Annotated in this window: 66 protein-coding genes and 1 other annotated feature (1 of these 67 cut by a window edge); of the genes, 12 read left to right on the forward strand and 54 right to left on the reverse strand. The window is 51.3% G+C overall.

Annotated elements, in window-relative coordinates:
• Window positions 1-223 carry the 5' portion of a sensor histidine kinase gene (locus tag DFQ01_RS10705; RefSeq protein ID WP_110043897.1) on the reverse strand. It extends 1,277 nt beyond the left edge of the window, so 223 of the gene's 1,500 nt are visible here — the first part of the coding sequence; its start codon is at window positions 221-223; its stop codon lies off the left edge, out of view.
• Between the two features lie 251 nt (window positions 224-474).
• On the opposite strand from DFQ01_RS10705, the gene DFQ01_RS10710 reads away from it, so the two are divergent.
• Window positions 475-2,079, forward strand: a complete 1,605-nt coding sequence (locus DFQ01_RS10710; RefSeq protein WP_110043898.1) for a phytoene desaturase family protein — start codon at window positions 475-477, stop codon at window positions 2,077-2,079.
• 56 nt (window positions 2,080-2,135) lie between these two features.
• Here the strand turns inward: DFQ01_RS10710 and DFQ01_RS10715 are convergent, their stop codons facing one another.
• The 5 genes from DFQ01_RS10715 to DFQ01_RS10735 all read right to left on the reverse strand — a co-directional run bounded on the left by DFQ01_RS10715 (window position 2,136) and on the right by DFQ01_RS10735 (window position 7,307).
• A complete protein-coding gene (locus tag DFQ01_RS10715) occupies window positions 2,136-3,263 on the reverse strand; it encodes a Ger(x)C family spore germination protein (RefSeq protein ID WP_110043899.1) in 1,128 nt (375 codons plus the stop codon).
• Entirely contained in the window at window positions 3,260-4,360 is a 1,101-nt protein-coding gene (locus tag DFQ01_RS10720) for a GerAB/ArcD/ProY family transporter (protein ID WP_110043900.1), read from the reverse strand. Before DFQ01_RS10720 ends, DFQ01_RS10715 begins: the two co-directional genes overlap by 4 nt.
• Window positions 4,357-5,796 carry a spore germination protein gene (locus tag DFQ01_RS10725; RefSeq protein ID WP_110043901.1) on the reverse strand — a complete coding sequence of 480 codons (1,440 nt, stop codon included), beginning with the start codon at window positions 5,794-5,796 and terminating at the stop codon, window positions 4,357-4,359. The genes DFQ01_RS10720 and DFQ01_RS10725 overlap by 4 nt, the downstream gene beginning before the upstream one ends.
• A gap of 128 nt (window positions 5,797-5,924) precedes the next feature.
• A complete protein-coding gene (locus DFQ01_RS10730) occupies window positions 5,925-6,707 on the reverse strand; it encodes an alpha/beta fold hydrolase (protein ID WP_110043902.1) in 783 nt (260 codons plus the stop codon).
• 123 nt (window positions 6,708-6,830) lie between these two features.
• On the reverse strand, window positions 6,831-7,307 hold the full coding sequence (locus tag DFQ01_RS10735) for a DUF2798 domain-containing protein (RefSeq protein WP_110044010.1): 477 nt from the start codon (window positions 7,305-7,307) through the stop codon (window positions 6,831-6,833).
• A gap of 630 nt (window positions 7,308-7,937) precedes the next feature.
• On the opposite strand from DFQ01_RS10735, the gene DFQ01_RS10740 reads away from it, so the two are divergent.
• Window positions 7,938-8,852 (forward strand): tyrosine-type recombinase/integrase, encoded by a 915-nt coding sequence (locus DFQ01_RS10740; protein ID WP_174812689.1) that lies wholly within the window; start codon window positions 7,938-7,940, stop codon window positions 8,850-8,852.
• 273 nt (window positions 8,853-9,125) lie between these two features.
• On the opposite strand, the gene DFQ01_RS10745 is transcribed toward DFQ01_RS10740, so the two are convergent.
• From DFQ01_RS10745 to DFQ01_RS10765, 5 genes are all read right to left on the reverse strand, one after another.
• Window positions 9,126-10,166 carry an NADH:flavin oxidoreductase gene (locus DFQ01_RS10745; protein WP_110043903.1) on the reverse strand — a complete coding sequence of 347 codons (1,041 nt, stop codon included), beginning with the start codon at window positions 10,164-10,166 and terminating at the stop codon, window positions 9,126-9,128.
• 43 nt (window positions 10,167-10,209) lie between these two features.
• On the reverse strand, window positions 10,210-11,232 hold the full coding sequence (locus tag DFQ01_RS10750; protein WP_110043904.1) for an NADH:flavin oxidoreductase/NADH oxidase: 1,023 nt from the start codon (window positions 11,230-11,232) through the stop codon (window positions 10,210-10,212).
• 146 nt (window positions 11,233-11,378) lie between these two features.
• A complete protein-coding gene (locus DFQ01_RS10755; protein WP_110044012.1) occupies window positions 11,379-11,804 on the reverse strand; it encodes a MarR family winged helix-turn-helix transcriptional regulator in 426 nt (141 codons plus the stop codon).
• Between the two features lie 135 nt (window positions 11,805-11,939).
• Window positions 11,940-12,788, reverse strand: a complete 849-nt coding sequence (locus tag DFQ01_RS10760) for an SDR family oxidoreductase (RefSeq protein ID WP_110043905.1) — start codon at window positions 12,786-12,788, stop codon at window positions 11,940-11,942.
• A gap of 12 nt (window positions 12,789-12,800) precedes the next feature.
• A complete protein-coding gene (locus DFQ01_RS10765; protein ID WP_110043906.1) occupies window positions 12,801-13,154 on the reverse strand; it encodes a DoxX family protein in 354 nt (117 codons plus the stop codon).
• Window positions 13,155-13,308: 154 nt separating this feature from the next.
• Between DFQ01_RS10765 and DFQ01_RS10770 the strand changes: the two genes are divergently transcribed.
• Window positions 13,309-13,680 (forward strand): winged helix-turn-helix transcriptional regulator, encoded by a 372-nt coding sequence (locus DFQ01_RS10770; protein WP_110043907.1) that lies wholly within the window; start codon window positions 13,309-13,311, stop codon window positions 13,678-13,680.
• Window positions 13,681-13,754: 74 nt separating this feature from the next.
• Here the strand turns inward: DFQ01_RS10770 and DFQ01_RS10775 are convergent, their stop codons facing one another.
• Complete coding sequence (locus DFQ01_RS10775; RefSeq protein WP_110043908.1) at window positions 13,755-14,885, reverse strand: hypothetical protein; 1,131 nt, start codon at window positions 14,883-14,885, stop codon at window positions 13,755-13,757.
• A gap of 178 nt (window positions 14,886-15,063) precedes the next feature.
• Between DFQ01_RS10775 and DFQ01_RS31055 the strand changes: the two genes are divergently transcribed.
• A complete protein-coding gene (locus DFQ01_RS31055; protein WP_174812690.1) occupies window positions 15,064-15,225 on the forward strand; it encodes a hypothetical protein in 162 nt (53 codons plus the stop codon).
• A 56-nt stretch (window positions 15,226-15,281) separates the two neighbouring features.
• Here the strand turns inward: DFQ01_RS31055 and DFQ01_RS10780 are convergent, their stop codons facing one another.
• Window positions 15,282-15,845, reverse strand: coding sequence for a GNAT family N-acetyltransferase (locus DFQ01_RS10780; protein ID WP_174812691.1), 564 nt, complete (start codon window positions 15,843-15,845; stop codon window positions 15,282-15,284).
• A gap of 258 nt (window positions 15,846-16,103) precedes the next feature.
• Entirely contained in the window at window positions 16,104-17,882 is a 1,779-nt protein-coding gene (locus DFQ01_RS10785) for an RNA polymerase sigma factor (RefSeq protein ID WP_110043910.1), read from the reverse strand.
• 516 nt (window positions 17,883-18,398) lie between these two features.
• Between DFQ01_RS10785 and DFQ01_RS31355 the strand changes: the two genes are divergently transcribed.
• Entirely contained in the window at window positions 18,399-18,629 is a 231-nt protein-coding gene (locus DFQ01_RS31355; protein WP_146216857.1) for a hypothetical protein, read from the forward strand.
• Window positions 18,630-18,777: 148 nt separating this feature from the next.
• On the opposite strand, the gene DFQ01_RS10795 is transcribed toward DFQ01_RS31355, so the two are convergent.
• From DFQ01_RS10795 to DFQ01_RS10935, 30 genes are all read right to left on the reverse strand, one after another.
• Entirely contained in the window at window positions 18,778-19,509 is a 732-nt protein-coding gene (locus tag DFQ01_RS10795) for a Stf0 family sulfotransferase (RefSeq protein WP_110043912.1), read from the reverse strand.
• Window positions 19,506-20,120 (reverse strand): adenylyl-sulfate kinase, encoded by a 615-nt coding sequence (gene cysC / locus DFQ01_RS10800; protein ID WP_110043913.1) that lies wholly within the window; start codon window positions 20,118-20,120, stop codon window positions 19,506-19,508. The genes DFQ01_RS10795 and cysC overlap by 4 nt, the downstream gene beginning before the upstream one ends.
• Window positions 20,121-20,321: 201 nt before the next feature.
• Complete coding sequence (locus DFQ01_RS10805) at window positions 20,322-20,591, reverse strand: CD3324 family protein (protein ID WP_110043914.1); 270 nt, start codon at window positions 20,589-20,591, stop codon at window positions 20,322-20,324.
• A gap of 266 nt (window positions 20,592-20,857) precedes the next feature.
• Window positions 20,858-21,559 (reverse strand): response regulator, encoded by a 702-nt coding sequence (locus tag DFQ01_RS10810; protein ID WP_110043915.1) that lies wholly within the window; start codon window positions 21,557-21,559, stop codon window positions 20,858-20,860.
• A 2-nt stretch (window positions 21,560-21,561) separates the two neighbouring features.
• The gene (locus tag DFQ01_RS10815; RefSeq protein WP_110043916.1) at window positions 21,562-23,088 is read right to left on the reverse strand and encodes an ATP-binding protein; all 1,527 of its coding nucleotides are present in this window, start codon (window positions 23,086-23,088) and stop codon (window positions 21,562-21,564) included.
• 32 nt (window positions 23,089-23,120) lie between these two features.
• The gene (locus DFQ01_RS10820; RefSeq protein WP_110043917.1) at window positions 23,121-25,439 is read right to left on the reverse strand and encodes a universal stress protein; all 2,319 of its coding nucleotides are present in this window, start codon (window positions 25,437-25,439) and stop codon (window positions 23,121-23,123) included.
• 138 nt (window positions 25,440-25,577) lie between these two features.
• A complete protein-coding gene (gene kdpC, locus DFQ01_RS10825) occupies window positions 25,578-26,153 on the reverse strand; it encodes a potassium-transporting ATPase subunit KdpC (RefSeq protein WP_110043918.1) in 576 nt (191 codons plus the stop codon).
• Window positions 26,154-26,173: 20 nt separating this feature from the next.
• On the reverse strand, window positions 26,174-28,207 hold the full coding sequence (gene kdpB, locus DFQ01_RS10830) for a potassium-transporting ATPase subunit KdpB (protein WP_110043919.1): 2,034 nt from the start codon (window positions 28,205-28,207) through the stop codon (window positions 26,174-26,176).
• 27 nt (window positions 28,208-28,234) lie between these two features.
• The gene (gene kdpA / locus DFQ01_RS10835; protein ID WP_110043920.1) at window positions 28,235-29,914 is read right to left on the reverse strand and encodes a potassium-transporting ATPase subunit KdpA; all 1,680 of its coding nucleotides are present in this window, start codon (window positions 29,912-29,914) and stop codon (window positions 28,235-28,237) included.
• Between the two features lie 11 nt (window positions 29,915-29,925).
• Entirely contained in the window at window positions 29,926-30,003 is a 78-nt protein-coding gene (kdpF, locus tag DFQ01_RS32115; protein ID WP_425452385.1) for a K(+)-transporting ATPase subunit F, read from the reverse strand.
• A gap of 341 nt (window positions 30,004-30,344) precedes the next feature.
• Window positions 30,345-31,556: an MFS transporter gene (locus DFQ01_RS10845; protein WP_110043922.1), complete on the reverse strand. Its 1,212-nt coding sequence runs from the start codon at window positions 31,554-31,556 to the stop codon at window positions 30,345-30,347.
• Window positions 31,557-31,734: 178 nt separating this feature from the next.
• Entirely contained in the window at window positions 31,735-32,541 is an 807-nt protein-coding gene (locus DFQ01_RS10850) for an anti-sigma factor (RefSeq protein WP_110043923.1), read from the reverse strand.
• Window positions 32,541-33,113 carry an RNA polymerase sigma factor gene (locus tag DFQ01_RS10855; protein WP_110043924.1) on the reverse strand — a complete coding sequence of 191 codons (573 nt, stop codon included), beginning with the start codon at window positions 33,111-33,113 and terminating at the stop codon, window positions 32,541-32,543. Before DFQ01_RS10855 ends, DFQ01_RS10850 begins: the two co-directional genes overlap by 1 nt.
• A 305-nt stretch (window positions 33,114-33,418) precedes the next feature.
• The gene (locus DFQ01_RS10860; RefSeq protein ID WP_110043925.1) at window positions 33,419-34,327 is read right to left on the reverse strand and encodes an aldo/keto reductase; all 909 of its coding nucleotides are present in this window, start codon (window positions 34,325-34,327) and stop codon (window positions 33,419-33,421) included.
• Window positions 34,328-34,352: 25 nt separating this feature from the next.
• Window positions 34,353-34,832, reverse strand: a complete 480-nt coding sequence (gene coaD, locus DFQ01_RS10865) for a pantetheine-phosphate adenylyltransferase (RefSeq protein ID WP_110043926.1) — start codon at window positions 34,830-34,832, stop codon at window positions 34,353-34,355.
• Window position 34,833: 1 nt separating this feature from the next.
• Window positions 34,834-35,343, reverse strand: coding sequence for a phosphoesterase (locus DFQ01_RS10870; RefSeq protein WP_110043927.1), 510 nt, complete (start codon window positions 35,341-35,343; stop codon window positions 34,834-34,836).
• 144 nt (window positions 35,344-35,487) lie between these two features.
• Window positions 35,488-36,762 (reverse strand): erythromycin esterase family protein, encoded by a 1,275-nt coding sequence (locus DFQ01_RS10875; protein WP_110043928.1) that lies wholly within the window; start codon window positions 36,760-36,762, stop codon window positions 35,488-35,490.
• 138 nt (window positions 36,763-36,900) lie between these two features.
• The gene (gene asd / locus DFQ01_RS10880; RefSeq protein WP_110043929.1) at window positions 36,901-37,989 is read right to left on the reverse strand and encodes an aspartate-semialdehyde dehydrogenase; all 1,089 of its coding nucleotides are present in this window, start codon (window positions 37,987-37,989) and stop codon (window positions 36,901-36,903) included.
• A gap of 177 nt (window positions 37,990-38,166) precedes the next feature.
• Window positions 38,167-38,432 (reverse strand) — a binding site (T-box leader).
• 771 nt (window positions 38,433-39,203) lie between these two features.
• The gene (locus tag DFQ01_RS10885) at window positions 39,204-40,673 is read right to left on the reverse strand and encodes a protein adenylyltransferase SelO (protein ID WP_110043930.1); all 1,470 of its coding nucleotides are present in this window, start codon (window positions 40,671-40,673) and stop codon (window positions 39,204-39,206) included.
• Between the two features lie 97 nt (window positions 40,674-40,770).
• Window positions 40,771-41,640 (reverse strand): tetratricopeptide repeat protein, encoded by an 870-nt coding sequence (locus DFQ01_RS10890; RefSeq protein ID WP_110043931.1) that lies wholly within the window; start codon window positions 41,638-41,640, stop codon window positions 40,771-40,773.
• 28 nt (window positions 41,641-41,668) lie between these two features.
• Window positions 41,669-42,625, reverse strand: coding sequence for an ATP-binding protein (locus DFQ01_RS10895; protein ID WP_110043932.1), 957 nt, complete (start codon window positions 42,623-42,625; stop codon window positions 41,669-41,671).
• A gap of 199 nt (window positions 42,626-42,824) precedes the next feature.
• The gene (locus tag DFQ01_RS10900; protein WP_245946620.1) at window positions 42,825-44,036 is read right to left on the reverse strand and encodes an MFS transporter; all 1,212 of its coding nucleotides are present in this window, start codon (window positions 44,034-44,036) and stop codon (window positions 42,825-42,827) included.
• A 69-nt stretch (window positions 44,037-44,105) separates the two neighbouring features.
• Window positions 44,106-44,633, reverse strand: a complete 528-nt coding sequence (locus DFQ01_RS10905; protein WP_245946621.1) for an SDR family NAD(P)-dependent oxidoreductase — start codon at window positions 44,631-44,633, stop codon at window positions 44,106-44,108.
• Window positions 44,585-44,752 carry a hypothetical protein gene (locus DFQ01_RS31555; RefSeq protein ID WP_245946622.1) on the reverse strand — a complete coding sequence of 56 codons (168 nt, stop codon included), beginning with the start codon at window positions 44,750-44,752 and terminating at the stop codon, window positions 44,585-44,587. Before DFQ01_RS31555 ends, DFQ01_RS10905 begins: the two co-directional genes overlap by 49 nt.
• A 16-nt stretch (window positions 44,753-44,768) precedes the next feature.
• On the reverse strand, window positions 44,769-46,475 hold the full coding sequence (locus DFQ01_RS10910; protein ID WP_110043934.1) for an ABC transporter substrate-binding protein: 1,707 nt from the start codon (window positions 46,473-46,475) through the stop codon (window positions 44,769-44,771).
• Window positions 46,476-46,537: 62 nt separating this feature from the next.
• Window positions 46,538-47,509 carry an oligopeptide ABC transporter permease gene (gene opp4C / locus DFQ01_RS10915; RefSeq protein ID WP_110043935.1) on the reverse strand — a complete coding sequence of 324 codons (972 nt, stop codon included), beginning with the start codon at window positions 47,507-47,509 and terminating at the stop codon, window positions 46,538-46,540.
• A gap of 11 nt (window positions 47,510-47,520) precedes the next feature.
• Entirely contained in the window at window positions 47,521-48,471 is a 951-nt protein-coding gene (locus tag DFQ01_RS10920) for an ABC transporter permease (protein ID WP_110043936.1), read from the reverse strand.
• Between the two features lie 36 nt (window positions 48,472-48,507).
• Window positions 48,508-49,521 (reverse strand): ABC transporter ATP-binding protein, encoded by a 1,014-nt coding sequence (locus DFQ01_RS10925; RefSeq protein WP_110043937.1) that lies wholly within the window; start codon window positions 49,519-49,521, stop codon window positions 48,508-48,510.
• Window positions 49,518-50,540 carry an ABC transporter ATP-binding protein gene (locus DFQ01_RS10930; RefSeq protein WP_110044013.1) on the reverse strand — a complete coding sequence of 341 codons (1,023 nt, stop codon included), beginning with the start codon at window positions 50,538-50,540 and terminating at the stop codon, window positions 49,518-49,520. Before DFQ01_RS10930 ends, DFQ01_RS10925 begins: the two co-directional genes overlap by 4 nt.
• Entirely contained in the window at window positions 50,540-51,970 is a 1,431-nt protein-coding gene (locus tag DFQ01_RS10935) for an amidohydrolase (protein ID WP_110043938.1), read from the reverse strand. Before DFQ01_RS10935 ends, DFQ01_RS10930 begins: the two co-directional genes overlap by 1 nt.
• A gap of 544 nt (window positions 51,971-52,514) precedes the next feature.
• Here DFQ01_RS10935 and DFQ01_RS10940 point away from each other — a divergent pair.
• The 3 genes from DFQ01_RS10940 (at window position 52,515) to DFQ01_RS10950 (ending at window position 62,046) form a co-directional block, all read left to right on the forward strand.
• The gene (locus DFQ01_RS10940) at window positions 52,515-59,219 is read left to right on the forward strand and encodes a DUF7507 domain-containing protein (protein WP_110043939.1); all 6,705 of its coding nucleotides are present in this window, start codon (window positions 52,515-52,517) and stop codon (window positions 59,217-59,219) included.
• Window positions 59,216-60,943, forward strand: a complete 1,728-nt coding sequence (locus tag DFQ01_RS10945) for a DUF11 domain-containing protein (protein WP_110043940.1) — start codon at window positions 59,216-59,218, stop codon at window positions 60,941-60,943. Before DFQ01_RS10940 ends, DFQ01_RS10945 begins: the two co-directional genes overlap by 4 nt.
• A gap of 203 nt (window positions 60,944-61,146) precedes the next feature.
• The gene (locus tag DFQ01_RS10950) at window positions 61,147-62,046 is read left to right on the forward strand and encodes a polysaccharide deacetylase family protein (RefSeq protein WP_110043941.1); all 900 of its coding nucleotides are present in this window, start codon (window positions 61,147-61,149) and stop codon (window positions 62,044-62,046) included.
• Window positions 62,047-62,118: 72 nt separating this feature from the next.
• Here DFQ01_RS10950 and DFQ01_RS10955 read toward each other — a convergent pair whose 3' ends face one another.
• The 6 genes from DFQ01_RS10955 to DFQ01_RS10980 are packed head-to-tail and all read right to left on the reverse strand — an operon-like array spanning window position 62,119 to window position 70,881.
• Window positions 62,119-62,862 (reverse strand): hypothetical protein, encoded by a 744-nt coding sequence (locus DFQ01_RS10955; protein WP_245946623.1) that lies wholly within the window; start codon window positions 62,860-62,862, stop codon window positions 62,119-62,121.
• Window positions 62,863-62,914: 52 nt separating this feature from the next.
• Complete coding sequence (locus DFQ01_RS10960) at window positions 62,915-64,162, reverse strand: VWA domain-containing protein (protein ID WP_110043942.1); 1,248 nt, start codon at window positions 64,160-64,162, stop codon at window positions 62,915-62,917.
• A 3-nt stretch (window positions 64,163-64,165) separates the two neighbouring features.
• On the reverse strand, window positions 64,166-66,541 hold the full coding sequence (locus DFQ01_RS10965; protein ID WP_425452384.1) for a DUF5682 family protein: 2,376 nt from the start codon (window positions 66,539-66,541) through the stop codon (window positions 64,166-64,168).
• On the reverse strand, window positions 66,499-67,590 hold the full coding sequence (locus tag DFQ01_RS10970; protein WP_110044016.1) for an AAA family ATPase: 1,092 nt from the start codon (window positions 67,588-67,590) through the stop codon (window positions 66,499-66,501). The genes DFQ01_RS10965 and DFQ01_RS10970 overlap by 43 nt, the downstream gene beginning before the upstream one ends.
• Window positions 67,591-67,595: 5 nt before the next feature.
• The gene (locus DFQ01_RS10975; RefSeq protein ID WP_110043943.1) at window positions 67,596-69,425 is read right to left on the reverse strand and encodes a HEAT repeat domain-containing protein; all 1,830 of its coding nucleotides are present in this window, start codon (window positions 69,423-69,425) and stop codon (window positions 67,596-67,598) included.
• 13 nt (window positions 69,426-69,438) lie between these two features.
• On the reverse strand, window positions 69,439-70,881 hold the full coding sequence (locus tag DFQ01_RS10980) for an SWIM zinc finger family protein (RefSeq protein ID WP_110043944.1): 1,443 nt from the start codon (window positions 70,879-70,881) through the stop codon (window positions 69,439-69,441).
• Between the two features lie 316 nt (window positions 70,882-71,197).
• On the opposite strand from DFQ01_RS10980, the gene DFQ01_RS10985 reads away from it, so the two are divergent.
• Both DFQ01_RS10985 and DFQ01_RS10990 read left to right on the forward strand, forming a co-directional pair.
• Window positions 71,198-71,740 (forward strand): NADPH-dependent FMN reductase, encoded by a 543-nt coding sequence (locus tag DFQ01_RS10985; protein ID WP_110043945.1) that lies wholly within the window; start codon window positions 71,198-71,200, stop codon window positions 71,738-71,740.
• Between the two features lie 209 nt (window positions 71,741-71,949).
• On the forward strand, window positions 71,950-72,837 hold the full coding sequence (locus tag DFQ01_RS10990; protein WP_174812692.1) for a DNA-primase RepB domain-containing protein: 888 nt from the start codon (window positions 71,950-71,952) through the stop codon (window positions 72,835-72,837).
• On the opposite strand, the gene DFQ01_RS10995 is transcribed toward DFQ01_RS10990, so the two are convergent.
• From DFQ01_RS10995 to DFQ01_RS11010, 4 genes are all read right to left on the reverse strand, one after another.
• Complete coding sequence (locus tag DFQ01_RS10995; RefSeq protein ID WP_110043947.1) at window positions 72,822-75,206, reverse strand: polyprenyl synthetase family protein; 2,385 nt, start codon at window positions 75,204-75,206, stop codon at window positions 72,822-72,824. The two genes, DFQ01_RS10990 and DFQ01_RS10995, sit on opposite strands and share 16 nt — an antisense overlap.
• Window positions 75,207-75,392: 186 nt before the next feature.
• Entirely contained in the window at window positions 75,393-75,953 is a 561-nt protein-coding gene (locus DFQ01_RS11000) for a maltose acetyltransferase domain-containing protein (protein ID WP_110043948.1), read from the reverse strand.
• Between the two features lie 238 nt (window positions 75,954-76,191).
• Complete coding sequence (gene icmF, locus DFQ01_RS11005; protein WP_110043949.1) at window positions 76,192-79,515, reverse strand: fused isobutyryl-CoA mutase/GTPase IcmF; 3,324 nt, start codon at window positions 79,513-79,515, stop codon at window positions 76,192-76,194.
• A gap of 35 nt (window positions 79,516-79,550) precedes the next feature.
• Window positions 79,551-80,675 (reverse strand): glycosyltransferase family 2 protein, encoded by a 1,125-nt coding sequence (locus tag DFQ01_RS11010; RefSeq protein WP_110043950.1) that lies wholly within the window; start codon window positions 80,673-80,675, stop codon window positions 79,551-79,553.
• A 143-nt stretch (window positions 80,676-80,818) separates the two neighbouring features.
• Between DFQ01_RS11010 and DFQ01_RS11015 the strand changes: the two genes are divergently transcribed.
• Window positions 80,819-82,441: a glycosyltransferase gene (locus DFQ01_RS11015; RefSeq protein WP_110043951.1), complete on the forward strand. Its 1,623-nt coding sequence runs from the start codon at window positions 80,819-80,821 to the stop codon at window positions 82,439-82,441.
• Between the two features lie 5 nt (window positions 82,442-82,446).
• A partial coding sequence (locus DFQ01_RS31880) for a collagen-like repeat preface domain-containing protein (RefSeq protein WP_281271999.1) occupies window positions 82,447-84,555 on the forward strand: 2,109 nt, incomplete at its 3' end.

Below are 84,555 nucleotides of genomic sequence, written 5' to 3' on the forward strand. Positions count from 1 at the left end.
GCAGCAGCTCGGGCTCACGTTTCACGGATCGCGAGAGCTCTTTAACGATATGCTCAGTATTCTCATGATCGAAACGTTGTTCGGTCGTTTCATATAAGCCCTTCATATTTTGCAAATCGCCTCGGAAGAAAACGATCATCAGCAGCGATAGAATGATCATCATAATAATCGGGATGACAAGCATTGCCGCATAGGATAACAGCAGCTTCATACGAATGGACACGCTAGACATTCTCCTTCATAACATCTGCTCTTTATCTAGGAATATCATAGAACAGCCATCTAAATATCAAGTGAACAGAGTATTAAAATTTAATTAATTTCTATAATCGTGAAGTGTAACAGAGCGGGGACTGTGAATCAATTCAGTGCGCTATAAAAGATGGATCAACGACATCATCCGCCATCGTTTGCCGCGGCGCTGCGTTACACTGGAGTTGTCTAATAGTAGACATTCGCGAGGAGGAATTGGGTTTGAAGCAGTACGATATCATTATGATCGGAAGCGGCCATAACGCGCTTATTGCAGCAGCATATTTAACACGTGCAGGAAGAAGCGTTCTGCTGCTGGAGCGAAACGATCGTCCCGGCGGGTTTCTACGCACAGAGGAGCTTACGCTCCCTGGCTTCAAGCATGACGTCTACTCCGCAGCGCATCCCTTGTTCTTGACCGGTCCAGCGTATGCCGATTTCAAAGAAGCGCTCGAAGCGCGAGGTCTTCGCTACTTAAACACCGATCTGCCTACAGGTGTATCGATGGAATCCGGCGAAACCGCCGTACTGCCTCGTTCGAGCGATGCGCTTGCAGCCGAAGCGGAACGGCTCGCGCCTGGCGACGGTGCCGCACTTGGCCGCATCTTCGAAACATTCGCCCCCTATGCAGGCGACGTATTCGAGCTTTTCAACCTGGACTTAACGAGCGAACGTGCAACGACCATCATAGATAAGCTGCTTCATAAGCATGATCAACACGGACACAGCGGCCATCAACAAACCCTTTCTTCCTTCTCCGCCTACCTCTTCTCCACCGCTCGCCAAGCTGTATCCGAGCTAAAATCGCCTGTCACTCGGGCCATGCTCGCTTCATGGGTAACGCACCTTGGCCGCACGCCGGATGAGGTTGGCAGCGGAGTCTGGGTTCCGCTTACAGCGATGGCGCTGATGGGCGGCGGCATGCCGATTCCCGAAGGCGGCGCGGAGAAGCTTGCATCGTCACTTGCGCAGCTGGTGATCGATCAAGGTGGCACGATCATTGCGAATTCGCAGGCGGAACGGATTGTTGTGAAGAACGGTCGGGCTGTCGCCGTTCGTACAGCTGAAGGTGAAGAATACCATGCGAAGCAAGCGGTCGTGGCCTCAACCGGGCCGGATCAACTATATCTCAAGCTATTAGCAGATGAGCCGCTGCCTGCCGAAATCACGACCCAAGCGAAGCAGTTCCGCTATGGCAGAGGCTGCGTACAGATTCATCTTGCACTAAGCGAGCCGCCGCAATGGCCGGACTCCCGCTTCAATAACGTTGGTCAGCCGCATCTGACCGATAGTTTGGATGGCTTCACCCAAGCTATCGCGCAAGGCATGGCTGATCTGCTGCCAGCGAAGCCGACGTTTACGGTCGACTGCTCGACGAATCTCGATCCGTCCCGCGCGCCAGCAGGCAAAGCAATTATGCGTCTGCAAGTGCTGGAGGTTCCATGCCGTCCGCGCGGTGATGCAGCCGGACTTATCCCTGTCGGCGACGGATCATGGACACCGGAGCTGACGGAACGTTTTGCAGAACGAGTAATTTCGGTCGTTGCGAAGCATATCCCGAACATCCCTAGCGCGATTATTGGCAAATATGTCGTTACGCCTGACACGATCGCCCGTTACAATCTGAACTCGGGTCCCGGGGACCCCTATGGCGGCGCGCATGATTTGGCCCAAAGCTACCTGTTCCGCCCCCTTCCTGCGCAGCCGAGTCATCAGACTTCGATTCCGAATCTGTATATGCTAGGTGCAGCTACGTGGCCGGGCCATGGTGTTAATGGTGGGTCAGGATATATTGTGGCACAGCAGCTGTTGTCCGGTCAGAAGTAGGTCTAATTAGGATGCACCAAAAGAGGAGCGGTACGCTGTGGCAGCCCGCTCCTCTTCTATTGGAATTGCTCGAATCCATCTGAATTTAAGATCCTAACATCAAACTTCGGTACGATCGTTATTTTCGGAAAATCTTTGCGCCAATCCAGCTTCTTCCACAGCTTAGGATGGTACGCCTTTATATGTTTTCCTACGCCAAGTGCATCACAATTCGCCTGTTGAAGCGTTTGAATCATATCAGCTGCCTCATGCTCGAACTGCTTGTTGAATAATTGCTCCATCTTCTTCGAATAGTTCGGCATGAGCGTATCGATATTCTCACCGATATCGAATACGTTGATATTCAGCCTGACACCAACCGTAACCTTTGGCAGCCTCCCTGTATTCTGCTGTGTATGCTCGCTTCTATGGACGGATTTCACAGAAAAACCGTAGGTAAGGTTGTCAATTCCACTTGCGCTGTCAGACACGCTGCCTGTAATTCGCTGTCTGCCCTGATCTACTCCAAGCATGAACATAAGCATTCTCAGCTGCTCGGGACTTAATTTTGCCCCCGAATAAACCCCGGAATGAAACAACATTGCGCCTTCCAACTGAAACTTTAATTCATGATACCGCATAATTGGAAGTGGATAATCCTCCAGCGGTTCCTCTGCCGATGTGATAAACTCCATCATCGAGACGTTTCTAATTACGCCGTTGGATTCAAGACTTTTTATGAAATTGTTGAGCTTCTCTACCGGTGCTTTTCGGTTGCTCGACTTATATTTCACAATCGCTTCATCCACACCATCGAACACCACGATTGGCGTGTTGATAGCTGTATAGGGAGCGTGAAGAAGAAACTTAAGCTCATCTACAGGACGATAAGCAGCGAACGTCTCACTCATTAGAAAGGCACGCGTGTTCACAGCCAAAAATGGACCTTGATCCATATACTCCGCTTGTCCCACTGCTTCAATTACAGTTGGTCCCGTAAGTGTCGTTCGATCTGCAATCGGCTCCCCCTCCCCTTTTCCAGCACCTTTAAGCGAGGTTACGATCAAATCAACCTTTATTTCCTTCGATTTCTCATCTCGATCAATGCCAATCACATCGATCATCTGCAAATTCCGAAGCGGCAGCCTGTCCCAGCATCCAGTGAGCAAAAGCAATAAGGTTATCCCAAATGCCACCTTTCTCATCTGACAACACTGCCCCTCCCTCTCATAAGCGATATTAGCAGCAGAAGTGTGGGCATGATGATGACCATAATGCCTGTCGCGTAGTTATGGTAGACAGTGAAGCGGATAACTTTCTCCCGATCTTCCCCCCATAAACCAACGATGAAGCATATTCCACCCAACAGCCAGACGAGCATCGTATGCTTGCGGATTTCATTGCGGAATATATGCGCGAGATACCGAGCAGATAGAAATAAATACATATACGCGGTCACTGCGACGACAGCTAGCCAAATCGTAATGAACAGAATATCCAAGCTTTGAACGACAGGCCAATTAAACTGTCGCAAGATAAATACTAAAGGCTCAGCAATCGTGTTAATCTGACTCTCACTGAATTTGTACGTGACGAGCATTGATAAAACGACATAGAACAAGGTAGTCACACCGTTCGCTATTGTCATCGCAATGACGATATCCTTATGCCTGTGGGATTTGACGAACGGAAATACATAGAGAAGCAGCTCGTAACCCGCGTATAACCATAAGGCGGGAATCGAGTCTCTAATAATAGCTCCGATGCCATGTGTACCAATGGGAAGAAGATGGCGATAATCCCCCTGTCCCGTACCGCTTGTTAGCACAATTACTACACATACCAGAAACATAAACATGATGGATTGCGTAACGACAGCAATCGATCTGAGCGGCGATGATGCAATATATGCCGCAATCGCAATGGACAACCCAAGAATGACATACCATGGGGTCGTAACTAACAACCAGCGCTCGATGACATCCGTATAGGAAACGGTGACCAACAAACAAGATTCAGCACAATAGGCGGCAAATAGTAAATTGACAAGGACACCAATCGGTTTTCCTACAACTACTCCCATATATTGAGGAAGCGATTGGTTAGGATGCCGTTTACCAAGCCAATAAATTATTACAATAACAGCCTGTGCGACGACTCCCCCGAATAGAATGGACATCCAAGCATCGTGGCCAGAATGACGGGATTCATTAAACGGAATCGAAAGCACATGTACACCGACTTGCGTTAGGATCACGAGGCAAGTCAGCTGCTGTGTCGACAGCTGCTTCAGATGAATCATTTCTCCCAGCCCCTTGGGTTACGAATTCTCACCTTATTGTTCGTCAAGCTTTCCTTTGCTCGTGTCCTTAACCGCCAGATCGGTGCTCGGATTAAGGTGTCTCTCATCGATCCGCCGTTAAGTCCTGTATAGAAGTACGGTACACCCATCATATGCAAACGGGACAAATGAGCCAGTACGAATAGATAAGCCAGCTCTAATCCAATCAGTCCGAGGATCGCCGACATGAAGATAAACGGATAGGGCAGCAGACGTGCGGCACTGCTCATTTCATACGACGGAATAATGAAGGAAGCGATCCCTGTGAATGCCACGACAACGACCATTGTATTCGATACAAGATTTGATTGCACGACGACTGTACCGATAACGATACCGCCGACAACGCCGATCGTTTGACCAATCGGACTCGGCAATCGGATAGTCGCCTCTCTCAATATTTCAAGAATAAGCAGCATCGATACCGCTTCAAGCACGGCCGGCATGGCAATGAACTGCATCGAGCTTTGTAAGGTCAGTGCGATCTCGAAAGGGAGAATACGTGGGTCAAATGTAACCATCGCGACATAAGCGCCAGGCAAACTGATTGCAATAATGAAACAAAAGATACGTAAAATCCGAAACGTACTGCCCAGCAGCCAGTTGATCTGATAGTCATCTGGACTTTGGAAGAAGGCCCAGAACGATACGGGCAAAATGAGACCGTCCGGTGAACCATTGGTCAAAATGGCGACTTTGCCATCCATCAAGTACGACCGTACTCGATCCGGTCTTTCGGTGACTAGCATTTGCGGAAATAAGGAAAACGACTTTTCATCCATAAGCTCTTGAATGAAGCCTGGTGCTTCGATATAGTCAATGTCGATACTCACTAATCGACGGTCCAGTTCCTTCACGATGTCCTCATTCACTATAGACTTCAAATAGAGAATGGCAATTTTCGTATTCGAACGTCGCCCTATGCGGTAGTACCTCACAACAAGATCAGGTGTCGCAATCAGCTTACGCATGAGATTAAGGTTCGTATCCAGATTCTCGATAAGCGCTTCGTTGGAGCCGCGCAAGACCCGTTCGTTCACGGGGATGTTAATCGAACGCTCCTTATTCATTGCCGTGCCGAATAGGTAAAGCGTCGCTTCCCCTTCCACTTGAACGATGGTCTTCCCTTCCATTAAAGCCATTGTCGCTTCAGCGAGCAGCTCTGTCTCAATTACGTGCAGAATGGGCACTGCTTGCCGCACGCTAACATCCTTATGAACCAATAAAGGCTGAATAATATGGTCCCGTACGATTGCGAATTCAATCATCGTATCGAGATAATACAGACGATATTGGCGCTCGCCTGCGGTTAGATCAGACGTCTGAAAGTCGGAGCTGTTAGACAAAAGCTTCTGAAATGATAGTGTATTATTCGCAACGGTCCGGTCGGATTTCATTATCGCATGCTCCTTTCTTGGTCTTTTAATCACCGTTATTATTCCCAAGACAGGGCCCTATATCCAGTCGATGTTATGTAAAACAAAACAGGTTGCCGATGCGTAATCGGCAACCTGTTGACATATATTCACTTAACAAACTGCTGCAGCAGTTGATTCAGCTTGTCGCGTTCACAATAGAATGAGCCGTGCCCGCTGTAATGAAATGGAATGAGCTGCGAATTTCGGATCTTCCGATGCATTTCTTCTGCTTGGCTGAAAGGTATGACTTTATCATGCGTGCCATGAACGATCAGCGTCGGCACATTGATTGTGCCTAAGTCTGCTTCGAGATTGAATTCACTTAACATCTTAATAATCGCGGCTGTCGACCAGCCTGCTGCTTGCATCCCTGTCTGGAAGAACCAGTCGGCGAATGGCGGCGATATATATTGGAAGAAGAACATATCCGTTATGTCGCGCATCATCTTCGGCCGGTCGTTCAGGGATTCATTCAGCAATTGAGCAGCTGTCTGCTTCGTAAATCCAGTTGGCACAGCAGCATCGATCAGGATGAGATGGGACAGGCCGTAATTGTTGTTGCGCGAAGCGTATTTCACCGCGATTGCACCTCCGGTGGAATGCCCCGCGAGTGCGAAATTGGTCAGCTTTAACGCTTCAACCACCATGCGAATATCATCCGCGAGTCGATCCAGATTGTAGCCATGATACGGCTTATCCGAGTCGCCGAAGCCCCGCCAATCGATGCCGATGCAGCGGTAGCCTTTGGACGGAAGAACATTGAATTGATATTCAAATTGCTTATGGCTTAGCGGCCAGCCATGCAAGAACACGATCGTTTTGCTGCCACCAGGATTCAAATCCTCCACGTACAGCTTCACACCAGGCTCGACATTCACATAATATCCCACTCGATTTCCTCCGTTCAGTCATGCAGCATTCCTAGTCATGATACTCACCTAATGACTGGAGGGTGAATGCCTAAGTGTGATATGGATTAGTAAAAGAGCAGCCTTATCGGCTGCTCCCTTCTATTAACTGACCGCGCCTACTGCACCACGATTTTTAACCCATTTGCCAAAGACAAAACGTACAGTTGGTCCAACAATGAGCAGCTGCAGCGGCAACGCGAATATAAAGTTGTAGAAATAGAGCGTAAAGTACGAACGGAAGAATGGTTCCCCGTTCAGGCCATTCGTAAGTAGTCCATACAGCGACATGAGCGTAACCATGCCGAGTACCATGCACAATGCAAGCGATACGATTACATACAACTTCTTCGACTTATCATAAGGCAGCGAGAAGGCTACTTTCTTCGCAACCGGTCCAACGACGAAAGCTTCCAATAGGAAAGCAACGACAAAGCACAAGATGAGCTGCAGCAGAAACTCAACCGCATTCATCGAACCTAGTGCATCATGCCGAATCAGATTATAAGTCATCATAAATACGACCATTCCGAAACACATCATCAATCCAAAAATCGCTTCTTCCTTCTTTGTTGTTGGCAACATCATCATCCTCTCTTGTTTACCTTTGTAATTATAGAGATAAAAAATCGCGCTCATAAGTGAACATATTGTGAATTTTTGAGTGGAGCAGATTAACAATAATAACTTAAGTGTCTATCAATCCGTAATATACTCGAGATATTAGACAAACTGTAGCCTATCTCCCCCAAATAGTTATGATGAATAAAATTTGGATAATTTATCCCTACTGAGATAATTGGTTTACATAATGTTTTTTACGTTAACTAACATTCCGATTCCCTCATTTATTCCTCAATGTATGAACACAATGCTGTTTAGAGCTAGATTTGGGCTTCCTCCTCAACCCGCTCATTTTTATCACGAATCGATTTCCCTCACCCCTCTTCTCTCCCCTATTTCGCTTCATAGACCCTATCCTTCACTTCATTAATTTTTGTCCTCGTTAAAAAGGATTTTGCCGATTTCTGGCGAATACATCTACCTTCTGAACTGCATTAAATCCACATTTAATGCGGTTAGTTTTTAAATCGATTATTTATTAACGCCGTGAGCACTATTGCGGTTCGTTCAACGCGGTTTTCGACCATTTTGTCCCATAAAGAGGGAATTTGTCACAGCAAGATTTTACATACCGAAAGGAAGAACAACATGAGTGCAATGGATAACCATGAAGAGCAATTAGATATGTTTTTGATTTGGCTCAAGGACCGCGGCTATTCGCAGGATACGCAGCATGGCTACATGCACGACGTGCGTGCCTTTCTTCGCAGTCATCCCGATAAGCCGATCAACACGCTTCGCAAAATCGACGTGATGAGCCATCTCACCAAGGTTCGGATGAACGGTGCTGGCGACCGCGCTCGTAACCGATCCTTATCATCCATTCGACTGTTCTTCAAAGTTATGATTGAGTTCGAACAGCTGGAGACGAACCCAGCTATGGACGTTCCGAAATCGAAGGTGGAGAAAAACAAAGTCCCCGCCTACATGGAGCCGGATGACTTGGGTAAGCTGCTTGAGGTTGTGGACAGTCGCTATCGCGTTAGAGATATTGCGATTTTGTCCCTTATGGCTTATTGCGGCCTTCGCGTCGGCGAAGTCCATCGATTGAACTTAAACGACTTTCAAGTGCAAGCCAGTCAGCTCGCCATATTGGGTAAAGGTCGCAAGTGGCGCTACATCCCCCTCCCTGCTTCCATCATTGGCTTGATGAACGATTGTCTTGCGGAACGCATTCAACCTCGTCGCAATCAGGAAAATGCCTTCTTCGTCTCTCGACTCGGCCGTCGGATGTCGAAGCGCGCCATCCAGGACGTATGCGAGAAATCGCTTCAATCGTTTCGAGACCAGCATCCGGATTATCAGGACATGCCGCTGTCATCCCATAAGCTGCGCCACTCCTTCGCGACTAATCTGCTAGCGACGGGTCGAGTAGATCTGCGTACCTTACAAGAGCTGCTTGGCCATGAAGATATATCGACGACGCAGCTCTATACCCACGTTTCCGATCACGCGAAGAAGGAAGCGATGACTTCGATTCAGCCGCTGCTGCCTTCTTATTAAATAAAGCTGTCCTCCCCATCAGACAGCAATGGAATGGGATAAATTGCAATTCGAACGTAAGTTAACTTAATATATATTATGTAAACTATTTAGTAATAAACCAGCCGACCCTAAGGTCGGCTGCTTATGTAAACAAGTTGACTTTTACAACTTTCATATGGTTCTATTTGTAAATTCCATCTATTTTCCCACTCTTTATCATTTCATCGTAAAAAAACAAAAAGCCGCATGCCATGCGGCTTCAATGTTATGAGCTATTTTAATCTACAAACATTAATAAAGAGTCTTAAGCGCTTCTGGAGTAAAAGGAATCAACTCATTCGTTCGTCCTTCTGCGATCTTAGCCACCCAAGCAGGGTCAACCAATAAAGCTCGCCCGATCGCTACTAGATCGAACTCATCCTTCTCGAACTTGTGAACCAGTCCCTCAACGCTTGTCGTGTTGGCGCCTTTCCCTTCCGTGAAGAACGACGAAACGTCACTATCTAATCCGATCGAACCAACCGTTATCGTAGGTTTACCCGTAATCTGTTTCACCCAACCGGCAAGATTCAAATCCGAGCCTTCAAATTCAGGCTGCCAGAAGCGACGAGTCGAGCAGTGGAAAATATCGACTCCAGCATCAACTAACGGTTTCAGGAATTGCGTAAGCTCTTCCGGCGTGTTAGCTAACTTGGCGGCGTAATCTGATCCTTTCCATTGGGAGATGCGCAGTACAATGGGGAAATCAGGGCCGACGGCTTGACGGCTTGCTCGGATAACCTCTTCTGCGAACCGGGTGCGCGCAGCCAAACTGCCGCCGTAGCGATCGGTACGTTGATTCGTTCGTTCCCAGAAGAACTGGTCAATTAAGTATCCATGCGCGCCATGAAGTTCAATGCCATCAAATCCTAGACGTTTGGCATCAGCTGCCGCTTGCGCAAATGCTTCGACTATCTGTTCAATCTCGGCTTCCGAATAATCATTAACGCTGCCTCGTGCCCCCATGTGCCAAATTTGCGGAATGATTTTCCCGCCAGCCGCATGCACTTCAGACACTACGTTCGCCCAGCCGTTTAATGCATCTTCCCCGTAGAAGTGCGGAACATCCTTCTGATTCGAAGAATCCGCATGCTGGATAACGGTTCCTTCCGTAATAATCAGGCCGACGTTATTCTCAGCTCTGCGACGATAATAAGCAGCCACATTGGCACCAGGTACGCCATTCGGAGACATGTTTCTCGTCATTGGAGCCATAACGGTACGGTTCTTCAAAGTAAGATTCCCCAATGTAAATGCAGTGAATAGCGGTTGAACAGATGTAGTCGTTGACATGTTAATCCTCCCTTAATTTAAGTAGTCATGGAATTTGATGTACTTAAAATCCAAATTTATATGGTGTAGGAATTGTCGTTTCTTTTCTCAAACCTGCTGCTGCTTCCAATGTCCAATAAGGATTTCTGAGCATCCCTCTCCCCACTGCAACAAGATCGGCATCTACATTACCAATGACCGCATTCGCCAGAATCGGATCATCCAGTCTTCCCACTGCGATAACCGGAACTTCTAGCGCTTGCTTAATGGCGCGAGCTAGCGGCACCTGATAACCAGCATGCGTTCCTGGTCTGCCAAATGCTGCAATTGGCCCTTCCCCGCCAGACGACACATCGAACATGTCTACCCCTGCTTGCTGGTATGCCTTCGCAAACTGAATGCTCTCTTCAATGTCATATCCGCCTTCAACGTATTCTTTGGCCGAAATACGCATCATGAGCGGCATGTCATCAGGCATTTCGGATTTCGCCGCTTGAATAACCTCGCGGCCGAATCGTGTCAAATCTTGACCATATTCATCCTCACGTTTATTCGTCAGCGGAGAATGGAATTGATGAATCAAATAGCCATGCGCGCCGTGTAATTGAATGGTGTCGACGCCGGCTGTCACTGCACGAGCTACTGCAGCCCGGAATTTCTCGACTTGCTCTTTAACCTCTTCAGTAGTAAGGGCGCGGGGCACTTTATATTTCTCATCAAAAGCGATCGCAGAAGGTGCAACGGGTACCGCGGCGTCCTCTGCTTTGCGTCCGGCATGCGCAATTTGAATACCGACTTTGGCTCCATATTGATGGCAAGCATCAACAATTCGTTTCAGAGCAGGAATCTGCTCATCAGACCATAAGCCTAGATCAAAGTCAGAAATACGACCATCCGGCTCAACATCAGTCATTTCGATGATGATTAAGCCCGCTCCACCAATCGCACGGCTGACATAATGCATATAATGCCAATCTGTCGCGATACCATCCTTATTTTCAACTGAATATTGACACATTGGCGGCATAACCACTCGATTTTTTAATTCTAATCCTTTAAACGTATAGGAACTGAACAGATCTTGCATCAAATGTGCTCCTCTCCAACCCTGAAACCCTCTATATATGCATGCACAAGCATGTATATGAACCGAACAAATAGATACATGCGCATGCATATAAATTAACGCAATCATAAACAGATGTCAAGTCCCTTTCCAAGGGACCTCATCCATTAGAACAGTTTCTGGATAATGCTTTGGAATTCATCCTGCAGACCTTCTCTTCGAAGCTCGGATTGAAGAACCTGATTAAAGGTTTCTAGTGCTTGCTGGAATTTGCTTTCACCGATTTCCGTAATTTGCGTGTAGATGCCTCTTCGGTCATCCGCACACATATGTCGATGCAATGCGCCGCATTCCTTGGCCTCCATTCGTACGACAAGTCTGGAGGTCGCACTTTGGCTTAAACCTACCATTTCCTGTAACGACTGAAGCCGTAATTTCTTTTCTTCACAATTCGAGATGTAATACAGCACAGAAAACTCCTTCAAAGACAAACCATATTCCTGCTGAAGGGCCTGTTCTAATTTATCGGAAATGCTGGAATAAAGCTGAGCTAAAGATAGCCATACTGTTATAGGTTCATTGTTTTTGTCCAATTGCCGCCACGCCCAATCTATACGAAGTATAAACATATCGATTACTTCATTGTATCAATCAGAAGCTGAACGGTCAAAAGCATATTGGTATATAAACAAAGAATGCCGCATGATATGCGGCATCCATCGCCTAACTTATGATTGACCAAGCAACTGACGAATCGCTTCATTCAGCGGTGTCGTCGGATGACCGAGCACTCGCTCGAAGTCGCTGCTTTCTACCTGCAATTCGCCCTCTCCAATCTGACTTTGCAGAGAAGCCAAGAATCCGCTTACTGCTGGTGGCAGTCCTGCTTGTTGGAGGAACTCGTTATAATCCGCTTCATCTACATACCGAATCTGTACTTCCCGATTCGTCACTTCTGCGAAAATCGAAGACAGCTCCTTCTGTGTGAGTAGCGGGCCGGACAATTCGTAAATCGAATTCTCGTGGCCTTCGCCAGTAAGAACGCGTGCCGCTGCTTCCGCGAAGTCAAGACGAGTCGCCCATCCTACCTGCCCCTCGCCTGATGCAATAATCCAAGGCGCACCGTTCAGAACAGCCTGGAACGTGCCCATTTCATTTTCCAAATACCAGTTGTTACGCAAAATCGAATACGGAATGCCCGATGCAATAATCGCTTCTTCCGTTGCACGGTGGTCGGCCGCCAAGCTGAGCTTGCTCGTTGACGCCTTCGGTGCGCTTGTATATGCGATAAAGCCTACTTGCTTCTCCTTCGCGGCTTGAATAACGGCCTTATGCTGCTGTACGCGATTGGCCATATCATCGGTTGAAATCATGAGTACACGGTCAATTCCTTCGAATGCGTTGAGCAGTGAATCATAATCGTTAAAATTCGCCGTTCGTACGTCGATACCACGCTCACTTAATTGCTCCGCCTTCTTCGGATCCCGTACACTGACCGCAATGTGATCCGCCGGTACGAGCTTCAACAATTGTTCAACGACAAGCGCTCCTAGTTGTCCTGTTGCACCAGTTACAATGGAGGCGACATTTTAGAATCGGCCAATCGCGATGAAGACGAACAGTGCCAGCATCACGATGTTTGAGACGATCCCCTGCTTCTCTCCGCGTTTAGCGTGGAATGCGGCTGCCAGCACCATAATGATACCAAGACCAACAGCTGCAAGCGGGGTCAATACCGGTGCAATATCGAGCGCCCATGGCAAAATCAGACCAATGCCGCCGAGCAGCTCGGCTATGCCGATGAAGTTCACATACCCTTTGGAATATTCCTTCACCCACGGCATCGAAGCTCTTGCTTTCTCATAGCCAAACGACTTCATCGACCCCGCCATCATAAAAGCCAAAGCCATTAAGCCTTGCGCGATCCATAATGCGATGTTCAATTCGTGCACTCCCCTTAGGTTGTTGTATTCTTTCTGCTCCTAGCGCTATAATAAGGGCTAGGTTCAGTCGTCGGAAGTAGGCACTTGAAATAAACATAGTATCCTTTTGGATACCTTAATAACGACGCGGATTCTAGGAGGTAGAGACGTTTTAATGGATGATCATGATAATTGCAAGATCGAGACAGCGCTTGAGATTTTGGTAGGAAAATGGAAGCCGATCATTCTGTATCAGCTGTTCACTAACGGTACGCTGCGGTTCAGTGAGCTGCAGAAGTCAATTCCGGGTATTACGAAGAAAATGCTGACCGCTCAGCTGCGAGAGCTGGAGTATCACGATATCGTACACCGCAAAGTGTACTTGCAGATCCCTCCTAAAGTCGAGTATTCGATTACCGAATACGGGCAAGGAATCACCCCTCTCATTCAATCCATCAGCGAATGGGGCCAGTCGCATGTGAAGCATTTGGCCGAGATTTACGGGGACGATCGTATTCTTAAGAAAACGGTAGAAGTGCAAGATTAGTACAAAATAAGCGCGATCGAATGAAGCAGCCTAGTTAGCCCTCTTCATTTGATCGCGCTTTTGCATACCTGCCTTCAGTGTTCAACTTCTATACGTAACGGGAATGTCCGACTTGCAAGCTCGTAGATGTATTGAATGAGCTGTTCCTTCTCTTGCTCGGTAATCTCTTGCTGATGCCCTGCGCTCTTACGCACAACAATTACGGTTTCAGTCGACTCAATACGAAAGCCCACAGGCTCCATGCCCAAAATATCGAAAATCTTAACATTCGCCCATCCCTTCGCCATCGCCGATGCCATTGCTGCTTGAAGCGGATAGCCCATCTCAAATACAGGCTGATCCTCGGCTTTGTAAATATACCGGGATTGGGTAAGCACATAATCCACCTTGGTTGGAACATCAAATAGGATCTCGCGCTCTACATCTCCAAGATACGGTAAGCTTTTTATCCGTGTTGTAACCTCCCCATTATGGTTAACCGCCATAACTTTCAGTTCGATTGACTCGACCGTCCCGCCGTTCCAATTATCGTGCTGCTGCATATTCATTTTCAATCGATACTTCGATTTCCCGTTCACAGTAATCTCATGTTGGTCTAGGAAGGTTGGAATAAGCGGATAGGCCGGTTTTTCCAAGATGTATGGATATGTAGGATGCTGTACGTCAGACTCCTGTACTTGTGCGAGAAGCCGGTGCAGTTCAAACTCCTTGACCGCCAACACTTTGTTCTGACCATAGGTTTGGAGCTCGTAGCTGTAGCTGGGCATCCCGTCCAAGATCGGAGTCAAGGGTACATATAGCTCATTTGCACGATATTCCGGCGCAGCAACAATGCCGAAGCCAAGATCGCCCTCGTAAATAGCTGAATCAGCGCCCTCCTTCAAATTGGCTACTGAATGAAAAGGATCTGCTGTCGGAAACACTTGATATCTTCTCGATGAACCTGCACCTCTCTCATCGACGATCCACCCCATAATAGTCGCCGTCGTCTGCAGCGGAACCATCAGCTTACTGTTTTTAACGAACGGTGCCTTCTCGCCAGGAAACAGCACGAAAAAATTGTTCAACAGCAACGGGATGACCTGGTTCCCCGCTTGATCCTCTTTCGAAGTTTGCCCATTCGTCACCGGCGCGGCAGCCGTGGCCGATAGACTACTTCCAGCTAATAGAGCAGCACATAATACTACGATCAGACGAATTCTCATCCCGTCAACACCTGCTTTCTTCGCATTGAATTTACTATTTATTCCATATAAAGACGCGAGTTGCCGTGGAGAAGTTGCAATTTCTTTTGCATAGTGGGTCTGCATCACTCCTCACCTTTTTCGATTTTGCAACCAAATCTAACTAGATTCCGTCTTTACATCATGTAGGGAGGGATCAATGTTGAGAAGAATGCTATGGACATTAGTCGTATCCATATTAGTCGTTACGGGATGCTCTAATCAGACGACTACAAATGTAGTCAGCAGCTCTGTGGGAGAGAAAAGCGTTAACGAAGAGAAAAGCCCTGTTGCTGTGAAAGCTGAAGGCGGATATGATTAACACATAATCTGTATAAAAAAGAAGCTGCCGGCTCACAACTCACAACCGGCAGCTTTCTATTTTGTTCGGCGATACGCCCTTTCGTGAAAACGGGTAATGCTCTTGAACAGCTGCTTCCCGTCATCGGGCAGCTTGTCCGATGAATCAAAGCTGAGCGCCATCGCCCGATACGGCTCCGGCACCCATATGTATTGATGCACGTAATCGGTCAGCTCGAAGCCGTTCGACTGCCAGAACCGAATGCGCTGCTCATTGTCCTCCGTTAGATCGGATTCCACTTCCACGATAAGACCGCGACAGCTCATCTTCTCGCGCGCCCATTGCTTGATCTGATCCAGCAGCAGCCGGCCAAATCCTGAGCCGCGAACATTTGCGCGAACGGCAAGATAGTCGACGATAACAGCATTCGCCTGCGCATCCACACCGGTCAGCGCCATGGCCACCATCTGTTCGCCTAGTGCCAGCGTGTGCAGCTGGCACATTTTTTTCGCGAACATGCCTTGAATAATGGCTCGGCTTTTCTTGCCATCGAGCGGAAATGCCTCTTCATAGATTGGCTCCACAGCATTCCAACGTTCTTCTTCCCACTGTTCGGTTACATGATATGTGCATCCCTGCATGTACAGCCCTACTCTCGTGATGTGTGTCATATCCTTCATTGTAACCCAAGGCGAACCAACTTGTCGCGGGACTCAAACCAGCAATGCGCGTTTCATATGATACATCCGTCAACACCGACTTAAGCCAGGTTCCCCATCCCATGGATGTCATCCGTTCTTCCTTCGATTGTGGGTCCGTACCCTTTCAATGTCTGATTACGCTTGCCACCCTAGCTTGAAGACGTCATCGCTTGCGACATGCTGGTGCGACTCCCTTCTCTACATATAATAAGCGCGAAACGGATCGGTCACGATTGCCGGGACATGTGTACGCGAGCTATGCTGCTCCAGCTGTTCGGCTATGCGCTCCAATGTCTGAACACCTATCCGCTCTGCGGTTTGCATCGTTTCAAGTACTGATATCGCTTGAGCCGCGGCCTTAGGGTCCGTTGGTTCTCCGCCCGTCGGAGAAGGAAACAGTGCTGCTAGATTGCATAAACCTTCAAATACATTCGAATACTGCGCGGCAGCCTGCTCTAACAAGCTAATAATCTCCTGACTATGCACTGAAGTTGGAGTGCCATGCTGCCGCCATTCCGAGGCAAGCTCCTGAAGGCATAGCGACGCATGCTTTCTCCCTTCTCGAAGCACTTCTATCGTATAAGCATGGCCAAGCGGCTCAATCGCCTTCTCGCGAAACACGCTAATCCACGTATCGTATGCTGCCAACCCATTCGCATACCCCGCGAAAGTCTGGTCTCCACCTCTAGCATGCTTACTAACCATTCGGCACAGCCGCCATAACGCATCTGATCGACTCATGAGCTCATCGCCTATAAAACCAAGCACGAACAAGGAACGCGTCTGCAGTCGGCCCAATCGATCATAAGCGACTTTCGCTTCCGATTGACTGTCGATGCCATCGAACTGCTGCGATGCATCATCATACCCATAGATCATACCGAATTCGCTGTTGATCAGCTCCCAGACCATTGCAGGCACGCCTGCATCTACCGAATCCTGAACGAGTGCGAGCGATCTCGTTAGAAGATTAGGGTCAGGCGGCTCGAAATCGAAGGCTTCTGCATAACGGACTCGCATGCCGAGATTGAGCATCCCGTTCGTTATAAGATAGTTTCGATCTATCATGTTCGTGCTCGACATATCAATCCGTGATTTCTCTAGATTGAGCAGAAAAGCCCCTGTAAGAAAACCATCCACATAAGCCAGTGACAGCTGCGGATGCCGTGCTCTGACGAATCGGTATAAGTTCTCCGTCCCTGACAAAATAGAACCTCCGGCAACCTGCAGCGGTGCCGGATCCAGACGATTACGCTTCATGAAACCATCCTCCTTGCGTTGACGAATATGGGCACGAATCAAGAATGAAAGGCGTTCTTCCTGCACTTTGCGCCTCGAACGAGAAATAACCTTGTATACGTTGCCTACACTGATCTCGAACAGCTCTGCTATTTCCTGCGGCGAGCATTCTTGGAAGAAATACGACTCGAAGATTCGCTTCTCCTTCGGCGTCAATACATGAAGGAATGCACGAATGACGTTATACCATTCCTGACGTTCCAGCCGCAGCTGCGGATCCTCGCCTACACTTCGTTGGGCAGAGGAATGCGATCGCGCGATCAAGAAGTCCATGATACTGTTAATATCATTCACGTTGACAATAGCCTGTTGCTGGTTCGACTGCTGCCAAGCAGTGAGCGGCATCTCTTTGCCATATTGCCCACCTCGACGAATCCGCATCAGCGCTTGATTCCGAACGATTGCCTTAAACCAGCCAACAAAACGCTGATCATGTGCGAGCGTATTCAAATTCAAGAAAGCGCGAATAAGCGCCTCTTGCACGATATCCTCCGATAGATGAGGGTCCTTCGATATTCGTGATGCCCACGTGAAGGCTTTCATCCTGTGCCGCTGAACGAGCTCATCGAATGCGAACTTATCGCCGCTGCGCGCTCGTTCAATTAATGTCTGATCGCTCTCCGCATCAAGCTGCAAACTTGGTTCAGACGGTGATGCGGCTGCTCTTGAATCAGGCAATCTACTCCCTCCTCTCTGCTTTCTGATGGTGCCTCATATAGAAAGATGCCACGGCATCATCTGATCTGACATGTATTTAAAAATAAGATATAAAAAAACTTGGCTATTGTATAGTCTGTAAATCTATGGATTGTTGTATAGGGACACACGCCTTAACCGTCATTCACATGCAACTTATTCAATTATTTTCCGTCCCTTAGTTAGATTAACTACTACGAGGAAGTTGGAGGTGAATAATGAGAAAACTGTTTATTATAGTCATGTTGTTGTTTATATGGTGTATAGCTGCTTGCAATCGTAATGTTCCAACCATTACACCTATTGATAGTACTGAAACCATTGAACCAATCACTATCTATCATATAAGTAAGCAGGTTGAGAACGAATACAAAGTCTATAACACGATCGAAGCTCCCGATACGGTTAGTGCTGTTTACTGACGTCTGCAACTTCGCGGTCCTACCGAGCGTTACGAACAGACAACAATTTCTCCCCAAGGTGGTGATCGCCATATATTTGAACAAAACATTATCCCTTCTCGCTCTACTCGTCGGAATCGTACTCATTGGCTTTGGCGCATTACCATCGATGTTTCCTTATCCATTCAGCGATAGTCCAAACTCGGGACCGTCCAATACATGGGAGCTTGTCCTTATGATCGCATACGACCAATGGCTGTTTAGCCTACTCATTGGATTCGGGCTTTGTGTGTTCGCAGTCTACTCGATACGTCAACGGCGTGATTAATGATCATAGCGATAACAGCGGAAGGCTGCTAGATGACTAGCAGCCTTGTTCCCTTCGCATGCTTATTCGAACCAAACGTTTTACTATGTTGAATCGTAGATCGATACACGTACGACGACTGAACGAAGACAAACGATCAATCTCTCGACTACCATCTTACATTCGTCCATCCGTTCTGGCTTTCTGCGCGATAACGCTGTACCCACTGCTCTGCATACTCATCCGCGAGTTTATCTAGTGCTGGTGGTGCTACCTCTACACCATCTGTCGGAACTCCAAGATACTCGAGCACTTTCAACACTGTACCTTCATAGTCCTGAATGAAGTCCTCGTACACAACAGTCATCGGCGAGATGCCATTCTGCGTGAAGAAGTTCTCAAGAGCGGCCTCGAACATGACACTCTCCTGAATGAGATGATGAATCGCGTCATAATTGTATTGGTCTGCAAGCTCGCATTCTTTCGCTGGAGTCCCTGCATTGCGATGCCATTCATCGGATACGATGGCTCTCCACCAAGATACGGCGAGCCTCACTTTGTTGCGGCGTGTCATGAAGATATGTTTACTGCAGTTCGGGAATGCGGTACCCCATACTTGTGCGCTCGATGCCTCTGCTGGTAAATCGAACAGCTTACGGAAAGCATCAATCCACGGCTGCTCATAACCGATCTTAATTCCGAACACTCCGTTTGGTGTCGATCCTTGCTGCCAAATATTCTCCAGGTTTTCTCGGTTAAACACTGCAGGATCATTCCACGAATAATGCAGCCATTCAGCTGGATTGCCCGCTGCCCCTGTTGAAGCGAGCGCATTATTGAGCAGCGTGCTTCCCGTTCGCTGTGAGAACCATAGGGTATAGCTTTGTGTAGGCTCTATCATCGATGATCTACTCCTTCTGTTTGTGTCACATACTTACTTTCAATAAAATCAATTAGCTGCTGCGCGCATTGCTCGATCGATTGTAACTCCGTATCTATGGCGAGCTCCGGCTGAATCGGCGGCTCATAACGTGCATCGATACCTGTGAAATCACGAATCTGCCCTTGTCTAGCCTTACGATACAGTCCCTTCGGATCTCGCTGTTCGCACGTATCGAACGAGCATCGCACATACACTTCCGAGTACGTCTCCGAATCGAATCGCTTGCGTACTTGCTCTCGCATTGCCTCTGTCGGCGTAATCATTGGTACGAGAACGATAAAGCCGACCTCAAGGAACATGGCGGCTACTTCCGCCGCACGGCGCAGATTTTCTGCTCGATCCTCTTCTGTAAACCCAAGATCACGATTAAGACCCGCCCGCAGCTTATCGCCATCAATGACGACGCAACGACATCCACGATCGATCAATTGCTGCTCCACCAGCTGGCTGACCGTCGTTTTGCCTGAGCCAGACAAGCCGGTAAACCAGACAACCCCGCCGTGGCAGTCAATTGAACTATTCAGACGTTTCCTATCGATTACCTCACCCCCTTTCTCCGGTGCGGTCAATTAATGGGGACAGTTGCTATTCTAGCAACATCTCCCAGCTAAGAATAGGCAACAAACCGTTCAACCCATTCTTGACCTAACTATTGAAATGGTTGTCGTCAGCCTTGAAATCGCACGGCACGGGCGTTTGGTCCCGTATGCACCAAAAAAGCCGTATTGGACACTTGGTCCAATACGGCTTTCCCTATAGGTAACCATAATCTATTTCGCTCTGGTATATACGATCTTCTTAATCGTGTCGCATGACAGATAGAACCGCTCAGTGAGCTGGTTGATCGTCACACCTTGCGAGAACAGCTCACGAATCTCATGATTGCGCTGTTCAAGCTTCTGTCTTCCACCAGACTTGACGCCCCAGCCTTTACGTTCGCCCTCTGGCTTCGGGATATACATCATGACGCCATTCATATATTGCTGAACTTCCCGAAGCAGATGCTCCGGCAAGACCATGTCCGCTTTTACATATTTCATGATAAACAATGCTCTCCTTGTTAATCGATTTCATTATACAAGGGGCAAAGCCTATCACTATAAACATCGTTCTACCTCGTACGAAGGCGGTTTAATCTAACTTCATTCATTCTGCTCTATACAAACAACCGCCGTTGTTTATAGTGTAGACTTTGCATAGAGCAGCGTTTCTTTTGTGTTATCTTCACGCATTCAAATCAACCTCCCCTTATAAACAAATACCTTATTCTTGAAATAATAATATTAATCTCCTAACGTGTAAAGCATTAATCCTGCACTTGAAAACGATAACCGATCCCCGGCTCTGTCACAATGAACCGCGGGCGCGTAGAGTCTTCCTCCAGCTTTTTGCGAAGATGACCGATGTATACCCGCAGGTAATGCGCCTCGGTCTCCGTATAATGACCGCCCCACACCTGCTGCAGCAGCTGGCGCTGCGTAATGACCTTGCCCGCATTCGATGCAAGAATCTTCAGCAGATCATATTCCGTCGGCGTCAGCTTCACCCGCTCCTCATTTAACTCTACCAATCGATGTGCCAGATCGATCATTAGCGGACCGAACCGAAGGATAGGCTCCGACACGGACTTCGCCACATGCCGCAGCGATACGCGGATGCGAGCAACTAACTCCCCCATGCCGAACGGCTTCGTCACATAGTCGTCTGCTCCACTGTCTAGCGCAATGATTTTGTCCTCTTCCCGGTCCTTCGCGGTAAGCACGATGATCGGCAGGCTGGACCATTCCCGAATACGACGCATCACATCCAGTCCCGGCACATCGGGAAGTCCGAGGTCCAACAACATTAAGTCTGGCGGGTGCATGGAAGCGAGCGTAATGCCTTCCTCGCCTGTAGATGCTTCCTCGATATCAAAATGATGGGCCGTAAGCGTCACCTTCAACAGCTTCCGTATTTGCGGTTCATCATCAATGATTAGTATTCTTGCTCCTTTATCGGATGCCTTCATCGTTATTCCATTCCTTCCTCGTGCCTTACAGCTACTTGATCCTGCCCTATCGGCAGCGTCATCACAAGGACCGTGCCTTGTCCGTCCTCATTCGGTTGTGCCGCGATCGTACCGCCATGCAGATCGATAATGCCTCGGCATATGGCAAGCCCAAGTCCTGTCCCGGTCAAATGTCCCGTTCGTGCCGACCGATAAAACTTGTCGAAGATACGCTCACGATCCGCCGATGCAATTCCTAACCCCTGGTCAGCCACCGACAGTATAAAGCTCTCCCCATCCACGATCGCCCGAATCGTAATGACGCTGTAATCCGGCGAATATTTGATCGCATTGCTGACGACGTTCGTCAGCACCTGCTCGAGCAATACTTCATCACCCTGAATGAGCGGAATATCATCCGGCAGCTCCACGCGAACGGTTCGATGCTGAATGCCTTCCTCCACCTGCTTCCGCACAACGCCAATCATATCCTCGATATCACACCACTTGGATCGCAGCTTCAGCATGCCGCTCTCCAGCTGGACGATGCCGAGCAGGTTCGATACAAGTCGATTCATCCGAAGCGCACCTTCACGCATCGTCGTTAGCAGTGACATCCGATCTTCAGCCGAGAACAGGCTGTCACCCTCGATCAAGGCGCCTGCCGAACCAATCAATGCCGCTAATGGTGTGCGAAGCTCATGTGAGACAGAATCGAGAATCGCGGTACGGATGCGTTCCGATTCCGCTGTCAGATGTGCAAGCTTCGCTTCTTCGCTCAGCTTCACGCGTACAATGGCGCTGGCGGCCAGACCGCCGAGCGCTTCGAGGAATCGCATTTGATCCGCAGTAAGCACCTCGGCTCCGAGATTGACGCCAAGCACCCCATGAATGTGGTCTTCTGTGCGAAGCGGGATATATAAGCCTGGCGTCTCGCCGAGCATCGTCGTTCCGCGTCCTGCCATTCGCCCCTGCTGATACGCCCAATTGGCGATGACCAGCTCGGCTTCGCCGCTGCCCCACAGTGAAGCTGCCGAGGAAGGCGCTGCTACGGTCACCTCGTCTTCGTCTTTGCTCGCAGGCAAATAAATCGCCGCCTCCGTCTGGAAGGTGTCTGACACCTGCGACGTAACATTACGCAGCAGCGCTTGAATATCGGTGAAAGCACTAAGCTGCTTGCTGATCGCATAAAGCGATGCGGTCTGTGCTTCCTTCTGCTTTGAATATTGGAGCTGGCTCTTCAACCGTGCCGCCAAGCTTGCCGTCAACGCCGCTACAGTGAAGAAGACAATGAACGAAACCAAGTAGCGAAGATCTGACACCGAGAAGCTTAGAAACGGCGGAACGAAGAAGAAATCAAATGCCAGCACGCCAAGCCCCGCTGCGTAATAAGAGGCTCCTTTTCCCCAATATACGGCACTTAATAGAACCGGGAGCAAATAAAGGAGTGCAATGTTTGCGGTATCGAATGAAAGATCCATTTCTTTGAATAAGAAGGTAAGCAGCGCAATTGCCAGCGTTACCCATGCATATGCCCAATGCCGCTCCAACCGATCACATCCTAGTTATCTATCCAGCTTGATCATACCTCAAAACGGGCTGCAACGAGAACATCAAGATTTCGACCTTGCTGCACGATCGTCTTAATGACGGATCGTCGACACCAATCCAGCCGCCATCGACGCGAAGTTTGACCCACAATCATCTGTGTGCTATTCAGCGCGTTCGCCCGCTCCAGTAGCGCCGATGCAACTCGTCTTCTCAACCTTGTATGCGCCAGCTCGAAGCTGCCGCCTAACCGTTCCGTCAATTGTTGAATGGACGCCAGCCGCTTCTGATCCTTCTCGGACAATTGCTTCGCCGGGTGCACATACATGACATGCCACTGCGCTTTCAGCCGATGGGCGAGCCGGAACCCTTGTCGGATCAAACGTTCTGCATTAAGTGATAGCGTGACCGCGACGAATATCCGTTCTTCGCCACGCCAAGGACCACGCAGCGATCGGCTGTGCTCCCGGGCTTCCAGCCGCTCATCCACGTCGTCGGCAATTTCCCGGAGTACAAGCTCGCGCAGCGCGATTAAATTACCCGTTCGGAAAAAATGTCCCAGCGCCTGATCAATCTTATTCGCCGCATAGATCCGGCCTTCGCGCATCCGCTGTTGAAGCGCCGCTGGCGCCACATCAATCAGCTCCACTTCATCAGCAGACTGAAGTACGCTGTCGGGAACCGTCTCCCTCACACGAATGCCCGTGATCTGTTCAACAGAATCATTCAAGCTCTCTAAATGCTGTACGTTCATCGTGGTAATGACCGAAATCCCTGCAGCCAATATTTCCATCACGTCTTCGTACCGCTTCTTGTTCGCAATACCTGGCACATTCGTGTGTGCGAGTTCATCAATCAACACAACCTCTGGATTTCGTTCAATAATCGCTTGTACATCGAGTTCATGGAGCTTCGCTCCACAGTATTCAATCTCGGCTTCCGGTAGGATTGGCAGGCTGCCGATTTGCGCTGCCGTGTCTGCTCTGCCGTGCGTTTCAAGCAAGCCGATAACGACATCGATCCCTTTGCGCAGCAGCTCATTTCCCTCGCGCAGCATCGTGTACGTTTTGCCGACACCGGGCGCTGCGCCGATATACACTTTGAACGTTCCACGCTTCAATGCTTCGGTCTGCTGCGCAACCTCCTGCTCGCTTAATCGCCGATAGCTCTTCGATGTTTGCCCGCGTGCACTCGTAGTTTCTACAAGCTTCTGTTCGCTGCTCTGATTGACATGGTCCGCGACGAACAGGACATCGGCGTTGCGCACGCTGCCAAGGATACCGTTCACAATTGAGCCGTACAACAGCTCCTTCCATCGACTATGTTTGGAGTGGCCTAATACGATACGAGTTACACCGTATTTCATTGCATATTTGCTAAGCAGCTTCGGGATTTGTCTCCGTCCGTTGAATGGAAGTTCATGCGTATGCGCACCGATTCGGTCGGTTAATTTTAACATCATCCGCTTGAACATACTCTCTTCCTTCGTCAGTACTGCATGCTCCTTTACGAACGAGATCACATTTAATTCGCCATTCAATCGTTTCGCGATCTGTTGGCCTCTTCGAATATATGCTGAGCTGTTCCCACGATATTGCACACAAACGATGACGCGTTCATTAGCACCAGAAGGGCCTGTAAGGCCTTGCGATTCTCGATGTTTCTCCAGCGATCCGTTCACGTCCACCGCCATTAGACGTAATGCCAACTCACGTAATACACCTAGATTACCTCGCTGCTGCATGAGCGGTACATCCTTAACACCGTTAAGGTTTCCCTCGCTTAACCGCTGCAGCATCGTCTCCGGCGTTACATCAATAAGCCGAACCTCATCGGCCAGCTCAAGCGTTTGCACTGGAATGGTATTCTCTGCTCGAATGCCGGTCAATCGATGCGCCAACAGCGTCACGCCATCCAGCTCATATACATTCACCGTTGTAATAACACTGATACCACGCTGCAGCAAATATTGAATATCCTCCAGCCGTGTTGCGAATTGCGCTCCCGGCCGATTCCGATGAGCCAAGCCATCCACAAGCACCACCTCTGGATTGCGCTGCAGCAGCGCTTCCAGGTTCAAGTCCTTCTGTTCTATCCCATTGGAGTCCCAACGAATGCTTGGCACTCGTTCCAGCGTACCGAGCTTCTCTGCGGTCTCGGGACGCTTCATCGTAGACACCGCACAGATGACCACGTCGATGCCTTCAGCTTGAAGCGACTGGCCCTCCAGCAGCATGTGATACGTCTTGCCCGATCCATTCACAGCACCGATGTAGATCTTGAGCTTTCCCTGCTGCAGCTTCGATATCGAAGCAAGTATCTGCTCGGGTGTCTTTCTTCTGAATGAATCCATCCATCGTGCCTCCTGACATCAGGATCTTGAGCGGACTCTGCTTATTCAAAGATCCTCTGTATAAGCCGCCAACGTGATGTGCCAATAAACGCGGAGCAACCCCGCCTATTCGGCTCGGCAGAATAGACAGGGTGGACGTTATTGGGTCATCATAGCTTGAAGCTTAAGGTTCAGCTCTAGTACGTTCACGCGAGGCTCACCGAACAGGCCAAGATCGCGACCTTCCGTTTGTTCCTCCACCAGCTCATGCAGCTGTTGCTGCGATAAGCCCGTCAGCTTGCTAATCCTTGGAATTTGAACCTCTGCCGATGCCGGCGTGATATGCGGATCTAGACCGGAACCCGAGTTTGTCACGAGTGCAATAGGCAGCTCACTCACAGGAACGTCCGGGTTAGCCGTCTTCCAGGCTTCAATGGAATCCTTCGTACGCTGCAGCAATTCCGGATTAGATGGGCCATAGTTATTCGAGCCAGATCCTGCCCCATTATAGTCAATACTCGATACACGTCCTTGGAAATAAGCCGGATTATCATACTGCTGGCCAATGAGTGCGGAGCCAATCACTTCTCCTTCAGCATTGTGCACGAGACTGCCATTTGCTTGACTAGGCATAAACAACTGTGCAAGACCTGTGCAAGCAAGTGGATATAGAATGCCGCATAGTACGATGAACACGATACTTGCTCGAATGGCGACGAATACATTATTCTTCATCTTATTTCCGTCCTTTCGATCTAGACCCAGAGATGAACGATCAGGTCAATGAGCTTAATGCCGATGAATGGTGCGATAATACCGCCAAGACCGTAGACTGTCATGTTCTTGCCGAGCAGCTTCATTGCGCTCATGGGCTTATAGGCAATCCCTCTCATCGCAAGCGGAATAAGCAGCGGAATGATAATGGCGTTGAAGATGAGTGCCGACAGAATTGCGGAGGACGGCGAACCCAGATGCATAATGTTCAATCCGTCCATCTGTGGAATCGCAATCGTGAACATCGCCGGAATGATGGCAAAATATTTCGCCACATCGTTCGCGATGCTGAACGTCGTCAGTGCACCACGTGTCATAAGCAGCTGTTTGCCGATGGAAACGACCTCAATGATCTTCGATGGATCCGAATCGAGATCGACCATGTTCGCTGCTTCCTTCGCGGCAGTTGTACCGCTGTTCATCGCTAGACCTACATCCGCCTGCGCTAATGCAGGCGCATCGTTCGTACCGTCGCCGGTCATCGCAACAAGCTTGCCCTCTGCCTGCTCGCGTCGAATGACGGCGATTTTGTCCTCTGGTTTACTCTCTGCTATAAAATCGTCTACACCAGCCTCCAGCGCAATCGTCGCTGCAGTCAGCGGATTGTCGCCGGTACACATGATCGTTTTAATGCCCATCTTTCGCAGCTGCTCGAACCGTTCGCGCATTCCGGGCTTTACCGTATCCTTCAAGTAAATTAAGCCTACGATTCGATTGCCGATCGCAACTGCAAGCGGCGTGCCGCCCTTGGACGCAATCGCGTTCCCCTTCTCGTCTAAGTCCGCGGGAATCGAACCGCCCTGCGCCTTCACCCACTGCTTAACGGCATCGACTGCCCCTTTGCGCACTTGTCGCCCATCCCGCAGATCGACGCCGCTCATGCGCGTTTCTGCCTTAAAAGCGATAAACTCCGCATCAATTGCAAGCTTCTCGTCGTACTCGTATTGCTCGGCTCGCATCAGATCGATCACGGATCGGCCTTCCGGCGTCTCATCTTTCACCGAAGTAATCGCAGACCAATAGCCAACGGTCTCAATCTTCTCATTGCCTACCGGGATAAAAGAGCTCGCCATCCGGTTACCGAACGTTATTGTTCCTGTTTTATCTAGAATCATCGTATTAATGTCGCCTGCAGCCTCAACTGCTTTGCCGGACATCGCGATGACATTGAACTGCGTGACTCGGTCCATCCCTGCGATACCGATCGCGGACAATAAGCCGCCGATCGTGGTAGGAATGAGACAGACGAGCAGCGCGATAAGTACTGGCGCTTCAATATTCACGCCTGCATAACGTGCAATTGGCGCAAGCGTAACGACGACGATTAGGAAGATAAGCGTAAGGCTGATGAGCAGCGTATTCAATGCGAGCTCATTCGGCGTTTTCTGGCGCTGCGCGCCTTCTACGAGCGAAATCATCCGATCGATGAACGATTCGCCTGGATCACTCGTGATTTGGACCACGATCCGGTCACTGACGACCCGTGTACCGCCTGTAACAGAGCTGAAGTCTCCTCCAGCTTCTTTTATGACTGGAGCCGATTCACCTGTTATGGCCGACTCATCCACGGACGCCAAGCCCTCAATGACTTCGCCATCGCCAGGAATCATCTCGCCTTGCGAGACGACGACGATATCCCCTTTGCGAAGCTCTGTCGATGGCACGGCCTTTATGCCGCTGAACGTACGCTTATTAGCAGATAGCTGCTGTTTGGATTGCTTAAGCGAATCGGCTTGTGCTTTGCCTCTCCCTTCTGCCAGTGCCTCCGCGAAGTTCGCGAAGAGCACCGTGATTAACAGGACGAAGAAGACGGTCAAGTTAAACCCGACATGTCCCTTGGCCCCCATGAAATCAGGGAGCAGTACGGTAAGCAGCACGATAAACGTGCCTACTTCGACGACGAACATGACGGGATTTTTCATCATCGTAATCGGATTTAGCTTCTTAAAGCTGTCTATTACCGCATCCTTAAGGATTGTGGAGGTTAGCATGGATTTACGGGTTGATGATTGCATGGCTTAAAGTCACCTCGATTATAATGGTTAACCAAGTGTCAAATGTTCTGCGATTGGGCCAAGCGCAATGGCAGGCAGGAAGGTCAATGCGCCAATGATGAGAACCGTACCGACGAGTATGCCGACGAACCACCTATTATCCGTCTTCAGCGTACCAATCGTTTCCGGTACCCACTGCTTGCGCACGAATGAACCAGCAACGGCAAGCATCGCAATCATGGAGACGTAACGACCAAGCAGCATGACGAGTCCTGTCGTAATGTTCCAGAACGAAGTATTGTCCGCAAGCCCTTCGAAGCCCGATCCATTATTCGCCGCCGAAGACGTGTATTCGTAGAGCACCTGCGAGATGCCGTGGAAGCCTGCATTACTAATCGCTCCGCTGCCCAAGTCCGTTAGGAAAGCAATCGCCGTCGGCCCAAGAATGATCAGCGGATGAATCAAAATAGCGATCGCGATGAGCTTCATCTCCCTCGGCTCGATTTTGCGGCCGAGAAACTCGGGTGTTCGGCCAACCATCAGCCCCGCGATGAATACGCCGAGAATGGCGTACATGAGCATGTTCATCAGACCAGCGCCTTTGCCGCCGAATACGCAGTTGAGCATCATTTGAGCTAGTGGTACAAGACCGCCGAGCGGTGTCAGCGTATCATGCATATTGTTGACCGTACCGGTCGTCGCTGCGGTCGTTACAGCTGTGAACAACGCCGATTGCGGGATACCGAATCGAACCTCTTTGCCTTCCATGCTTCCTTGCGATGCATCGATGCCAAGTGAGTTCATCACCGGATTGCCGTGAAGCTCTGACGTGTACACGGTCGCGAGGAACACGAGAAACAAAGCCATCATCGCACTATACACAACCCAGCCCTGCTTGCGATTACGGGCGAATCGACCATACACATAAGGAAGCGAAGCGGGAAGCGCCCACATGGACAAAATCTCGATGACGTTCGTCAGCCCATTCGGATTCTCGAAAGGATGGGAAGAGTTCGCACCGAAGAAGCCGCCGCCGTTCGTTCCAAGATGCTTGATCGATTCAAGCGAAGCTACTGGACCGATCGCGATATTTTGCATAGCCCCCTCTAAGGTCGTAACGGTTAACGTCGATTGCAGCGTCTGCGGCACATCCAGTCCAACAAGAATCATCGTGACGACGATTGCTGCGGGCAAGAAGATTCGCGTGTGTGCCTTGACGAAATCCTCGAAGAAATTGCCAAGCGAGTTCCCTCTGCTTGTTATGCCGCGAACGAATGCGATCGCCGCCGAAAAACCCGTTGCCGCGGAAGTGAACATCATCATCATGATGACTGCCATTTGCGAGAAGTAGGACAAGCTCGACTCCCCACTGTAATGCTGCAGGTTCGTATTTGTAATGAAGCTAATTACGGTGTTAAATGATAACGTCTCTTCCATCGCGCCTACTCCGTTCGGATTGAGCGGCAGGATCGACTGTATGCGCAGGATAAGGTAGCTGATGAAAGCCAGTGCTGCGTTCGTAAGCAGCAAAGTGATCGCGTATTTCTTCCAGGTCATTCCCTCACGGTTGCGAAGCCCAATCAGTCGATAGATCCATCGTTCAACGGGACCGAAGATTCGATCCGTCCTATTCGGCTCATTTGAGAAAACATTGTATACATACGTGCCCAGCGGTTTAACAAGCAAGACTAGCACCACTAAGACGACGGCGATTTGTACGATGCCCATTCGTCATCCTCCTAGAATCGTTCAGGATTAATAAGCGCAAAGACCAAATAAATGAAAATGATGAATGCGGCTCCGAGCATTACAATCATCGTGTTTCCTCTCCTTCCCGATCTACCACTCGGCCGCACCAATGGACAAACCCATAGAACAGTCCAAACGTGCAGGCAAGCAGTCCCATTACGCCAATATCAAGCATCCGATCCAACCTCCAATTCCTCTCTCGATCACGATTTTCAATATTCCACTTGCTACAGTGCAATCATAGAACGGGATCGGATAAACCGTAGGTAAAGATATAAGCCGGCGGTATAAAAAAAGTATAAAAATCGGGGCGCTTTCCCATCATTCGAGCCTTTTATCGACAAAATAAAGAGGCCGCCGATAGGCAGCCTCTACATCCTTCAATAGGTCTTACATGACATTGTGTTCATCAGCCAACAGCAGCTTGATTCTCTGGTTTCTTCTTCTTCGCCTTCACCAGAGGCAGAAGAAGCAACGCGCCGATTACGATCATAACCCCGCTCAGCTCATACACCGCAAGCAGTGAGAAAGCTTTCTTCAAGATGCCGGATAAGAACATCCCGAGCACCATCATCCCCATGAAGATCGGCATGATCGCACCTGACACGCGGCCCATGAATGCCATCTCCGTATTGCGTACGAGCAGCGTTTGAATCCCGCCTTGAATGAACGGATAAACCAACCCGCTAATGACGACAAGAACGATCGACAGCCAGATCATGGTCGATGCGCCAATAGCAACCGTACATACCGCCGTCACGAGCAGACCGAACATAAGCATCAATTGCGGTCTCACCTTCTTCGCAGCACTCATGAGAATAGCTCCGCCTGCAAGCATGGCCGCCCCGCTCGACATCACGAACCATTGCAGGAACGATTTATCTTGACCCAGCTGCTCCATAACGACGAAGATCTGCAGCGGCTGCGTTACGCCGGAAGCCAATCCGACGACAGCAAATGTGATTCCGAGCGTACGAAGCGTAGGGTTGGAAGCGATATAACGCATTCCGGCTTTCAGCTCCTGGAAGAAGCTGCTTGAGGCTTCCGACCGCTTCTCCTCCACATCCCGAGGCAGTGTTGCAAGAATCATCGATGAGCAGAAGAACATGATGGCCGTAATGACGAGTGAAGTATGAATCCCTAACTGGATGAAAATAAAGGTGCCGACCAACGGGCCTAGCACGGTGAAAATCGCCACAAGCGTCTGGTACATCGCCATTACGCGCTGCAGTTGTTCACCTGGTACATGCTGTTTGTACAGCTTCATGGCGGATGGCTGTGAGAACTGCGATAAGCTTGCCGAAACGAATGAGCCTACAAGCAGCGCAACCCATCCCCCATAGATTAATGCGACAAGAACTGCAACGACGGATAACGCAGACAGTCGATCACTCCACACCATCGTTCGCTTTGGCTGCCAACGATCGGCGAACGTTCCACCAATCAACGCGAATAGAAAGATCGGCGCGAATTCCGCAGCCGAAATAAGCGACACATCGACTGGATTGTTATTTGTCAGATCCGTCACATACAGCAGGACGGCATAATTCCGAATCCAAATGCCGAGATGCAGCAGCACTCTCGACAAGAAGATCGTTCGGACATAACGATTGGACCACATGTTGACCAACAACTCCTCGTTTACTTATTTACTAAATTACTAATTTACTAAATCAATTTATCCTGAATTTCCGCCCCCGTCAATCCCAAATGTTGCAAATCGTTTCAATTGTACGCACAAAAAGAACCCTCTCTCACCGCAAAACCCGCGGTTGAGAAGGTCCTTCATCAGGGTAAAACTATGAAATTGCCGACCCGAACACCTTCGTTCCTCTCGGCTGGTCGCCTTGGTCGTCAGGTTCGAGCGTAATGCCGATCGCATCGAAAGCCAACTGGTCGGAGGCAATTGGCATCGAGAGAACGCCGATCCCTCTCATTTTCTCCTCGACACGGAACGTCCCTGCGCTTCGCCGAACACCATCATCTACGAGCCACACCTGGTAAGCTTGATCGCCGGAGGTTTCCTTCGCGCCAAACACATAAACGATAAACTGTTTGTTCGTTCCGTTATCGACGATGCAAGCAACCCCGTACGATGGTTGGTCCGGAGTGACGGAGACGGGCTTCAGCGACACGATCTGATCGATATGTGCTGCTGAGACGTCCAGCGCATCCTCCAATGTTGGAATATACTCGGCGCGGCTCTGGATTTGCTGATAGCCAAATATGGAGCCTACGGCAAGCACTAATACAATCGCCGCCGCCCATATTCGTACATAACGCAAGCGTGGTGAACGCTGACTTGTAATCGGCTTGCCGATGTCATGATTCGGCTCCAACTGAGATTGCTTGCTCTCATACGCTTCCGCATCTGCAGCGAAAATAGATTCAATTACTTGCTGCTTCAAATCTGTCGGGGGATCGATAAGGTCCATATCGACAGGGAGCACCTCCCATATGACGCGCAGCTCCTCGAGCTCCGACTGACATTCTGCACATCCTGCAAGATGCGCTTCGAATGCAGACGCTTCCTCTTCCGTACAGTCACCAGACACAAAGTCGAGGACCATACTGCATAGTTTGCGATTATTATCCATATCGCTCATTATGATCGCTCGCTTTCTGTCTTCAGATGTCTGCGTAATATTTTTAGCGCTTGATGCAGGCGGTTTTTAACCGTTCCCAGCGGTTGATCGTACAGCGTTGCCAGCTCGCTTAAACTGTAGCCCTGCCAGTAGAAATGCTCAACAAGCATGATCTGCTGGCTAGATAAGTATTGGTATGCGCCTCGGACTTCCGCATGCAGCGAATCGCGCTCATAACGATCCTCTGGCGACAGCGTCATGTGATCCGGAATTTGCTGCAGCTGTTCCCATGGCATCGTGAGCCTCGAATTCGTCTCTCTTCGCTGCTTCCGCAGCCAATCCGTTGTCAAATTACGTGTGATCGTCAGCAGCCAGCTGGTGTATCGGCCTTTGTCCGGCTTATATTCCGATCCGGTCGTCCACAGACGCATAAACACGGACTGTACGATATCTCTTGATGCCTGCTCATCCTTCAGCGCCTTCATCGCGAAAGAATAGACAAGCGGAGCGTATCGGTCATATAGAATAGAAAGCGCCAGATGCTGCCTATCCTTAATCAACAGCATCAGTTCATAATCAGATCGTTCCCGCATTGTTCTATTCCTCCATCACAGACTACTCATTCGCTAGTGTAGTTGCAGTCGTTCACTTAGAGTCGGGATCTGATTGAACGCCAGCACTTACCGCATGCCCGATTCTTCCCCATCCGCAGCGAAACCTAACGTCGGGATCAACACTCACACACTCGAGCTAATTGCTAATAATAAGACCATCATCCGCTTCAACATCGTTTTCATTCCCTCCCTTAGCGGCTTCCATTAGTAGGAAACGACAAGGGGATTCAATGGGTTTTGATGAAAGCGTTATGAAAATATGGCGCGCCTACACGATCGTTATACTATCGATGCGCGGCATACGTATTCGGTCTCGTAACAGCTCGAATCGCCGCTACCATCTCCGGCGTCAGCGGCGGTGCCTCTGCGGCCGATACATTCAAGCGAAGCTGCTCGCTGCTGCTTGCACCTGGAAGGACAACGCTTACCGCAGGATCGCTCAGCGAATATCGAATCGCCAGCTGCGCCAGTGAATAACGATCACCGGTCAATTCTTGGAGCTGCTGTCGAATTCTCGGAAGCTCTTCAGCGGAGTATTCGAGGTAAGTCCGCTCTGCTTTGGCCGCTCCGCGTTCCGTCAGAATGCCTCCTGCGAGTGGTCCTCGTGCAATAAGCCCAATGCCGTGGTCTCCCAGCAGTGGAAGTACGCTCTCCTCTGCACGACGGTCCAGCATGCTGTATTGGTTCATCACACTGACGATGTTCGAGCGATTCACATATTCGCGTATGACGTTCGGACGAATGGATGAGATGCCATAATGACGAATGACGCCCTCTTTCTTAAGCGTCTCGAAAGCATCAATCGTCTCATCGATAGGGTCTTCGATCATCCCGCCGTGCAGCTGGTATAGATCAATGTAGTCCGTTCCGAGTCTAAGCAAGCTATCTTTTACGGCATTAAGTATGTACGCTTTGGACGGGTCCCATGACCATCCATCCTTACCTTCCATTCGACGATTTCCTACCTTCGTCGCAAGGACGATCTCCGATCGGCGGTGACGAATTGCACGGCCGACAAGCTCCTCATTGCGGCCTGCATCATACAGGTCCGCTGTGTCCAAGAAGTTGATGCCATGCGCCAACGCTTCGTCAATGATGGCTGCAGCCTTGTGCTCTTCTGTCCCGAGCGACATGCAGCCGAGTCCAATTTCGCTTACATACAGGTCTGAGCGACCTAGTTGATTTTGTTTCATATGTATTCCTCCAAGCTCCTGCTCCTTAAGATTGAATGAACGAAACCATCTGATGGTACGCATCCGGGTGCATATAATCTTTCGCTTTATCGATTTTGTTCGACAGAATGAACATCCGTACGAGCGAGCTGCTCGTCTGTATATCCTTCGTATACGGAGACAGATAGATCGTATCCGCATTCGAGGTGCTTCTCATATACTGCTCCAGCTGAAGCTCGTATTCGAGGTCCGTGGAGTTGCGAATGCCGCGAATGACAGCGACGATCCCATTTTCATTGACATAATCCGCTGTAATCCCTTCGAATGGAACAACGATGGCATTCGTCATGTGCGAGATCGACAGCTTCACCATCGCTGTGCGCTGCTCAATCGTGAATTGATGCTTTTTGTTCCGATTATTCGCAATAACGACATGCACCTCGTCGAACAGGTGGCCTGCCCGTTCAATAACCGAGATATGACCAAGCGTGATCGGATCGAAGCTGCCAGCGTATACAACCTTCATCCTACTGCTCCTCGCTTGGCACAACCGCATCGCGGATCTGCTCGAACGTCAGAGGCGTATAGTCCCAGTGCTCGACGCTAACGTTGAAATAGTTGACGCCTTCATACTTCTGCGAATGAATATGGCCATGGACATTCACATACGGCATGTGGAAGTTCATATACATCGGCTCATGCGACAGGAAGAAGAAATCTTTATAAATAATCGGGTACTCGCTCACCTCATCGAAGCCTGCATCCAGCCACCAAGCTCTGGAGCGTCCGCGATCATGATTGCCGAGAATGAGGATCTTATATCCGTTCAACCGCGACACGATCGCCTGCGTCTTCTCTTTGTTCAAGAACGAGAAATCGCCAAGATGGAACACCTTGTCTTGTTTTCCGACAACCGCATTCCACTTCTCGATCATGACCTCATTCATTTCGTCGACATCCTTGAACGGCCGTGATTCGAAGTCAATAATAGGTTTATGGCCAAAATGATGATCCGAAATGAAAAATACGTTCGACAAGGGCGCCAACTCCTCTGCTATCTATTCGAGAATCCATCACATGCTTGTAAACTAGCGTATACGAGTGTCCATGAATTAGCAATATGTCAGGCTTTCTATACAAAAAGAAAAAAGCCGCATTCATCGCGGCTTTTGCGCAGCACCTTACACAGGAACGACTTCTCTCGACAGAGGCGACAGCGCTGTCGTCTCGTCGAAATAAATAAACGCATCGTACCGCTCCGTCAATACGGACGGCACGTAGTTCCCCCGTTCGCGCTCGGGGTGATAGACGACGCCGATCGCTCGATGCCCAAGCGACACCTCATCAAGAATCGATAGCTCGTCCCCGCCGAAAAGCAGCAGCTTATTATCAGGCCCCACCCGATGCAGCAGCTCCTCCCAGCTCTTCGCCATCGCACACGGAACGGGCATTACCTCCAGCTCCATCCCCCAAGACCGTCCGGCAATGACCGTCCCCGTGTATGTCCCATAGCCTACAGCGAAAACCTTATCTCCATACTTCTCCCGCAGCAGTTGGCCGACATTAACCATTCCATCCTCGGCCATATCCGTCGCTCTTGCATCACCAATATGCGTGTTATGCTCCCAGACGATCGCACGAGCGCCCTCGCCATGGAATGCCATGAGCCGTTCAAGAGCGCTCACCATATGTCGGTCGCGTATGTTCCACGAATCTGCATCTTGGCGAATCATCGTTGTGTAGTACGATTCCGCGCCTGCCACTGCTAGGGCATTCATCTCCGTGCTGAACGCACTTTCGCGATCTTCCGGCGCTGCTTGCTGCCACTTGTCCTGAAGCTTGCGAAGAAGGGCAATGACCTCGTCCTCGCAGCTCTCGCCGAACAACGCGGAGGATGCGCCATACCGCTGCTCGTCCCGACCATGCGGCTCGAAGCATTCGAATGCCCGCCGTGCCGCCTCCAAATCGGAGCCCGGCTTCGACTCCAGATATTCGAGAATGGCCTCCATCGATTCCCAGAGACTGTACATATCGATTCCATAGAAGCCGACTTTGTCTGCTTCAGACTTGTCCGAGTTATAGTCGCGCAGCCATTCTGCGAGCTCAACGATCTCTCGATTCGCCCACATCCAAGAAGGCCAACGTTCGAAGTCTCGCAACGCTTCGCGCGCACTTACACCAGCGTCCGCGTATCCTTTGACATAACGATTCAGCGTGTAACACGCGGGCCAATCCCCTTCTACTGCAATGAAACGAAAGCCATATTCCGTAATGAGCCGCTTCGATAACGCTGCACGATCGGTATAAAATTCTGATGTGCCATGCGAAGCCTCGCCGAGCAGAACGAACGTCGCGCGACCCATCTGCTCAAGCAGCTCGGCAGCACCAGCGTCATGAGGCCCTTTATAGGGCTTAGCAAGCTTGCGGATGGCCTCCAGCACTTCATTTTCCACCATAGACGCCCCTTTCCGTATCCGTATTTCACCTATAATGCCATGTGAAGTTTGTTCCAAAGCGGCTATTCCTATACAACAAAAAAGCAAGCCCCTGAATGAATCAGGAAGCTTGCTTGGTTTCATATTCATGAACGGCTATTAAGCCTTCGGTTGAATGTAGCCTTCTGCTTTGAGAAGCTCAGCGATCAGAACTGCACCGCCGGCTGCGCCGCGAAGCGTGTTGTGCGACAGGCCAACGAATTTGAAGTCATACAGCGAATCTTCACGCAGACGACCTACGGATACGCCCATGCCGTTCTCGATGTTGCGATCGAGCTTCGTTTGTGGACGGTTTTCTTCTTCGAAGTACGTAATGAATTGCTTCGGCGCGCTTGGCAGCTCGAGCTCTTGCGGACGTCCTTTGTAGTTTGCCCAACGATTCAGAATCTCTTCCTTCGTTGGCGCATTCTCGAATTTCACGAATACCGTCGCCAAGTGGCCATCCGTTACAGGAACGCGGATACATTGCGTCGTGATTTGTGGCTCGCTTGCTTTCACGATTTGACCGTCTTCCACGCTGCCCCAGATACGAAGCGGCTCTTGCTCGCTTTTCTCTTCTTCGCCGCCGATGTACGGGATCACGTTGTCGAGCATTTCCGGCCAGTCCGTGAAATTCTTGCCTGCACCGGAGATGGCTTGGTACGTCGATGCAACAACTGTTTTCGGCTTGAAGTCGAGCAGCGCGTTCAGCGCTGGCACGTAGCTTTGGATCGAGCAGTTCGGTTTAACTGCGATGAAGCCCGTCGTCGTACCGAGACGTTTGCGTTGTGCTTCAATAACTTCGAGATGGCTTGGATTGATTTCCGGAATAACCATCGGCACGTCTGCCGTCCAACGGTGAGCCGAGTTGTTCGATACAACAGGCGTTCCCGTTTTCGCATATGCTTCTTCCAGCGCTTTGATTTCGTCTTTCTTCATGTCTACCGCGCAGAAAATGAAGTCAACGCCGCTTGCCACTTCTTCTACCTTCGAAGCGTCTTGAACGACGATTTGTTTCACTGCATCAGGAATAGGCGTTTCGAGCTTCCAGCGGCCTTGTACGGATTGCTCGTACGTTTTGCCTGCGGAGCCTGCGCTCGCTGCAATTGCTGTTACTTCGAACCAAGGATGATTATTCAGAAGTTCAACGAAACGCTGACCTACCATGCCCGTTCCGCCAACGATACCAACTTTCAATTTGTTTGCCATTTATTCGTTCAATCCTTTCCTCTATACACAAATATGATATGGTGTTGATTACGCTTTGGACCACATAAGAAGCGGTTTTCTCACTGCATTAGAATTTCTCACTGACTCCATTGTAGACTATTCGGTATTACGCTGGAACAACAAAAAAATCCCACCCCCAAGACTTAAAATAAAAGTCTTAGGGATGAGATTGTATTCTCATGGTACCACCCTAGATTCGCTAAAACGTCGCCGTAGTTAGCCTCGTCGAGTACGGCTTTACGTAAGTAAAGCTTATACTCCAGCTCTGTAACAGGAGCTCCTGTCACGCCACCCCTCATCATCAGTAGTTCCGGCGTGCTGCTCTGAGCCTTTTTTCAATAAACAGTGCTTTGCTCCTTTCCAGCTGCCGGAGCTCTCTGTAAAAGCCTTCGTTTACCTACTCTTCTCTTCGTCGCATTTAATATTGGCTATAGCGTATCAAATTTTTACCGTCTGGTAAACTATTATTTTGAAAAAAATTAGTTCATCACCTTATTTTTCTTATCTGAAGACGACTGCCTCGCAAAATCTATTGATGGCTAAATGAAAACAACACTTCACCTGACAACGAATCGACAACGACATTATTTTCAGTGAAAATGACGCGTTTCGATTTGCTGCCCTCCACATTGCCGCCCGCTGCCGGAAACCGTACACCTTTAAATGTCACGATAAAAACAGGCGTTTCCTTTAAACCATCTTTTAATTTAACGTTTTTTTGAATTGCAGCTTCCGAGAAGGTCTGAATATCTGGGGCCGTTAATAGTTGATACTCGACCTTTACACTCTTCGCAATAGAGGAAAGTGTAAAATAACCTGATGCTGCCTGAATCGCTTCACGTTCGGAAAGTGCTGCAGTTTCCTTAGGTTTGTGCAGCGTAATGTTGGAGTTCGTAAGAAACTAAACCAATACATTCTCCTTCTTCGGGGTCTACGGTAATCGAATTACCTTCAGTCCGGTCATACTACTCCATTTGATAATTGAAGTGTGTCGAGATAAATGTAAGAGTACATAATTTATATTATGTTAACTTAAAACAACAAGAATACGTTTCAACCTCATCCTCTAAACGACCTCTTCATGCAAACTAATGGTTGCCCAGTTAGACGCTGCTCATCCATCGAAAGTAAGAAAGTCGAATAAAGCAGAAGAAGGCCCGCTCTCTCGGCCTTCTTCTCTTCGCTTATTCACTTTACGTTCCGCAGAATGTGCGGTAATTGCAATTCGGCTGTTCAGGCAGTACAGCGTATTCGGCCTGTTCCTCCGTATGGGCATAGGGATGAGCAAGCACACGTAATAGCTGCTCCATCACACTGTAATCGCCCTTTATCGCCGCACTCAGCGCTTCCTCCACCCGATGGTTGCGAGGAATGACTGCCGGATTGCTGCGCCGCATAAGGTCATGCGCATCCTCCAGCGATGCGGCTTGACGCCCTCTTCTGACGAGCCAGCGATCGAGCCAAGCTGCGAAATCTTCATGTGCTTGCAGCTCCGGGAGATCCTCGAACCGATCGAACGTAAGCGCGACGAACGTATTCGTATAGTCCGCTTTCGTCTTCTGCATCATAATGAGCAGCTCTTCGATGAGTTCTTCGTCCTCTTCTTCGTGATCTGCCAGTCCCAGCTTCGCTCGCATTCCGGCAAGCCAATGCTGATGATACCAGTCGACATATTGCTGCAGCTCGTCTTCGGCCAGCTTCACCGCTTCCTCTTCGTTCTCATGCAGCAGCGGAAGCAGCGCTTCGGCTAGTCGCGTTAGATTCCAACCGCCAATGCGCGGCTGATTGACGTACGCATAACGTCCTTGCGTATCGATGGAGCTGAATACGGTCGCAGGATCGAATGCATCCATAAATGCGCATGGGCCGTAGTCAATCGTCTCCCCGCTGATCGTCATATTATCGGTGTTCATGACCCCGTGAATGAAGCCGACCAGCTGCCATTTTGCTATGAGTGATGCCTGCCGTTCAATAACCTTGCGCAGCAGCACCTGATAGCGGTTGTCCCCTTCTTCAACGACTGCATTGGGAAAATGCCGCTGCAGCGCATAGTCCGCGAGCTCGCGCAGATCCTCACGCGTTCCCCATGCCGCAGCGAATTGGAACGTGCCGACCCGCAGATGACTGGCCGCCACTCGCGTCAAGACGGCGCCTGGCAGCGGCGTTTCGCGATACACCGGCTCGCCTGTCGTCACGACCGCTAGGCTGCGTGTCGTCGGAATACCAAGTCCATGCATCGCTTCGCTGATAATGTATTCCCGCAGCATCGGGCCAAGGGCAGCACGACCATCGCCGCCGCGGGAATACGGCGTTCTGCCAGAACCTTTGAGCTGAATATCGAACCGCTCGCCATTAGGTGTAATCTGTTCACCGAGCAGCAGCGCACGACCATCGCCCAGTCGATTGAAATGTCCGAATTGATGACCGCCATACGCTTGCGCAATGGGTTCTGAGCCGTCAGGCAGCGCATTGCCAGCAAATATCGCAACGCTGTCACTGTTCCTTAGCGCATCGGCATTGAGCCCAAGCGACGCAGCCACTGGCTCATTCAGAATGACAAGTGCCGGTTCCTCCACCTCCGTCGGGCTGACGCTTGCGAATAAGTTTTCAGAGAGACGCGCATAGCTATTGTCGAGGTTCCATCCTGCTTTTAATTCTGTCATCGTATCTCCTTCTTCAAGCCCATGTGGTTGTCTGCTTGGATAATCATTAGTAGTATGAGCCAAAGCCGTGCACCCTATTTCGTGGCGGAAACTTAAGCTACGTGCCTCTTCTGCCCCAGCCGAATACACGAACATGCACGATGCCTTTGGATATCCAATGCGCTGCAATATACAGCACGATGAACCCAAGTAACAACGGTCTGAAAATAATACCCGCAACTATCCAGATCGCCAGAATTTGCCAAGGCTTAAGTCTCCGCAGAAACTTCGTAGGCCACAGCACGGCTCGATAGAGCCATTGACTTTGCTGCAGCGCTGAAAGATATTCATCCCGGTGCTGTTTATTGTCCGGATCTATCCGAACTACCGTCCTCATATACGTTTCCTGCAGCTTGTAATCGCCGCGAGTCCCTGCCGCCCAAGCCAAGTACATCAGAAGCTGAGGGTTCTCGCTATCATATTGAATCGCCTGCCGATCCAAACGATGACTCTCTGACACATTCCCGAGCAATGCTTCCGTATAGCTGAGAATTGCCAGCAGCATCGGAGATTGCGAATCAATAGCGAGCGCTTGTAGAATCTTCTCTTTCGCTTCCTTGTACTTGCCTTTCTTGTTCAACAGATTGGCATGGAAGAAATAATAGTTTGTTTCATACGGATCGATTCGTTGTGCTTCTGGCAGCGCTTCATAGAAAGCTGCATCGTCATCTCGTTCATAGTAAACAACAATCCGAATGTACCATGCCATTTGATGATCGGGATCTTGCTTCAGGGCTTCATCCGACCAGTGTAAAGCTTTCTCATGATCGCTCATCCCCAGATAGATTTGCCCCAGCAGGGCAAACAAATCAGGATCCTCAGGCTGCTTTCGGAGGAGCTGCTGTGTTTCTTCTAGCGCTTCTTTATATCGTCTCCAAGAAATAAGCTGGTACACCGCTCTCAGAGCCTGGTCATTAGATTCGTACACAACAATCTACCTCCTCTCATGCTGCAAGCTACTTAACCCCATGCTTCTTCATATAGTCCAAAATAACTTGATAATCCTTATTCACATCACTGAAGGTCGCGTAATTACGAGCTGTTGAGAACCATTCCAATGTCGTCGCTTTGCGAGATTTCAACGCGTTCTTCATGTCGTTCTGTGTGATCGGCTCGATCTCACCCGATTCGAACATCCGTTCAAGCGCGGACTCTACCGCATCTTGCACGAGCTGCTCAAGATCGGCTCCGGAGAACAAGCGCGTATCCGCAGCGATCTTCTTCAGATCAATAGAGCCCATCGGTTTACCCGCTAGCTTGAGCTGCAGGATCGTCTCACGCTCTGTCTCTTCAGGCGGCGGTACGAACACCAAGTGATTGAACCGGCCTGGACGACGCAGTGCAGAGTCCAGATACCACGGCGTATTCGTCGCGCCGATGACGAACACATTGTCATTCTGCGCCTGCAGACCATCGAGCTCAAGCAGCAGCTGGTTAACGAGCATCCGATCGTGATGCTGACGCATTTGATGACGGGAGCCACCCATCGCGTCCAGCTCGTCGATGAAGATAACACAAGGTTTATTCAATCTTGCCTTCTCGAAAATATCATGCAAATTATGCTCCGTCTGTCCTGCATACATTGATAGAATCGCCTGCAGCTCGATATGCATGAAGTTTGCATCGATCTCGCCTGCCACTGCACGCGCCAAGAACGTCTTGCCGCAGCCCGGAGGACCGAACAACAGCAAGCTTCCGCCGGCCTCTTTACCATAAGCAGCGAACAACTCCGGCTGCTTCAACGGCATGATAAAGTTCATGCGAATCTTCTTCTTCACATCTTCCAAACCGCCAACGTCAGCGAAGGTCTCCTTTGGTTTATCGGATTCTACTAGCGATTGATCGTCTTTATTGAATTGAATGAGCTTCAAGTTTTTCCTTCTACGCTCTGCAAGTTCATCGAAATCTGACATCTATTTCACTCCTTCGGCATAATTCCAATATTTCTCTTTGTTACATTTTACAATAGAACCAGCATGTAACTCTACCAATTCCAGCGTCTTATACGATTAGAGAAATATAAATTCTGTTACAATTTCACAAAATAAAAAGGCTGGGCAGTATCCTGCTCAGCCTTTCGATCATCTTAAACAACGCCTTATGCAACAACGATTATGTATCGCTGCTCGCAGCACCTTGCTCACGAGCAATAGGCCTCATAAACATCGAACCTTTCACGCTCCAAGCAGCGGCTAACAAGGCGATACCGGTTAGTAGGAAGATGTACGGGATGTCCAGCCAGCCGCCAAGCAAACCACCTAACAGCGGCCCTGCCACAATGCCGAATTGATTGGCGGATTGACTAAGACTAACAGCTCTCCCGCGGAATTCTCTGTCTGCATGTTGGATAATAAGCGCGTTTAACGCCGGGAACACAGCAGCGAAGAATAACCCGTAACTAAACCGAAGCAAGCCGAATCCAACAAGATTGTGCACGAACATCTGCAGCAGATTGCCGAGTCCGCCTCCGATCAAGCCGATGAACAGCGTCTTGTTATAACCGATTCTCCCTCCGATTTTCCCCCAACGCGGCCCCATTAGCACAGTTGCAACCCCTATTGCCGAGAATACGATGCCTGAACTAAGCGTTGCATTGCTCTGACTGCCGCCAAGATGCACGACGTAAATCGTAATCAGCGGCTCGAGAATTAAGACGGATGTCGAGACAAGCAGGATAAGCCCGTAAATTCGCAGCAGCTTCGGGTTGGTCGCAGCTCGCTTCACATCCTGCACGACACTGGTTCGCTCCGTCGAACGCCGGCGATGCACCTCCTTCACCCCGAGCACAATCGTCGCCGATAGGAGCGTGATGATTGCAGAAGCGATGAAGCAGCCGCGCAGGCCTACCCATTGGCTCAATACGCCTCCAGCAAGCGGTCCAATAATACCACCTGCTGCTGTAGAGGTCGAGATTACACCTAGCGCATAACCAACGTGCTTCTCAGGCGTATTCGTTCCGACGAAGGTGACAGAGGCCGGACTAAAGCCGGCCATGAGTCCTTGGAATATACGTACTAGAATGAAGGTGACTGGATCATAGACGAAGAAATTGGCCAAATGCGCTAGGCCTAGCCCCACACCTGAACGGAAGAGCATGAGCTTGCTGCCATAACGGTCAGCCAGCGATCCCCAGAAAGGCGCACACAAGCCGCTGATCAGGAAGCTGACGGAGATCGATACGCCAGCCCACACTTCCAGCCCGCTCTTGATCCCTAAATCTTGTTGAAGAAATAAAGGAAAGAACGGAACGGACAAGGTGTAAGCCATATGGTTAAGGAACAGACCGATCCATAAGATGTACAAATTTCGTTTCCACTGCTCCACCACGCAGCTCCCCTATCTATCTGCTGGCAGTCAGGCATTCTGCTGCACCTGCTGCAATTGGTTCATTCATTACGCGTATACGAATTCAACCTGATTGCGATGCTGATACAGCTCCCAATACTTCCCGGCAATCTCATCTGGATCGTACGCGGTGCCTTTGGCAACATAGCCGCCAATCGTAACCGTACCGACATAGATGTTGTCTGGTTGCAATTCTTGGGCAAGCGACAATGCAAGTGAGCGTACGCCTGCTTTGCCAATCGACAAGGATGCGTAATCCGGATTCGGCGAGATCGCGAGGCCTCCTCCCGTAATCAGAATCGTTCCTTCCTTCCGCTCGCGGAATGCCGGAATGACCTCCTTCACGCTCGACAGTGCGCCTACGACATTCACTTTGAACTCGTCGATCAACTTCTGTTCATCTAATGTCGAGATAGTGCCTTTGGATATTACCGCCGCATTATAGAGCAGTACATCTGGTGTACCATGCTGCTCACGAATCGTTTGGAATGCATCAGCTATAGACTCTGGCTTAGAGGCATCTGCTGTTACGGTGTAAGCTTCAATCGATTGATCGCGGAGCTCGCTCGCGAGCACCTCCAGCGATAATGGATTACGGGCGACAAGTACGACCCGGAAGCCGTTGAACCGAATTTGCGTGCCACTGCTGCACTAACGCCTGGACCTGCACCGACAATAACGAGATTTTGGCTCATTGAAATCGCTCCTCTATCAATTAGTTGTTAGATCCCACTCATTCACATTGTTGAACGTACCGAGGTTGAGCGGCTTTCCGCCGACCACCACATTCGAGACTGCTTCCAGCCGCTTCTCCGAATAGACGCTGAGCGTCGGAAGATCATCATGAAGAATTTGCTGCAGTTTATTATAGATATCATGTCGCTTGGCTGGATCTGATTCGGTCGAGCCTTGTGTAATCAGCTCATCTGCTTGCGGATTGTTGTAGTAAATAAAGTTGTTCGCATTGTCGCTCTTGAACAGCGAGAAGTAGTTGCTCGGTTCGATGTAATAGTCGCGGTTGAAGATCGTCAAATCGTACTCTCCCTTGAGTACCTTCTGAATAAGCGTGCTGAAGTCGAATTTCTGCACGTCAACCTTGAAGCCGACATCCTTCAAGTTCTGAACGAGAATGTCCGAAGCTTGTTCGCGTATCTTGTTGCCCGCTGGCACGAGGAATCGAAGCGTCTTGCTCGAATCCCAACCGGCTTCCTTGAGTAACGCTTTGGCTTTGTCTGGGTCATAAGAGAAGAGCTGAATATCCTTGTTGTAGTAAGGGTTGTCACTTGGCACACTGCCGTCGATGACCTCCGCCTGTCCTTTCAGCAGCTGGTCGACGATAAGCTGGCGATTCAGTGCATAAGCGATCGCTTGACGGACTTTAACGTCATTAATCGTCTTGTTGTTGAAGAACAGCTCTGCCGGCTCAGACGGACCACTGGAATCAACGGTTACATTCGGCAGCGCCTTCAGCTTGTCATAGTCGGTGATTGGAATAAGGCCGACTGGCAGCGAGTTCATCTGAATGTCCCCTGTCTGCAGTTGTGCTATAAGATTCGTCGCTGGCAGAACCTTGACGTAGATTTTATCCAGCTTCGCAACCGGGCGGTAGTAATTGTCGTTACGAACGACTTCCGTATACTGATCCTTCTTGAAATCTGCGAATTTGAATGCGCCAATCGTTACTTCAGGCTTCTGGAAATAGGGGTTTGTCGCAAGCTGATCAGGTGCAACGTCCTTCAGCACATGCTCGGGAATGAAATACACCTTCGTCGCGAACGTCTCTTTGAAAATATTCGGGTCGATCGGCGTCTTCGTCTTCACCTGGAACGTATGCTCATCCACAATGGTAAGACCAGACAGCTCCGTCTGTCCCTCCTCCAGCTTTCCTGCATCGTTCGTGCCATCAATGAAGCTTAGGCGGAACGAGCTTTCGACCTTCGGATTGAGTGCTGTTAAGAGCGTGAACTTCACGTCAGCTGTCGTGAATGGCTGGCCGTCATTCCACTTGGCATTCGAATTCAGCTTCACGACATAGTTCTGATTGTCGGTCGTCTCGATGGAATCGGCCAGCTTCGGCAGAAACTCGAACGACGTATTAATATCGAGCAATGAATCGTTAATAAGTGCCAGTACCGTTCGTGTGGCGGAATCGCCTTGATCGTTGATCTGGTTCAGCGTCGGAGGGGAGTTGACGATGCCCACCGTCACAACCTTTTCCTTCGCAGGGGTTGAAGTGGCTGTATCAGCGGCAGGATCGGCTTTCGTATCGGCTGCGTCAGCAGCGTTCGCTGTATCTGTGCTGGAGGTCTGACCTGCAGCTGTCTCTTTGTCTTTGTCGCTATTGCTGCCGCATGCCGATAAGAGTACGAGCAAAGCAGCAAGCAGCGTGAATGTAAGGTATCGCAGCGATGATTTCATTTGGAATTCCTCCTTGGATTGCATCGAATGATGGACGATAAGCAGACGAACTAGATCCCTATTCAACGCTTCGGATCAAGCGCATCACGCAGCCCATCACCGACAAAGTTTATCGCAAGCACCGTAATTAACAGCATCGTTCCAGCTGGAACCCACAACCATGGCTGATCGGTCAACACGGTCAACGATTGCGCGTCGCTGAGCATATTGCCCCAACTAGCTGCAGGTGGCTGAACTCCCATGCCAAGAAAACTAAGACCCGCTTCGCTCATAATGGCACTCGCAATGCCGAACGTTGCGTTGACGATAATCGGACCTAATGCGTTCGGCAGCAGATGCCGAAACCAGATGCGAGGTGCGCTGTAGCCCAGCGCTCGGCCAGCTTTAATATAATCAAGCTGCTTCAGAGACAGGATGCTGCTTCTGACGAGGCGTGCCACAGCCGGCCAAGAGAACAACGCCAATACGATGATGATGGTGTTCAGACTGGCGCCGAGCGCACTCACAACGACCAGAATGACCATCAGGAATGGGAACGCCATGAACATATCGGTTACTCGCATGACAATCATATCCAGCCATCCACCGACATAGGCCGAGATAAGACCAACCAATGTGCCGAACGTAATATATAGGCCAACTGTCGAGAAGCCAACGATCAATGAGACGCGCGAGGCTGCGATCAGACGACTTAGCACATCTCGGCCCACCTGATCCGTGCCCAGCCAATGATCGCCGGAAGGCGCTGCCGAGAAAGAGGCTGTTACCGCGTACGGCGAATGCGGCGTTAACAGTGGCGCGAGAATACCGATCACGATTAAGAGAGACGTAACAACCAGTCCAATCACGGCTAACCGATGCTTCACGAACCGTCCTGCAACCTGTCGGAACAATCCCGCAGATGGACTTGTCTCAATGTCGTTCGATGCTCCTGTCCCCCTCGAATCCGTCTGTTGACGCAACAACGCCCCGGATGACGACGATTCTAATAATCCGGCTGCTGCATCCTGAAGCTCCAGTTCACTTACACGCATAAGCACCTTCCTCATCTGTACTGGATTCGCGGATCAGCGAACGAATAGAGAATGTCGGTAACGAGATTCGAAGCCATGACAACAATCGCCGCAGCGAGATTAAGCGCCATCAAGGTCGGATAATCGCGCGATAGAATCGATTGCATCGTCAGCTGACCGATACCCGGCCACTGGAAGATTTGCTCGACAAGAATGCTTCCTCCCAGCAGAACCGGAATTTCGGTTCCGATTACGGTGAGAATCGGCAGCAGTGCGTTCCGAAGTGCATGCTTGTAGACGACCAGCGATTCCTTCACGCCCTTCGCTCTTGCCGTACGCAGATACTCCTGGCCAAGTACATCCAGCATACTCGCGCGTATGTATCGGATCTTCTTCCCGACGATACCAACAGCAAGTACAGATGCTGGCAGAATTAGATGTCTGAGCGTATCGCCAATGCCACCCTCGCCACCTAATGTGCTCATCCCTCCTGTCGGAAGCCAATGCACCTTCAAGGTGAACAAATAGATCAAGCCTAGGCCAAGAAAGAATGGCGGTATCGATAGACCTACGAACGCTAGACCGGTCATCGTATGGTCGAATGCCTTATTGTGTCGTACTGCACTCGCAATACCAAGCGGGATGGCAATTAGCAGCCCTATCAGCAGTGCCGTGAGCGCAAGCAGCAGCGTCGGCCCAATTCGTTCGCCAATCATGCCTGCAACTGGCGCGTATGAGCTGAAGGAGTACCCAAGCTGTCCATGCAGCAATCCGCTCAGCCAATGCCAATATTGAACGATGAAGGAGCTGTTGAGGCCTAACATCTCTTTCTTCGCATCCAGCAGTTCAGGGGGGGTATTCGGGTCAATCAGCATATCCACGGGATTACCAGGCGCGAGCTTCATAATGATAAAGCTGATAACTGTAATGCCTAACAGCACCGGAATCGAGATGAGCAGTCTCCGAGTTATGTAGGGCAGCATGTGCTTACGCAGTCCTCCTTTCCTATCGCCCCATCCTTACCAGAGCGGATAATGGCAAGCTGCAGCGTGCAAACTTCCGTCAAGCCGCGGCTCCTCCTCTTGACACTTTGCCTGTGCGTAGGGACATCGTGTATGGAAGCGACAGCCCTTAGGCGGATCTGCCGGATTCGGCGCTTCACCCTCGAGCACGACCTTCTCGCGCTGTCGCAAACGTGGATGAGAGACGGGGTTCGCTTCCAGCAGCAGCTTCGTGTACGGATGCCTTGGTGAGTCGAATAGACTGTTCTTATCGCCTAGCTCGACGATTTGGCCAAGGTACATAACCGCAATGCGCGTGCTGATGTACTTAACCGCGCCAAGTCCATGTGCAATGAACAGATACGTTAAGCCGAGCTCCTTCTGAAGATCCTGCAGCAGGTTTAGAATCTGCGCTTGTATCGACACATCGAGCGCGGAGACGGGCTCGTCGCACACGATGAGCTTCGGCTGGACCGAAAGCGCACGCGCGATACCGATGCGCTGCCGTTGTCCGCCCGAGAATTCGTGCGGGAACCTTTCCTTGCTCGCTCGAGGTAAGCCAACTAAATCCAGTAAATGATCAACCTCCATAGCAGTACCTCTACTGTCGGACAGCTTATGTGCTCGGAGCGGCTCTGCAAGCAGCTCTCCTATCCGCTGCCGAGGATTCAAGGAAGCATACGGGTCCTGAAAAATCAGTTGCATTTGGGTTCGCAGCGGCTTCATCCGCCGGTCTGAATAATGTGTAATTTCCTCTTCATTGAACCAAATCCGGCCTTCATGAACATCTTCTAGACGAAGAATAGTGCGGCCAATCGACGACTTGCCACATCCCGATTCCCCAACTAAACCAAGTGTTTCACCCGGGTATATATTTAACGTTACCCCATCTACGGCTCTGACATAGCCGTCTGTTCGACTGAACACACCTTTGCGGATCGGATAATACGTTCTTACGTTGTCCAACCGTGCAATCGGCAAGGCAGAACGAGCTGCTAGTGCATCCTCATGGATTACAGTATTGGTCGTCATAGTGCCTGGCCTCCTGATGTCGCGTAAGGTTCACTGCTGGTCGGCAGCGACGCGAGCCAACAACGAACAAGCCGGTTGTCGCCTGCAGTGACAAGCGGGGGCGAACTTTGCTTGCAGATGTCCTGCGAGTAGGCGCAGCGCGGATGGAACCGGCAGCCCTGCGGAAGACGATTCAGCGCAGGGACCGTGCCTGGAATGGATTCAAGCCGCTCATCGTTCACCCCTGTTCTAGTTTGAAGCGAAGGCATTGCATGTATTAATCCTTGTGTATAGGGGTGCAGAGGCCGATCGAACAACGATCCGGCATCGGCCTGCTCCACGATTTGACCAGCATACATTACGACAACCGTATCCGCCATCTCCGCGACCACACCGAGATCATGAGTAATGAGCAAAATTGTCGTTCCGCTTCCTTCCTGCAGTCCCTTCAGCAGCTGCAAGATTTGTGCCTGAACGGTCACATCCAATGCGGTTGTTGGCTCATCCGCGATTAAAAGTTGAGGCTTGCTTGCAATCGCCATTGCGATGACGGCACGCTGGCGCATACCTCCCGACAACGTATGCGGGTAGTCACGCATAACAGACTCCGGCCTTGGTATGCCCACCTGCCGAAGCAGATCAATCGCATATTCCGTTGCCTCTCTGCCCTTTCGCTTCGAATGCAGCGTAATCGCTTCACGCAGTTGATGACCAACTGTGAACACCGGATTCAGAGCTGTCATCGGCTCTTGAAAAATGATCGCGATGTCCCTACCGCGAATAAGCCGCAGCTCCTTCTCGGATTTATTCAGCAGATTATCGCCCTTGAATCGGATTTCGCCCTGCTGAATAATACCGTTTTCGCCTAGCAGACGCAGAATGGATTGTGACGCTACGCTCTTGCCGCTGCCCGATTCTCCAACGATGCAGATCGTCTCTCCTTCCTTTGCTGTCAGAGACAAGCTCTCCACGACGGTGACTTCTCCATTGTCCGTGTTGAACCCGACGGATAGCTGATCGATCGCAAGCAGCGGCACCATCATCGACTGACCTCAACTCGGTCCGATCGGGAGATCGGCGGCTGTACGTGCGACGGAATAGCGGGCACATAGGCACGCTGGTGCGTCGCTTGACGGAATTCTTCTTTCGCACGTGATAACGTCTCTTCATTCGTGAACAGGTCATAAGCAGCAAGAGCGATCAGCTTGGCGGCGTACTGCATTCCTTTTCGTCCAATCGATGAGCCGAACGATGCCGTCGCCTGCCAAGTATGAACCTGTACACCAACTGGTGCGCAGGTTGTCGTTACCGTTCCTACCGGCGTAATCCATGACACATCCCCTAAATCGGTTGAGCCGCCAAGCGTAACGCCTACTGGCTTCCATCGCGCAAACCCGGTTGGAAGCGGTCCTTCTTCTCCGAGCCCCAATCGCTCCAGCTGCTGCTGGGCTTGCCGCAATGCCGCAGGATCCAAGCTGTCCGTTAGCGTATTTGCCCATGTGCGCTCTTCTTCTGTAAAAGCGAGTGGTCCCGCTTCATCCCACTGCTGCACAAGCAGATCATTCAGCGTCTCATTCGGCTTGAAATCATAGGCGCCAGCCTTAATCTCCCACGTGACAGTCGTCTCTGTCATTAACGCCGCGCCGCGTGCAATATTGAGCAGCCGCTCGAGCAGGCCATCCACGTGCTCGCGGTTCGCCCCCCGCAGAAAGTACCATACGCTTGCTTGGTCAGGTACGATATTCGGTACGATACCGCCATTCGTAATGGTGTAATGAATACGGGAGCCGTCAGGAACATGCTCTCGCAAGTAATTGGCACCTACATTCATAAGCTCCACTGCATCCAGTGCGCTTCTGCCTAGATGCGGAGCGGCTCCGGCATGTGCGGTGCGCCCGTGAAAATGGAACTCAACCGATGTTAGCGCCGATGTGCCGGCAGATACGGCTAAGTTGGAGGAGCCTGGATGCCAAGTCAATGCGGCATCCAAATCATCGAATACACCTTCGCGAGCCATGAACGTCTTGCCTGACAGCACCTCCTCGGCTGGGCACCCGTAATAACGAACTGTACCAGGCAGCCCTTCGGTTAGCAGCCGGTCAGCAATCGCTATCGCGGCCTCTACGCCTGCTGTTCCGAGCAGATTATGACCGCAGCCATGTCCTGCTCCATTGTGTACGATTGGTTCGGGCGAGGCGCTTACACGCTGGGATAACCCTGGTAAGGCATCGTATTCACCAATGATTCCGATAACTGGCGTTCCGCTGCCGTATTCCGCAATGAACGCAGTTGGCATACCGCCTACCTCCCCGGTGATGCGGAACCCTGCATGCTGCAGCACGCCGATTTGCGATTCTGTCGCGAATCGCTCCTCATATGCAAGCTCTGGTTGTGCCCAGATTTGATCGGCCAAATCGTCGAAGCTTGTTTGATTGCGTTCAATCCATTCTACGATATGCTTCTTGCTCATGACCAGCCTCCTGTACTAAGCGTCCATCTCTGCAATTTCTTTAATTCGCATAAGGATAGTCGACTTTAAGTTGAACATAATCTATCATCGCACCTCTCATTTAGTCAATAAATCCCAGTATAGGATTATTTGATATGTCGATATAGGAATTCAATCGATGAGCCCTAAGCCGCGTAAAACGGTCGATTCTCGGTTCGATAGAGATGGCTTATCGGCCGTTTACAATATTCAATGTGAACTAGAAGACAGGCTCCTTACGATTTTGCATGAACCCATTTTCGAAACGCGCAGTGAAATGAAGACGTCCTTGATCGCATTTTGTATACGAATGGGGCAAAGTGATTAGGTCTCCCGCCATCGTCTATAATCGTGGAAGAGGCTGTACCCGCAAGGTCTTATCGACCTGCTTGGGTTCAGCCTCTTCTTATATCGTAGCAAATAAATTGATAACACCGCTCATAAGATGAAACGGTAGATAACCATACCATCAATTGCTGTGTCTGCCTTCATGGACAGATTCATGCCCATCTAGGGGTGAGGCCATATGCCGCTTATTACACGAGCAACATTCAATGCAACCGGCGCAATTACGTTTACGGGCAACACACTCGGTCTGAGTCGTTCGGGAACAGCTGGCGTGCCGGGCACGGAGGATAGCATAGGAGCATTTATAACTACGAATACATCTTCTGTGTACGGGACTTATCCTGCTGGAACGACAAGCGCATACGCGAGTAATAGCTCCGCTGCTATTCTGACGCTTCCAACGGGCAGCACGATCCTCTATGCGGAATTGATCTGGGGCGGCTCCTACATTAACGGAAGCGTGGACCTAAGTGCCTTCATCAACAATGCGGTTACGTTCATCACGCCAGCAGGAACTTTCAGCGTATCGCCGGACTCAGCCACGAGTAACCAAGTGAATCTAGGCAACGGTGCATTCGCCTATACGCGATCACAAAATGTTACCTCTCTCATTACGCAGGGTGGTGCCGGTACGTATTCGACGGGCAACGTCGTTGGTACGATTGTCATTACAGGCGATTCGACGGCGAACCATGCGGGATGGACACTAGGTGTCATTTATAACAATCCAAGCCTGCCCTTCCGTAACATGTCGCTTCGTGCAGGTGCAGTACTTGTGCAAGCATCCTCGGATCCGGTGTCGACTACCATTACCGGATTCGCGACGCCGATTTCAGGTACGCTTGGTGGCCGGGCGCTGTTCAGCGCCCAAGAAGGTGATGCGAATCGCACAGGTGATCAGGCACAGTTCGGTCCAACGTCCGGCACAGCTGTCGCGCTGTCCGGTCCCAACAACTTTGCGAACAACTTCTTCGCATCGCAAATTAATAACGACGCTGGCAACCTGAACACTACCGGAACCTTCGGTACTCGAAACCAAACAAATGGTGCACCTGGCTCGAACATCATTGGCGGCCGGCAGGGCTGGGACATTACGAACGTTGATGTATCCGCCCGTCTCGTCAACAATCAGTCATCTGCCGTACTCATTCTGACGACATCCGGCGATGCATATGTCGTCAACGCGAATGCCATTCAGATCAATATCAATTCGCCAACCATTAATGTGACCAAAAGCGCGAATGTTACGGGTGCAGTCGTTGGCGATACGATTACGTATACCGTCACGGTTAGTAACACCGGAACAGCGAATGCTGCGAGTGTCGTCCTGACGGATGCGCTTCCCAGCGGTTTAACATTCGTCACCGGTAGCGTGGTCGTAGCTGGTGTCTCCAGACCCACTTACAGCATTACCGCCGGCGCTCCGTTAGGTCAGCTCAATCTCAGCAGCTCAATCGTCGTCACTTACCAGGCAAAGGTCGCTTCTATACCTAGCGGCTTCGTACTGCCCAACACAGCGAATGCAGCCTTTACTTTCCAAAGCGTTGCTGGAGGGAATACGATTACAGGTGTCATTCCGTCCAATACAGTCAGCACACCGGTATATGCACCAATTATCGGCATTACGAAGAGTTCGAATCGTACGACCGCTACGGTCGGGAGTACCGTTACATACACGCTGCTGGTCTCGAATACAGGCAGTATCGCGGCAGCCGTGACGCTGACTGATAATATACCGACTGGAAGCACCTTCATCTCCGGGACATTCCGTGTCAATGGCAATGTCATTGCAGGTGCCAATCCGGCTGTTGGCGTTGCAATAGGTTCCGTTGCTGTTAACGCAACTTCAACCGTTACTTTTGATGTACAGGTAAATTCACTCCCCACACCACCACAGTTCGTCGATCAAGGGACCGCGACTTATACGTATTCGCCGCCAGATGGACGTACGTTATCTGGCATTGCCGCTTCGAATACGCTAACGCTGCCAGTATCGCTGCCGAACGTTACTGCTACGAAATCTGTAAGTGTAACCGATGCAGCCGTTGGCGAGACGCTGACGTATACGACGGTCATTACGAACAATGGGACAGAAGCAGTCACTAATGTAACCTTGACTGATATTTTGCCTAACGGATCAACGTTCGCAACAGGCAGCGTCACGATAGGCGGAACCCCCCATTCAACTGCGAATCCCGCTACAGGCATCAGCATAGGAACGATTGCTGTTGGTGGTTCGATCCCCGTCACCCTGCAAGCACAGGTAACTTCACTGCCTGCGAGTGCGCAGCTGATCAACCAATCCAAGGTTTCCTATTCTGTCGGTACATTCACGGGTACAACCGCTTCGAACAATACAACAACGCCTGTCTATCAGCCGGTCATTGCGCTAACCAAGTCCGCGAATACTTCAGCTGCAACTGTCGGTGACACGATCACCTATACAATTGCAGCTCGCAACACCGGCAACATTGCCGCAGTCGTCACATTAACCGATAATATCCCTTCTGGATCAAGCTTCATCCCGGGATCCGTCACGATTAATGGCGTTGCAAGTACTTCTTCATCGCCGATGACCGGAATCGCAATCGGAAGTCTAGCGCCAACTGCACAAACAACCGTTACGTTCCAGACGCTGCTAAACACGCTGCCTTCACCACCAACTCTGGTCGATTTAGCCCAATCCAGCTACACCTACACACTCCCAAGCGGCAGAGGTTTGATCGGCGGAAGCTCCTCTAATACCGTGACGATTACGGCATCCAACCCGAATGTCACGATTACGAAGAGCGTCAATGCTACTGCAGCAGCTGTACAGGATGTGCTGACATATACGCTGCTCGTCACAAATAATGGGATCTCACCGGTTACTAATGTCGTTCTGTCTGACCCTGTGCCTGCTGGTGCAGCTTTCGTCACGGGCAGTGTTGTCGTGAACGAGTCATCTTCTCCGCAAGCGAATCCGAATGCTGGGATTAATCTAGGAACGATTAACGCTTCAACAACAATCCCGGTTTCCTTCCAGATTCGGGTAACGTCCCTGCCCGCTTCTGGTTCTCTTAGCAATGCAGCTAGCGTAGGGTTTACGTCAGGCGCCTTCAACAGTACATCCATCTCGAATACGGTCGTTACCTCTGTATCCGAAGCCGTTGTTTCCGTTGCAAAGAGTGCAAGTACAACGAATGCAACCGTTGGCGATACGTTCTCCTATTCCTTCACCCTAACGAATACAGGAAATACAGCTGCTACTATCACATTGACAGATCAGGTGCCGGCTGGTGCTTCTTTCGTCGACAACAGCGTATTGATCAATGGTACGCCAACACCGGGTGTCAGTCCTGTAACCGGTATTCCAGTTGGAGTTCTAGCTGCGGGAGCATCTGCAACTGTCGGTTATGTCGTTAATATCGTCTCGTTCCCGGCGAGCAGACAGCTCGTGAATCAGGCAACTGCTGCATACAATTTCGCCCTGTCGAATGGTAGAGTCGTTAATCGTTCAGCCAGTTCGAATCCCGTAACCGTCAACGTTGCCCTGCCGAATGTTGCTCTTGTCAAAAGCGTCGGCCAGATCGACGCTGTTGTCGGAGATACGCTCCTCTTTACTTCCGTACTTACCAACAACGGTATTGCCAATGTCAACAATATCGTGCTGCGCGATCCGCTTCAGAGCAATGCTGTATTCGTACCTGGCAGCGTGAAAGTGCAAGGCGTAACACGGCCGGACGCCTCTCCGGATTCCGGCATATCACTCGGTACCTTGGCACCAGGCGCTTCGGTTACCGTTACATTCGAGGTGACGATTACGATGGCCATTCCAACGCAGATTGTGAACCAATCGACTGCGAGCTTTACATCTGGCAGCTTCTCTGCTACGTCCGCATCCAACACGACGACTACACCTGTAACGCAGCCTCAGATAGCAGTGGTCAAAAGTGCAAGCACAAGCAATGCCACCTTAGGCGATACCATCGTCTATACGCTGAATGTATCCAACAACGGTAATGTCGCAGCTTCCGTCACTGTGACCGATACGATCCCGAATGGTACGACTTTTAACGACAACAGCGTTATTGTGAATGGCTTCCCAATGCCAGGTTTATCGCCTGTCACCGGCATTAATATTGGATCGGTAGCGCCTAGTGGCTCAACCACTGTTACCTTCAGCGTAACCGTCGCCTCTTTGCCATCACCACAGGTGCTGTCTAATACAGGATCTGCCTCCTATACGTTCACTCCGCCGGATGGACGCACGCTGACTGGCTCTGCTACATCGAACACCGTCAGCTTCCCCGTATCCGCACCAAACGTCGGCCTTGCTCTCGGTACGGCTTCTACCGCTGTCACGATCGGCGATACGATCGTCTACACGGCAGTCGTGTCGAACAGCGGGATCGAGACAATCAACAGCGTCATCTTTACGGATCCCGCTCCTGCTGGCTCATCATTTATACCAAACACCGTTACGATTAACGGTTCGCCATCACCAGGCGCGAATCCGACTTCCGGCATTCTGCTTGGCTCCATTCCAGCGGGCGGATCTGTGACCGTTACATTCAGCAATTCCGTAAACGCAGTGCCAACGCCTGCATCGCTGAACAATACTGCGAGCGTTACATTTACATCAGGTGCATTCTCAGGTCTTACTTTCTCCAATACGGTCTCTACCCCTGTCTATCAGCCTGTCGTCGCGGTTGTGAAATCTTCAAGCACGAGCCATGCATCTGTTGGCCAAACGATCACCTACACGCTTGCGATAACGAACAGCGGTAACTACGCAGCAACCGTAACCTTAACAGACAATATCCCGGTCGGCACATCCTTCGTCCCGAACAGCGTATTGCTTGGCAGTACGCCGCTTCCAGGTACAGATCCTGTCACAGGTATTCCTGTGGGATCCGTTGATGCCGGAGCAACGGTCTATGTGATGTTCTCCGTCGTCATTGACTCATTGCCGACTCCTCAACAGATATCGAACCAAGGTACAGGCGCCTATTCGTACACGCTTCCGGATGGCCGAACCTTTAACCAGTCATCCGTATCGAACACCGTTACTTTTCCTGTATCCGCACCGAATGCAGCAGTGGTCAAAAGCACGCCATCTACCTCAGTATCGATCGGTGATACGGTAACGTATACGACGACGATTACGAATACCGGGATCGCATCCATTACGAACGTTTTATTCACGGACCCGATTCCGCAAGGCTCCACGTTCGTCACGAACTCGCTTACCGTTGATGGTACGCCGCGGGTAGGCGCCAACCCAGCAACCGGCGTCATTATTGGAAACATCACGCCTGGCACGACGATCACTGTCGCATTCAATGTAACCGTAACTTCACTGCCAGCTCCGGCACAGCTTAGCAACCAAGCGTCCGTTACTTTTACATCTGGCGCATTCTCAGGTGTTACATTCTCCAATACGACGACTACATCGGTCTATCAGCCTATTCTTAGCGCGGTGAAAACAGGAAGCACCACGAATGCAACCGTTGGCGATACTGTCACTTATACGGTCGTTGTCACGAATGCCGGCAACTATGGTGCCGATGTGACGCTGACCGATACGATCCCTGCAGGAACTGCATTCGTAGCGAATAGCGTTATTGTGAACAGTCAGCCTGTGCCAGGTGTTGATCCATCGACGGGTATCCCTCTTGGTAACGTCACGACTAGCTCGACCGTATCGTTCTCGGTTGTCATCGTATCGCTTCCGGTTGGTCAGCAATTGAGCAACCAAGCATCAGCTACCTACAGCTACACACTGCCGGATGGTCGTACGCTTGGCGGATCACTCAACTCCAATACGCTCGTCATCCCAGTATCCGCACCAAATGTTGGTGTTGTGAAGACGTCAAATGTACCGACAGCTGTAGTTGGCGATACGATCTCCTACAATATTGCGGTAACGAACAGTGGAATCGAGCCGATCAACAACGTCGTAATCGTTGATGCCATTCCAACCGGCTCCACATTCGTAACAAACAGCGTAACGGTAGATGGTGCGCCTCGTCCTGGCGCTGCTCCGAATGCAGGGGTTGCAATCAATACAATCACGCCAGGTCAGACCGTGAATGTCGCCTTCAATCTAACGGCTTCGAGCTTGCCGACCCCAGCAACATACAGCAACCAAGCGAGCGTAAGCTTTACATCGGGCGCTTTCTCCGGCACCGCAGCTTCCAATACGGTCGTTGTGTCGGTTTACCAGCCTATTCTTTCGATCGTGAAGACAGGAAGCTCTACAAATGCAACAGTCGGCGACACCATCACATACGAGCTGCACGTTACCAATACCGGTAACTTGCCAGCAAACATGACCATCACCGATCCGATTCCGCAAGGCGGAGCATTCATCCCGAACAGCGTGCTCGTCAATGGTGTACCGCAGCCGGGAGCGAATCCTGCGGCTGGTTTCTCGATCGGTACGGTTAATCCAGGCCAGACGGTTGTGGTATCCGTGTCGTATGAGATTGTCATTCAGACGCTTCCACCTTCACAGCATCTCGTCAATCAGGCAACAGGCAGCTATACGTATACCGCACCGGACAGCCGTGTATTAACGGGAAGTGTCGCATCGAACACCGTCTCCATCCCGGTTTCATCACCGGATGTATCCGTCGTTAAGAGCACGAATGCCGTCGATGCCGTCGTTGGCGATACGATAACGTATACGATTCTTGTAACGAATAACGGCATTAGCCCGGTCAATAGCGTCGTGTTAATTGACCCTGTGCCGACGGGAACGGTATTCGTCAGCAACAGTGTTACGGTGAACGGTACACCAAGTCCGGGCAGCAATCCGAACACCGGTATCATCGTTGGCACTATTGCTGCAGGTGCAACCTCAACCGTAACCTTCCAAGTGCTGGTGGTTACGATATGACGCCCGGGGGCGCACGCGACAATATGCTGCTGAACCAGACGCATGTCCGGTTCAGCAGCGGTGCGCTTGAAATGGTGTCGTATTCGAATATTGTTCGGACGCCACTCGTAGGTCCGGTTCTCTCGGCTGTCAAACGTGCAGCACCCGACCAGCTTGTGCTTGGTCAGTCGGTCACCTATATGCTCACCATTACGAATACCGGAAACCTTGATGCGCAAGTTGTTGTCTTCGATACGCTGCCTGAAGGGCTGGCTTTCATACCGAACAGTGTCCTTATGAACGGCGCGCCGCTGCCTGGCGCGTCTCCTGCTGCTGGTATTACGATTGGCACCGCGGCTGTCGGAAGCGCAAAAGAAATTGTATTTCAAGCGATTGTTATCGCGCTGCCGCAATCCTTTACTTTCGTGAATCAGGCGATCATCGCATACAGCTTCACAACACAGGATGGCCGTACAGTGTCCGATACGATCATGTCGAATCTCGTATCGACCCCGGTTACAGCCTTTCAGCTGAATGCGCACGGACAGATGAGCTCGAACGTTACGTTTGTCGGCGACATTTTATATTACGAAATCATCATAACGAATGCAGGCCTGATGCTGCTCGAACAATTGGCAGTCGTCATTCCGTTACCGGAAGGCTTCTCTTTCATGCAGGGAAGTGTCGTTACCAACGGTATACTCGTTCCGTGGGTAGACCCGTATCAAGGGATTCCCGTCGGCATGCTCGAACCAGGCGCCTCTTCCAGCGTGAAGGTCGGCGTTCGGCTGGATCATCGTCGCGCATCTCCTCTAGACGTGTTCCAAGCCGTTGTGGAATACGTTGTAAACGGTAAGCTTTATCGTACGCCAACGAACCCTATTGATGTCCTGATCATCACACCAACGCTTGACATTCAGTTATCAGAGGATCGGAATCAAGTAACGCTTGGCTCACCTATTACGTACCGGCTTACCGTATCAAATGAGAACAGCTTCGCCGTTGATGCGACTGTGTACGATCTCATCCCACCAGGCACCACCTATGTCCCAAACAGCTTGCTTGTCGACGGCATTCCACGGATCGGTGTCTCTCCGACAAGCGGCCTCTCCATTGGTACGATTCGTGCAGGTACACAATCGACGATTACGTACCAAGCCGTTGTGAATCAATCGACAACCCAAGCGAAGGAAATTACAGCTCAGGCACGTGTCATCTATACGTACCGATTGAAGGACACGCGAGTTGTAGCCGACAATATCCAGTCAAACGCGGTTGTGGCGTACATTTACGCCCCGACTATCGCGATCCAAGCATCCGTGCATCCATTGGAGTATGAACGAAACGAATCGGTATTTTTCAATGTGCTGATCACGAATACAGGGAATTGGGCAGCATCGGTCACGCTATTCCGTACACCATACCCGCCAGGTTTTCAGGTTCGTGATGTTCGAATCAATGATGTGCCGGCAGGTGCATTCACAGTTGAGAATGGTTTGGAGCTCGGGTCACTCCCGCCTGGCAGCTCCGTTCGAGTCAGTTACTCCGTCTATGTGCCGGCTCATCTCCATGACGCCGATGACGTGGATGATTGGGAGGTACAAGATCCCGAAGCTCCAGCGTCGATAACCTATGTACCAACCAGTTATATCGCCCGATATCGTTCGCAGTTCCAAGATGAATGGTACACCGGCGGTGTTCAATCCAATGTGCTTATTGTGCACATCGATCACTTGTATGAATAGCGCGCATACGTCGATAACCCCCTTCGTAACTGCGGTGAATGCCGGAGAATTGCGAAGGGGTTATTCGTTGTGGATTTTATTGACATTTGGTCAAAGGCCTGCACAATAAGTAAGAGTGGCATAGTCGGTATTGACGAAAATGGCAGACATGAGAGGTATGCCATGGATAAATGACTGGATGAGCAGTTTTAGGAGGTTGTGAATTGCTTCAACTTCAACAACTAGGATACCGTTCTGATGACCGTCTTCTCATCATAAACGCGGATGATTTTGGCCTTACGCAGGGGACGAATGAAGCGATCATTCATTTATTAGAAAAAAGGGCTGCTACTTCGACATCGCTCATGATGCCTTGCCCTTCGTCTTCGGATGCAATAAGTAGAAGTATACTTCATGGCCATCACCAAGTCGGCATTCATCTGACGTTAACGAGCGACGCTAAACAGTCATATGCGCCTGTCCATCGCGAAAAGCCGCTGCACAGCTTAACGCAGCCCGATGGTACGTTTCACACCAACTGTACGCAGCTCGAACGGCATGCTGAACTGGACGATGTCCGTGTCGAACTAGAGGCTCAAATTGTAGAGGCGCTAGCAAAAGGTATAGAAATTACCCACCTCGACAGTCATGCGGGCAGCGTATTGGGGCTGCATACGGGGCGGGATTTTCTAGAGATCGTGTTCGAGCTTTGCGTCAAGTATCAGCTTCCCTTCAACCTGCCACGTCGAATTGTTGAACAGCCCTTCTTCTCTGCACAACAGCTTCGGTTATTTCGGACAAGACTATTAGCCGCACAAGAACGGGGCATTCTGACCATCGATGATATGATTGCGCTCCCCTATTGCTTCCAGCCCGAGGCTGACTACCGCCGTATGAAGCTGCAGCTGGTAGAGATGATTCGTATGGTGAAGCCAGGCATCACGCAGCTTACCGTACATCCTTCACTTGCAACGGACTCCCTCCGAACCGTAACGGACTGCAGCAAGGAGCGGGAATTCGAGCACCAACTCATGCAAGATGATGACGTTCGACAGCTGCTGCGCAGCGAAGGAATTAAGCTTACAGCTTGGCGAGACATTCGGGATTTGCAGAGAAGCCTCTAGCACAGCAAAAAGACTCCTGTGACCTTATGGATCACAGGAGTCTATTCTTCGTTGCAAGATATTCTCAGCAGTCTACAACCCCGCTGCCGATTTAATCCGCTGCCGCTCTGCCATGATGAGCGTCTTCAAAGGCTCTGTCCCAAAGGCTCCGCCAATGGCATTCGCATTCGGGTAGAACACCATTCGGAACGATGTTCCGTCCTTTAGATAAACGCGGAGGAAAACACCGGATTCATTCACGCTCTTCTTGTACGTCTCATCATTGCCGACGTAAGCAAGCGGCAGCAGCAGCTGAACGAATTGCTCGGAGGCCTCTGGCGTGAAATCGCCGATCGCACTGCCGTCATACCCGCTGTCCAGGCCGATCTTCGTTACTTTCCCCTCGATATCCAGCAGTTCGGCCATCGACCTTGCGTTCGGATTCGTTCTTGCTTGATAGAGCTTGTTATCGGCGATCACTCGGAACGACGAGCGATACCCTTTCATGGCATAGATCGGTGTACCAATCGGGAGAAAGGCCGCATCTCCGTTGTTCATACGATAGTCCGTACATGCGTGGCCGCTGGCAGTATAAGTAACTTCGCCGACCTTGTCTCCGATCTGATCGGGCGTTATCTTCTCGTCCTCGTCAACGTTCCGATTGTAATCGATGTCGTTGATCATCAAGAAATCGACCCATTCAATCTCTGCATTGCAATTTCCAGACGATCCTAACTTAGCCTTGGATAATGAGCTGCAGCCTAATGAAGTCATAACGAGCGCAAGTACTAGCGCTGTAATGCCCAATATTCTCCGCATGCGTTGATTACGTATCACGAAATACTCACCTCAAGCATTAGACGAACCGGCAGACGCCAATGTTTCACTGTTATTCCTTTGCTTTGCCACCCTTACCGGTTCGGGCTGCAAGAGTCTGCAAATCCATCCCTTTCAAAGCGCCCTCAATCAACTCAGGCAGTTTGTCGGGCGAGCAGCCGAAGCATGGGATGCCAAACGATGCCAGCTTTCGCGCCACATCTTCATCGTAAGACGGTATCCCGTCATCCGCGAGCGCCAGCAAGCAGATCACTTTGACGCCAGCCTCATGCATCTCCTTGAGCCTACGGATCATCTCCGTCCGATTGCCGCCTTCATACAAGTCAGAGACGAGGATAAACATCGTTTTCTTCGGCTCTGCAATGAATGGCTCGCAGTATTGAATCGACTGATTGATGTCCGTGCCGCCGCCAAGCTGGATGCCGAACAGCATATCAACGGGATCGTTCGCACACTGCTCCGTAAGGTCAACGACTGCCGTGTCAAAAGCGACCACCCGCGTATCCAGCGAAGGCATGCTCGCGAAGATCGAACCGACGATCGAAGCATAAATGACGGAATTCGCCATCGAACCGCTCTGGTCAATATCGAGAATGACCGTCCATTCCTTGCTCTTACGAGCGCGATCGAAGAAGAACACCTTCTCTGGAATAAGCAACTGCCGCTCCGTATCGTAATGCTTCAAGTTTCGACGGATCGTCGTTGACCAATCGAGTCCCGTCATCGATGGCAGCGGCGTATGCTGCCTTCTATTGAGTGCACCTGTAACCGCACGCGTCAAATCTTGAGCGAGCCGCTTCACAATCTCATCGACGACTTCATGAACGAGTTTGCGCGCCGTTTCCTTCGTCCGCTCTGGAATATGCCCACGCAGCGACATCAACGTCGCCACCATCCCAATATCCGGCTTAACTTGTGACAGAAGCTCCGGCTCGAACAACAGCTGCGTCAACCCTTTGCGCTGGACCGCATCGGATTGAATGACCGATACGATATCCGGCGGGAAAAACGTGCGCACATCGCCGAGCCACTTCGCCAGCTTCGGAGACGAAGAACCGAGTCCAGCTGTTCGAGACTGCCCACCTGCCCCTTGAACGCCCGTTCCAGCGCTCGTACCTCCTGTGTCACCTGAAGCGCCATCATAGATGGCTGCGAGTGCCTCATCCATCAAGAGAGAATCCTCATCCAGCAGCTGGCCGCCAGAGGCTGAACCGCCTATAGCAGCTTTAAGCGATTCCTCCGATGCCGCGCCAAGAATGAGCCGCCACCGTTTCATTTGTCCTTGATCAGGTATCGTCATAGGCTACAGGTCTCCAAAATCAAAATCGTTAAGTTCATCGAGCTGCACCTTCTCTTCCTCGTTCAATGGCTGCTGCAGCGCCTCGCCGACGGTTTCCGCCCCAGCGCCCCATAGGTCGCCCAGCAATTCAGCAATCGCAGCCTTCTCCCGCGGCTCGAACGAGCCAAATGCGCGGCGTAGAAATACGAGCGAGCGCTTGAAGGGCTCATCGTCGAGCGAACTGATATAGGCGTCCAGCTCCCGCCATAGATAAGGACGAGACAGCAGCCCATACCGATTGCGCATCGACAACCCTTCGAACCAGCCGGCTCCGATGTCTGCCGGTATGCCTGGCGACAGCCGCCGCGATACCTCCTGCGCACATTCGTCTTCGCCTGCTTCGTGACGTTCTAATAGAATGGAGAAAGCGTATCCCGACAGCTTAGCATTACGGTCATCCCGTGCGGCCAGCTCTTTCAGCTTCGCAGTCCACAGCTGCTCATCCACTTCCCGATAATGCTCCTGCGCAACCGTGCTCATCGCATGAATCGCGCTTACCATTCCAGCGGCAGCAGCATCGTTGCAGCCTGCCGCTTCCACCAGCAGCAGCGTACCGCGCAGAAACAGCTGCTGCATCAATGGCACCAGCGACTCGGTATCGATACGACGAATCGAACCATATTGCAGCAGAATGGACAGCTCATGAACCGTCATTGCAATTTGCTCGAAATTAGCCGCATCAACCGCAAGCTGCTGAAGCGCATGCGTCGCCTGACCCATCACCTGCGGAAGTCCGCAATCGCAAGACTTGCGAATGAGCTTCGCTGCCGAGGCGATATCCGTGCAGGCAAGCAGCTCCTCGTGGATGACATACGCTGCAGCCAGCTCGATCGTCTCGCCCTTTAAGGTCGACTCGACCGTCTCGATCTCCGCCTCCGGCGACCAATGCAGCACCCAATGCTCCGCCCACGTCGCATCGGTCTGACGAACATGACCTTTGCGTGCGAATCGAATGCCCAGCGTTTGCAGACGGTGGAGAAATACCGATCGGTTCAAGTCTAAATATGCGGCTTCCTCCGATTTCACCCGTCGATTCTCGCGCAGATCGAGCTCCAATTCTGCGGAGACGAGCGACTTGTATTTCTCCAGCTTCAGCCGCTTCAATTGGCGGTTCAGGTCGTCCTGCACCGGTGTCTGACTGACCCCTTCCGGCAGACTGCCGATCGCCGTGCCAATATCGATTCGAGCGAGCGCTTCAGCTACAACGCTCAATTCTCCATGCCCGAACAGCACCGTAGCGGCATCGCGAAGATCGCGCCAAGTCGGCCGTGATCCTCCATGCATCGAAGCAAGCGCCTCTGCCAATCGCACACCTTCGATAACCGAAGCAGTCGAACGCCATGTTCCGCGTTCGCGTAATTGCTGTGCCACAGCAGACAAATACAATGCAGGCAGCTTCTCGAGCTCACCATGCTGCATGCTCTGCCACAGCAGCTCGTAATAGGCTGGTGCCATATTGCCCGCTCCATAACCTGAATGCGAGGAAAGCTTGTAATACGAGTATGGCATCAACGTCATCCGTGTCGGCACGCGAGGCAGCTTCTTGATTTGTTCGTCTGTCATGAGCGGAAGCTGAAGCGTCAGCGCAGGCGTATGATGCGCTCCACTGATTACGACGATCCTATCGGCCTGATGGCCGCTGGCAATCGTATCGTGAATCTTGCGGCGCATATAAGCTTCGCGAATTTCGTTATAGGCGACCTCCTGCGGAGCGCTCTTCAGCTCCGCTTCTTCCGTCATATCTCGAAACTCCGAAGAGAAATGTACGATCGCTTGCTGATATGCTTCCGGCGAAGCAAGATGCTCGTAGCAGCGTTCCCAATACGCTTCATAATCCGGCTCGCCGGACAGCTCTGCGATACGGGCGTACAAATCACGTTGGACCAAACCGAAGCTCATCCCTTCAGCAGGCTCGTCTGCTTCCGCCACAGCTTCCTCGGCCGCGATTGGCATGCGGCGCAGATCCTGCAAGGCAAGCGACACATCGGTAGGCAGATCAATAAATTCCGCGTGGCATCCGTTCCGCTGCGCCCACAACAGAGCCTGATATTCAGGCGAATAGTCGGCAAAAGGATACAGCAGCGTTCGCACCGGCAGCTGTTCCGTATACGCAAGCATAGCTACGGGCGGCACGACGCCGCGTGCCACCAATTGCGATGCCAGGTGCCCCGCGTCGCTTGGCCCTTCGATCAGAACCGCCGTCGGCTTCACTTCCTTCAGCAGACTGAGCAAATGATAGGCACCTGCTGGCGACAGATGCCGGATGCCCCAATAATGCGGTCCGCGTGCGGAGCCGCTCACCCATTCATCTCCGAGCATGCGCTGTACAGGCTTCGCCATGTTGCACCCCGTTTTTTCATTACATTATCGAGATATTCCTTCCACACCAGCTGATCCTTCGCATCGTCCTTGACAATTGCGCCTTGCAGGCCAGCCGCAATATCCTCATCCGTCAGCTGTCCGGTGCCGAAGCTGCCCGCCAGTGCCATGCTGCCGGTGAGCAGTGAGATCGCTTCTGCGGTCGAGATCACGCCGCTTGGCGGCTTCACCTTCTCCTTGCCGTCCAACGTCACACCGCTGCGCAGCTCGCGGAATATCGTCACGACCTTGCGAATCGCCTCTTCATCCGGCTGCGTCGCGCGCAGCTCATAGCTGGCAGAGATCTCGCCTACACGGCGGCGGACGATGTCGATCTCGGTCTCGAGACTCGATGGCGCCGGCAGGACGATAATATTGAACCGCCGTTTCAGCGCGGCGGACATTTCGTTAACGCCACGGTCGCGCGTATTGGCAGTCGCGATGATCGAGAAGCCGCGCTGCGCCGACACTTCGCGGCCAAGCTCCGGGATCGCGATCGTCTTCTCGGACAGGATCGAGATAAGCGCATCCTGAACCTCCGAAGCGCAGCGCGAGATTTCCTCGAAGCGAGCGATGCCGCCGCTCTCCATGGCGCGAAGTATCGGACTGCGTATGAGCGCTTGATCAGACGGGCCCTGCGCAAGCAGGAGCGCGTAGTTCCATGAATATCGCACATGCTCCTCGCTCGTGCCTGCCGTACCCTGCACCACTTTGGACGAGTCGCCGTGAATGGCGGCCGTTAAATTTTCAGAAAGCCACGACTTGGCCGTTCCTGGTTCGCCAATCAGCAGAAGCGCGCGGTCCGTCAGCAGCGTTGCAATCGCCATCTCGATCAGACGTTTGTTGCCGATATACTTCGGCGTGATTGTCACGCCCCCCACTTCGCCGCCCGTCAGGAAGGTCAGCACCGATCGCGGGGACAGCTGCCATCCTGCCGGCTTCGTATCTTGATCCGCTGCTCGCAGCGCTTCGAGCTCGTGCGCGTACAGCTTCTCCGCGGGTAATCTTAAGACAGCTTGCTTGTTATCCATCTCCATCATGCAGTTCCACTCTCCTCAATGATTTCGGCCGGCGCGGCTTCCATGGCGTCAGCTAGTGCAGTCAGTTCGTTGGCGTTGTAAGGGTGCTTCTCAGCGATTGCACGAAGTCTAGGAATATAGCTTCTAGGAACGGAAGCGATGAGCTTCCGAAGCGGAGCATCCATGTAATAGAAGCTCCTTGCCTCCATCAGCTGGAACAGTAGCTGCGGCGCATCTGTATAACGGATACGGAACAAAGTGATCAAAATGCGTTGAATGCTCGAATCATGAAGCCTAGCATTTTTCGTCAGTTTGGACGTCAAATAGGTAGTCACTTGCGCATCCTCCGTCTGCGTGAAGAGGAGAACAAGCTCTAGCGAGTCCGCTTGTACCCACGTATGCACCCACCGAGAATCCCAGCTATTCGCCGGAACGATCAAATCTTCATCTTCCTCAACGGCTGACAGCTGCTCCTGCGTAATGAGCGACACTGCGCGAATGATCTCCTTGGACGCGATTGACGAAGGATTTGCAAGTACGCCCGAGAACCGATCGAACAGCTCGGTTGGCGTTAGGAGACGGTAGCCCGCACGGAACAAATAACCCGCCATGCAGGTGTTCATTACGGCATCCAATGACAACAAGAAGCGGTTCGCTTCCTCCGTATTCAAAGATAGCAGCAGCTCGGCTGCATTCTCCTGCAGCACTTCGGTCTCGGAGGCGAAGAAACCAGGCGTTGTCAGCATGCGGCGGAGCAGTGCGATGACATCTTCTGCGATATGTACGCTAGCAGGCGATACCGTGACGTGACGCTTCCAAGAAGGTCCTGCGCCGATAAGCTCTGACCCGCTGCCATGCAAACAAAGAAGCTCCGCATGCAGCTGCTCTGCCAGCTTGCTGCGCTCCTTGCCTTCGGCGGCGGCAAACTGATCGAAGCTGCGCTCCGCCTGTGCAATGATACGTCCAAGCAGTGCAGTGGAATTCGCACGCCGAATCGGTTCGATGGCAAGCTCGCGATCCTTGCTCGACAATGCCTCTTGCAGACGGTCCAACGCTTCTTTTGTTCCGATCGACGCTAGCGTATCAAGCGCCGCTTGGCGAACCTCTTTGCGTTTATCACGGCTTAACTCCAGTAAAAGCATCTCGTGCTGCGGACGTTTGCTGAGCATTTCGATCGCAGCGACCTTTATATCAACAGCGCCGTTAACGGCAGCGTCCAGCACCAGTTCCTCCGCTGAATCGCCGATCAAGCGATGAAGGAGCTTCAAACGCCGCACATCGCCCTTGCCGCCTTGTAAATTAATCTGCTCCTGAAGCACAGAGACAGCCTTCTGACCATAGCCTGTCGCAATCGTCTCTGCGATCAGGTCCGCAATTTCCGGATAGGTCTCATCGAGGGCGCTGCACATGACGGGCATTGCGCGAAGATCGAGGTAGCTGTTATCGAGAATGGAATGACGCAGCTGCTCCAGCCTTCCTTGCCCTTTGGTCGTGAGCTGCTCCAGCAGCGGCTTCAATCGGCGATACGGAACATCTGTAGATAATGCGATGCCCAAGCTTGGAATGGGCTGTCGATCGCCTGCGGTTTCCGTCTTTCCCTGTGTATGCAGGACAGCACTTAGCAATTTCGACAGCTCTAGCAGCTTCACAGCGCTGTCTTCGCGAGAAGCGTTAAGCACCGCATCGGAAGCTTCCGCGATCCGATTGAAGACGGGCGCAGCCTCGCCAAGCTTCTTAAGTTGCGGCTGCAGCTTCGCTAAGCGAACATCTCCTTGCGCCAACGCGCTGCCGGCAATGAACAGTCGGCGAACTTCATGCTGTAAGTCTTGCAATAGCTCTACACTCATGTTCGTCTCTCCTCTAATACAACAGCCGGACAATCCGGCGGTCTGTCGTTATGCTCATCAGCTGGGCAACCAGACGATTGCTATCAAGCTCATGTCGGAACGCGATGAGCGCTGTTTGTTCTTGGAGCTCTTCCGGCTGCAGCAGTTCAAGAATAGCGGTCGGTTGATGAGGAGCTTCCAGCAGGTTCGTGACGAGCGGAATTTGCTTGTTCTGCGCATCGCGTAAAATATACGTATCCCCTATACGCTCAATCGCTTGGAACGCGACGAGTGCCACAGGCATTTTATCCGATAACGGGTTCTTGATCTGGTTCTTCACTTTCTTGATGACGTCCGGGTACGAAGCGGCTGCTAGCTGCTTGACCTTACGATAATCAGCTTCCTCCAGCTCACGGAACCGCGATTGCTCCCACCGAACGCGTGCGTTCAGTTCGCCTGGGTAGACGAACAGCTCATCGGTCTGTACCACAGCAAAGAAGGAGTCTTCTTCCTTCATCTGCTTCGCAGCACGGAAAGGACGCATATGCCGGGTCACTCGAATGGTACCGTCCGCTAGATCGATCCACCAGCCGGTATCAACAAACTCGCCGCGCGCATGATCCGCATAGGAAAGGAACGACAGCTGCAGCAATTCCACGTTCGAACGAGTGCGGCCCAGTTCCTGCAGCTCAGCGAGCTGCCAAGCATGACCAAGCAGCTCCTCCAAGGCTGAATCGGTTTCCATTGGCGAATCAGGATCTTCGGCACGCTTCTCTAGATACGCCTTGCTCTTCTTCACGAGTGCTTGCAAATAGATGAGCTGCTCGATCGCGCTCGTATAGATCGCTTCTCGTTCGTCATCATTCCGGAGCAGCAGCAACAGCTCGCGGAGCGCAGCTTGCGCACCTGGAATATAATAGTTGCCCAGCTGCTTGGCCTGCTCTTCAATGAGCTGGATCGTCTTCTTGTCTACGCTGCCAAGTCCATGATGCACGAGCTGAAGGACGAGCTTTTCTAAGATGGACAGCCCTTCGAGCTGCGACGTTATTTTCTTCACGAGTGCGGACTTGTTCACTTTACGCGGAGCCTTCGGAGCTCCTTCTTTCTCAGCCGCTGCCTTCTTCTCTTCCCGCTTCTCCGCCTTGTCGCGCTTATCGGCCACATCAGATGGAATGTCAGCGGTTTCGAACGTAGACGAGCTGGATACATAAGCATACATCAAACCAAGCGTGTGCTTGCATGGGAATTGCCTGCTCGGACAGGTGCAGCGGTAAACGGGATTTCCCTCTTGAACGAAATCGATCGAGCAACGGTAAGGCTCTTTGCCGCTGCCCTTGCACTCCCCGAATAGGAGCTTCTGATCCTCGGTAACGCATCGCAGCGGAAAGCTGCCTTTGCGTGCGAGATCTCTGCCATTCTTTATCGCTCCTGCATTAGGAGCCAGACTATCGACATAAGCTTCTGTAAGTGATATCATCTTCTACCTCGCAATGATCAGGATTACACTCATTTCCACAGAAAGGACGTTTTTTCCTCTTCTCAAACTATTGAAAGAAAGCAACCAAAAGAACCCGAATGGAATACTTTTCAAGCGGGTTATCTATAAGAGATGTACTCAAGTAACTATTAACGAATCAAATACAAACTTTTTGTAAGTATCTTGACAAAAGGAATTGGGCTAAGCTATCATTTTTATGTGTTTAGTATAACGCCATGAGCTTATGGGAAAAACTGTTCAACGGTGATGGTACCTTAACACAAGGAGCTAAATTACACCCTAAGGAGGAAGTTCAATGTCGAAATTGAATATCGGTATTATTCTTGGCAGCACACGCCAAGGTCGTGTAAGTCCGCAAGTTGGTGAGTGGGTTAAAGGGATCGCTGACAAACGTGGCGACGCTAACTATGAAATCGTTGATATCGCTGATTACAAACTTCCACTCCTTGGTGAAGCTGATGCTACAGAACAAGCAACGGCTTGGAACGCGAAGCTCGCTACACTCGACGGCTTCGTATTCATCGTTCAAGAATACAATCACAGCATTACGGGCGCTTTGAAAAATGCACTCGACTATGCACGTGATGCATGGAACAACAAAGCTGCTGGTATCGTAAGCTACGGCTCCGTTGGCGGCGCTCGCGCTGCTGAGCACCTCAGAGGTATTCTTGGCGAGCTGTCTGTAGCAGACGTTCGCGTACATCCTGCCCTCTCCCTGTTCACGGACTTCGAGAACGGCTCCGTATTTAAACCAAACGATCTTCACCTGACGAATGTTAACGGCATGCTCGACCAAGTGCTTGCTTGGAGCGGCGCTCTGAAGACGCTTCGTCAATAGTTCATTCGACCATTACGTTATAAACATGGAAAAGCTGTCCCTTCGTCTAATCGACGATGGACAGCTTTTTTTGATGGTCAATCGATGACAAGACGACCTCCAGCGAAATGGGTGATGTTCGTCTCACTCCATACGCAAGTCCTGAATATGCTTGTGTAGCGATCAACATTCGAAGACGCTTGTCTAGATGGAGGAGGCCACGCACTCACATGAAACGAAACAATGGAAAGAAGCTTGAACAAACGCCCCTAAGCGCAACCCACCGTTTCTTTCAGAAGCTAGGCTATAAGAATGACGAACAGCTCCGTTTCGTGCTGGTCCATGACGCAAAGAATAATCATTACCAGCGGTATAGCAGTAACAGCAACTCCGCATATAGCAGAATGCCTGTGATCCCATTATATAAACCCTTTCATCTTATCGAATCTCAAGTACCGTTCATTACACTTTACTCGAATTATGGTCAGCCTGTTCACCTATTCGGACAGAATGCACGAGGTTATGCCATCTTCATGGAAGTGAACTACCGAGAATCACGCCAGAGCGACTTTCAGGACATTCGAGCACAATTTATTGATGTCGATTTGAACAAAGTGTCGGCCTATCTGGATACGAAACAACAAGCAATGAAGAAAGCCGAGTCACTCCAAGCCTCCCAATCAGATACGGTCACTTCTGTTAACATCACTCGCACGCCGAGTGGTCGTTATCTCTTGCTGGCAGAGAGAACGAGATCTCGCGTTGAGCAGTTGAAGAAAGCCTATCTCAATCGCCATAGTAAAAGCCTTAAAAATGCGATGATTGTTGAGACCAAAAACGGCTTTCATATGTACTGGCCAATCCAAGATGGTTCGATCGACAAGTTCGTACCCATTCAAAAAGCATTAGTGCAAAAATTCAGCTCCGACCCCAGAATTACGAACCTTTCAAGGGCTATGCGAGTGCCGGGCTTCTACCATATGAAAGACCCTGATGACCCCTTCATGGTTAAAGTGAAGCAATGGGGCCGATCGCAGCCATTCTCGCAAAATGAACTTGTGAACGCCTTGCAACTGACCATTGGATCGGATGCACAACGAGCTCAGCGATCCCGGTGAATGATGTAATTCAATAGGTGCTCCAGAAAAGCGGTGCGAAGAGATAAGCTGTGAAGTGCAGCCATGGCAAGACAGTAATGCTCCAGCATCGCTTTGTTGGCGCCATCCCGCCCTAACACGGTTACAAAGGTCGATCGATCGTTCTCCATATCCTGACCGACCGGTTTCCCCAACAATTGCGCATCGCCTTCTGCATCCAACAAATCATCCTTGATCTGAAAAGCGATGCCGGCATGGTAGGCGTAAGCCTTCAGCCCTGCAATCTCCTGCTCATTCACCTGCGCAAGAATAGCCGGCATGACCAATGCAGCTTCGAACGCAATGCCCGTTTTGTAGTAGCAAATCGCATTCAACTGCTCCTGCGTCAATGCCATCTTCTTCGCGCTCAGATCCATCGCCTGTCCCGCGCATAGCTCCTCTGCCTTCTGAGCGGAATACCGGATTAGAGCAAGCACATGGTTCGGGTCGAAACCATGCAGGGAAGCTTGTTCCTGCGTCGCTCGTTGAATGAGCAGCAAGCCCGTTAATTCCGCAGTGGCGCTGTCATACACTTGATGAAGCGTCGCACGCCCTCTTCGAATATCAGCATTATCCTGCGAGGGCAAATCATCGAAGATGAGCGAAGCGGTATGCATATATTCCAACGATCGTAATAAGGGCACGATAGACGATGCTTGTAGACCAAATTCATGAACACCCATCACCCAAGTCAATACGGGCCGCAGACGTTTCCCGTCTCCTGCAAGACTGTAATTGGCCGCATCGATCAGCATCTCTTTCATCGGAAGCATGTCTTCGCTCTTCGCAATTTGCAGTGTGCTGTTGATTTGCTCCTTAGCCACGCGTACCGTTTCTGCGAATTGATCTTTCTGCTTCCCTTCCTCTCTCAGATGAGAAACAAGCTGGTCTCGAATCAGCTTATCGAAGAATTCCACATCGTCCGCCTGCCGAACCATCTGCTGTATCAGTCGATTAAACGCCGGCGCATCGGGAGCAAAAATCGCCATCAGGCGGTTATACGCTTCTTTACCCAATCGCATTTTGCAGCGCTTCAGACCGTTTATCGCACGATTCAGAATAACTTCACGCGCTTTCGGATCGTTATGATACACATCATGGATCAGGTGGGTAATGACGGTCCAATACAATTCGAATGGATTGATCAGATCCGATCGTTGCTCGCGATGAGCCAAATAGTAAGTAAAAGGCGTTACCGCACCCTCCTGTTGATCATCGAATAAATCCGCAAAGTCGTCGGCTAGCTGATTATAGATCCCATAATGGAAAGTACGATATTCGAAGCCCTCGTCCTCATCGGTATCTAGGACAGATCGAGCGATCAATCGGGAAGATGCAGATTTCAAAATAATTGGAATATAGAGTTCTTCATTCGTATACGTTGCATTCGTCATTGCTTTGGCACGGTCAATCTCCTGTGAATGAAAGAATACATAGGCTTGTTCGAAGAACAGCTGCTGCGTGTCGGACTGCTGATGGTTCTTAATATACTCGAATGCCTCCCGCAGCTCGGCATGAATGAAACGAAGCATGTGCTCGCTCGGACCGCCCCACTCGCTCATTGCAGGCACAGTGCCGCTCAGCAGCGCCTCCCGTATCATTCGGGAATATTGTGCTTTCTCTTCCTTGGACAGCACTTGCGCATCCAGCAAATCATCGACGAATGGATATGTCAAACCATAGGAATAGCCGAGCCTGATCGCTTCATCCAATCTCCGGCTGCGCTCCGAAGGTGGTTGTTGCTCCGTTAACGCTTCAACCGCATGCATGACGACACCAACAATTATCTTGATGAGCTTCCGTTGTGCATGCTCGGCGTTCATACCTTCTGGAATGTGATCCGCAACGTTCTTCAGCTTGCCGAGCGCCCAGATAACGGCAGTCTCAATGCCCTCCTTCTGCGCCCATCGATAAAGCTCCACCATACTGATGAATGTCGGCGTTTCTCCTCGGCCTGTCTCAGCCGAACGAGTCAAGCGATGCTTGACGTCGGTCACAACACGTTGAATCCTCGTCTTTACCTTTGGGTCATCGAGCGCCATTCCAAGATCTCGCATGTATATGTAGGACACGCTTCGATCCAGATAGGCTTCAAGTTTGTCTGTATGATTCAACCACTGTATATATCGATGATAATCAGCAGCATTCGACTTCCTTCTACCTCGCGTTAGAAAGGATACCCATGATCGACTACGGATATGGCTTCTCTTCCATTGTTGTATATCTTCCGTTAAAGCCGTTATATAAGACTTACTTTGCAATTGCTCATGGAGCTTTGCGAAGTATTGAGCAGCCTGGTGCTCAGCCAGCCCATAACGAGTATCGGCGTGGACGATGAATTGCACATTCATATTTTGTTATACCTCAGCTTCTATTGTCGTCTTCCAGTATGCCTATTTTATACGGAGCAAAATTATTCTGGTTACGCAAAGAAGCGCTGACGCACCTGAACCGTCATCCTTCATACCCCTGGTACGGTGTTCATGTCTGAACATATGCCGAGCGATCATCTTCCATGTACTTGTCGTACAAGCAGCCTATAACGGAATCTCTTTAATAACCTTGGCAGGATTTCCACCAACGACGACGTTGTCCGGTACATCCTTCGTAACGACTGCGCCCGATGCGATGACAACGTTGTGTCCAATCGTCACACCTGGATTAATAACCGCACGGCCGCCGATCCATACATGATCGCCAATGACGATCGGCTTACCGAATTCTGCACCGGATGTGCGCTCCTTCGCATTCAGCGGATGCGTAGCTGTATACAGATGTACGCCAGGTGCAATGAAACAGTTGTTCCCGATCCGAATTTCACACACATCGAGGAACACACAATCAAAGTTCGCGTAGAAGTTGTCGCCGACATGAATGTTATACCCATAGTCGCAGCGGAAAGCAGGTTCCACGTAGGCCCCTTGTCCAACTGTGCCAAACAGCTCTTGCAGCAGCTCGGTTCTTACCCCAAACTCCGTCTCCAGCGTCGCATTATACAAACGTGTCAGACGACGTGCATTAATCCGGTCCTTCACTAATTCCTCGTCACCGGCAAAATACAGCTCGCCTTGCAGCATTTTATGTTTCTCTGAAGTCATCTCACATTCGCCCCTTCCACTGTTTTCCATCACCTGCATCATTATATCCTACACCTTCCTGATGATACAGCGAACGGCCTAGAGAGCAAGCACAAAGAGCCTTGTCTGTCGAAACAGAAAAGGCTCGAAAAGCTCGTAGAATCAGGCTTTGCGCGATATTTAATGTTATTAACCATAGACATATATTTAATGCAGTTAATTTTATGCCTTTACGCTTGATCGCATTTAATTAATGCCATTACACATTCCGACGATACTGCCCTCCGACCTCATATAACGCTTGTGTAATCTGTCCTAGCGAGGCGAATCGAACGGTATCCATCAGCGCTTCGAACACATTACCATTCGACTTGGCCACCAGCTTCAACCGATCCAGCGCACGGGCACATTCTTGCTGATGCAGTTGCCTGAACGATGCCAGATTGTTAATCTGCGTCCACTTCTCCTCTTCGGTCGAACGGGCCAGCTCCATCTCCTCTGCCAAGCTTTCTTGCGCATCGCGGTTAATAAACGTATTCACACCAATGATCGGCAGCTCGCCCGTATGCTTCTTATGCTCATAATAGAGCGACTCCTCTTGAATTCGACCACGCTGATATTCCGTTTCCATCGCCCCCAACACACCACCGCGATCATGGAGCCGCTGGAACTCCTGCAGCACCGCTTCTTCGACGAGGTCTGTCAGCTCTTCCACGGCAAAAGAGCCTTGCAGCGGATTCTCGACCTTCGCCATGCCGAATTCGCGATTGATGATGAGCTGGATCGCCATCGCTCGGCGCACCGAGCTCTCTGTCGGCGTAGTTACCGCCTCGTCATACGCATTCGTATGAAGCGAATTGCAGTTATCATAGATCGCGATTAACGCCTGCAGCGTCGTCCGAATATCGTTGAAGTCCATCTCCTGCGCATGCAAGGAACGGCCTGACGTCTGGATATGATACTTCAGCTTCTGGCTTCGCTCATTGGCTCCGTATTTGTGCTTCATAACTGTTGCCCATATTCTGCGCGCTACACGCCCCATGACACTATACTCTGGATCAAGACCATTGCTGAAGAAGAACGACAGGTTCGGGGCAAAATCGTCTATCTGCATCCCACGGGATAGATAATACTCCACATATGTGAACCCATTGGCCAGCGTAAAAGCTAGCTGTGTAATGGGATTCGCCCCCGCCTCCGCAATATGATAGCCGCTAATGCTAACGGAGTAGTAATTACGCACCCCCTGTTCAATAAAATACTGCTGGATGTCCCCCATCATCTTCAGCGCAAACTCCGTTGAAAAGATACACGTATTCTGGCCTTGGTCCTCCTTCAAAATATCGGCCTGCACCGTTCCGCGCACCGTGCGCAGCGTCTCTGCTGCAATGGCCTCGTACTCCGCCGAATTCGGCGCTCTGCCATTCGCATAAGCAAACCGATCAACCTGCTGATCAATGGCCGTATTCATGAACATGGCCAGCAGCATCGGCGCAGGCCCATTGATCGTCATCGATACGCTGACGGATGGATGACACAGGTCGAAGCCCGCATACAGCTTCTTCATATCATCCAACGTACTGATACTGACGCCGCTGTTGCCGATTTTGCCATAAATGTCTGGCCGGGTATCCGGATCCTGCCCGTATAAGGTGACGCTATCGAACGCAGTCGACAACCGTTTCGCCTCATCATTCATACATAAATAATGAAACCGTCGGTTCGTCCGATCCGGCGTGCCTTCCCCAGCAAATTGACGTTTCGGATCTTCATTCGTTCGCTTGAACGGAAAGACTCCGGCCGTATAAGGAAAGTAGCCAGGCAAATTGTCCAGCATCAGCCATCGTAATCGATCTCCGTCATCCGTATACCTTGGCAGGCTGATCCGTGGAATCCGATTGCCCGACAGGGACTCCGTGTACAACTCGGTCACGGTCTCTGTGGTACGAACCTTTGTTACTAGCCGCTCCTGGCGGTAGGCTTCTCGAATCGCCGGCCACTCCGTTAAGCGCTTCCGATACTCCGGAAGCAGTCTCGCATCATATTGCGCAATCAGCGTATCCAACTTCTCAGTGGTCTGCCGCTGCGGCTCTTCCGTAGCAGTTTCTTCTCCACAATGAGCCAACAGCAGACGCTTTGCTTCTTTAAGGAAGGATAATTCCCGAACAACAACAGCCTGCTCCTCAACCTGCTGCCGATATTGACGCACCGTCAGCACAATCTCGCGCAAATAGCCTGCTCGGTCAGGCGGGATGATATGGCGATGCTTCGTCTCACCTGCCTTAACAGCGCTGTCGGTTTCCGTTATCTCGTGATTGGCAGGCAGAACCGGCCAGCTTCCTCCCGTCTTCTTCTCCACGATTCCCATGAGCTTAGCAAAAAGCGCCGTCGTTCCCGGATCATTGAACCGACTCGCCATTGTACCGAATACCGGCAGATCGGCGTCCGCTGCATCGAACAGCTGGCGGCTTCGCTTGAACTGCTTGCGCACGTCGCGTAGCGCATCCTCCGATCCGCGGCGCTCAAATTTATTGATCACGATCGCATCCGCGTAGTCGATCATGTCGATTTTCTCCAGCTGGGATGCAGCACCATATTCGCTTGTCATCACATAGACCGCCACATCGCATAGATCAACGATCGCCGCACCGCCTTGTCCGATGCCGCTCGTCTCGATCAGAATCAGATCGAAGCCAGCTCGTTTCACGATTGCTAATGCATCGCCCAGCGCCTCGCTGATTTCCGACTTCGAGCCTCTGGTCGCGAGGCTGCGCATATATACATTGCGATGGTGAACGGCGTTCATTCGGATGCGATCACCGAGCAGCGCACCGCCGGACTTCAGTTTGGATGGGTCAACCGAGAGTATCGCGATCGTCCGATCGGGGTACTGATCGATAGATCGCCGGACGAGCTCGTCGGTGAGTGAGCTTTTGCCAGCGCCGCCTGTACCCGTAATGCCGATGACAGGTGCTGCTGGTGTTCCGTGTACATCCTGTGTTGTAGTAATGGCTTCAATCACAGCTTCATTTTCTGCATCCAACGCATGTCTCGCTGCCCGCTCCTCCGCAAGTGATAGCAATCTCGCGATCGATCCGTCATTACGGGTTTGCAGCACAGCGTAATCAAGCTCCGCCAGCTTCGGGGTGGGGTGATCACATGCACGGATCATTTCATTGATCATGCCCTGCAGGCCTAGTCGGCGTCCATCCTCAGGAGAGAACACTCGCGCAATGCCGCGTTGACGCAAATGCTCGATCTCTGCTGGAATAATGACGCCGCCCCCTCCGGCGAAAATGCGAATATGACCTGCTCCTTCCTGTTGAAGCAGGTCATACATATAGGTCAAATATTCGATGTGGCCGCCCTGATAGGAGCTGACAGCGATACCTTGCACATCTTCTTGAATCGCCGTGCGAACAACCTCCTGAGCGGAGCGGTTGTGGCCAAGATGAACGACTTCCACACCGGAAGACTGCAGGATCCGCCGCATAATATTAATGGAGGCATCGTGTCCATCAAAAAGCGCGGCTGCCGTGACGAAACGGACATAACAGCTTGGGCGATACACATCTGTCTGCATAAGCTCTCCCCCTGCGCTGTACGAATTCAAAACTGTTAGATCGAAATCTTATCTCCCTGCTGCACCTCTGACGGTTCTTCGCTTCGTTCCGGGAACAGGATGCTTTCCAAGTACTGTTTGTTATACAGCACTGACGCATCGGTTGGCCGATATTCTCTCGCCTTCTCATTGTGCATATAAGCCCGCTGCTGATCACCTAATCGGTCATAGCAGACGCACAGCTGCAAATGCGGAAGCCAAGTGGCGCACTGGTCATTGCGCAGCGACCAGGTTTGGGCTGACTGAGGCGTGTTAAGCGCGGCTTGGTACCAATAGGCGGCGGTTTCGTATGCATTTTGCTGCAGATGCCAATACCCGATCCGGCAGCAAAACTCCGGCAGCGGTGTTCCATATCGAAACGACATTAACGCATGATGCATCATCATGTCGTCATTCCCAAGCGCAGAATAACAATCGGACAGCTTCGCGCAAGCGGAGATGTTATCCTCTACCCAACCTTCTCCTAATAATAGAAACTTCGTATAATACGCAATCGCTTGCTCGTATTTGCCATGATCCTTCAGCTCATTGGCGTAGTAGAACGTATCTCTAGCGTTGAAGTTCTCCCCTGCCGCAAGTCGATTCTCATAAATACGAAGGTTCCGGTCGCTGTCATGCCGCAGGCTCGCGTGCGTGACGGCAATATCGGATGCCAGAGATGGACCGAATACCTCTAGATATTCATGTACGGCGCCGATCCACCGAAACCCGCGTGATCGCTTCACCAGCCGATTGCGTCGCAGGGAGCTCGTAACCCTCCCGTATTCGTCCTTGGCCAGATGGTAATTCATCGACACCGTGTCAATAGCATTGGACAGCTCCGCCTTCAGCTTCAGCAGCTTCTCTCGATCTGCTTCGAGGAACACATCATCTGCATCAAGCCACAAAATGTATTCGGAGGTGGCCAGGCTGAAGGCATAATTGCGTGCCGCTGCAAAATCATCAATCCACTCGAACGAATAAATCGCTTCCGTGTATTCCCCTGCGATCTCCTTCGTTCGGTCTGTCGAACCCGTGTCGACAATGACGATTTCATCTGCAATATCTCGAACGGAGTCGAGACAACGCGCTAGTACGTCCTCTTCATTTTTCACAATCAAGCATAGACTGATCGTTATCATGTACCACCTTTCCTTTCTCCATATGTCCTAATTGCCCCTAAACTGCGCAAGACAAGCTGTGCCCTTTAAGTTCACGCTCGAAGAATACTACTAATTTATGGAACATAATTTCCAATATGACTAATGTCGAAGGGAGCGATGAGATGACAGCGCGGCGTGTACTGATCGGCAGTCCGATCTGCCAAAAGAAATCGATTCTCGCTTTATTCCTGCAGGCTGTAGAAAGACTGCAGCAGCGATCTTGGACATGCGATTACGTTCTAATCGACGACAACGAGGATGCCGCTTCCAGCTCGCTGCTCGCGCAATTCGCCAATTCCATTCGAAGTGAGGGCAAGTCGAACATCGAGATTATCGCTGGAAGGTCAAGCACAGTCCCGCGAATGACGTATTACAAGGACGAAGTAACACATTATTGGAACGACTCGTTAATTGGCAAAATCGCAGGCTGGAAAGATCAGATGATCCAAATGGCGCGCGACGGAGATTATGATGCGCTTCTCCTCGTCGACTCGGATCTGATCCTCCACCCCGAGACGGTAGAATCACTGCTGGATGCGGATCTGCCCATTGTCTCAAGTCTGTTCTGGACGCGTTGGCAGCCCGACGGCCCAGAGCTTCCACAAGTGTGGATCAGAGATCATTACTGGCCATGGCAGGGCAGTGACGATCACACAGATGAGGCTGCTGCAGCGCGAGGTGAACTGCTTGCCAAATTGCAAACACCTGGAGTCTATGAAGTTGGCGGTTTAGGTGCGTGTACACTCATTAGTCGCAAAGCTCTCGCACAACCGATTTCCTTCCAGCGTATTCCGAACCTGTCCCTGTGGGGCGAGGATCGGCATTTTTGCGTGCGCGCAGCTGCTCTCGGTATTGAACTGGCAGTGGATACTCATTATCCCGTCTTCCACGTGTATCGAGAATCCGATTTGCTCAAGGCGCATCAATTCTTCCGCACGACGGAGCCGGCAGAAAGCAGCCGAACGAAGTCTGTGTTTGAGCTTCTCGTTCGTCAAGCTGGACCGAAGCTTGTTTTATCGATGGTCGCGTGTAATGAAGAAGGACGTTATCTGGAAGAGGCGCTGCGCAGACATCGGGAATACATTGACGGGGCTGTCATTATTGATGACGGGAGCACGGATGCAACCGCCGACATCATTCATGAGCGGCTGCAAGGCATTCCGCTTTATTACGTTCGCAATGAGCAGTCGAAGTTCACGAATGAGATCGAGCTGCGGCGGCAGCAATGGAATGCAACGGTACAGCTGAGCCCATCGTGGATACTTAATTTGGATGCAGACGAGTATTTCGAGGATCGTTTCGCTCAGGATGTACACGGCCTGCTGACCAATCCAGCAGCGCATACGTATTGCTTCAGATTGTACGACTTCTGGAACGAGCAGCAGTATCGGGAGGATGAATTTTGGCAGGCGCATCGAACGTACCGCCCTTTTCTCACTCGCTATGTGGGGGGCTTTCCTTATGTATGGAACGAAATGAAGCTGCACTGCGGCAGATTTCCTCGCAGCGTAATGGATATTTTGCCAACGCTGTCTCCTCTTCGCTTGAAGCATTGGGGCTGGTCACGAGAATCGGATCGACGAATGAAGGCTGAGCGCTATGAGCGGCTCGATCCTGACGCACGGTATGGCTGGAAAGCGCAATATGATTCCATTCTTAGCAGCAATCCGAGACTAATCGACTGGCAGGAGGATGAGAACGCCGTCCATTCGAAAGCGATACCGACAACCATGCTGAAGGAGTGAATGAGATGGATAATGAAATTCCGATAACGACCGCTCAGCTGAACGCATTGAAGAAGCTGCTCAATGATCTTGTTGCGCTGCTCCCCTCTGTTCTTGGCTCACCGAGCCCAAGCAATATCGCCCAATTGAACGCCCTGCTTCGCGAGCTGCGCCGTTTAGTGCTTGCCATTAATTTTGAAGTGATGGAACAAGCCGCACTACTTGCACTTCTCGAAAATTACATCACATTAGCCGAAGTATTCCCTTTCACGCCACTTGGCGCTGCCGTTATTACCGAGGAACTGCTAACGATGCTTGGTGCGGTAACGCTCCGTTTCGCTGTTGATCCACCAGATAAAGATGAGCTCATCAGCCTTATTCGTTCGAATCAACAGCGGCTGGCTACCGGCTTCGTTCAACTTGGTTCGCAAACTGGAACAGCTGGACCACCGGGACCGCCAGGAGCTCCAGGTGCTCCTGGACCTATCGGACCGATTGGACCCGTTGGTCCGCAGGGAATTCCGGGTCCACAAGGACCAGCTGGAGCTCCTGGTGAAGAAGGGCCCGCCGGTGCTCCAGGACCTCTAGGGCCGCAAGGCATTCAAGGACCTGCTGGCGCTGCCGGAACTGCTGGCAATCCAGGGGCAGCAGGAGCTACAGGACCAACTGGCGCTACGGGAGCTGGACTCCAAGGAGTAACCGTCTTTAACCCAGCAAATGCCCCAAGTTATCCAGACAATCAGCTAGTTGTCTATGAAGGCAGCTTATATATTACGACGACTGCATCTCCAACCGGGAAGCCAGGGTCTTCACCAGATTTTTTGCTCCTTGTGACAAGAGGTGAAACCGGCATCGGGGTGACGGGTGCGACTGGCGCAACAGGATCAACTGGTGGCACGGGAGCCACCGGTCTTCAAGGTGCAACTGGACCAACAGGGTCGGGCGCTGGTCCAACGGGGGCTACCGGGGCTACCGGGGCTACCGGCGTAACTGGTGATACAGGTGCGACTGGTAGCGGTGCAACTGGCGCGACCGGGGCTACGGGGGCTGATGGCGCGACGGGCGCGACCGGGGCCGACGGCGCTACGGGGGCTGATGGCGCGACGGGCGCGACCGGCACCGATGGGGCGCCGGGGGCTGCCGGAGCTACGGGCGCGACGGGCGCTGATGGGGCGCCGGGGCCTGCTGGAGCTACGGGCGCGACTGGCGCTGATGGCGCTCCGGGGGCTGATGGTGCGACGGGAGCTGCCGGCGCTACGGGCGCGACGGGCGCTGATGGTGCGCCGGGAGCTGCTGGAGCCACGGGCGCGACGGGCGCTGATGGGGCGCCGGGAGCTGCCGGAGCGACTGGGGCCACTGGCGCTGATGGGGCGCCGGGGGCTGCTGGAGCGACTGGGGCCACTGGCGCTGATGGGGCACCGGGAGCTACGGGTGCGACCGGCGCTGAAGGTGCGACAGGAGCTGCCGGAGCGACTGGGGCCACTGGCGCTGATGGTACGCCGGGAGCTGCCGGAGCGACTGGGGCCACTGGCGCCGATGGTGCGCCGGGAGTTGCTGGAGCTACGGGCGCGACTGGCGCCGATGGTGCACCGGGAGCTGATGGTGCGACTGGCGCCACTGGCGCTGATGGTGCGCCGGGGGCTGATGGTGCTACGGGCGCGACTGGCGCCGATGGTGCACCGGGAGCTGCCGGAGCTACGGGCGCGACCGGAGCCGATGGTGCGCCGGGAGCTGCTGGAGCGACCGGTGCTGATGGGGCGCCGGGGGCTGCCGGGGCGACCGGGGCCACTGGCGCTGATGGTGCGCCGGGGGCTGCTGGAGCGACTGGGGCCACTGGCGCTGATGGTGCTCCGGGGGCTGCCGGAGCTACGGGCGCGACCGGCGCTGATGGTGCGACAGGAGCTGCCGGAGCTACGGGCGCGACTGGCGCTGATGGCGCGCCGGGGGTTGCTGGAGCTACGGGCGCGACCGGCGCTGATGGGGCGCCGGGAGCGACGGGCGCTGATGGTGCGCCGGGAGCTGCTGGAGCGACTGGGGCCACTGGCGCTGATGGGGCACCGGGAGCTACGGGTGCGACCGGCGCTGAAGGTGCGACAGGAGCTGCCGGAGCGACTGGGGCCACTGGCGCTGATGGG

The sequence above is a fragment of the Paenibacillus cellulosilyticus genome (assembly GCF_003182255.1).
Taxonomy (GTDB): Bacteria; Bacillota; Bacilli; order Paenibacillales; family Paenibacillaceae; genus Paenibacillus_T; species Paenibacillus_T cellulosilyticus.

Excerpts from the sequence above, each read along its gene's own strand:
- kdpF (WP_425452385.1), bottom strand. The coding sequence starts at position 30,003 with ATGATTGTAATGCTCGGAGCCGCATTCATCATTTTCATTTATTTGGTC.
- DFQ01_RS10725 (WP_110043901.1), bottom strand. The coding sequence starts at position 5,796 with ATGAAATCCGACCGGACCGTTGCGAATAATACACTATCATTTCAGAAG.
- DFQ01_RS10990 (WP_174812692.1), top strand. The coding sequence starts at position 71,950 with ATGAAACGAAACAATGGAAAGAAGCTTGAACAAACGCCCCTAAGCGCA.
- DFQ01_RS10850 (WP_110043923.1), bottom strand. The coding sequence starts at position 32,541 with ATGAGCGATATGGATAATAATCGCAAACTATGCAGTATGGTCCTCGAC.
- DFQ01_RS11010 (WP_110043950.1), bottom strand. The coding sequence starts at position 80,675 with ATGATAACGATCAGTCTATGCTTGATTGTGAAAAATGAAGAGGACGTA.
- kdpC (WP_110043918.1), bottom strand. The coding sequence starts at position 26,153 with ATGAAGAATAATGTATTCGTCGCCATTCGAGCAAGTATCGTGTTCATC.
- DFQ01_RS10940 (WP_110043939.1), top strand. The coding sequence starts at position 52,515 with ATGCCGCTTATTACACGAGCAACATTCAATGCAACCGGCGCAATTACG.
- DFQ01_RS10910 (WP_110043934.1), bottom strand. The coding sequence starts at position 46,475 with ATGAAATCATCGCTGCGATACCTTACATTCACGCTGCTTGCTGCTTTG.
- DFQ01_RS10750 (WP_110043904.1), bottom strand. The coding sequence starts at position 11,232 with ATGCAAGATCTGTTCAGTTCCTATACGTTTAAAGGATTAGAATTAAAA.
- DFQ01_RS10960 (WP_110043942.1), bottom strand. The coding sequence starts at position 64,162 with ATGACGATACCTGATCAAGGACAAATGAAACGGTGGCGGCTCATTCTT.
- DFQ01_RS10885 (WP_110043930.1), bottom strand. The coding sequence starts at position 40,673 with ATGACAGAATTAAAAGCAGGATGGAACCTCGACAATAGCTATGCGCGT.
- DFQ01_RS10995 (WP_110043947.1), bottom strand. The coding sequence starts at position 75,206 with ATGAATGTGCAATTCATCGTCCACGCCGATACTCGTTATGGGCTGGCT.
- DFQ01_RS10945 (WP_110043940.1), top strand. The coding sequence starts at position 59,216 with ATGACGCCCGGGGGCGCACGCGACAATATGCTGCTGAACCAGACGCAT.
- DFQ01_RS10810 (WP_110043915.1), bottom strand. The coding sequence starts at position 21,559 with ATGAAGGCATCCGATAAAGGAGCAAGAATACTAATCATTGATGATGAA.
- DFQ01_RS10860 (WP_110043925.1), bottom strand. The coding sequence starts at position 34,327 with ATGAAACAAAATCAACTAGGTCGCTCAGACCTGTATGTAAGCGAAATT.
- DFQ01_RS10875 (WP_110043928.1), bottom strand. The coding sequence starts at position 36,762 with ATGGTGGAAAATGAAGTGCTGGAGGCCATCCGCAAGCTTGCTAAGCCC.
- DFQ01_RS10715 (WP_110043899.1), bottom strand. The coding sequence starts at position 3,263 with ATGAGAAAGGTGGCATTTGGGATAACCTTATTGCTTTTGCTCACTGGA.
- DFQ01_RS11000 (WP_110043948.1), bottom strand. The coding sequence starts at position 75,953 with ATGACTTCAGAGAAACATAAAATGCTGCAAGGCGAGCTGTATTTTGCC.
- DFQ01_RS10770 (WP_110043907.1), top strand. The coding sequence starts at position 13,309 with ATGGATGATCATGATAATTGCAAGATCGAGACAGCGCTTGAGATTTTG.
- DFQ01_RS11015 (WP_110043951.1), top strand. The coding sequence starts at position 80,819 with ATGACAGCGCGGCGTGTACTGATCGGCAGTCCGATCTGCCAAAAGAAA.
- DFQ01_RS10965 (WP_425452384.1), bottom strand. The coding sequence starts at position 66,541 with ATGGCGAAGCCTGTACAGCGCATGCTCGGAGATGAATGGGTGAGCGGC.
- DFQ01_RS10925 (WP_110043937.1), bottom strand. The coding sequence starts at position 49,521 with ATGACGACCAATACTGTAATCCATGAGGATGCACTAGCAGCTCGTTCT.
- DFQ01_RS10985 (WP_110043945.1), top strand. The coding sequence starts at position 71,198 with ATGTCGAAATTGAATATCGGTATTATTCTTGGCAGCACACGCCAAGGT.
- DFQ01_RS31555 (WP_245946622.1), bottom strand. The coding sequence starts at position 44,752 with ATGAGCCAAAATCTCGTTATTGTCGGTGCAGGTCCAGGCGTTAGTGCA.
- DFQ01_RS10920 (WP_110043936.1), bottom strand. The coding sequence starts at position 48,471 with ATGCTGCCCTACATAACTCGGAGACTGCTCATCTCGATTCCGGTGCTG.
- DFQ01_RS10935 (WP_110043938.1), bottom strand. The coding sequence starts at position 51,970 with ATGAGCAAGAAGCATATCGTAGAATGGATTGAACGCAATCAAACAAGC.
- DFQ01_RS10855 (WP_110043924.1), bottom strand. The coding sequence starts at position 33,113 with ATGCGGGAACGATCTGATTATGAACTGATGCTGTTGATTAAGGATAGG.
- kdpA (WP_110043920.1), bottom strand. The coding sequence starts at position 29,914 with ATGGGCATCGTACAAATCGCCGTCGTCTTAGTGGTGCTAGTCTTGCTT.
- coaD (WP_110043926.1), bottom strand. The coding sequence starts at position 34,832 with ATGAAGGTTGTATACGCTGGCAGCTTCGATCCGATCACGCTTGGTCAT.
- DFQ01_RS10775 (WP_110043908.1), bottom strand. The coding sequence starts at position 14,885 with ATGAGAATTCGTCTGATCGTAGTATTATGTGCTGCTCTATTAGCTGGA.
- DFQ01_RS10975 (WP_110043943.1), bottom strand. The coding sequence starts at position 69,425 with ATGAGTGTAGAGCTATTGCAAGACTTACAGCATGAAGTTCGCCGACTG.
- DFQ01_RS10820 (WP_110043917.1), bottom strand. The coding sequence starts at position 25,439 with ATGGATTCATTCAGAAGAAAGACACCCGAGCAGATACTTGCTTCGATA.
- icmF (WP_110043949.1), bottom strand. The coding sequence starts at position 79,515 with ATGCAGACAGATGTGTATCGCCCAAGCTGTTATGTCCGTTTCGTCACG.
- DFQ01_RS31055 (WP_174812690.1), top strand. The coding sequence starts at position 15,064 with ATGTTGAGAAGAATGCTATGGACATTAGTCGTATCCATATTAGTCGTT.
- kdpB (WP_110043919.1), bottom strand. The coding sequence starts at position 28,207 with ATGCAATCATCAACCCGTAAATCCATGCTAACCTCCACAATCCTTAAG.
- DFQ01_RS10795 (WP_110043912.1), bottom strand. The coding sequence starts at position 19,509 with ATGATAGAGCCTACACAAAGCTATACCCTATGGTTCTCACAGCGAACG.
- DFQ01_RS10805 (WP_110043914.1), bottom strand. The coding sequence starts at position 20,591 with ATGAAATATGTAAAAGCGGACATGGTCTTGCCGGAGCATCTGCTTCGG.
- DFQ01_RS10745 (WP_110043903.1), bottom strand. The coding sequence starts at position 10,166 with ATGTCAACGACTACATCTGTTCAACCGCTATTCACTGCATTTACATTG.
- DFQ01_RS10980 (WP_110043944.1), bottom strand. The coding sequence starts at position 70,881 with ATGATATCACTTACAGAAGCTTATGTCGATAGTCTGGCTCCTAATGCA.
- DFQ01_RS10845 (WP_110043922.1), bottom strand. The coding sequence starts at position 31,556 with ATGTGGTCCAATCGTTATGTCCGAACGATCTTCTTGTCGAGAGTGCTG.
- DFQ01_RS10720 (WP_110043900.1), bottom strand. The coding sequence starts at position 4,360 with ATGATTCATCTGAAGCAGCTGTCGACACAGCAGCTGACTTGCCTCGTG.
- DFQ01_RS10895 (WP_110043932.1), bottom strand. The coding sequence starts at position 42,625 with ATGTCAGATTTCGATGAACTTGCAGAGCGTAGAAGGAAAAACTTGAAG.
- asd (WP_110043929.1), bottom strand. The coding sequence starts at position 37,989 with ATGGCAAACAAATTGAAAGTTGGTATCGTTGGCGGAACGGGCATGGTA.
- DFQ01_RS10740 (WP_174812689.1), top strand. The coding sequence starts at position 7,938 with ATGAGTGCAATGGATAACCATGAAGAGCAATTAGATATGTTTTTGATT.
- DFQ01_RS10780 (WP_174812691.1), bottom strand. The coding sequence starts at position 15,845 with ATGCAGGGATGCACATATCATGTAACCGAACAGTGGGAAGAAGAACGT.
- DFQ01_RS10930 (WP_110044013.1), bottom strand. The coding sequence starts at position 50,540 with ATGGTGCCGCTGCTTGCGATCGATCAGCTATCCGTCGGGTTCAACACG.
- DFQ01_RS10970 (WP_110044016.1), bottom strand. The coding sequence starts at position 67,590 with ATGGATAACAAGCAAGCTGTCTTAAGATTACCCGCGGAGAAGCTGTAC.
- opp4C (WP_110043935.1), bottom strand. The coding sequence starts at position 47,509 with ATGCGTGTAAGTGAACTGGAGCTTCAGGATGCAGCAGCCGGATTATTA.